The organism is Acinetobacter sedimenti (assembly GCF_022601685.1).
GTDB lineage: Bacteria > Pseudomonadota > Gammaproteobacteria > Pseudomonadales > Moraxellaceae > Acinetobacter > Acinetobacter sedimenti.
The window spans coordinates 1-115,343 of record NZ_JAKUML010000001.1; the positions used below are offsets into that span (position 1 = coordinate 1).

Annotated in this window: 117 protein-coding genes, 1 tRNA gene and 1 pseudogene (1 of these 119 running past the window's edge); 65 read left to right on the top strand and 54 right to left on the bottom strand. The window is 42.4% G+C overall.

Annotated features, from left to right (window positions below; all coding sequences use genetic code 11):
* Positions 1–116 precede the first annotated feature (116 nt).
* The 9 genes from MKI79_RS00005 to MKI79_RS00045 all read right to left on the bottom strand — a co-directional run bounded on the left by MKI79_RS00005 (position 117) and on the right by MKI79_RS00045 (position 9,479).
* Entirely contained in the window at positions 117–794 is a 678-nt protein-coding gene (locus tag MKI79_RS00005) for an IS1595 family transposase (protein WP_241569811.1), read from the bottom strand.
* A gap of 219 nt (positions 795–1,013) precedes the next feature.
* Positions 1,014–2,852 carry a glutamine--fructose-6-phosphate transaminase (isomerizing) gene (glmS, locus tag MKI79_RS00010; protein WP_241569813.1) on the bottom strand — a complete coding sequence of 613 codons (1,839 nt, stop codon included), beginning with the start codon at positions 2,850–2,852 and terminating at the stop codon, positions 1,014–1,016.
* A 37-nt stretch (positions 2,853–2,889) separates the two neighbouring features.
* The gene (glmU, locus tag MKI79_RS00015; protein WP_241569815.1) at positions 2,890–4,260 is read right to left on the bottom strand and encodes a bifunctional UDP-N-acetylglucosamine diphosphorylase/glucosamine-1-phosphate N-acetyltransferase GlmU; all 1,371 of its coding nucleotides are present in this window, start codon (positions 4,258–4,260) and stop codon (positions 2,890–2,892) included.
* Positions 4,261–4,278: 18 nt separating this feature from the next.
* On the bottom strand, positions 4,279–4,824 hold the full coding sequence (locus MKI79_RS00020; protein ID WP_241570231.1) for a phosphatidylglycerophosphatase A family protein: 546 nt from the start codon (positions 4,822–4,824) through the stop codon (positions 4,279–4,281).
* Positions 4,778–5,722 (bottom strand): thiamine-phosphate kinase, encoded by a 945-nt coding sequence (gene thiL / locus MKI79_RS00025; RefSeq protein WP_322111803.1) that lies wholly within the window; start codon positions 5,720–5,722, stop codon positions 4,778–4,780. Before thiL ends, MKI79_RS00020 begins: the two co-directional genes overlap by 47 nt.
* Positions 5,723–5,748: 26 nt before the next feature.
* The gene (nusB, locus tag MKI79_RS00030; protein WP_241569818.1) at positions 5,749–6,192 is read right to left on the bottom strand and encodes a transcription antitermination factor NusB; all 444 of its coding nucleotides are present in this window, start codon (positions 6,190–6,192) and stop codon (positions 5,749–5,751) included.
* 18 nt (positions 6,193–6,210) lie between these two features.
* Positions 6,211–6,681 carry a 6,7-dimethyl-8-ribityllumazine synthase gene (gene ribH / locus MKI79_RS00035; RefSeq protein WP_241569820.1) on the bottom strand — a complete coding sequence of 157 codons (471 nt, stop codon included), beginning with the start codon at positions 6,679–6,681 and terminating at the stop codon, positions 6,211–6,213.
* 85 nt (positions 6,682–6,766) lie between these two features.
* Positions 6,767–7,885 carry a bifunctional 3,4-dihydroxy-2-butanone-4-phosphate synthase/GTP cyclohydrolase II gene (gene ribBA / locus MKI79_RS00040; protein WP_241569822.1) on the bottom strand — a complete coding sequence of 373 codons (1,119 nt, stop codon included), beginning with the start codon at positions 7,883–7,885 and terminating at the stop codon, positions 6,767–6,769.
* Positions 7,886–8,183: 298 nt separating this feature from the next.
* Positions 8,184–9,479, bottom strand: coding sequence for a hypothetical protein (locus tag MKI79_RS00045; protein ID WP_241569824.1), 1,296 nt, complete (start codon positions 9,477–9,479; stop codon positions 8,184–8,186).
* 81 nt (positions 9,480–9,560) lie between these two features.
* Here MKI79_RS00045 and serB point away from each other — a divergent pair, with 81 nt between their 5' ends.
* The 3 genes from serB (at position 9,561) to MKI79_RS00060 (ending at position 12,242) form a co-directional block, all read left to right on the top strand.
* Positions 9,561–10,793 carry a phosphoserine phosphatase SerB gene (gene serB / locus MKI79_RS00050; RefSeq protein ID WP_241569825.1) on the top strand — a complete coding sequence of 411 codons (1,233 nt, stop codon included), beginning with the start codon at positions 9,561–9,563 and terminating at the stop codon, positions 10,791–10,793.
* A 445-nt stretch (positions 10,794–11,238) separates the two neighbouring features.
* Positions 11,239–11,550, top strand: coding sequence for an AciT family ciprofloxacin tolerance protein (aciT, locus tag MKI79_RS00055; RefSeq protein WP_241569827.1), 312 nt, complete (start codon positions 11,239–11,241; stop codon positions 11,548–11,550).
* Between the two features lie 212 nt (positions 11,551–11,762).
* On the top strand, positions 11,763–12,242 hold the full coding sequence (locus MKI79_RS00060; protein ID WP_241569829.1) for an SCP-2 sterol transfer family protein: 480 nt from the start codon (positions 11,763–11,765) through the stop codon (positions 12,240–12,242).
* A 59-nt stretch (positions 12,243–12,301) separates the two neighbouring features.
* Here MKI79_RS00060 and dtd read toward each other — a convergent pair whose 3' ends face one another.
* The 4 genes from dtd to MKI79_RS00080 form a co-directional block, all read right to left on the bottom strand.
* Positions 12,302–12,742: a D-aminoacyl-tRNA deacylase gene (dtd, locus tag MKI79_RS00065; protein WP_241569832.1), complete on the bottom strand. Its 441-nt coding sequence runs from the start codon at positions 12,740–12,742 to the stop codon at positions 12,302–12,304.
* Positions 12,743–12,823: 81 nt separating this feature from the next.
* The gene (locus tag MKI79_RS00070; protein ID WP_241569833.1) at positions 12,824–13,381 is read right to left on the bottom strand and encodes a hypothetical protein; all 558 of its coding nucleotides are present in this window, start codon (positions 13,379–13,381) and stop codon (positions 12,824–12,826) included.
* A gap of 102 nt (positions 13,382–13,483) precedes the next feature.
* Positions 13,484–14,842, bottom strand: a complete 1,359-nt coding sequence (locus MKI79_RS00075; protein ID WP_241569835.1) for an MATE family efflux transporter — start codon at positions 14,840–14,842, stop codon at positions 13,484–13,486.
* A 131-nt stretch (positions 14,843–14,973) separates the two neighbouring features.
* Positions 14,974–15,984 carry an AraC family transcriptional regulator gene (locus MKI79_RS00080; protein ID WP_241569838.1) on the bottom strand — a complete coding sequence of 337 codons (1,011 nt, stop codon included), beginning with the start codon at positions 15,982–15,984 and terminating at the stop codon, positions 14,974–14,976.
* 144 nt (positions 15,985–16,128) lie between these two features.
* Between MKI79_RS00080 and MKI79_RS00085 the strand changes: the two genes are divergently transcribed.
* From MKI79_RS00085 to MKI79_RS00100, 4 genes are all read left to right on the top strand, one after another.
* Positions 16,129–16,785: a sterol desaturase family protein gene (locus MKI79_RS00085; protein WP_241569840.1), complete on the top strand. Its 657-nt coding sequence runs from the start codon at positions 16,129–16,131 to the stop codon at positions 16,783–16,785.
* A 213-nt stretch (positions 16,786–16,998) separates the two neighbouring features.
* On the top strand, positions 16,999–17,775 hold the full coding sequence (gene modA / locus MKI79_RS00090) for a molybdate ABC transporter substrate-binding protein (protein ID WP_241569842.1): 777 nt from the start codon (positions 16,999–17,001) through the stop codon (positions 17,773–17,775).
* The gene (gene modB, locus MKI79_RS00095; RefSeq protein WP_241570232.1) at positions 17,772–18,464 is read left to right on the top strand and encodes a molybdate ABC transporter permease subunit; all 693 of its coding nucleotides are present in this window, start codon (positions 17,772–17,774) and stop codon (positions 18,462–18,464) included. The genes modA and modB overlap by 4 nt, the downstream gene beginning before the upstream one ends.
* A 32-nt stretch (positions 18,465–18,496) precedes the next feature.
* A complete protein-coding gene (locus MKI79_RS00100) occupies positions 18,497–19,117 on the top strand; it encodes an ATP-binding cassette domain-containing protein (protein WP_241570233.1) in 621 nt (206 codons plus the stop codon).
* A gap of 4 nt (positions 19,118–19,121) precedes the next feature.
* On the opposite strand, the gene MKI79_RS00105 is transcribed toward MKI79_RS00100, so the two are convergent.
* Genes MKI79_RS00105 through nadC form a run of 3 tightly spaced genes read right to left on the bottom strand, consistent with a single transcriptional unit; the run spans position 19,122 to position 20,920 of the window.
* On the bottom strand, positions 19,122–19,706 hold the full coding sequence (locus MKI79_RS00105; protein ID WP_241569843.1) for a hypothetical protein: 585 nt from the start codon (positions 19,704–19,706) through the stop codon (positions 19,122–19,124).
* The gene (locus MKI79_RS00110) at positions 19,703–20,065 is read right to left on the bottom strand and encodes a winged helix-turn-helix domain-containing protein (RefSeq protein ID WP_241569845.1); all 363 of its coding nucleotides are present in this window, start codon (positions 20,063–20,065) and stop codon (positions 19,703–19,705) included. Before MKI79_RS00110 ends, MKI79_RS00105 begins: the two co-directional genes overlap by 4 nt.
* 12 nt (positions 20,066–20,077) lie before the next feature.
* Positions 20,078–20,920 (bottom strand): carboxylating nicotinate-nucleotide diphosphorylase, encoded by an 843-nt coding sequence (gene nadC, locus MKI79_RS00115; RefSeq protein WP_241569848.1) that lies wholly within the window; start codon positions 20,918–20,920, stop codon positions 20,078–20,080.
* Positions 20,921–21,063: 143 nt separating this feature from the next.
* On the opposite strand from nadC, the gene ampD reads away from it, so the two are divergent.
* On the top strand, positions 21,064–21,627 hold the full coding sequence (ampD, locus tag MKI79_RS00120; protein ID WP_241569850.1) for a 1,6-anhydro-N-acetylmuramyl-L-alanine amidase AmpD: 564 nt from the start codon (positions 21,064–21,066) through the stop codon (positions 21,625–21,627).
* 84 nt (positions 21,628–21,711) lie between these two features.
* The gene (gene murJ, locus MKI79_RS00125) at positions 21,712–23,259 is read left to right on the top strand and encodes a murein biosynthesis integral membrane protein MurJ (RefSeq protein WP_241569852.1); all 1,548 of its coding nucleotides are present in this window, start codon (positions 21,712–21,714) and stop codon (positions 23,257–23,259) included.
* 107 nt (positions 23,260–23,366) lie between these two features.
* On the opposite strand, the gene MKI79_RS00130 is transcribed toward murJ, so the two are convergent.
* From MKI79_RS00130 to MKI79_RS00160, 7 genes are all read right to left on the bottom strand, one after another.
* Positions 23,367–23,696, bottom strand: coding sequence for a hypothetical protein (locus MKI79_RS00130; RefSeq protein WP_241569854.1), 330 nt, complete (start codon positions 23,694–23,696; stop codon positions 23,367–23,369).
* A gap of 243 nt (positions 23,697–23,939) precedes the next feature.
* Complete coding sequence (locus tag MKI79_RS00135; protein WP_241569858.1) at positions 23,940–24,533, bottom strand: LysE family translocator; 594 nt, start codon at positions 24,531–24,533, stop codon at positions 23,940–23,942.
* Between the two features lie 167 nt (positions 24,534–24,700).
* Positions 24,701–25,090 (bottom strand): hypothetical protein, encoded by a 390-nt coding sequence (locus MKI79_RS00140; protein WP_241569859.1) that lies wholly within the window; start codon positions 25,088–25,090, stop codon positions 24,701–24,703.
* Positions 25,090–25,935: a ParA family protein gene (locus MKI79_RS00145; protein WP_241569862.1), complete on the bottom strand. Its 846-nt coding sequence runs from the start codon at positions 25,933–25,935 to the stop codon at positions 25,090–25,092. Before MKI79_RS00145 ends, MKI79_RS00140 begins: the two co-directional genes overlap by 1 nt.
* A gap of 114 nt (positions 25,936–26,049) precedes the next feature.
* Positions 26,050–26,442 carry a SirB2 family protein gene (locus MKI79_RS00150; protein ID WP_241569864.1) on the bottom strand — a complete coding sequence of 131 codons (393 nt, stop codon included), beginning with the start codon at positions 26,440–26,442 and terminating at the stop codon, positions 26,050–26,052.
* Between the two features lie 63 nt (positions 26,443–26,505).
* Complete coding sequence (locus MKI79_RS00155; RefSeq protein ID WP_241569865.1) at positions 26,506–26,823, bottom strand: BolA family protein; 318 nt, start codon at positions 26,821–26,823, stop codon at positions 26,506–26,508.
* Between the two features lie 172 nt (positions 26,824–26,995).
* Positions 26,996–27,799: a M48 family metallopeptidase gene (locus MKI79_RS00160; protein ID WP_241569871.1), complete on the bottom strand. Its 804-nt coding sequence runs from the start codon at positions 27,797–27,799 to the stop codon at positions 26,996–26,998.
* A 214-nt stretch (positions 27,800–28,013) separates the two neighbouring features.
* Between MKI79_RS00160 and MKI79_RS00165 the strand changes: the two genes are divergently transcribed.
* The 4 genes from MKI79_RS00165 to MKI79_RS00180 all read left to right on the top strand — a co-directional run bounded on the left by MKI79_RS00165 (position 28,014) and on the right by MKI79_RS00180 (position 31,066).
* Positions 28,014–28,089, top strand: a tRNA-Gly gene (locus MKI79_RS00165).
* A 105-nt stretch (positions 28,090–28,194) separates the two neighbouring features.
* Positions 28,195–28,677: a YchJ family protein gene (locus tag MKI79_RS00170; protein ID WP_241569873.1), complete on the top strand. Its 483-nt coding sequence runs from the start codon at positions 28,195–28,197 to the stop codon at positions 28,675–28,677.
* A 113-nt stretch (positions 28,678–28,790) separates the two neighbouring features.
* Positions 28,791–29,438 carry a trimeric intracellular cation channel family protein gene (locus tag MKI79_RS00175; protein ID WP_241569877.1) on the top strand — a complete coding sequence of 216 codons (648 nt, stop codon included), beginning with the start codon at positions 28,791–28,793 and terminating at the stop codon, positions 29,436–29,438.
* Between the two features lie 656 nt (positions 29,439–30,094).
* Positions 30,095–31,066 carry a TerC family protein gene (locus tag MKI79_RS00180; RefSeq protein ID WP_241569879.1) on the top strand — a complete coding sequence of 324 codons (972 nt, stop codon included), beginning with the start codon at positions 30,095–30,097 and terminating at the stop codon, positions 31,064–31,066.
* Between the two features lie 98 nt (positions 31,067–31,164).
* Here the strand turns inward: MKI79_RS00180 and MKI79_RS00185 are convergent, their stop codons facing one another.
* Positions 31,165–32,259, bottom strand: a complete 1,095-nt coding sequence (locus MKI79_RS00185) for a zinc-binding metallopeptidase family protein (RefSeq protein WP_241569881.1) — start codon at positions 32,257–32,259, stop codon at positions 31,165–31,167.
* Between the two features lie 207 nt (positions 32,260–32,466).
* On the opposite strand from MKI79_RS00185, the gene MKI79_RS11720 reads away from it, so the two are divergent.
* The 11 genes and pseudogenes from MKI79_RS11720 to htpG all read left to right on the top strand — a co-directional run bounded on the left by MKI79_RS11720 (position 32,467) and on the right by htpG (position 44,799).
* Positions 32,467–32,577: a hypothetical protein gene (locus tag MKI79_RS11720; RefSeq protein ID WP_407651522.1), complete on the top strand. Its 111-nt coding sequence runs from the start codon at positions 32,467–32,469 to the stop codon at positions 32,575–32,577.
* Between the two features lie 39 nt (positions 32,578–32,616).
* A pseudogene (locus tag MKI79_RS00190) lies at positions 32,617–33,158 on the top strand (IS1595 family transposase).
* A 133-nt stretch (positions 33,159–33,291) separates the two neighbouring features.
* Complete coding sequence (locus MKI79_RS00195) at positions 33,292–35,253, top strand: BCCT family transporter (RefSeq protein ID WP_241569882.1); 1,962 nt, start codon at positions 33,292–33,294, stop codon at positions 35,251–35,253.
* 259 nt (positions 35,254–35,512) lie between these two features.
* Positions 35,513–36,169, top strand: a complete 657-nt coding sequence (locus tag MKI79_RS00200) for a potassium channel family protein (RefSeq protein WP_241569884.1) — start codon at positions 35,513–35,515, stop codon at positions 36,167–36,169.
* A 36-nt stretch (positions 36,170–36,205) separates the two neighbouring features.
* Positions 36,206–37,543: a TrkH family potassium uptake protein gene (locus tag MKI79_RS00205; protein WP_241569885.1), complete on the top strand. Its 1,338-nt coding sequence runs from the start codon at positions 36,206–36,208 to the stop codon at positions 37,541–37,543.
* A gap of 251 nt (positions 37,544–37,794) precedes the next feature.
* Positions 37,795–38,340 carry a nucleotide exchange factor GrpE gene (gene grpE / locus MKI79_RS00210; RefSeq protein WP_241569887.1) on the top strand — a complete coding sequence of 182 codons (546 nt, stop codon included), beginning with the start codon at positions 37,795–37,797 and terminating at the stop codon, positions 38,338–38,340.
* A 181-nt stretch (positions 38,341–38,521) separates the two neighbouring features.
* Positions 38,522–40,471: a molecular chaperone DnaK gene (gene dnaK / locus MKI79_RS00215; protein WP_241569895.1), complete on the top strand. Its 1,950-nt coding sequence runs from the start codon at positions 38,522–38,524 to the stop codon at positions 40,469–40,471.
* A gap of 138 nt (positions 40,472–40,609) precedes the next feature.
* Positions 40,610–40,840 carry a type II toxin-antitoxin system VapB family antitoxin gene (gene vapB / locus MKI79_RS00220; RefSeq protein ID WP_241569896.1) on the top strand — a complete coding sequence of 77 codons (231 nt, stop codon included), beginning with the start codon at positions 40,610–40,612 and terminating at the stop codon, positions 40,838–40,840.
* Positions 40,841–40,851: 11 nt separating this feature from the next.
* Positions 40,852–41,244: a type II toxin-antitoxin system tRNA(fMet)-specific endonuclease VapC gene (gene vapC / locus MKI79_RS00225; RefSeq protein WP_407651510.1), complete on the top strand. Its 393-nt coding sequence runs from the start codon at positions 40,852–40,854 to the stop codon at positions 41,242–41,244.
* 18 nt (positions 41,245–41,262) lie between these two features.
* Positions 41,263–42,756 carry a DUF4365 domain-containing protein gene (locus MKI79_RS00230; protein ID WP_241569900.1) on the top strand — a complete coding sequence of 498 codons (1,494 nt, stop codon included), beginning with the start codon at positions 41,263–41,265 and terminating at the stop codon, positions 42,754–42,756.
* Positions 42,757–42,873: 117 nt separating this feature from the next.
* A complete protein-coding gene (gene htpG / locus MKI79_RS00235) occupies positions 42,874–44,799 on the top strand; it encodes a molecular chaperone HtpG (protein WP_241569903.1) in 1,926 nt (641 codons plus the stop codon).
* 342 nt (positions 44,800–45,141) lie between these two features.
* On the opposite strand, the gene MKI79_RS00240 is transcribed toward htpG, so the two are convergent.
* The 5 genes from MKI79_RS00240 to gshA all read right to left on the bottom strand — a co-directional run bounded on the left by MKI79_RS00240 (position 45,142) and on the right by gshA (position 50,332).
* A complete protein-coding gene (locus MKI79_RS00240) occupies positions 45,142–45,762 on the bottom strand; it encodes a hypothetical protein (protein WP_241569905.1) in 621 nt (206 codons plus the stop codon).
* Between the two features lie 398 nt (positions 45,763–46,160).
* Positions 46,161–47,474 (bottom strand): DUF445 domain-containing protein, encoded by a 1,314-nt coding sequence (locus MKI79_RS00245; RefSeq protein WP_241569907.1) that lies wholly within the window; start codon positions 47,472–47,474, stop codon positions 46,161–46,163.
* Positions 47,475–47,499: 25 nt separating this feature from the next.
* On the bottom strand, positions 47,500–48,099 hold the full coding sequence (locus tag MKI79_RS00250; protein WP_241569909.1) for a CC0125/CC1285 family lipoprotein: 600 nt from the start codon (positions 48,097–48,099) through the stop codon (positions 47,500–47,502).
* 125 nt (positions 48,100–48,224) lie between these two features.
* Complete coding sequence (locus MKI79_RS00255; protein WP_241569911.1) at positions 48,225–48,719, bottom strand: disulfide bond formation protein B; 495 nt, start codon at positions 48,717–48,719, stop codon at positions 48,225–48,227.
* Positions 48,698–50,332: a glutamate--cysteine ligase gene (gene gshA, locus MKI79_RS00260; protein WP_241569913.1), complete on the bottom strand. Its 1,635-nt coding sequence runs from the start codon at positions 50,330–50,332 to the stop codon at positions 48,698–48,700. The genes MKI79_RS00255 and gshA overlap by 22 nt, the downstream gene beginning before the upstream one ends.
* Before the next feature lie 208 nt (positions 50,333–50,540).
* Here gshA and MKI79_RS00265 point away from each other — a divergent pair, with 208 nt between their 5' ends.
* A complete protein-coding gene (locus tag MKI79_RS00265) occupies positions 50,541–51,080 on the top strand; it encodes a DUF924 family protein (protein WP_241569915.1) in 540 nt (179 codons plus the stop codon).
* 40 nt (positions 51,081–51,120) lie between these two features.
* On the opposite strand, the gene MKI79_RS00270 is transcribed toward MKI79_RS00265, so the two are convergent.
* Both MKI79_RS00270 and MKI79_RS00275 read right to left on the bottom strand, forming a co-directional pair.
* Positions 51,121–51,501, bottom strand: a complete 381-nt coding sequence (locus MKI79_RS00270; protein ID WP_407651511.1) for an HIT family protein — start codon at positions 51,499–51,501, stop codon at positions 51,121–51,123.
* A gap of 186 nt (positions 51,502–51,687) precedes the next feature.
* Positions 51,688–52,455: a dienelactone hydrolase family protein gene (locus MKI79_RS00275; RefSeq protein ID WP_241569916.1), complete on the bottom strand. Its 768-nt coding sequence runs from the start codon at positions 52,453–52,455 to the stop codon at positions 51,688–51,690.
* A 196-nt stretch (positions 52,456–52,651) separates the two neighbouring features.
* Here MKI79_RS00275 and MKI79_RS00280 point away from each other — a divergent pair, with 196 nt between their 5' ends.
* Complete coding sequence (locus MKI79_RS00280) at positions 52,652–53,497, top strand: bifunctional transcriptional activator/DNA repair enzyme AdaA (protein ID WP_407651512.1); 846 nt, start codon at positions 52,652–52,654, stop codon at positions 53,495–53,497.
* A 152-nt stretch (positions 53,498–53,649) separates the two neighbouring features.
* On the opposite strand, the gene MKI79_RS00285 is transcribed toward MKI79_RS00280, so the two are convergent.
* The gene (locus MKI79_RS00285) at positions 53,650–54,303 is read right to left on the bottom strand and encodes a hypothetical protein (protein WP_241569920.1); all 654 of its coding nucleotides are present in this window, start codon (positions 54,301–54,303) and stop codon (positions 53,650–53,652) included.
* Positions 54,304–54,524: 221 nt separating this feature from the next.
* Here MKI79_RS00285 and MKI79_RS00290 point away from each other — a divergent pair, with 221 nt between their 5' ends.
* Complete coding sequence (locus MKI79_RS00290; protein ID WP_241569922.1) at positions 54,525–55,133, top strand: tetratricopeptide repeat protein; 609 nt, start codon at positions 54,525–54,527, stop codon at positions 55,131–55,133.
* 211 nt (positions 55,134–55,344) lie between these two features.
* Positions 55,345–55,959 (top strand): alpha-ketoglutarate-dependent dioxygenase AlkB family protein, encoded by a 615-nt coding sequence (locus tag MKI79_RS00295; protein ID WP_241570235.1) that lies wholly within the window; start codon positions 55,345–55,347, stop codon positions 55,957–55,959.
* An 87-nt stretch (positions 55,960–56,046) separates the two neighbouring features.
* Here MKI79_RS00295 and MKI79_RS00300 read toward each other — a convergent pair whose 3' ends face one another.
* From MKI79_RS00300 to MKI79_RS00315, 4 genes are all read right to left on the bottom strand, one after another.
* Positions 56,047–56,382, bottom strand: coding sequence for a hypothetical protein (locus MKI79_RS00300; protein WP_241569923.1), 336 nt, complete (start codon positions 56,380–56,382; stop codon positions 56,047–56,049).
* 128 nt (positions 56,383–56,510) lie between these two features.
* Complete coding sequence (gene phoR, locus MKI79_RS00305) at positions 56,511–57,872, bottom strand: phosphate regulon sensor histidine kinase PhoR (RefSeq protein WP_241569930.1); 1,362 nt, start codon at positions 57,870–57,872, stop codon at positions 56,511–56,513.
* Between the two features lie 6 nt (positions 57,873–57,878).
* Entirely contained in the window at positions 57,879–58,589 is a 711-nt protein-coding gene (gene phoB, locus MKI79_RS00310) for a phosphate regulon transcriptional regulator PhoB (RefSeq protein WP_241569932.1), read from the bottom strand.
* A gap of 215 nt (positions 58,590–58,804) precedes the next feature.
* A complete protein-coding gene (locus tag MKI79_RS00315) occupies positions 58,805–59,422 on the bottom strand; it encodes a TetR/AcrR family transcriptional regulator (RefSeq protein WP_241570236.1) in 618 nt (205 codons plus the stop codon).
* A 339-nt stretch (positions 59,423–59,761) separates the two neighbouring features.
* Between MKI79_RS00315 and MKI79_RS00320 the strand changes: the two genes are divergently transcribed.
* The 7 genes from MKI79_RS00320 (at position 59,762) to MKI79_RS00350 (ending at position 65,698) form a co-directional block, all read left to right on the top strand.
* Positions 59,762–60,598, top strand: coding sequence for an SDR family NAD(P)-dependent oxidoreductase (locus MKI79_RS00320; protein WP_241569933.1), 837 nt, complete (start codon positions 59,762–59,764; stop codon positions 60,596–60,598).
* Positions 60,599–60,842: 244 nt separating this feature from the next.
* Positions 60,843–61,397, top strand: coding sequence for a DUF4198 domain-containing protein (locus MKI79_RS00325; RefSeq protein WP_241569935.1), 555 nt, complete (start codon positions 60,843–60,845; stop codon positions 61,395–61,397).
* A 114-nt stretch (positions 61,398–61,511) separates the two neighbouring features.
* Positions 61,512–61,973: a transcriptional regulator NrdR gene (gene nrdR, locus MKI79_RS00330; protein WP_241569936.1), complete on the top strand. Its 462-nt coding sequence runs from the start codon at positions 61,512–61,514 to the stop codon at positions 61,971–61,973.
* Between the two features lie 67 nt (positions 61,974–62,040).
* A complete protein-coding gene (gene ribD / locus MKI79_RS00335; protein ID WP_407651513.1) occupies positions 62,041–63,168 on the top strand; it encodes a bifunctional diaminohydroxyphosphoribosylaminopyrimidine deaminase/5-amino-6-(5-phosphoribosylamino)uracil reductase RibD in 1,128 nt (375 codons plus the stop codon).
* 170 nt (positions 63,169–63,338) lie between these two features.
* A complete protein-coding gene (locus MKI79_RS00340) occupies positions 63,339–64,634 on the top strand; it encodes a DNA adenine methylase (protein ID WP_241569938.1) in 1,296 nt (431 codons plus the stop codon).
* A 105-nt stretch (positions 64,635–64,739) separates the two neighbouring features.
* Positions 64,740–65,399: a riboflavin synthase gene (locus MKI79_RS00345; protein ID WP_241569939.1), complete on the top strand. Its 660-nt coding sequence runs from the start codon at positions 64,740–64,742 to the stop codon at positions 65,397–65,399.
* A 119-nt stretch (positions 65,400–65,518) separates the two neighbouring features.
* A complete protein-coding gene (locus MKI79_RS00350; protein ID WP_241569941.1) occupies positions 65,519–65,698 on the top strand; it encodes a hypothetical protein in 180 nt (59 codons plus the stop codon).
* Positions 65,699–65,790: 92 nt separating this feature from the next.
* Here the strand turns inward: MKI79_RS00350 and MKI79_RS00355 are convergent, their stop codons facing one another.
* Entirely contained in the window at positions 65,791–66,198 is a 408-nt protein-coding gene (locus MKI79_RS00355; protein WP_241569943.1) for a hypothetical protein, read from the bottom strand.
* 176 nt (positions 66,199–66,374) lie between these two features.
* Here MKI79_RS00355 and MKI79_RS00360 point away from each other — a divergent pair, with 176 nt between their 5' ends.
* The 3 genes from MKI79_RS00360 to fadA all read left to right on the top strand — a co-directional run bounded on the left by MKI79_RS00360 (position 66,375) and on the right by fadA (position 71,202).
* Entirely contained in the window at positions 66,375–67,664 is a 1,290-nt protein-coding gene (locus tag MKI79_RS00360; protein ID WP_241569944.1) for a valine--pyruvate transaminase, read from the top strand.
* Positions 67,665–67,863: 199 nt separating this feature from the next.
* Positions 67,864–70,017: a fatty acid oxidation complex subunit alpha FadB gene (fadB, locus tag MKI79_RS00365; protein ID WP_241569953.1), complete on the top strand. Its 2,154-nt coding sequence runs from the start codon at positions 67,864–67,866 to the stop codon at positions 70,015–70,017.
* Positions 70,018–70,029: 12 nt separating this feature from the next.
* Complete coding sequence (gene fadA, locus MKI79_RS00370) at positions 70,030–71,202, top strand: acetyl-CoA C-acyltransferase FadA (protein ID WP_241569961.1); 1,173 nt, start codon at positions 70,030–70,032, stop codon at positions 71,200–71,202.
* 78 nt (positions 71,203–71,280) lie between these two features.
* On the opposite strand, the gene MKI79_RS00375 is transcribed toward fadA, so the two are convergent.
* A complete protein-coding gene (locus MKI79_RS00375; RefSeq protein ID WP_407651514.1) occupies positions 71,281–71,814 on the bottom strand; it encodes a hypothetical protein in 534 nt (177 codons plus the stop codon).
* 246 nt (positions 71,815–72,060) lie between these two features.
* On the opposite strand from MKI79_RS00375, the gene MKI79_RS00380 reads away from it, so the two are divergent.
* The gene (locus MKI79_RS00380) at positions 72,061–72,756 is read left to right on the top strand and encodes a DsbA family oxidoreductase (RefSeq protein WP_241569963.1); all 696 of its coding nucleotides are present in this window, start codon (positions 72,061–72,063) and stop codon (positions 72,754–72,756) included.
* Positions 72,757–72,832: 76 nt separating this feature from the next.
* Here the strand turns inward: MKI79_RS00380 and MKI79_RS00385 are convergent, their stop codons facing one another.
* From MKI79_RS00385 to MKI79_RS00395, 3 genes are read right to left on the bottom strand one after another with little or no spacing between them, the layout of a single operon-like run.
* Entirely contained in the window at positions 72,833–73,645 is an 813-nt protein-coding gene (locus MKI79_RS00385) for a metal ABC transporter permease (protein ID WP_241569965.1), read from the bottom strand.
* 3 nt (positions 73,646–73,648) lie between these two features.
* Positions 73,649–74,419 carry an ATP-binding cassette domain-containing protein gene (locus MKI79_RS00390; protein ID WP_407651523.1) on the bottom strand — a complete coding sequence of 257 codons (771 nt, stop codon included), beginning with the start codon at positions 74,417–74,419 and terminating at the stop codon, positions 73,649–73,651.
* Positions 74,416–74,910, bottom strand: coding sequence for a transcriptional repressor (locus tag MKI79_RS00395; protein WP_241569969.1), 495 nt, complete (start codon positions 74,908–74,910; stop codon positions 74,416–74,418). Before MKI79_RS00395 ends, MKI79_RS00390 begins: the two co-directional genes overlap by 4 nt.
* A gap of 251 nt (positions 74,911–75,161) precedes the next feature.
* Between MKI79_RS00395 and MKI79_RS00400 the strand changes: the two genes are divergently transcribed.
* The 10 genes from MKI79_RS00400 (at position 75,162) to MKI79_RS00445 (ending at position 83,449) form a co-directional block, all read left to right on the top strand.
* Complete coding sequence (locus MKI79_RS00400) at positions 75,162–75,947, top strand: metal ABC transporter substrate-binding protein (RefSeq protein ID WP_322111805.1); 786 nt, start codon at positions 75,162–75,164, stop codon at positions 75,945–75,947.
* A 325-nt stretch (positions 75,948–76,272) separates the two neighbouring features.
* A complete protein-coding gene (locus MKI79_RS00405; protein WP_241569984.1) occupies positions 76,273–76,665 on the top strand; it encodes an ATP synthase subunit I in 393 nt (130 codons plus the stop codon).
* Positions 76,666–76,765: 100 nt separating this feature from the next.
* Positions 76,766–77,641 (top strand): F0F1 ATP synthase subunit A, encoded by an 876-nt coding sequence (gene atpB / locus MKI79_RS00410; protein WP_241569990.1) that lies wholly within the window; start codon positions 76,766–76,768, stop codon positions 77,639–77,641.
* A gap of 76 nt (positions 77,642–77,717) precedes the next feature.
* Positions 77,718–77,963 carry a F0F1 ATP synthase subunit C gene (gene atpE / locus MKI79_RS00415; protein ID WP_016654735.1) on the top strand — a complete coding sequence of 82 codons (246 nt, stop codon included), beginning with the start codon at positions 77,718–77,720 and terminating at the stop codon, positions 77,961–77,963.
* A 38-nt stretch (positions 77,964–78,001) separates the two neighbouring features.
* Positions 78,002–78,472: a F0F1 ATP synthase subunit B gene (locus MKI79_RS00420; RefSeq protein WP_241569991.1), complete on the top strand. Its 471-nt coding sequence runs from the start codon at positions 78,002–78,004 to the stop codon at positions 78,470–78,472.
* 12 nt (positions 78,473–78,484) lie between these two features.
* Positions 78,485–79,024, top strand: coding sequence for a F0F1 ATP synthase subunit delta (locus tag MKI79_RS00425; RefSeq protein WP_241569993.1), 540 nt, complete (start codon positions 78,485–78,487; stop codon positions 79,022–79,024).
* Between the two features lie 41 nt (positions 79,025–79,065).
* A complete protein-coding gene (atpA, locus tag MKI79_RS00430; RefSeq protein ID WP_092619797.1) occupies positions 79,066–80,610 on the top strand; it encodes a F0F1 ATP synthase subunit alpha in 1,545 nt (514 codons plus the stop codon).
* A gap of 94 nt (positions 80,611–80,704) precedes the next feature.
* On the top strand, positions 80,705–81,574 hold the full coding sequence (gene atpG, locus MKI79_RS00435; RefSeq protein ID WP_241569995.1) for a F0F1 ATP synthase subunit gamma: 870 nt from the start codon (positions 80,705–80,707) through the stop codon (positions 81,572–81,574).
* 31 nt (positions 81,575–81,605) lie between these two features.
* On the top strand, positions 81,606–83,000 hold the full coding sequence (atpD, locus tag MKI79_RS00440; protein ID WP_092619791.1) for a F0F1 ATP synthase subunit beta: 1,395 nt from the start codon (positions 81,606–81,608) through the stop codon (positions 82,998–83,000).
* Positions 83,001–83,029: 29 nt separating this feature from the next.
* On the top strand, positions 83,030–83,449 hold the full coding sequence (locus MKI79_RS00445) for a F0F1 ATP synthase subunit epsilon (protein ID WP_092619788.1): 420 nt from the start codon (positions 83,030–83,032) through the stop codon (positions 83,447–83,449).
* Positions 83,450–83,461: 12 nt separating this feature from the next.
* On the opposite strand, the gene MKI79_RS00450 is transcribed toward MKI79_RS00445, so the two are convergent.
* A complete protein-coding gene (locus MKI79_RS00450) occupies positions 83,462–83,659 on the bottom strand; it encodes a hypothetical protein (RefSeq protein WP_241569997.1) in 198 nt (65 codons plus the stop codon).
* Between the two features lie 115 nt (positions 83,660–83,774).
* Between MKI79_RS00450 and guaA the strand changes: the two genes are divergently transcribed.
* Positions 83,775–85,343 carry a glutamine-hydrolyzing GMP synthase gene (gene guaA, locus MKI79_RS00455; protein WP_241569999.1) on the top strand — a complete coding sequence of 523 codons (1,569 nt, stop codon included), beginning with the start codon at positions 83,775–83,777 and terminating at the stop codon, positions 85,341–85,343.
* A 142-nt stretch (positions 85,344–85,485) separates the two neighbouring features.
* Here the strand turns inward: guaA and MKI79_RS00460 are convergent, their stop codons facing one another.
* A complete protein-coding gene (locus tag MKI79_RS00460) occupies positions 85,486–85,755 on the bottom strand; it encodes a hypothetical protein (protein ID WP_241570001.1) in 270 nt (89 codons plus the stop codon).
* On the bottom strand, positions 85,749–86,513 hold the full coding sequence (locus MKI79_RS00465) for a DUF3883 domain-containing protein (protein ID WP_241570003.1): 765 nt from the start codon (positions 86,511–86,513) through the stop codon (positions 85,749–85,751). The genes MKI79_RS00460 and MKI79_RS00465 overlap by 7 nt, the downstream gene beginning before the upstream one ends.
* A gap of 195 nt (positions 86,514–86,708) precedes the next feature.
* Here MKI79_RS00465 and MKI79_RS00470 point away from each other — a divergent pair, with 195 nt between their 5' ends.
* Complete coding sequence (locus MKI79_RS00470) at positions 86,709–87,656, top strand: pirin family protein (RefSeq protein WP_407651517.1); 948 nt, start codon at positions 86,709–86,711, stop codon at positions 87,654–87,656.
* Positions 87,657–87,729: 73 nt separating this feature from the next.
* A complete protein-coding gene (locus MKI79_RS00475) occupies positions 87,730–88,131 on the top strand; it encodes an OsmC family protein (RefSeq protein ID WP_241570005.1) in 402 nt (133 codons plus the stop codon).
* A gap of 117 nt (positions 88,132–88,248) precedes the next feature.
* Here the strand turns inward: MKI79_RS00475 and ybaK are convergent, their stop codons facing one another.
* The 4 genes from ybaK to MKI79_RS00495 all read right to left on the bottom strand — a co-directional run bounded on the left by ybaK (position 88,249) and on the right by MKI79_RS00495 (position 91,863).
* Positions 88,249–88,686, bottom strand: a complete 438-nt coding sequence (gene ybaK, locus MKI79_RS00480) for a Cys-tRNA(Pro) deacylase (protein WP_241570239.1) — start codon at positions 88,684–88,686, stop codon at positions 88,249–88,251.
* A 121-nt stretch (positions 88,687–88,807) separates the two neighbouring features.
* Entirely contained in the window at positions 88,808–89,443 is a 636-nt protein-coding gene (gene pncA, locus MKI79_RS00485; protein WP_241570007.1) for a bifunctional nicotinamidase/pyrazinamidase, read from the bottom strand.
* A gap of 436 nt (positions 89,444–89,879) precedes the next feature.
* The gene (gene ssb, locus MKI79_RS00490) at positions 89,880–90,446 is read right to left on the bottom strand and encodes a single-stranded DNA-binding protein (RefSeq protein ID WP_241570009.1); all 567 of its coding nucleotides are present in this window, start codon (positions 90,444–90,446) and stop codon (positions 89,880–89,882) included.
* A gap of 55 nt (positions 90,447–90,501) precedes the next feature.
* Positions 90,502–91,863, bottom strand: coding sequence for an MFS transporter (locus tag MKI79_RS00495; RefSeq protein WP_241570012.1), 1,362 nt, complete (start codon positions 91,861–91,863; stop codon positions 90,502–90,504).
* A gap of 194 nt (positions 91,864–92,057) precedes the next feature.
* Here MKI79_RS00495 and uvrA point away from each other — a divergent pair, with 194 nt between their 5' ends.
* The gene (uvrA, locus tag MKI79_RS00500) at positions 92,058–94,889 is read left to right on the top strand and encodes an excinuclease ABC subunit UvrA (RefSeq protein WP_241570014.1); all 2,832 of its coding nucleotides are present in this window, start codon (positions 92,058–92,060) and stop codon (positions 94,887–94,889) included.
* 97 nt (positions 94,890–94,986) lie between these two features.
* On the opposite strand, the gene sstT is transcribed toward uvrA, so the two are convergent.
* Positions 94,987–96,183, bottom strand: a complete 1,197-nt coding sequence (gene sstT / locus MKI79_RS00505; protein WP_241570021.1) for a serine/threonine transporter SstT — start codon at positions 96,181–96,183, stop codon at positions 94,987–94,989.
* A 120-nt stretch (positions 96,184–96,303) separates the two neighbouring features.
* Entirely contained in the window at positions 96,304–98,013 is a 1,710-nt protein-coding gene (locus MKI79_RS00510; protein WP_241570023.1) for a P-loop NTPase fold protein, read from the bottom strand.
* Between the two features lie 215 nt (positions 98,014–98,228).
* Here MKI79_RS00510 and ilvD point away from each other — a divergent pair, with 215 nt between their 5' ends.
* From ilvD to MKI79_RS00555, 9 genes are all read left to right on the top strand, one after another.
* Positions 98,229–100,058: a dihydroxy-acid dehydratase gene (gene ilvD / locus MKI79_RS00515; protein ID WP_241570024.1), complete on the top strand. Its 1,830-nt coding sequence runs from the start codon at positions 98,229–98,231 to the stop codon at positions 100,056–100,058.
* Positions 100,059–100,320: 262 nt separating this feature from the next.
* The gene (rsmH, locus tag MKI79_RS00520) at positions 100,321–101,256 is read left to right on the top strand and encodes a 16S rRNA (cytosine(1402)-N(4))-methyltransferase RsmH (protein WP_241570026.1); all 936 of its coding nucleotides are present in this window, start codon (positions 100,321–100,323) and stop codon (positions 101,254–101,256) included.
* Positions 101,257–101,385: 129 nt separating this feature from the next.
* Positions 101,386–101,718: a cell division protein FtsL gene (ftsL, locus tag MKI79_RS00525; protein ID WP_407651524.1), complete on the top strand. Its 333-nt coding sequence runs from the start codon at positions 101,386–101,388 to the stop codon at positions 101,716–101,718.
* A 140-nt stretch (positions 101,719–101,858) separates the two neighbouring features.
* The gene (locus MKI79_RS00530; RefSeq protein ID WP_241570028.1) at positions 101,859–103,643 is read left to right on the top strand and encodes a peptidoglycan D,D-transpeptidase FtsI family protein; all 1,785 of its coding nucleotides are present in this window, start codon (positions 101,859–101,861) and stop codon (positions 103,641–103,643) included.
* A 13-nt stretch (positions 103,644–103,656) separates the two neighbouring features.
* Complete coding sequence (locus tag MKI79_RS00535; protein WP_241570030.1) at positions 103,657–105,189, top strand: UDP-N-acetylmuramoyl-L-alanyl-D-glutamate--2,6-diaminopimelate ligase; 1,533 nt, start codon at positions 103,657–103,659, stop codon at positions 105,187–105,189.
* A gap of 33 nt (positions 105,190–105,222) precedes the next feature.
* A complete protein-coding gene (locus tag MKI79_RS00540) occupies positions 105,223–106,647 on the top strand; it encodes a UDP-N-acetylmuramoyl-tripeptide--D-alanyl-D-alanine ligase (protein ID WP_241570033.1) in 1,425 nt (474 codons plus the stop codon).
* The gene (mraY, locus tag MKI79_RS00545) at positions 106,648–107,766 is read left to right on the top strand and encodes a phospho-N-acetylmuramoyl-pentapeptide-transferase (protein WP_241570034.1); all 1,119 of its coding nucleotides are present in this window, start codon (positions 106,648–106,650) and stop codon (positions 107,764–107,766) included.
* 73 nt (positions 107,767–107,839) lie between these two features.
* The gene (locus tag MKI79_RS00550; protein ID WP_241570036.1) at positions 107,840–108,679 is read left to right on the top strand and encodes a putative RNA methyltransferase; all 840 of its coding nucleotides are present in this window, start codon (positions 107,840–107,842) and stop codon (positions 108,677–108,679) included.
* Between the two features lie 43 nt (positions 108,680–108,722).
* A complete protein-coding gene (locus tag MKI79_RS00555; RefSeq protein WP_241570038.1) occupies positions 108,723–109,388 on the top strand; it encodes an ion channel in 666 nt (221 codons plus the stop codon).
* Positions 109,389–109,400: 12 nt separating this feature from the next.
* Here MKI79_RS00555 and MKI79_RS00560 read toward each other — a convergent pair whose 3' ends face one another.
* Genes MKI79_RS00560 through MKI79_RS00570 form a run of 3 tightly spaced genes read right to left on the bottom strand, consistent with a single transcriptional unit; the run spans position 109,401 to position 112,026 of the window.
* Positions 109,401–110,036, bottom strand: a complete 636-nt coding sequence (locus MKI79_RS00560; RefSeq protein ID WP_241570040.1) for a hypothetical protein — start codon at positions 110,034–110,036, stop codon at positions 109,401–109,403.
* Positions 110,037–110,079: 43 nt separating this feature from the next.
* Positions 110,080–110,526 (bottom strand): DNA polymerase III subunit chi, encoded by a 447-nt coding sequence (locus MKI79_RS00565; protein ID WP_241570042.1) that lies wholly within the window; start codon positions 110,524–110,526, stop codon positions 110,080–110,082.
* Positions 110,527–110,541: 15 nt separating this feature from the next.
* Positions 110,542–112,026, bottom strand: a complete 1,485-nt coding sequence (locus MKI79_RS00570) for a leucyl aminopeptidase (RefSeq protein WP_322111806.1) — start codon at positions 112,024–112,026, stop codon at positions 110,542–110,544.
* Positions 112,027–112,192: 166 nt separating this feature from the next.
* On the opposite strand from MKI79_RS00570, the gene lptF reads away from it, so the two are divergent.
* On the top strand, positions 112,193–113,293 hold the full coding sequence (gene lptF / locus MKI79_RS00575; protein ID WP_241570044.1) for an LPS export ABC transporter permease LptF: 1,101 nt from the start codon (positions 112,193–112,195) through the stop codon (positions 113,291–113,293).
* Positions 113,293–114,363, top strand: a complete 1,071-nt coding sequence (gene lptG, locus MKI79_RS00580) for an LPS export ABC transporter permease LptG (protein ID WP_241570049.1) — start codon at positions 113,293–113,295, stop codon at positions 114,361–114,363. The genes lptF and lptG overlap by 1 nt, the downstream gene beginning before the upstream one ends.
* On the opposite strand, the gene MKI79_RS00585 is transcribed toward lptG, so the two are convergent.
* Complete coding sequence (locus tag MKI79_RS00585) at positions 114,346–114,522, bottom strand: hypothetical protein (RefSeq protein WP_241570050.1); 177 nt, start codon at positions 114,520–114,522, stop codon at positions 114,346–114,348. The genes lptG and MKI79_RS00585 overlap by 18 nt on opposite strands.
* On the opposite strand from MKI79_RS00585, the gene gpmI reads away from it, so the two are divergent.
* A protein-coding gene (gpmI, locus tag MKI79_RS00590; protein WP_241570052.1) for a 2,3-bisphosphoglycerate-independent phosphoglycerate mutase crosses the window boundary here: on the top strand, positions 114,521–115,343 show its 5' portion. 722 nt of this gene lie beyond the right edge of the window; only the first 823 of its 1,545 coding nucleotides appear in the window; it begins with the start codon at positions 114,521–114,523; its stop codon lies beyond the right edge, outside the window. The genes MKI79_RS00585 and gpmI overlap by 2 nt on opposite strands.

Sequence of the window (115,343 nt, forward strand, 5' to 3'; positions counted from 1 at the left end):
GTGGGGTTACCCATGTGAGAGTAAGTCATCGCCAGCTTTTAATTTCAAAACCCCCCACCAAAAGGTGGGGGGTTTTTTAATGCCGAAATGTTATTTAAGAGATGGGTCTTAGGAAGCTAAAGTGGATTATTTCGTAATAATTTGAGTAGTTCAAGATACAAATTATCATGCCTAAAATTGAAACGATATTCGGTTTCCTTTAGATGCAAATAAAAAGTATGTTTGGCTACTCCATTGAATTTTGCTAACCGCCTTTTGGCATAACTCCAAAAATACTCAATGCTGTTGATATGCCGCTCTCCATCAGCAAACTCATTCATTCCATGATTCACTCGAAAGTGCTTGTCATAACCGATATCGACTAAGCCATCATAACCACGCCAACCATCAGAATGAATCACAGTTCCTAGATCAACATGCCCACGAATAATAGCTTGCAGGGTGTTTTTAAAAAAATTTGGTACAATTTCCTTATAGACTTTTCCATTGCATTTTAAGAGTCTAAATACAATGGTTTTACCATAAGCTCCTCGACAACGCTTACCTCTTACACGATGAGCACCAAAATACGACTCATCAACTTCAACAGCACCTTGTAAAGGTGATATAAGTTCGCAATGCTCGGCGATTCGATGGCGAATTTTAAGGAAAATAGAGTTTGTAGAACGAACTGAAATACCAGTCAATTCTGCTGTGTTAGAAGCGGTTAAATCTAAAGTAAAACAACGTATAAGTCGTCTGAATTTAGCCTCTGTGATTTTAGAACGGCTGTAGTACCTGTTTTTTACATTCATATTAGGAAGTTACCATATAATTGATATATGTTTGCTTCCTAAGACCCTAAAAGATATAAGGCTTGAACTTTTATTCATTCTAAATTAGGTGCCTAACTTAATCTAAGCATAAAAAAACCGAGCATTACGCTCGGTTTTCAGTGTGCGAGAGTAGTTTATAAGTTTGTAATGAGACACTTTATTGTTTCACTACAAAGTTCTTAGATTTCTTTCTTTAACTTATTCTACGGTAACGCTTTTTGCTAAATTTCGAGGTTGATCGACATCTGTTCCGCGCAGTACCGCAACATGATAAGACAGCAGTTGTACCGGCACACTATAGATGATCGGTGCAAGCCATTCGGAAATTTGTGGGATATAGACAACATGTTGGCGATCTTTATGTCCAATACCGCTTTGTTCATCTGCAAATACAAATAACTCTCCGCCACGAGCCTGAACTTCTTCCATATTCGATTTCAGCTTATCGAGCATGTCATCTTGTGGTGCTAAAATCACCACAGGCATTTCGTTATCAACCAGTGCAAGTGGTCCATGTTTTAGTTCACCTGCGGCATAACCTTCAGCATGAATATATGAAATTTCTTTAAGCTTGAGTGCACCTTCAAGTGCGATAGGATAGTGAGTGCCACGCCCTAAGAATAAGCAATGTGCCTTTTCAACAAAAAGCTCTGAAAGGCTGAGTATTTTGGCATCATGCTTTAGGGTTTCGCTCAGTACTTTTGGACAATGCCATAAGGCTTGGATTAACTCTGACTTTAATTCAGTGGCAATCGATTGCTTCACTTCACCGATTTTTAAGATCAAAAGCATCAGCGCAGCAAGCTGAGTGGTAAAGGCTTTGGTTGATGCTACTCCAATCTCAGGTCCTGCAAGGGTCAGCAAATGAAAATCGGTTTCACGTATCATTGATGAAGTCGATACATTACAAATCGCCATAGTGTAAATCGGCGTATTGCTTGCTTTGGCACGTTTCTGAATATCACGTAACGCCGCCAAAGTATCAGCAGTTTCACCTGATTGTGAGATACATAGATACAAGGTATTTGCGATAATTACAGGGTGGCGATAGCGAAATTCACTGGCAATCTCAATTTGACACGGCAAGCCAATGATTTGCTCAAACCAATATTTTGAGACTAAACCTGCATGATAACTGGTGCCGCAAGCAATAATTTGAACTTGTTGAATCTGCTTTAAAGCTATATTTGAATTTTCAAGAAAATTATTTTTTAAATCATCACCATCCAGAGCTTGAGCAATTGTTTGTTGTACCGCATTAGGTTGTTCAAAAATTTCTTTAAGCATATAGTGACGATATTCACCTTTGCTACTGTTCATCACTGTCGCATCAAGTTCGGTTATTGGGCGTTCAATGGCTTGATTCTGCGCAAAGATTTCTACCTGATTACGTTTAAGGCGTACAGTATCGCCTTCTTCAAGATAAATAAAACGATTAGTCACAGGTAATAATGCCAATTGATCTGAACTAATAAAGTATTCACCAATTCCGACACCAATTACGAGAGGAGAGCCTTCACGTACAGCGATGAGTTCATTAGGCTGATTTGCATCAATAATGCCAAGTGCATAAGCGCCTTTGAGCTTTGGAATGATGGATTGTACGGCAAGCAATAAATCAGACTGATTTTTCAGTGCATGATGTACCAAATGCGCAACAACTTCTGTATCTGTTTCAGATGTGAATTGATAGCCAAGTGTTTGTAATTCGGATTTTAATTCTTGGTAATTTTCGATAATACCATTATGTACTACGGCGATGTCACTTGATGTGTGAGGATGTGCATTTTGCTGTGACGGTTTACCGTGTGTTGCCCAGCGTGTGTGTGCAATGCCAAGATGACCATGTATACCACTTAAACTAGCTGCTTGCGCTAAGTTTGCTACTTTACCGAGTTCACGTTCACGTTGGACTTTCCCATCTGATATTAATGCAAGCCCAGCTGAGTCATAACCACGATATTCTAATCGCTTTAAACCCTCTAATAAAATATCAGAAATATTTCGTTCTGCGATACCGCCAACAATTCCGCACATAATTGATTTACCTTAAAAAACTTTTACCGCTATATACTTACTTCGATGAGTTTGGCTTTTGTGGACGTTGATAATTGGCTTTTACCAACTGTTTACCACGTTCCACGGCTAAAGCATTCTCTTCGACATTGTGTGTGATCACCGAACCTGCACCGACCGTTGCACCATTGCCAATGCTTACAGGTGCAACAAGTGAACTATTTGAACCGATAAAGGCACGGTCGCCAATCGTTGTTTTAAATTTGTTGGCGCCATCATAGTTACAAGTGATGGTGCCTGCGCCAATATTACTCTCTTCACCAATGATTGCATCCCCTAAATAGGTGAAATGATTCGCCTTACTGCGTAGACCTACGGTGGTATTTTTCACTTCGACAAAATTGCCGATATGCACTTCATCGGCGAGCCTAGCATTTGGACGTAAACGGGCAAAAGGACCAATTAGGTTGTTGTGACCAACAATTGCTTGATCAAAAACACTATACGGTTGAATCACCGTACCAGATGCAATGGTACTGTCTTTAATCACACAGCCTGCACCGATTTTGACATTATCACCAATTTCGCAGTTGCCTTCGATGATCACATTAATATCAATTTCAACATCTTGACCAACGCTGAGCGTACCACGCAGATCAAAGCGTGATGGATCAACTAAATGCACGCCTTGACGCATTAATTGTTCTGCCTGATAGCGTTGCCATTCACGTTCGAGGTTTGCCAATTGTACACGGTCATTCACGCCTTCGACTTCAAACGCATATTCAGGTACGATCGAGGCAATTTCTAAGTCATCTTGAACCGCCATCGCCACAATATCAGTTAGGTAATATTCGCCTTGGGCATTGGCATTGGAGAGTTTTGGCAGCCATTGATGCAACTTTTCATTGCTGACGCAGTAAATGCCAGTGTTGATTTCGGTGATCTGTTTTTGTGCATCGCTGGCATCTTTGTGCTCGACAATCGCTTGGATCAAGCCATTTTCACGAACGATGCGTCCATAACCTGTTGGGTCAGCGACCTCAAGCGTAATCATGCCAATACCTGAGGCTTTTGATGCATCCAATAAACGTTGTAATGTAGTTTTGGACACTAGTGGCACATCGCCGTACAGAATCAAGGCAAAACCAGATTTGCCAAGTACAGGCAAGGTCATTTGTACCGCATGCCCTGTCCCCAATTGCTCAGCCTGCTCCACCCATTCAATCTGTTCATTGGCGAAGCGTTTCTTAACTGCATCACCACCATGTCCATAAATGGTAATAATGCCTTCACTTTTTAATTTTTTTGCTGTTTCAATAACGTGACTCAAAAGAGAACGATTCGCAAGAGGTTGTAGTACTTTTGGCAAAGCTGACTTCATTCGTGTGCCTTTGCCTGCGGCTAAAATTATAACGGTTAATGACATATTATGAGTTGCTCAGTTTTAAGTTACAAATATATATAGTATGACAACTAAAGTTAACAATGATATGACACCGGCAAGCAAATCATCAAGCATTATTCCCATACCACCATGTACTTTACGATCTGCAAACCCGATTGGAAATGGCTTCCACACATCAAATAAACGAAATAATGCAAAAGCAATCACAACCCACCAATGTGGCAGATTTGCAAGATAAATCAAGGGGATTAATGTGATTGATTGCCCTGCAAACTCGTCCCAAACAATACGGGGATCATCATGAGTGTGCATGATTTCTGCGCTACGCCCACAAATATAAATTCCAACCAATGACATTACGACGATGGCAATGATTGTCGCAACCCAACCAATCGAAAGCCATAGTGGATAAAGCACCAAGATCAGTAGTGAGCCGACTGTACCTGGTGCAACAGGTGATAATCCTGTACCCAAGCCCACACCCAAAAACCATGTTAAACGGTCGTGAAATGGAATATTGTCGAGATTGATCGGTGTCTTAGGCAAAGTGCTGGTATCCTGATTTTTTTGGTGTAATTTTTTGATTTTGATAAAAATAATGGCAAGCCATCTCTTGCTGTATCTGTCCAATCACGGTCACTGGCGTAACCCCACTTTGTGCATACTGTGCTTGCCAACGCTGAAAATGATCAGGGCTGATGGTAAAGCATAGTTGATAATCATCGCCACCTGCAAGCACATCGTTAAAATGCTGTTCTACAGTTAATTGTGCAAGTTCATCAGCAACTGGAATCTGCGCTACCTGAATCTCTGCACCGACTTGACTGGCAGACAAAATATGCCCTAAATCTTGCGCTAAACCATCTGAAATATCAATCATACTCGAAGCAAAGCCAACGAGTGACTGCCCCAAAGCCAACTGTGGCTGTGGATAATCCAAAGTCGCTTGTAAGGTGCTGTTCGGATGACGCAGTGCATAGGCTGCACTACCGATTTCACCACTGACTACAATGAGATCGCCAACCTGTGCACCACTGCGTAAAATCGCCTGTCCAGTCTGAATCCAGCCCAAAGCGGTGATGGAAACAGTTAATGTCTGGCTTTGCGTGGTATCACCGCCGATGAGCTGTACATTGTAGGCTTTGCAACACTCAGCGATCCCACGACTAAACTCAGTTAGCCATGCGTCTTCGATTTTCGGCAAACTTAAAGCAAGTAAAATGCTATGCGCGGTTGCACCCATCGCTGCCAAATCCGATAAATTCACCGCCACACTTTTCCAGCCAATGGCATGAGCCGAAGTATCTAAAGGGAAATGTCGTCCAGCAACCAAGGTATCGACGCAACTGACCAGTTGCATGCCTTGTGGTGGGGTGGTGACGGCACAATCATCGCCAATCCCGACATCAGCAGATGCAGTTGATGCTAAGGATTGCGATGTCAGGGACTGAAAGTATTGACGAATGATTGAGAATTCAGCCATGGGCGAATGCCAGTAGATAGAATCAGTTAGAGTTGTTTTTCATCTGGACGCAGTTGTGTTGCCACTCGATCCAATACACCATTGATATATTTATGACTGTCCGCACCGCCAAAGTGTTTTGCAAGCTCAATTGACTCATCCAAAACAACTTTATATGGAATTTCCATATGGTTTAATAGCTCATACACACCCAAACGCAAGGTCGCCAATTCCACACCATCAAGTGCTGATACTGGGCGGTCTAATGCAGGCAAGAGATATTCATCCAGCTTTTCATGACTTGCCACCACTTGGCTCAGTAATTCGTGATAGTAGCTAATATCAACTTTGTGCATGGCATTGTCAGCACGAGTACGTGCTTCAATCTCATGCACGGCATTGCCACTCATCTGCCATTCATAAACGCCTTGTACTGCAAAACGACGTGCTTTGCGTTTTGCAGCGTAGGTTGTTGGATAACTTTGATTCATGCTTTTTTAGCCTTTCGCTTAAATCGCTTTTAACAGATTAACCATTTCAATTGCAGTTACAGCAGCCTCAGCGCCCTTGTTACCTGCTTTGGTGCCCGAACGCTCAATCGCTTGTTCAATGCTGTCGGTAGTTAATACGCCATTGATCACTGGCATTGTGCTTTCTAGACCAACTACGCCAAGACCTTTTGCACATTCGCCTGCAACAAAATCGAAGTGTGGCGTGCTACCACGAATCACCGCACCAAGTGCAATGATCGCATCATATTTTCCTGTTGTTGCAAATTTTTTGGCAACGACTGGAAGCTCCCATGCACCAGGCGCATAGGCAACGGTAATTTGCTCTTCTGCTACACCATGACGTTTCAGTGCATCAATTGCACCTTCAAGCAAGTGTTCCACGACAAAGCTGTTAAAGCGACCAACGACAATGGCATATTGTCCTTCACTTGCTAAATGTAAAACACCTTCGATTTTACGAATTGCCATGACTTTATTCCTCTAATTTCTCTTTAGCTCAATTAAGCGATCAATACTATGCAAAATGGTTTATTTCAAAACTTGTTTAATGGGTTTACTGCCCACACTGTGCAGGACTCACGTACTCTTCCACTTCCAAATCAAAGCCTGAAAGGGCGTTAAAACGGAGTGGCGAACTGAGTAGACGCATCTTTTTCACGCCAACATGACGTAAGATTTGCGCACCGACACCAATGGTTTGATATTGCTGTGACAGTGCCGCATTGGATTTGCCTTGACGTGGTTCTGCTTGTTGTACCAGCGCAGGACCGAGATCAGGTAATTGGTTTTGACCAATCCAAACCAAGACACCGCGCTCATTTTTAGCGATTTCTTGTAATGCTGAATCAATATTCCATGCACTTGAACCATCGGCTTTTTTCTGCTTGAGTAAATCACGTATTGGGTTAAAGCCATGAACACGCACTGTCGTCACACCGTCGCTTGGATCACCTTTTACCAATGCAAGATGTACCGCAGGATTGCCTGCTTCTTGATAGCGGAATAGTTGAAACTCACCATATTCAGTTTGAATCGTGCTCGATTCAATACGCTCAACGGTTTGCTCATTGGTCATACGGTAGTGAATCAAATCCGCAATCGTCCCCATCTTGATGCCATGCTTTTCTGCAAAGACCTCAAGGTCTGGACGGCGTGCCATTTCACCATCTTCATTGATGATTTCACAAATCACCGACGCAGGCTCTAACCCTGCAAGACGTGCCAAATCACAACCTGCTTCGGTATGTCCTGCACGGTGCAGTACACCACCTGGCTGTGCCATCAATGGGAAAATATGCCCTGGTTGAACAATATCGCTTGGTTTAGCATGCGCAGCCACCGCAGTGCGTACAGTATGTGCACGCTCTTTGGCAGAAATTCCTGTAGAAATACCTTCTGCGGCTTCAATCGACAAAGTGAAGTTTGTACCGTGCTGTGCGCCGTTTTGACCGACCATCAGTGGTAGATTGAGCTGTTCGCAACGAGCTTTACTCAAGGTCAAACAGACTAGACCACGTGCATGGGTGATCATAAAGTTGATATCTTCAGGACGCACATGCGTCGCTGCGATGATCAAATCACCTTCATTTTCACGATCTTCGTCATCCATAAGAATGACCATTTTGCCTTCACGAATATCGGCAACCAGTTCTTCAATGCGACTTAATTGCATTACAGCTACACCTGTCTAGCGATGGGGATGTTTAACGCTCAAAAGGGAATCTCGAAAAACCACCTGCGTAGGCAAATTTCTGCGTTACGTTTTGAAATTTACATTAACTCGCAAGGCTTTTCGACACTCCCTATTTCAATTTATTACGGCGTAAATAAACAAAATAGAATAAATGCGCCATATTCTAACGGTTTTTGCAATAAATTGCTGTACTTTCGATGACTGCGGAAAACTGTGTGATTGAGTTATTTTGTAGCCCTGTTAATTTTCATGTTTTCTTTGATTATCTCAATCCAAATTAGCTTTGATCAGCACGAGGTATGATGGATTCATCATGGGCATTGGCTTTAGGACCAAGCAAGATTTCTGCTCGCATCTTTTGTGCGGTTTGCGCACAGTCATTGTTCATGCCTTGCAAAAGCACCGCATCACGAGTCAAAGCATTAGACGGATTCGGCAGATTTAAAAATTCATAGCAATGACGGACATCTTTAAAGCTTGGACGAGTCAAATAAATCGCTGTTTCTTTGGCATGAAGATATTGTGCCAAACGAATCGCCGATTTATCAGCAGACAGTTGCATGCTTGGTAAAGCTTCGGCGATCGCACAGCGAGTTTGTAAGATAAAACGCTTTTCATCTCGCATACGCTTATACACTGCTTCAAATATCAGCTGAAAAACAACTGAAACCTGAATAATGGCAGGAATCGCATTCATCGCCTTTTTATTGACGCGAACTAATGCACCATCATCATAGAATGGCTGAATAATTTCTAAATCCGTTTCACTGAGTTGATAATGCTTTTGACATAGCGCAACGGTTTTATTTAAAAACACTTGTGATAAATTAAAATAAGATTGCGCTGTATGTTGGTTGACCGTACCTAAAAGTTGTTTTGGATCATAATGTTGCACGCTCAGATAAATATGTTCTGAATCTTGCGTGGTTTGCAAAGGATCTTTGACGTTTAACTCCGCATGAGGACGTTGATAAAGCTGTTGTGCTTTGGCAATGGCAAGACTTGCTTGATGTTTTTCATGTTCCACAGCGTCTGCAAGACGTTGAATCTCATGCTTTAATAAGGCTTCACGTTTCATTTTACTTAAAAACTCTGAACGTGTTGGGCGGGCAATAGTGCGGTAACCAATCCATAAGCCAAAATGTAAAAGCAGTGAAATCAGTAGGGGTAACCATTGATTACGAAGTAACTCACCAATACTTGGCTTAATTAAAGTCACTTCGATGCGTCCAACTTTTTGCTCATTAACCATCGCATCACGAACAAAGACATCACCTTGACGGGTTTTATTTGCACCTGCAGTCGCCAAGACTCGATCGTCATGATCAAGCACGCGCAATGAGGCAATACTCGGATTGGTCGCATAGCGGGAGGTGAGTAGTGCCAACGCCACGGTATTTGGCGGTGCAAGCTCACTCATGCTGTCGGCAACCAATTGACGAGTCAATAGCTCGCCTTGGATTGCACGATTATCCTCTAAAAAATAATTGGTTGCGACCACGATAAGAATACCGTGCAAAACAAAACTCAGGATCAGTAGGCTTGCAAAAAGCCCTTGTCGAGGTGCATTCAAGTTAAAACTTCCAAAGCAATTCGTTGCAATTTAGATTATCATTCTAGCCAGTCTTAGATTAGCCCAATTTAGCAAAAGCACATGCAAGAAATCATTCTTATATCCTTTTTAGGATCTGACCAACCTAATCAGTTTACCCGACTTATGCAAGTGTTGTCTGTACATCGTTTGCAGATTCTTGATGTGGGGCAAGCAGTTATTCATAACCAATTGACCTTAGGCATCGTGGTCAGCTCAGATGATCAGACCGCAACTGCTTTGGCGATGCGTGAAATTTTAATTCTCGCTCAAGATATAGGCTTAACGGTTCGCTTTAAACCGATCCCTGCCAATGAATATCAGCAGTGGGTTGCCGAAGGCGGTCGCACCAAATATATCGTGACCGCACTTGCACCAGAGTTGACTGCTTCACATCTACAATCGGTGACTAAAATTGTATCAGATCAAGGCTTTAATATCGAAACCGTGACACGTCTTTCGGGACGCTTAGAGTTGCAATCGAATATCGCTGAACAGCAATCGCATGAAAATGTTGCCTGTATTCAATTTGGTTTAAGCGGTCAAATGCTTGATGCGCAAGCGATGCGCTCGGCGTGTATGTTAATGAGTGCACAGCACAATATGGACATTGCGGTACAAGAGGATAATGTCTACCGTCGTAATCGTCGCCTTGTTTGCTTTGACATGGATTCGACTTTGATCACCCAAGAAGTGATTGATGAGTTGGCATTAGAAGCAGGCGTCGGTGAGCAAGTTGCAGAGATTACTGAACGTGCTATGCAAGGTGAACTCGATTTTCAGCAAAGCTTCCGTGCTCGTGTGGCATTACTGAAAGGTCTAGATGCCAGTGTATTACCTCAAATCGCTGAGCGCCTGACCATTACTGATGGTGCAGAACGCCTAATTTCTACTTTAAAATCTTTGGGCTACAAAACGGCAATTTTGTCTGGTGGTTTTCAATATTTTGCAGAATATTTACAACAAAAACTCGGCATTGATGAAGTCCACGCCAATATTCTTGATGTAGAAAATGGTGTCGTTACAGGTGTCGTCAAAGGCGATATCGTTGATGGTGCTCGCAAGGCATTGTTGCTGCAACAGCTCTCTGAAAAGTTTGGTATTTCTACTGAACAAGTGATCGCTGTAGGTGATGGTGCCAATGATTTACCGATGCTTTCACTTGCAGGTTTGGGCGTGGCATTTCGTGCAAAACCATTGGTGCGTGAAAATGCAAATCAAGCGATTTCTAGCGTTGGATTGGATGGAATTCTCTATCTTTTGGGCTTACATGACAAAGATTTGTACCGTGCCTAAAAATCTTATAACCTACTATATGTTGTGTGTGGAGTTTATAAAATAAGCTCTGAACATCTGATGTATTACTTTTGTAATTACAACGTGATTTAAATTTAATATTCATAAAAAACAATAACTTAAATATGACAATCTTGTCATGAAAAAAAACTTGAATAGGCGATAAGTGGTGATAAAGCGTCCAGCCTATATGAAAAACCCACACAACATATAGTGTTTACTAGGGTTGGCAAAAAACGATAAAGTGCCGAAAAAACACACAACGACATCCTGCGTCGCACAACGTAATTTTAGGGCTTTTTTTCTAAATAAAAACTTGCATAATCAATCTAAGCACAAAAAGGTTTGTGCGTAAAAAATGATCTGTGTGTCAGTGCGAAGATTGCCAAGATAAAATAAAGGCAAGGCGTGCAGAGCGTAGGATCTATTTTGTAGGAGAGTTTTAATGTTTACATTAAATTTAGCCACAATCATCGGGGGATCATTGGTTGGCTTGGCTGTATTACTCATCGCATTTTCACAATACCGTCATTGGTTAGTGTTTATGTGTGCAGGGATGGTGTTCTGGGGTGGACTTGAACTATTACGTGCTGGTATTCAAAGCGTAGTAGATATACCACTTCTATATGGTTATGTGAGTGCGATGATGGTGTGCTTATTTGCTTTTACCGTAGCCATTGCATTGAATGACCGTCGCTTGGCACGACAAGACACCAAAGTCAAATATATTGAGCATACGCCAGTATACGACGACTAAGTCCACGATATTGTCTGCGCAAATGCGAGTCCATGTGCGTATGAAGGCGTTATTTGCTTTACCATCTGCACTCAATTCGCCTCATTTTATATTTATTCGTATTGACTAAATCGCAACAACGATAATCTCGAAAAGTCATCTATTTTTTGCATGGAATATGCTAGCATCGACACAACTTACAATATGTCGTAAAAAAGATTAGGAACATGTCGATGAAATTGTCATCTTTACCTGTAATTAAACTCCCTGTGGTTGATGTCACTACTGATCCAGTTGATTTGCTGATCACTGGTCTTGTACTTCGTATGAAACAATTGGCTCGTACTAGCCCACAGTTTATTGAATTGATATATGATCGTAGTTTCCGTATTGAGATCGGTACAGCTCAAGGCGTTGCTCGTCAGATCATTATTGATCAAGGCAAAGTATCGACTGCTTCGAATGCGACGCAATCAGCAGATTTTAAAATCCAATTTGTAGATAGTGAATATGCAGTAAAAACCTTGATGAAAGGTGATCCAAGCGCATTTATGACAGGTATGCAATCTGGCAACATCAAAATGGAAGGTGATTTTTCATTATTGGTATGGTTTAACCAAGTGGCAAAATTGGTTGTACCAAAGATTCCAAAGCCTGTAAAACAACGTATCAAGCAAGCACGTCAATTTTTAAAAGAAAAAACTGGACGTTAAATCCCTCAAAATCCTCCTTTAGTCAGGGGGATTTTTTTATCCTGCAATTTGTCGAGGTTTTATTCGACTTCTAGCATAAAGCTAACAGGACCATCGTTAATCAGATGCACCTGCATATCTGCACCAAAAACTCCTGAAGCAACATGCTCATATTGGCTACGCAAATAATTTAATAAGTCATCATATAGCGCTTTCGCTTCCACTGGTGGCATCGCAGGTGCAAAGTCTGGACGCAGTCCTTTTTGGGTATTAGCGTATAATGTAAATTGTGAAATGAGCAAAACGCCACCATTCGCTTGGGCGACATTCCAACCCATTTTGCCATTTTCATCATCGAAGACACGATATTTCAAGACTTTATCAATGAGCTTTTTGCCTTTGTCTAAAGTGTCTTCACGTCCAATACCTAGTAGCAAGACTAAGCCTTGATCAATCTGACCAACGATTTTGTTATCGACGCTGACGTGTGCAGACTTGGAACGCTGAATAAATGCACGCAAAATAAAACGCCTCAATGAATGATTGAGGCGAATTGTAAGATGCTCGGTATTGATCTGCAACAAGGCAGATCCATTCAGACCTTAAGAAGCCAATTTAGACTCGACTTCGGTACGCAGATGATTATAGCGATTGAGATAATTTCTCTGCATACTCTTATAGCGATTTAGTCGGCTATTCACGGCATTTGGATTATCTACCAAAGCCACGATTTGCATGGTGCTATAGTTCAGTTGCATCACTGCATTACGTAGTCTAGCCACTTCTGGAGTGTGCACATGCAATTGTTTAAATTGCTGATTTTGACTATCTAAAGTGCCTGCAAGATCACGGAGTTCTTGACGGACTTTGCTGTTGGTGGTTTGCTTACTTGATGCAAGATCAAGCTGATCATCCAACTGCATAAATAAAGAATTTTGCTGTGTACGAATCTGATCAAAAGCTTTTAAGTCTTCAATCAACTTCGCTTGGTAAGCTTCATCAGGACGTTCTTCTTGCGTCATGCCTGTCAGTTGCTCAAGTGTGTCTTTACAACCCACTTGCGTCAGTGCAATGGCAAAAATACACGCTGTCATGACAGCTTTTGACGCCTTACCCCTAAGAGCGTCATTCAACGTATTCAACGCGGGAAATATTTGCATTGTTGTTCCCTTTTTCAAAGTTTTGTTAGTTTATCATCAAAATTACCGAAGCTTTTATACACAATGCTTAAATATTAATCAAGTATTATATACAAATGTACATCAAATTAGGCGATGGATGGTTTTCCGCTTCCAAACAAATTGGTAATACAAGCCCTGAAAAATAAATAAAAAGACAAATGCCGTTGCATAACCATACCAAATGCCTTCAAGTCCCCACCAACGGCTAAATAAATAGGCGAGCGGTACTTCGATCAAGAGGATACAAGCGACATTAATCAGCATCGGTTGCACAACATGACCACTGGCTCGCATGATCGCCACGAAGACTGCACTTGCACCAAAAAATAGAATCGACCACAGCACGATAAAGAGCAATTGTTGACCGAGTTCAATGACATGCGTCTCAGTGATAAATAACGCCATTAAATATTTCGACGCCAAATAGCCGATAAGAATCAATGAGCCAGTGAGTGCAACATTCATTGCAAGAGCAGTGCGAGTCACCCGAGTGACGGCATCAGCGTGATTTGAGCCGATGGCTTGAGCAGCAAAGATCGAGGCGGCAATTGAAATCGAAATTGCTGGGAATTGTACATAGTTTAAAACTTGATTGACCGCACCATAAGCGGCGGTCGCTTCTGCGCCAAAGCGATTGACCAAACCAATGATGACCAAGCCTGCCACGGAAGTCGTGACCATCTGAATGCCAGTTGGCACGCTGAGTTTTAAAATCAGCTTACTCATCTGTGGATGATGGCGAATCTGTTGAAGAATCTCTGTATCGATTTTGAGCGGATGATTTTTCACTTTCATATAGAAAAATAGGAAAATTAAAACCAATAAATAGCCAAGAATCGTGGCAATCGCAGGAGCGATGATCCCCAATTGTGGAAAACCAAAATAACCTTTGATCAGTGTTGGCGTGACGATCAACCCGACGACACTTGTGAGTCCCAAAGCGATCATTGGTGTGATGCTATCACCGACACCTCGAATGATTGAGGTGTAGATAATATATAGAAAAATCAGTGGGCTACCTGCAAGCATCCATTGCACAAAAGGTAAAGATAAGTGCATGATCTCATCATCTGTACCCAATAATCGCAACAACTCTTCGGCAAAATAGACACCAAAAATGGCAATGAGCGTGCCACCGATCAAGGTCATAAACAGCGTTGAGCCGATGATGCGTTGTAATTTGTCATGATCTCGTGCACCCCAAGCTTGCCCGATCAGCACGGTACAACCTGCGGACAAACCGATAATAAATGCAAGTAAGGTAAACAAAATCGGGAAAAATACCGCAACTGCAGCGATCGCATCGACGCCCATCATCTGCCCGACAAAAACAGTATTAATCGTGCCTGATAAGCTTTGTAAAATATTGGTGGCGATCAGAGGAAGAAGAAAAAATAAAAATCGTTTCCAAAACGCTGACGAGGGTTGAGCAACTTCCATGTGAAAATCTTATTTTGATAGTGCAATTTAAGCACTCATTCTACGCTGATTCGACGTGAAAACTAGCACGGATTTGTAGCGAGCCGTTTTCGCAACCTAGATGTTTTTAGTGAATTGATTGTCGGTGAAAACTATTTAGGCGCAATGGATAAATGTTGTTTTCGCCATTGCTGTGGTGTGTGCTTCGTCCACAGTTTAAAAGCACGTTGAAAAGCACTTTGTTCGGAATAACCGAGTAACAGCGCAATCTCGTGCAAACTCAAATGTGGATCTTGCAAATATTTAAAAGCAAGCATTTGGCGAATGGCCTGTACACGCTCTTGAAAAGTGGTGTTTTGACTTTGCAAATGGCGCTGAAGCTGTCTGACTGAGGTGTGTAGTTGTACTGCAATATATTCAATATTGAGTTTTTGCTTTTGCAGTTGTTTTAAAATCGCCTGTTGCAATCGCTCATCAAGTTGCGTGGTATGTGGCAATTCTTTGAGCAATGTCTGCGCTTGCGCAGTGAGTAAATCTTGCAAGGTTTGATCGGCATGACGAATCGGCTTACTTAAGATATGACTTGGTAAAACGATCTGCGCAGTAGGCTGTGAAAATAGCACAGGACAACCGAAATAGCGTTGATAAATCATCGTATCTTTTGGTGCAGCGTGCATGAAATCCACTTGGATCAGCTCGACATCATCAATGTGCAGAAAATGCCGAAAAAACTGATACATAATCGCAATGGCAATCTCATTGGTGATCTGTGTGGTAAATACTTTGGGGACATCCCAACCGATGATGAGGTGATCTTGATCTTGTTTAAATATCAATGGACTACCGTCATAAATTAGACGATAAAAATCATGATAGCGTAATAATGCCTCACCGAGATGCTCACAACTTTGAGCTAAATAACCGAGTACGCCAAGATGTTTGAGCTCGACATATTTGGCAATTTCTAAGCCGAGTGCAGGTTGATCGAGCTGTTGATCGAGCTCGTTGAGCAGTAGATACCAGACTTGATAATCAAAACGCTCTAGATTCTGCACCTGTAGTAGTTGAGCAGGCATCGGAACTTGATGAGCGTGGCAATATTTAAACAATAAATCGCCCAAACCACCGTATACCGAGCCTTGATAGCTTGTGATCTGTTGCATCCATGCACCATTTTTTCAACAAAGAAAGCAATAAAATGGTTATAAATCTTCTGTCGTAATTTGTCAATCAAACACCGATGAAGTGTCAATACGCTAACTTTTCATCGCTCTACACTGAATATAGAAAATAAACAGGTGATTTTTATGATTAAGGGATTTGTTGCAGGATTGATCGTTGCTAATGCCTTTGAATGGGTAGCACACAAATATATTTTGCATGGTACACACCGAGCAGGTAAGCCGAGATTTAGTCCTGTGCCACGCAGTATGAAGTCGCATTGGGAGCATCATCGTGAAGTGCGTAAGCAAGAGTTTGAAGATGACGGCTATGTACAAGGTCTAAGCAACTGGCGTACCAAGAATGAAGTGGTATCTTTGGGCATCGTTGCGGTAACGACAAGTGCGATGTTTTATTCATTCTCAAAGGGTATGGCGGTAGCTGCATGGTATAGCGCATTCAACTACTACTATATCCACCGTCGTGCGCACCTTGAACCTGATTGGGCGAAAGCAAAGATTCCGTGGCATTACGATCATCACATGAATGCCAATCAAGATGCCAACTGGTGTGTGACAAAGCCGTGGTTTGACTATGTCATGGGCACGCGTGTGGTGTCGTCAGCGGATTTGCAAGAGCGCAATCCACTTGGTGTCAATTTGCCGAAATTTATTGAAACGCCATTGAAACAATTGGTCAATCAATACTTCCCTGCTCAATATGTGCAAAAAGCAGTATCGTCAAAAAGCTCGCAACAGCAATCGAAAGATACGGAAGCGGAAGCAGCTCTCTCGGTTGCATAAATCTGTGTCAAAAGCGTAAAACAAAAAATAAAACACTCAGCATAAAGTTCACACCTTAATTTTTCAGTTTTATCAAAGCAGTTTTCATCAAAGCAATCCGTAGTTTAGGATTGCTTATTTTTTTCCACCGCTATATTCTTAAAAATACAATGAATATATCTCCCATATCACTGCTGAGCAGAAATATCTATGATTTTTAAAATTAATAATTCTATGAAAAAACAATGTCTTGGTATCCTTGGTATCGTGGGATTAACTGCCATTTCAACAATCAGCTTTGCCAAAGAGTCAACCACCGTCTTTGCCGCAGCCAGTCTAACCAATGCCATGCAAGACATCGAAAAGCTGTATGAGCAAACCTATAAAACCGATGTAAAAACCTCATTTGCAGGTTCATCGACTTTGGCAAAGCAGATCGAAGCAGGCGCACCAGTCGACATTTTTATGTCAGCGGATTTGCAGTGGATGGATTATTTACAAAAACAAGGACAGGTGAGTCCAAAAAATCGGGTGAATTTACTCGGTAATTCGCTAGTTTGGATTGCGCCGAAACAGCAAAAAGCAAAACTCGAAGTGAAAAAAGGTGCTGTGCCAGACCTTGTAAAAAAAAGTCGAATTTGTACAGGAAATACCAATAGTGTACCTGTGGGTAAATATGCCAAAGCTGCGCTCACTTCGCTAGATTGGTGGACGGCGGTACAACCAAAACTTGTAGAAACTGAAGATGTGCGTGGTGCACTTGCCTTTGTGGAACGTGGTGAGTGTCAGCTCGGCATTGTCTATGCGACCGATGCTGCGATTAGCGATAAAGTCAAAGTCGTTGGTACATTCCCTGTAGGAAGCTATCCTGCGGTGGTGTATCCTGTGGCGAAACTTGATCAATCCACAGAAACACAACGTATGTATCAATTCATCCAAGGAAAAAAAGCCGAGGCGATCTTTAAAAAGTATGGCTTTATTCCGCTCCATCCAACTGCAAAACGTAAATAATGTTTGCGTTAAGTCCTGAAGAAATCAGCCTACTGCAACTGTCCTGTAAAGTCGCATTAGGTTGTCTTTTGCTGAATATTATTCCTGCATTATTCTTTGGTTGGCTATTGGCACGCAAAGAGTTTTTGGGGAAATCCCTGTTAGAAACATTGATCTTTCTGCCCTTAGTGCTGCCGCCTGTTGTGCCTGGTTATTTGTTGCTACAACTGTTTGGCAATAACGGTGTGATCGGCAAATACTTTAGCTACTTTGGATTTGAATTGGCATTTAACTGGAAAGGCGCTGTGCTTGCCTCGGCAGTGATGGGTTTTCCGCTGTTGGTACAGTCGATTCGTCTTGCCATCGAATTGGTTGATCAGCGTCTAGAAATCGCCGCCATGACTTTGGGTGCATCTCGATTTGCTGCATTTCGGCAGATCACTTTGCCATTGGCAAGTAGTGGGATTCTGGTCGGGTTAATTCTGTGTTTTTGTCGCAGTTTAGGCGAGTTTGGTGCGACCATTAGCTTTGTCGGCAATATCGCCGAAGAAACTCGCACCTTACCGCTTGCTATGTATAGCCTGATGCAACAACCAAACAGTGAAGATGCGTTAAATCGTTTAATTATCATTTCCTTAGCGATTGCATTTCTTGCGCTATGGTTTGCACAGTGGTTCCAGCGTCGGCAAAAACGACTTCGAGCAGGGTGATGATTGAAATGGTGAATAGCGCAAAGTCGTCGATGATAGAGATTGATATTGCATTATCTTTGGGACAATTTCAGCTTGAGGCAAAATATCAGACCGATCAACAAGTGCTGGGCTTGTTTGGTGCATCGGGCTCTGGGAAAACTTCGATTTTACATAGTGTCGCAGGCATCGTCACACCGCAAAAAGGCAAGATTCATATTCAAGAACAGTGTTTTTTTGATGCGAATCGAAAGATCAATCAATCGGCGCAACAACGTCGTGTTGGCTTAGTCTTTCAAGATGCACAGCTCTTTCCACACTTTTCGGTAAAAAAGAATTTATTGTTTGGCTTTCAGCATATTGAATCATCACAGCGACATTTTCAACTCGATCAAGTGGTGGAATTATTGAAATTAGAGCATCTGTTAGAACGTATGCCGATCAAACTGTCAGGTGGTGAGAAGCAACGTGTTGCACTCGGTCGTGCGTTATTGTATTCACCAAATATATTGCTACTCGATGAGCCTTTGTCTGCGCTCGATGCTGCACATAAACAGGAAATTATTCCGTTCTTTCAGCAGATCCGAGATCAGACGGATATACCGATGCTCTATGTCAGTCATGATATTGATGAAATTAAGCAACTGACGGATGAGGTGTGGTGTTTGACTTGATTTGTTAGTTGGATCGATCTTCTTTTTCTCTCAACTCTTCATTGGTTATGTCGACCATGTAATTCATTGGCATCATGATAAATGATAGAACTTCTTCGTAGTCTAACTCATTCGGGTCGACATTAGATAACTCTGGATTTATTGTCATTTCAAACTCAACAAACCACCATTTTTGTATTTTGAAATATAAATCACGAATTTGACCAATATATTCTGTTTTCGTTCTTTTTCCACTATCGGAGATCATTTTAGACAATTCATGTGCTAGTTCATTGCGATGTATCTTAAAATATTTTACGTTTTGAATATCATCTTTAGAAATAACCCCATTTTTTTCTAACCAGATCAAAGAAGCGATAATGATATCTTTTCGATAAAGTTCGCGTACTTGAGTTTCGTATTCTGTATCAAGAATCCAGCCACTTTCATCAAATCCATTGGTATAAAAACTTTTAATTTTCTGAATGATACAATCAATTAGTAAATCGTATGCGGTTAAATATAATGACGCAGAGATAAGTTGGAACTTGACTTCTTCAGGATCTAAAAATTTCATCCAATCTTTATAAATCTTTTGCTTATCTGTCATTTTGAACTAGAACAAATTAATTTTTCAAACGCCACCATTTCACTTTCAACACTTTGCTTGGCGATCCTCTGCATCTTTTGATATTTCTCAACGATTTGCAAACCAAATGCAGTGACTTGCGTACCACCACCATATGAGCCACCCGTTTGCGTACTGACCAGTGGCGAAATGAAATTTCGATTCATGGTATCGACCAACTGCCATGCACGGCGGTAGCTCATATTCATCTGTTTGGCGGCTTTGGAGATCGAGCCTGTAGCGTGAATGGCTAGGAGTAGCTCAGCTTTCCCTGGACCAAAAGCAATCTCAGCATCATTATAGATACGAAGTTTGAGGTTGAGATGCGCAGATTGAGTCATCGGAATGAAATTCTATTTGACGAAACGCATTGATAAATCAATGGCTTGCACATCTTTAGTCAGCGCACCCATTGAAATATAGTCCACACCAGTCGATGCAACTTCACGCAAGCGTTCCACGGTAATGTTGCCCGATGCTTCGAGTTTGCAACGTCCATCGACCAGTTTTACTGCATCAACCATTTCTTGTTGGCTAAAGTTATCCAGCATTACAATATCTGCACCCGCCTCAAGTGCTTGCTGTAATTCATCAAAACTTTCTACTTCTACTTCCACAGGTTTATTCGGTGCAATTTGATGCGCTTGTGCAATTGCTTGGGCAATACCACCTGCCGCCATGATGTGATTTTCTTTGATGAGGAACGCATCAAACAAGCCAATGCGATGGTTTTGACCACCACCCATGGTTACCGCATATTTTTGTGCGATGCGTAAGCCCGGTAAGGTTTTACGAGTATCCAAAATTTTAGTATTTAAGCCATCAAGTAATTTTACATAACCGTTCACTTTGGTTGCTACCGCAGATAAAGTCTGAACAAAATTCAACGCAGGGCGTTCGCCTGTCAGTAGGCTACGTGCGTTACCTTTCAGCTCTAAAAAGGCATCGTTGGCAAGGACAGTATCGCCATCATTTTTGAGCCAAATCACTTCCACAGTTGGATCAAGTTGTTGAAATATCGCATCGACCCACGGACGACCTGCAAGTACCATATCTTCCCGAGTAATCACCCGTGCGTGGGCAATCTCATCCGCAGGTGTGAGCTGTGCGGTAATGTCACCATCTCCAATATCTTCTGCAAGAACATGTTGGACATTGATCTGGATCGCTTGCTCAAGCATCGTTGACGAAATCATGGTGTACTCAAAAAGTTTGATGGTGAAAGTTGCGACTGATTATAACGGATTTTTTCGCAAGGCAGAGATTTAGACAGCAAAATGCCTTGAACTCAAGTAATATGAATGCTGAATACTGGTTAACACTTTGATATTTTTATACGATGAGTCATTTAAAAATTGAGCAAGGGCGGTTAAATATCGCTCGGCAGATCGCTTCACCGAACTTTAATGCTCGTCCTGAGCAGACAGAGATTCGTCTGGTGGTGATTCATAATATTAGCTTGCCACCATCGCAGTTTGGTGGCGGTTATATCGAGCAATTTTTTCAAAATCAACTCGATCACGGCAAGCACCCTTATTTTGAAACCATTCGTGGGATGCAAGTTTCAGCGCATTTATTAATATTGCGTACTGGAGAGATTTTACAGTTCGTCAATTTTAACGATCGGGCTTGGCATGCAGGGCGTTCAAGCTATCTCGGTCAAGTGGAATGTAATGATTATTCGATTGGCATCGAGCTTGAAGGCAGTGATGATTTGCCCTTTGAAGAGGCGCAATATCAACAACTCAGCCAAGTGATCGTTGCGCTCGAATCTGCCTATCCAAAAACCAAAAAGCATCTTGCAGGGCATTCGGATATTGCGCCACAGCGTAAGACCGATCCGGGTGATTTTTTTGATTGGCAAAAACTACGTCAGCTTTTACAGCAAACACGCGCTACATAAATTCATTGGATTTACATGGTCTAGTGCATGCAAACTCTAAAAATTCATCTACAATAAGCACTTTTGTGATTTGGGATAAAAACCATGGCGCTATGGCGATCGACCGTCATTGTCAGTGCGATGACTATGTTGTCACGCATCTTAGGCTTGGTACGAGATATGGTCTTGCTCAATGTATTTGGCGCAGGCAAAGATTTCGATACCTTCGTGGTGGCATTCCGTATCCCTAATTTCTTTCGGCGACTGTTTGCCGAAGGGGCATTTTCCCAAGCCTTTATTCCTGTACTCACAGAATATAAAACCTCAAAAACACACGAAGAAGTGCAGATTTTAGTTAGTCGTGTATTTGGCGGGTTACTGCTGATCATGAGTTTATTGACCATGGTGGCGATGGTGGCAGCGCCTGCAATTCTCTACGTCTATGCAGGTGGTTTTGCCGACGATCCTGAGAAATTTGCACAGCTGATTGATCTATTTCGCCTGACTTTTCCATACTTGTTATTTATGTCGTTGACGGCATTTGCAGGAAGTATTTTGAATAGTTATGGCTCGTTTACCACACCTGCATTTGCGCCTGTATTACTCAATCTGAGTATGATTTTTGCGGCACTATTTTTAGCACCAAAAATGTATCCTGATCCTGCGATCATGTCATTGGGTTGGGGCGTGTTGATTGCAGGGATATTACAACTTGCCTTACAGCTCCCACAGTTATGGCGTAAAAAATTGCTGATTCCACCGAAGCTCGATTTTAAGCATGAAGGGGTACAACGCATTTTAAAGTTGATGTTACCTGCGTTGTTCGGTGTGTCAGTGACGCAAATCAATCTATTGCTCAATACCTTTTGGGCATCGCATATGCAAGAGGGTTCAGTGTCGTGGCTGTATACCGCAGAGCGAATGACTGAGTTGCCACTGGGCTTGATTGGTGTGGCGATTGGTACAGTGATTTTACCGTCGTTATCGAACCGTCATGCAGAGCAAGATGCCACAAAATTCCGTGCCATGATCGACTGGGCAGCGAAAGTCATTATCTTGGTGGGTGTACCTGCCAGTATTGCATTGGGTATGCTTGCCACACCGATTATACAAACGCTGTTCCAACATGGTGAATTTACCCTACGTGATACGCAGATGACCGCTTTGGCATTGCAATGTATGAGTGCAGGTGTGATCTCATTTATGTTGATTAAGGTCTTTGCGCCAGGCTTTTATGCACAGCAAGATACCAAGACGCCTGTACGTATCGGTTTAGTCACCGTGTTTGCCAACATGCTCATTACCATCATTTTGCTTGGGATTTTCCATCTCGTCGGTTGGAAAGAGCAACACATGGCACTAGCACTGGCTTCATCAGGCTCGGCGTTGGTGAATGCAGGATTGCTCTATGTGGCATTGCATCGTCGGAATATTTATCGTTTTGAAGGGCATTGGAAAAAAACCATAGTGCAATTCTCCATCGCCAATATTGCGATGATCGTTGCTTTATGGTTCGGTTTACAATGGTTTGATGGTGATGCAGGTGTGTGGATGCGTATTCTTGCGCTGAGTGTGCTCTGTGTGCTTGGTGCGATGGTATACGGTATTTCACTATTGGCAATGGGCTTCCGCCCTCGACACTTACGTCCTTAAACAGCTATAGCACCTTAATTAATGTTATATCCCATAAAAAAACTGTCCGAAGACAGCTTTTGGAGGAAGGTAAAATCGTTTTCTATGCCGATTCTATTTTGGTCACATTAACTACCAAACAGATTTTGGAATAGATTGCTAAACTTCTTACTACGAGAAACCACGCTGAGTTTTTGGTTATTGAGCTTAGCGAGTGCTTGGCTTTCTTCAGTCGATGGTTTTGATGCAGCAGACAACTTTGCGCTTTGGATCATTTTATCCAGTGCGGTCAGTTGGCTCGCATCTTTCGCCGTTGCAGTGGTCTTTTTCGCATCTGCAACAGATTTGATAATCGACGCTTCTTGCTTAGGCGTTTGCGGTTGAATTTGAGCTGAGTGTGTATATGACGCGAAACCGACAGTCATGCTTAACATCAGCATTACCGATTTAACTTGCATCACGGACTCCCCGATAGGCTATTGATTGTATCCACAATCGTAATTGTAAATAATAAAATTCTCATTAATAACTAAAATACTATGCTTGATGACAGATTTCAAACTTTATTTATTATTTTTATTAAACATATCACGATTTATTGTGATTTATCTGGGTATTTCACAAATTATTTTATAAATAAAAGGGTAGGAAGTGACAATTTTTGCGAATTGGGTGGGTGTTTATAATGAAAGACGAATGGATTAGTTAAAGAAGCGTACAATGATTGGCAACATACAAACTAATAATAACAGTGCAGAACTACGGTAGAGTTGCTCTTGGTTGATGCCTTTGAAGCGACCCGTCAGTAAGCGACTGCCGTAAAACATCCAAAACAAAGCCGATGGAATCAGTACCGCACTAAATAGCAACATGCTAATGGCATAGCTTTCGATATTGTTCCACGTCGCATGCGGAAACACGCCAACTGAAAAGAGCGCAGCTTTTGGATTTTTAAAGGTGGAATAAAACAGGTGCATGGCTTTGATATTTTTATTGCGTTGACTATGCGCATGTAGGTGTTTCATTTTCCATAGACGAAAAGCAAGCCAAAAGACATAGATCGCACTGGCAAAATGGAGAATATCAATAAATAAAGGCCATATATCATCGGTAAAAGCAACGATTAACCACCACAGTGCCATCGCATACATATAGCCAATCAACTCCGCAGGAATCAGGCGAAGTGATTTTTGCATACCGATTTGCTGTGCAGAACTCGCCAACAATGCGTTGGTTGGTCCAGGGATAATCATCACGGCAAACAGCGCAATAAGAATAAAGCCATATTCGATCATAAAAGTGGTTCAATAGTCACAGGGATCTGTGAGGGAGTTAGGAGAGCGTAAGTTAAACAATTATGATGCAATTCCCAAGCTAATATTGCTGAAAATTGCATCAAATTATGAATATGTAACTTACACTATTTAGAAATAGTGTTGCATGACAATGTGTTAGGATTAGGTTAATTGCTTGGGCGTGGATTTTGAATTGGACAATTTTTAAATTGTGCCGCTTGTGCAATCGCATCTTGCTGTCCGTAGAGTTTGGCAATTTCTGTGCGTTTGCTGTTGCTCGATTGCCCCATATTCACTGAGATGTTCGGACGAACGCCCCAACCGCCACCCCAGCCGCCTACACCAAGTCCGACACCAACGCCCATACCTGTACGCTTTTCAGGTTCAACACCGTCACTGACATATTTGCCGATACGTGCGTATTCGGTGTGGAGCTGTGCGCAGTTCCACGATTGATACTGCGTCGGTGAAACATAGGCGGGGTTGACTGGACCAGTTGCGCAAGCACCTAGTACAAGGCTTGAAGCCAATGCGGTTGCTAAAGTGAGTTTATTCATTATTCACGCTCAATCTCGTCAAATAGTTGGCGGTAAGTCTGTGTCAGCTTGTGATCCTCAGCCAAATGAATCAATGGTAGATTCTTCAAGTGTGACTCTTTCATCATCACAGATGGCGGTAGCATGGTGTCAAACACAGGCAGTTGATCCTGACGAAGCTGTGCCACAATTTCCTTTGGAAGCTTGGCTTGCGCTTGGAACTGATTGACAATCACACCTTCCACAGCCAAGTCATCATTATGATCTTGACGAGTTTCGACGACATTTTCAAGTAGCGTTAATAGTGCACGGTGTGAGAATACGTCACAGTCAAATGGAATCAAGACACGATTCGACGCAATCAGCGCAGACAAGGTAAAGAAGTTAAATGCTGGCGGGGTGTCGATATAGACCCGATCATATTGTGATGCGATTTTATGCAAAGCATCACGCAGTTTGTAAATTTTATGTTTCGATTCAAGCGCATGCTCTAGTGAGCCAAGCTCTGCACTCGATGGAATCACATGCAAATTTGGAAACGGACTCTGATGAATCACTGCATCTAAGCCTTTGACTTTATTATTTAAGATCGAGCCAATCGCCGAGCCGAGAATGCCTTTACCTTGCGGCTGCGCCACTACTTCTTCAAAGAAATGATACATATTCGGGCTAAAGGTCGGCAGTTCCGCACCTGTGTTCAAGCTGTCATGGGCACTACCGAGAATGTATTGACTTGAGTTCGATTGTGGATCAAGGTCGATTACTAAAGTACGATAGCCCTGTGCGGCACTGATCGCTGCTAAGTTGACGGTAATGCTTGATTTGCCTACACCACCTTTTTGGTTAAATACAACGCGAGTTAGCATGTTGTTCTCCATTCCTTCTTTTGGTTGTATCGAACCAATTCAAAAAAACAAGTCAATAAAATCAGTCAAAAAATATGTTAGTAATGACATCTCTAAAAACAATTTATTCAAAACTTAGCCGAGCTGTGGTTTGATCCCGATCAAAGCGAATAAGGCAAGAAATGCCACAATCGCAATCACTAAGCCTGCTTGACGTTGCACCAATAAGCGCTCTGATTTGCGACTAAAGGCTTTTATTGATGCAGATAAAATGACTAAAAATAAAATCACTTTGGCATAAAACCACATTTCAACCTGAAATTGATTGTCCCAAAGCAACCACAATCCCGACAAAATCAACACACTATAACTGAAATGTTGCAGCCCGACGATGATCTTGTTGGACACGGTGCGTTCAACCGTCCATTTTTTTAAAATCAAAATCGGAAAAGCACGCACAATCAATAAAATAAACACCAAACTGGCAATCGACATGTGTATGATTTTAATCAATAGGTGCTGATCCATAGTGGTTCTCTAGCTAAAACAGTGGCTTGAAATGAAAAATAAGAATAAAAAACTGAAATAAAGTTAACTGCTTGCATGCTTTGGTGCGTGCGCACAATTTGGACTGTCAGGACGTTCACCTGTCCATTCATCATGAGTATAGGCATGAATAGCTAAGGCGTGAATCTTGGAAGGCGCAAGTAAATCACCGACTAAGCTATATATCTTTTGATGGCGTTGAACCAAACGCAAACCTTGAAAAACATCACTGACGATGGTCACTTTAAAATGACTTTCTTTCCCAGGGAAATAGCCACCATGACCAGAGGATTCATTCAAAATTTCCAAATGGCTTGGTGAGCATTTTTGTAGTAATTCTTCAAGTTGAGTTTGCAGTTGCATAAGGCGACCTTTAATTCAAATATAACGCAAAAACTTTGTGCAAGGAGTGGATACAAATATAGCATATTTCAAGCAAAACGAAGTTTTCTTCAAAACTCCTAGAATCGCTACCATAAAAAAATACCGCATCATGAACGATGCGGTATTTTCAACTTTGCTTGACAATATGTGTTTAGCGTTTTGCTTGTTGATACAGTGGCATTACTTTTGGCATTAAAGCTTGTAAGTTTTGAATACGATTCGATGGATTCGGGTGGGTACTCAAGAACTGTGGCGAGCTTCCGCTACTTGCTGAAATCATTTTTTTCCACAGACTAATCGACGCATTCGGGTTATACCCTGCACGTGCCATCAGCTCGGTGCCAAGTACATCTGCTTCAGACTCCTGCGTACGGTTATTCGGTAAGCTGATACCGATCTGACCAACCATCTGCGCAAGTTGCGCTTGACCTTCAGATAGACCAGTCGCTGCCGCTATGATGCTTAAACCTGCTTGCTGTGCGTACTGACGAGATACATTTTCACGACCATGTTCACGCAGTGCATGTGCCATCTCGTGACCCATGATCGCAGCGATCTCATCATCAGTGAGTTTTAATCGGTCGATGATGCCTGTAAAGAACATGATCTTACCACCGGGCGCACAGAAGGCATTTAGCTCATTGCTCTTGATCAAATTGACTTCCCATTTCCAAGAAGACGCCTCTGGGCGAAGTACTTTTGCTTGTGGAATCAAACGGTTGGCAATGCGTTGTAAGCGTGCTTTTTGCGTACTATTGGTGTTCAATACACCTTTTGCCTGTGCTTGCGCTTTCATTTGGTTATAACTTTGCGCAGATAAGGCATTGACCTCGCTGTCAGATACCAGTAGTAATTGTTTGCGGTCTACACCCGTGGTACTTGTCGATGTTGAACTGGTACATCCTGTCACCGCCAAAGCACTTGCCAATACTGTTACGCTTAAAAACTTCTTCATCGTTACTCCGAGATTTTTACTATTTCTAGCCTCAGTGTATAACGATGGTATTGCAGATTAAGTATAAAAATTGATAACGAGAGTTAATAACGTAGACAAAAGATGAATAAAACTGATATCAAAGGACAAAAAAAGATGAATAAATGTGCATTCGGAGATTCGGAAATCGAAAACTGCTTGACCAAAATCGCCAATGCGCTATGATGTGGCGCATGCGGGAATAGCTCAGTTGGTAGAGCACAACCTTGCCAAGGTTGGGGTCGCGAGTTCGAGTCTCGTTTCCCGCTCCAAATTTTGAAAGATGTATGAAAAGCTTGAACATTGATTCAAGCTTTTTTTATGTCTACTATTTTTTCTTATTGTTAAAAAAATATAAACGAGCAAATATAGCAACGATGATGCAGTGTCCATGTGGTTCAAACCTTTCCTATTCAGCGTGCTGTGAAGTGCTACATCAAGGCAAAGCATTGGCACAGAATGCAGAACAATTGATGCGCTCACGCTATTGTGCATATGTGTTGCAAGAGATTGATTATATTGTTCAAACTACAGTGCCATCGCTAAAAAACTTACTTGATCGGCAAGCAATCTTGACATGGAGTAAGCAAACTAAATGGGATGGGCTCGACGTATTAGCGCATCAAGAAAAACTTGGAAAAAGTCATGCGAAGGTTGAGTTTAAAGCCTATTTTTTGACGTCCAATGCAACATCTGTATCGGTTCGTGATGCACATCATGAGCGTTCTGCTTTTGTCAAAATTGCCGAGCGGTGGTACTTCATTGATCCGACGGTAGCTCTGCCAACCATGAAACAGCCTTGTATTTGCTGTTCACAGAAAAAGTTTAAGCAGTGTTGTTATCCATACTTGATGCGCTAAATCGTAGTAATACGTCTGCTTTTACTGAGCAGGCTTTAGCGTCATTTTTCTCGAATTGATGAGAAATTTCGCTACAATATCGCTATCTTACGAAACACACTTTTGATGCAAATATGCTACTGACAGTTATTTATATTATTGCGATTACCGCTGAGGCGATGACAGGTGCGTTATCGGCTGGGCGACGCAGTATGGATTGGTTTGGGGTGATTCTAATCGCCTGTGTAACTGCGCTTGGTGGTGGTACGGTACGTGACGTGGTGCTTGGGCACTATCCATTGACTTGGGTGAAGCATCCTGAATATTTGATTCTGACCACATGTGCGGCGTTGTTTACGATTCTAATTGCCAATTGGATGAAGCATCTGCGCAATATGTTTTTGTTGCTTGATGCGCTTGGTTTGATTGGGTTTACCATTATTGGGAGTCAGGTGGCGATCGAGATGGGGCATGGTTTTGTCGTAGCAGGCGTTGCAGGCGTGTTGACTGGTGTGTCGGGTGGTATTCTTCGAGATATTTTGTGTAATGATGTGCCTTTAGTCTTCCGCCGTGAGCTCTATGCGAGTATTTCATTCGCTGCGGTGGTGTTTTATTGGGTGTGTTTGCATTACATCAATCTAAACCTTGAAATCACGGTCATTCTGACTTTAGTTTTTGGTTTTAGCTTACGTGTTGTGGCGATTTATTTTGGTTTAGAAATGCCAAAATTTATTTATAAAGAAGATGATGAGAGTTCGGCATCATCTACTGATGATCATTAAGTTTCGAGCTTCCAATTTAGTTAACTTATTCGATAAATTATGTTGTGCTTACTATGAAAAAGCGGAAAATTTTAGGCAAGGTCTTAAGGTTTATGCTCAAATACTAGGATTAACCTTCGGTTCGACCTACTTTTCTTTCGGGAAAAGTAGGCAAAACCATTTGTCAGTCGCAAACTCGGTCAAACGCCGAAATTAATACAATACCTTGAAAAACGGCATTTTATTAAAATTGTTCTGACCTCGAACAATGCGACTGACGTCCTTACGAATCAGATGATTTTTACTCATCTTAATTTAGAACTGGGATTGGGTTACTATTGTAGCTTTGATTATTTTGTGGCATGATTCGCACATTCTCGCTGAGTTGATCACAATTGATTCAGTGAACACAGTTTGACAAGGGGAGTAGCCTCCTCCAAACGAGAAGAAACTTTAAAATTTTTATCTTCTCGTGTCAGATATCGTCAATACACTTTGCAAAAAGTCGGTATCTGAGCATCGTTAATGATTTACACCGTTAAATCTTAAGCGATGTAGGCAAGACCTTGATCATGTTGGTACAGGTGTTTTTTAACATCTGGCGACTGGTCGAGGTTTTTTTGCGTCTATACGACGGATAAAAAATTTCCCCACATTGCCAGATGCAGGAGTGATTGATGGATTCTGTCGGTAATATATGGCTGTATTTGGTGTTTTTTGGCATCGTCTTTGTGATGCTATTGATTGATTTTCTTGGATTTAAGCAAAATCAAGGTGAAGCTGTTCCGGTCAAGAAAGCGGCTTGGTGGAGTGCGGCATGGGTCACTGTGGCGATGCTATTCGCAGGTGGTTTGTGGCTATATTTGCAACAAAGCATTGGTGTTGAAGTCGCTAACCAAAAGACTTTGGAGTACATCACAGGTTATCTGCTTGAAAAATCTTTAGCGATTGATAACGTTTTTGTGTGGTTGATGATCTTTGCTGCTTTCGCGATTCCGCCTGCGTTGCAACGTCAGATTCTGTTATACGGTGTGATTGGTGCAATTGTTTTACGAACCATTTTCATCTTGATTGGCGCATGGCTGGTTCAAGAGTTTTCGTGGATTCTTTATATTTTCGGTGCGTTTCTCGTCTATACAGGGATCAAATTCCTACGTGGTCAAGAGGAGGAGAGCAATGTCGAAAATATGGCATTGCTGAAATGGTTGCGTAAACATGTGCCGATCACGCAGTCTTTGCATGGTAATAAGTTCTTTGTGCGTGAGCAAGGCAAGTTGTGGATTACACCGTTATTTGTGGTGTTGATCTTGGTTGAGTTCTCTGATGTGATCTTTGCGGTGGATTCGATTCCTGCGATTTTTGCGGTCACAACCGACCCATTCATTGTACTAAGTGCAAACTTGATGGCGATCTTGGGACTTCGTGCGATGTTCTTCTTACTGTCAGGTGCGGCGGCGAAGATGCACTATCTGCCGTATGGTTTAGGGATTATCTTATTATTCATCGGCTTTAAGATGTTGATGCTCGATGTGTTCCATATGCCTGTATGGATTTCACTCGGCTTTATTGTTGTGGTGCTCAGTATTACGGCGTATATGTCGATTCAATATGCCAAAAAGCATGATGATAATTCTCCTGATGCGAATTAGCAGTAACAAGTTAGTAGTAATAAGTCATCCGTAATATTCAGAAAATAAAAAATCCTCCTAAAAGGAGGATTTTTTATGTAAAAGAGTTTTCTTAAAACTTAACAGCGTTGAATTTGATTAAAACGCTTATCTTCACGTTTATGTGCGCTGACTTGTTGCAAGACTTTGTGAATAAAGCGTAATTTATCTAACACCGTACTAGACAGAATAAACGGATAAGCGTCTTCAAGTCCCATACTTTGATTGAGTGAATTTAAACCATAAGATAATGCAAACCAGTTATTCAATGTGAGTTCGAAGTCTTGCGCATGAGTGGGTGCTTCGGTAAAGCGGAGTTCAGGTCCATTTTTATGACGCTTGTCCACGGTCATGCCAATGTGATATGCCGTATCTAAAGTGCTGAGCATATGTAGATAATGTGCCCATGTTTCCGCCCAATCTTCCCACGGATGGCTTGAGGCATAGGTGCTGATAAAGCGATCTTGCCAGTCTTTCGGAGCGCTATGTTCATAATAATGTTGCAAGGCTTGACTATAATCTTGACGCTCATCACCAAAAATCTGTCGAAACTCATTAATCCAGCCGGTATTGGCGATCAATACATCAAAATAATAATGCCCACTTTCATGACGAAAATGTCCAAGTAAAGTCCGATAATTCTCCCCCATCGTGATACGAGTTTGCTCTCGATACAGATGATCTGCTTCATAAGCATTCAGTGTAATCACGCCGTTGGCATGACCAGTCATCACAGGATGATCTTCAGTCGGTACGAGGAAGTGAAAGCTTAGACCAAGCAAATCTTCAGGGTTTTGCTTCGGGCGAGGGAAGATGTCAAGTCGCTGAGTAATGTATAAAAAACGACGTTTGGAAATTTCAAGCTTTGACCAATATTCAATATTTTTTTCTTCATGTAAGTTTGGAATCACCGAGGTGAGCTGACATGAACTACAAAACTGTGCAGGATCGTCAGCATCAATCATCCAGTTACAGACATGATATTCCTGATAATTGGCGCAGGGGCGATAATATTTTTCTGAACCATCCAATGCTAGCCAACCTTGCTCGGTTTGCTCGAATGTCACCAAATCCTGACTTGCAGGTAAGTAACCAACGACCTTATTGCAATTGATGCATAGGCTATTGGTGTACATAATCTGCGAATGGCAATGATTACAGTAAAAAACTTTCATAAAAGGGCAAACTAATCACAATCGTGTTCGATCATATTGTAGTTGGCTTAGATTGAAAAGTGGATGAGCAGATAAAGTGAAATATTTACTTAGCTACACTTGTTCAGTGTATGTTTTATGCGCTTTTTGAATAATTAACATTTCGTGATTTAGCGCATCTACTGTGGTTTTTATGAAACTTAGATTCTCACTTCAAAAGCAACATTCATCGCTGACAAAACACTTGATATTACTGCACAGCAGTCGATTGATAATACCCAAGGGCAATATAGTTCAACACAAGTCAATCTTGTGACAGCAAATTTAAATAGGGTCTAGATAACTTTATCACAAATCAAAAGGTGTTAAAGTTAGGCTATGACTGGTTTAAACAAATATTGTAAGCGTTCACATATTTCTGAGGCTAAGTTTAGACAAATAATCAAACTATTTTGTCATGATTTACCTGCGTCTAAAGTATCGCAAATGACAGATGTCAGTCGGGTGACCATCAACAGAATATATCTCAAGCTACGCATTCGTGTAGCGTATTTATGTGAGCAAGCATCGCCCTTATCAGGCGAAGTTGAAGTCGATGAAAGTTATTTTGGCGCACAGCGTGTACGTGGTAAACGTGGTCGTGGTGCAATTGGTAAAACCATCGCCTTTGGCATCCTGAAGCGTGAGGGCAATGTCTATACAGAATCCATCATGGTAAGAATGAATTTGCTAGAGGCAACTCACACATCAACGGTATTGAATTATTCTGGTCTTATGCCTAAAGAAGACTGAGAAAGTTTAATGGCATCGCTAATGAAAAATTCTATCTCCACCTAAAAGAATGTAAGTTTAGGTTTAACCATCGACATGAAAATCTTTATGCTAAACTACTTAAAGAATTAAGGGAAAATCCACTCTAAACTTATCTAGACCCTAAATGAAATATATAGTTTTGATCATTTTTTGAATCATTGTGTTGATTGAGACGGTGATCATTTCGGCTACGAATTATTTCATTTCACGTCTTATTACAGATTTAAAACTGGGGGAAATATGTCTTCCAAAACACCTTCTTGGTTTGCCAATGTCAATCCAAATGTGTTTTTTAGCACGGTGATCGTGATTGCGATTTTTATGGGATTGGTGCTCCTGACACCTGATGCGTTTGATCTCATCACACAACGATTAAATACATGGATTACTACATCGTTTAGTTGGTTCTATGTGCTTTCTGTGGCGATATTCTTATTGTTATTGGCTTATTTTGCACTGTCTGATGCAGGGAAAATCAAATTAGGTCCTGACCACAGCCAACCTGAATATAGCAATAAATCATGGTTCGCCATGCTCTTTACCGCAGGTATGGGGATTGGCTTGATGTTCTTTGGGGTGGCAGAGCCGATCATGCATTATGCCAGTCCACCAACAGGTGATCCTGAAACGATTGATTCTGCTCGGCAGGCGATGCGAGTGACCTTTTTCCATTGGGGCTTACATGCTTGGGGTATCTATGCTTTGGTGGGGTTGTCATTGGCTTATTTTGCGTATCGACATAATTTACCGCTCAAAGTTCGCTCTGCACTCTACCCCATGATTGGTCAGAAGATTCATGGTCCGATCGGTGATGGCGTGGATACTTTTGCTACGATTGGTACCGTATTTGGTGTGGCGACAACGCTTGGCTTTGGGGTGACACAGATCAATTCGGGGATGAATTATCTTTTTGGTATTGAAACCTCGACGACAGCTCAAGTGTGGCTGATTATCGTCGTCAGTATGATGGCATCTGTATCTGTGGTGCTAGGTGTGGACAAAGGCATCAAACGCTTATCAGAATTGAATTTGATTTTAGCGATCAGTTTATTGCTTTTTGTGTTCTTCGCAGGTCCAACGATTTATCTATTGCAGACCACTTTGCAAAACGTCGGTGATTACCTCAGTAATCTATTTAGCATGACATTCAATCTCTATGCCTATCAGCCGAATGGTTGGATAGGTGGTTGGACGATCATGTATTGGGCGTGGTGGATTTCGTGGTCGCCATTTGTGGGAATGTTTATTGCACGTGTGTCCAAAGGGCGTAGCGTGCGTGAGTTCATCGTTGGTGTGATGTTGATTCCAACAGGTTTTACATTGATTTGGATGGGCTTTATGGGTAATGCAGGATTGTATAATATCCTGCACAAAGGTCAGCAAAGTTTATTGACAGCGACACAGCAAGACTCATCAATGGCGCTATTTGAGTTCTTATCCATGATGCCTTTGGGTGGTGTGTTCCAAGTCGTAGCAACGGTATTGATCATTTTATTCTTTGTCACTTCGGCAGATTCGGGTGCGTTGGTGATGGATTATCTGACAGCGAAATCTGATAATTCACCGATATGGCAACGTCTGTTTTGGACTGCACTGGTGGCGTTTTTGGCAATCATATTGCTCTTGGCGGGCGGGCTTAAAGCCTTGCAATCGGCAACGATCATGAGTGCCTTACCATTTACCGTGATTATGTTATTGATCTGTATTGGATTGATCAAAGCCTTAAAGGTCGATGTGACAAGAATGCACGCTTTGCAAGGTGCGCGGACGACTCCATATGCTCTAAAAAATCCACGCAGTTGGCAACAACGTCTTGGCTTGATCATGCACTATCCACATCGTCAAGCGGAAGTTGCTCAGTTCATTCAGGATAATGTTCGACAAGCCTTTCTCAAGCTCGAAAAAGAGTTTGGTGTGCGTAATCTTGAAGTTCAAATCTCAGAGATAGAACAGGGCTTACAACTGAGCGTTGATCATCTCAAAGAGATCAATTTTATCTATCAAGTGGTCGCAACAGAAACTGCACCACCGAGCTTTATGGCAGATATGACTTCAGACGGTGAAGTTTATTATCAAGCTGAGGTGTTCTTGCGTGCAGGCGGTCAGGGCTATGATGTGATGGAATGGACAGTGGATGATTTGCTTCAAGACATTATTGACCAATATGAACGTCATCTGCATTTCTTGAGTGTCGTGCGTTGATCTTGTCACGTTAAAATCTCATTATGCTTAAAAAGCCATTCGAGCCATCGGGTGGCTTTTTCATATGAACGATAATTTTTAAGCAATGAAAAATCGAAAATTAGAAAACGCCAATGGAGAAAAACCGTTACGGCAATGAATCTAGTACAAATTCTTGCGTTAGGTAAATAGGGTTAGTGGATTGGATGTGCTATATTTTTCTCAAAAATACGTGCGCTTGAAAGTTGAGCGACAATAGATATAACACAGGTAGTATTTCATGGCGCAATTTGCAGTGATCGGATTGGGTAGCTTTGGTGCAACGGTTGCAACCGAGCTTGCCGCACTCAAGCATGATGTGATTGGCATTGATTTGGTCAAAAAGAATGTTGAGAATATTTCCGAAAAACTAACGCATGCGGTGATCGCTGATGCCACCGATGAAACCGTGCTAAAAGAGCTAAATATTCAAAGTAGCGATGCGGTGGTGGTCGCTATTGGTGAAGACATCGAAGCCAGTATTCTGTGTGTTTTGCATCTAAAAAATATGGGTGTGGAAAATATCTTGGCAAAAGCCAAAACCAATGCGCATCATATGATCTTGTCACATTTTAAAATCAAAAAAATCATTCACCCTGAAGAAGACATGGGTGTGCGGGTCGCACAAGCCTTGAACTATCCGTGGGTCAGTCGCTATATGTCGCTTGGTGATGATCATTACATCGTCAAAGTGGTGATTCCACTGCATTTGCGTGGTGTAAATCTACTTGGACTGATTAACAAGGCGAATGACATCACCATCGTTTTACTGAAACGACAGCAAAAAGTGGTATGTACTTTTGATCCTGAGTTTACCCTAGAATTGAATGATATTTTGGTCTTGGAAGGACCATTAGTTGAGTTGAAAAAACTCTCCAATCGCTTCTTAAAAGTTTAAAAACTACTTTTAAAAAAACCATCAAAGTATCTCGCCATGAATGCACTCAACCTGAAGAATAAAATCGTCAATCTCAGCCCACCGAGTATGTTGGCATTGGGATTTTTGAGTTTTATTGTGATGGGGACGATTTTGCTGATGTTGCCTGTGTCGCATCATGGCGATCTGTCGTTGATGACGGCATTTTTTACAGCGACATCTGCGGTGACCATTACAGGGTTGTCTGTGGTTTCTATCAATGAAACGTATACCGTGTTTGGTCAGTTGATGATTTTGCTGATGATCCAAGCAGGTGGTTTAGGGTTTATTACTTTTGCGATCTTGGCGGCACTGAGTCTATCCCCCAAGATCGGACTGAAACAGCAAATCTTTGCGCAAAACGCTTTAGGGCAAACCAGTCTACACAATGTCACTTTCGTTGCCAAAGGCGTGTTGATCTATACACTCTTTTTTGAATTGATTGGGTTTATCTTTTTACTGGTGGCGTGGTATCCCCAGTTTGGTTTAACGCATAGTGCTTATTACGCATTGTTTTATAGTGTGTCTGCTTTTAACAATGCAGGATTTACTTTATTTGATAACAGCTTGATGGAGTTTCAGAACAACTTTTTGCTCTGCATGACGGTCAGTACCCTGTACATCTTGGGAGGAATTGGTTTTGTAGTATTTATGGACATCAAGCAAGCGAAGGTGTGGCGTAAGCTCAACATCAATTCAAAAGTCATTTTGTCCAGTGTGTTGATTATTAACCTCGTTGCTTTCGTTTTACTTTGGGCACTTGAAGCGAATAATCCAAATACCATTGGCAATATGAATACCGCACAACAAGCCACCCATGCGTGGTTTCAGGCGACTGTGCCAAGATCATCGGGCTTTAACAGTGTCGATACTGCGTCGATGACCAATGCCTCAACCTTTCTCATGATGCTCCTCATGTTCATTGGTGGAGGCTCGCTGAGTACCGCAGGCGGTATCAAAGTCGGGACATTTGTGATTTTACTGCTGAGCGTGATTTCATTTTTACGTCGTAATAATGAAACCAGTATTTTTAAGCGTTCGATCTCTCATGAGTTGACCTTTAAAGCATTGGCGGTGACGCTGATCACCTGTTTTTTCATTATTTTTGGCATGTTTTTATTGCTCATCTTTGAGCCAGAGATGGAATTTATCGACGTAGTCTTTGAAGTGTTGTCGGCGGCGTGTACCGTTGGGTTATCACGAGGGATTACCTCGCAGTTGCATGATGGTAGCTTATTGACCTTAATTTTCTTGATGTATGCAGGGCGTCTTGGACCGTTGACTTTGGTTTATCTGATCGCCACACCGAAGAAAAGCCGTGTGCAATATCCATCTGCCGATATTCAGATTGGTTAAATTATCCGTTTTACAAGTTGCGAATGGTGCAAAATCACCATTCGCATGATCAAAATTGACTTTAATTTCAAAAAAATCATAAAAATTCAGCTTTCAAGCGATCTCCCTGCTTGAATTTCACCTGCTTAGCCCATACTCATCAAGCAATCGTTATTTAATTTTTAGATGAACACTGCAGTTTCGCATCATGTTTGATCGCAACAGCGTTTCGAGGACTGCATATGTTTGATTTTTTTAAACGGAGAACATCAATGTCAACTGAGCACAATGAGCAAGCTCAAGATCAGACTGTAGATCAAGAACAAGATCTTGAAAATACAGAAACCAATGAAAATGCTGAAGAAGTGACAGTAGAAGATTTACAAGCGCAAATTGGCAAATTGGCAGAAAGCCTAAAGCTCGAAAAAGCCCGTGCTGCCAATGCCATTTACGAATCTGAAAAAGTCAAAGAACGTCTTGAACGTGAAGCAGATTCAGCGAAAAAATTTGCTTTAGAAAAATTTGCCAAAGGCTTGCTTGATTCAGTAGATAACCTTGAACGTGCGATCCAAGCCGCAGGTGAAGAAAAAACGCCACTGCTTGAAGGTGTCGAACTGACTTTGAAATCGTTACTCAGCACCTTAGAAAAGCATGAGATTGCAGTGGTCGATGTCAACAATGGCTTTAATGCAGACCTACATCAAGCGGTCGGTATTGACCCAAATGCCAAAGCAGGCGAGATCGGTAACGTGTTGCAAAAAGGCTATACCTTATCAGGTCGATTGCTCCGTCCTGCAATGGTTACAGTCGGTCAGTAAGCAGAAAAATCGAGCGCATTTGTAGAAATTTTTCAGCACATTGACTTGAAAAAAAAACAAATGCTCTCATATCGGATAACAAGAAAATCCCTTTTCGAAGCATCGCTTCTCATCCCCTTTGCCAAAGGTGAAGAACGCTGTTCTGCAAGAGGGGATTCAAAATTATTGAGGAACAAATCAAATGGCTAAAATTATCGGTATTGACTTAGGTACAACCAACTCATGTGTTGCGGTACTTGAAGGCGATAAAGTCAAAGTAATTGAAAACGCTGAAGGCGCACGTACCACACCATCAATCATCGCTTATAAAGACGGTGAAATCTTGGTGGGTCAATCTGCAAAACGTCAAGCAGTCACCAACCCGAAAAACACATTATTCGCCATCAAGCGTTTGATCGGTCGTCGTTATGAAGACCAAGCGGTACAAAAAGACATCGGTCTTGTGCCTTACAAAATCATCAAAGCAGACAATGGTGATGCTTGGGTGGATGTAAATGATAAAAAACTTGCACCACAACAAGTTTCTGCTGAAATCTTGAAAAAGATGAAGAAAACAGCGGAAGACTATCTTGGTGAAACCGTGACAGAAGCAGTCGTGACTGTACCTGCATACTTCAATGATGCACAGCGTCAAGCGACTAAAGATGCGGGTAAAATCGCAGGTTTAGACGTAAAACGTATCATCAACGAACCAACTGCTGCGGCACTTGCATTCGGTATGGACAAGAAAGAAGGCGACCGTAAAATCGCTGTATACGACTTGGGTGGTGGTACTTTTGACGTATCAATCATCGAAATTGCTGACTTAGACGGCGACCAACAGATCGAAGTATTGTCAACTAATGGTGATACATTCCTCGGTGGTGAAGACTTTGACAACGCATTGATTGAATACTTGGTTGAAGAATTCAAGAAAGACCAAAGCGTGAATCTGAAAAATGATCCATTGGCATTGCAACGTCTTAAAGAAGCAGCGGAAAAGGCAAAAATCGAATTGTCTTCTTCGACTTCGACTGAGATCAACTTGCCATATATCACTGCTGATGCGTCTGGTCCAAAACACTTGGTGATCAACGTGACACGTGCCAAACTTGAAAGCTTAGTTGCTGACCTTGTTGCACGTACCATTGAGCCTTGCCGTATCGCACTCAAAGACGCTGGTCTATCATCTTCAGAAATCTCTGATGTGATCTTGGTCGGTGGTCAATCTCGTATGCCACTTGTACAACAAAAAGTACAAGAATTCTTCGGCAAAGAGCCACGTAAAGACGTGAACCCTGACGAAGCGGTTGCGATTGGTGCAGCGATTCAAGGTGCGGTATTGTCTGGTGACAAGAACGACGTTCTTCTTCTTGACGTGACACCGTTGACACTCGGTATCGAAACGATGGGCGGTGTGTTGACACCAATCATTGAGAAAAACACCACGATTCCTGCGAAGAAATCTCAAGTATTCTCAACAGCAGCGGACAACCAACCTGCGGTAGACATTTCGGTCTATCAAGGTGAGCGTAAGATGGCACAACAAAACAAATTGTTGGGCAACTTCCAGTTGGGTGATATCCCACCTGCGCCACGTGGTGTACCGCAAATCGAAGTGTCATTCGATATCAATGCTGATGGTATCTTGAAAGTATCTGCAAAAGACAAGAGCACTGGTAAAGAGCAATCGATTCAAATTAAAGCAAACTCTGGTTTGTCTGATGCTGAAATCGAAGCAATGATCAAAGATGCTGAGGCGAATGCTGAGGAAGATCGCAAGTTTGAAGAATTGGCAAAAGCACGTAACGAAGCAGATGCCTTGATCTCAAGCGCACAAAAAGCGGTGAAAGACCTCGGCGAGCAAGTGACTGATGAAGAAAAAACAGCAGTCGAAACCGCAGTGTCTGAGCTAGAAGCAGCAACCAAAGAAAATGATGCGGACGAGATCAAAGCGAAAACTGAAGCACTACAAAACATCTTGATGCCGATCACACAACGTGCCTATGAACAAGCACAAGGTGCAGCAGGCGGTGCGGGTGCACAGGACTTTGATCCAAACGCATTCAACCAACAAGCTGGTGGTTCGCAAAAAGCCGATGATGGTGTGGTAGATGCTGAGTTCACTGAAGTGAATGACGACAAGAAATAAGTCTTAATTAGGCTAAAAGAAACGCTCACAATGTGGGCGTTTTTTTATGCAAATTCTTTAAGATAGAAATTAGATATTGCATATGTAGTGGTATATACTCTATGTATATTGCACGGTATTTAAGAAGAGGAGCATATTATGACAATAACATCCATTTTTATGAACAACCGCACCCAAGCCGTTCGACTGCCTGCGACATTTCGTTTTTCTTCAGAGGTTAAAAATGTCTATGTGCGAAAAATTGGTGTGGAACGGGTGATTAGTCCTGTGGATCAAGTGTGGGATAGTTTTTTTACGGATAAAAACTTAAAAGTAATGGATGATTTTGAACGTGGCGAGCAAATCGAAAGTATCCGAGAGTCATTTTGATGCTGAAATATATGCTCGATACCAACATTGCCATCTATGTGATTAAACACAAGCCTGAACAGATGCGTGAACGATTTAATGCGGTCGCAACGCAGATTTGTGTCAGCAGTATCACCGTTGCAGAATTAATCTACGGTGCAGAAAATAGTGCCAATCCTACGCATAACATGAAGGTGGTAGAGAACTTTTTGTCGCGCTTACAGGTCTTGGATTATGATGCAGAAGCGGCGATGCAGTATGGCAATATCAAAGCCTATTTGCGTAAGCAAGGACAACTCATCAGTGATAATGATCTGCACATTGCAGGGCATGCGAGAAGTAAGGGTTTGGTCGTGGTGACCAATAATCTAAAAGAATTTGAACGTGTGCCTGCACTGCAACTCGAAAATTGGGTTAATCCATAGTTGATTGGAAGTACTTAAATGTTAAACTCGATCACGGAAAGGACAGCTATATACACTGTAGCTAATTATTTTACTCAACTCGGTTGGATTTTTAGAGAACAAGCTAATTCAGATTTCGGAATTGATGCATTAGTTGAGGTTGCTAAGAATGGTAGACCGACGGGGCAGTTGATTGCTTTGCAGATCAAAGGTGGTAGTTCAAATTTTAGAAAAACTAAAACAGGATTAACATTTTACTTCGAAGAACGCCATAAATTGTATTGGTTAAACTTCCGAATACCTGTTCTGGTCATATTGCATGACCCATTAAGTGATAGCATGTTTTGGGGAGAGGTGAACGGAGATTCGATCAAGCCAACTCGCAAAATGTGGAAACTGCAAATTCCTTATGGTAATCAACTCACAGTTTTATCTAAACACGCTCTCGAACAAACCTTATCCTGTAGCAAAATCTATGTAGATATTGATCTCAAAAATTCTACAGACCTGATTGATTTGAGTGAAAAAGTAGACGAAGACGACTCATATTGCGAAATCATTAATAGTGAGGTTGATGGATTAGAACTTATTGTAAATACGGAAAACTATTCAGAAAATATAAAACTCTCTTATAAGCCAAAAAATTCAGATTGGGATGATGATCGTAATCGTCTGAAATGGACAGATAGACGTTATTTTTTATTCGAAAAATTATTGAACTATATATCTAGTGTAATGCAAAGTTGTGATATTTATAAGCTGACAGAGGCTGTAGAAGAAATAAAGTGTTTAATCAAACAAGGTGGATTGAATAAGGTTGATGAGTTTTTGTTTGATTATAATAATATAGATAGTGATATTCCAAAATATGCAGAATTTATAAATACAATTGAAAGATTTCTTTTTTTAAATGAACTCGATAAGCACGGCTTGGAAGTTTGTACTGGGGATGAGGAAGTTTATTTTTATATAAATAATGAAAGTTACATTGTAGATACTTTTGAAGGAAAAATAAAAAATCTAAAAGATTGCATTGACAACCAATCCTACAATGATCTTCTCGCAATGACGGATATAAGTATTTGGAGCACCATTTATTGTGATGCTGGAATTGAAAAAGATAAGTTTATCCCTGTAATGTACGATTTATGGGAGATGTATTGGGATGACGAGTATGAGCGGATTAAAAAGTCTATCAAAGAATGTCAGAATGCAAATGTAGTGGTAGACGAAAACTCACTAACTGCAACAAAATATCTAGACAAATTGAAGAATAAATCTTGGAGGAGTTTTCAATTATTTTCAGAGGGGTATAATGATGCAGGAGATATTATTGCTTATGCGTATAATTTAGATTTTTCAATTTTATATCCTATGGCTATTGTCGCAATGATGAATGTTTTTGATCAAGAAATTTGTTATTGGGAATATTGTGACTTCCATTTCTCTAGTGAAAATTGGGAGCTAATTTTTATGGATGATGAGTTAGATGATTCAAAACCAGCGTTTTATATCCAAAAAATAGAATACTAAAATAATTTTTTAATTCTTTATTAAATTGCACATTCTTCCTATTGAAAAACCATGCCATCATCGCCATTGATGACTCATTCAAATATTTTTACTGCAAAAATTTAAAGGAGTTCATCAATGAGCGAGCAAAATGCCTCACAAAAACACAGCTTCCAAGCTGAAGTTGCACAACTACTGCATTTAGTCACACATTCTTTGTATTCCAATCCAGAAATTTTCCTGCGTGAATTGATTTCCAACGCCTCAGATGCCTGCGACAAATTGCGCTTTGAAGGCATAAACCATCCTGAATATTACGAAGATGCGCCTGACCTCCGTGTTCGTGTCAGCCTTGATAAAGACAATAAAACCATTACCATCTCTGATAATGGGATCGGGCTAAGTGAACAAGAAGCGATTGATAACCTCGGTACGATCGCAAAATCAGGCACCAAAGACTTCATGTCGAAGCTCACAGGCGACCAAAAGTCAGATGCACAGCTCATCGGTCAGTTTGGTGTCGGCTTTTATTCAGGCTTTATCGTTGCCGATAAAATCACCGTAGAGTCACGCCGTGCAGGCTCGCCAGCTAATCAAGGCGTGCGTTGGGTGAGTGGCGGTACAGGCGATTTTGAAGTGACTCAAATCGACAAAGCAGGTCGTGGCACAGACATCATTTTACATTTGCGTGATGATGCGCTCGACTATCTTGAAAGCTATAAAGTGAAGCAGATCATCAATAAATATTCTGATCACATCAGCTTGCCAATCGAAATGCAAAAAGAAGTGTGGCAGGAAGAAGAAACTGCTGAGGGTGAAGAGCCGAGCAAAGGCGGTGAGATGGTCAAAACCGATGAATGGGAAGCGATCAACTCAGCCAGTGCGTTGTGGACTCGGAGCAAATCAGAAGTGACTGATGAGCAATATGTTGAGTTTTATAAAAACCTCAGCCACGCATTCGATGAGCCACTTGCATGGTCACATAACCGTGTTGAAGGCACCACCGAATATACGCAACTGCTCTATATCCCAAGCAAAGCACCGTACGATCTATTTACCCGTGAGTCGAAAGCAGGCATCAAACTCTATGTGAAACGTGTGTTTATTATGGACGATGCGGACAATCTAATTCCAAATTATCTGCGTTTTGTCCAAGGTGTGGTGGATAGTGCCGACTTACCGCTGAATGTGAGTCGTGAATTACTGCAAGAAAGCCGAGATGTGAAAACCATTCGTGAAGGCAATGCACGCCGTGTCTTGACCATGATTGATGGCTTGGCAAAATCAGACGATGAAAAAGACCAAGAGAAATTTAAAACCTTCTATGCGGAATTTGGTTCAGTGATCAAAGAAGGCTTGGGTGAAGACTTTGGTAATCGTGAACGTATCTTAAAACTTTTGCGCTTTGCGACTTCGAATAATGACGAGATCAGCACCTCATTGGCAGACTACAAAGCCAATATGAAAGAAGGGCAAAAGGCGATTTATTACGTCACTGCGGATAGCTTGACCACTGCGAAGAACTCGCCACAGCTTGAATTATTCAAGAAAAAAGGCATTGAAGTCTTGCTCATGGCGGATCGTGTTGATGAATGGGCGATGAATTTCGTACATGAGTTTGACGGTACACCAATGCAAAGCATTGCCAAAGGTGCAGTTGATTTGGGTGATCTACAAGATGCTGAGGAGAAGAAGGCGCTTGATGAAGCGACTGAAAAATTCAAACCCGTCGTGGAAAAACTCAGTGATTCATTGAAAGATAAAACCAAAGAAGTACGTTTGACCAGTCGTTTGGTGGATTCTCCAGCATGTTTGGTGACAGGTGATGGCGAGCTTTCTCCGCAGTTGATCCGTATGCTTAAAGATGCAGGTCAAGCGGTGCCTGAAAGCAAACCGATCTTGGAAATCAATCCGTCACATCCATTGGTACAAAAGCTCGAAGGCAGTGCGCAGTTTGACGATTTAGCCAATGTGATTTTTGACCAAGCCTTGATTGCTGAAGGTGGATTACCTGATAATCCTGCGGAATATGTGAAGCGTATCAATAGCTTATTGTTGAAATAATATTCTTCTTAGAAATGTGTTTTTGGGGTTTTAGGGGCGTGCCCCTAAACTTCCCACATTTTACCAGTCGCCAAAGGCGACTGGTAAAATGTGCTGAAGAATATAATTGTTCTAAATAGATCTACTGCTTATATTCGTGTGTCACGATTAACCTTCGGTTCGACCTACTTTTCTTTCGGGAAAAGTAGGCAAAACCATTTGTCAGCCGCAAACTCGGTCATATACCAGAATTTATCCTAACAGTGTTAAGAACATCATCTTACAGATGGTGTCCTGACCTCGAACAATGCGACTGACGCTTCTACGATTCAGATAAATTTTATTAGTCTTAAACAAACAATGTTAGTTGAGCTTTATTGGTTCACTCAATTCTAATTGTTGATCAACTTTTTGGATTTGATATGGCTTTTCTAATGATGGATTGCTTGGATAAGATTTCCCATCAAAAGAGAACTTCACCTGACCAACACCTTTACTATATACCGATAGATCAGACCAGCCATTTTGCTTAGTCGATAGCTGATAAATCGGTGTATTGGTCACAGTGGTTTTCGTGATCAAACTCAAGCTATGATCATTTTTGGCATGATAAATTAACATGGTGCAACCACCTGAGCCACACCACTCATTACCTTGCAATAGCACCACCACATCTTTGATCTGATCGCCGTTGAGATCCCGCCATGCTTCGAGATAATCCGTTTTCCCATAACTATGCTCAATCACTGTCGGTAATAGATAGCGTGCTAATTCACGGTCTTTGGTCGCATCATCTTTTAAATCATTATCTTTCAAACCACTATCTTTCAAATCATTCGCCGAAGTATTTTCAATTGGATTGGATGGTGTCGCTTGGGATTGATCTGTGGAAGATTTGTCCAAGGAATCTGGCTGATTGTTGATATAACTACATGCGATTATCGTGCTAGAAAGTAGCACCAAACTAAAAAATCGAATCATCATCAAACTGTAACCTAAATAATTTAAGCTATATCTTATAAGAACAATCTACACTACCTGTTATAAACAATGAACAAAAACGTAAATACCGTGTAGAAGTAAAAATCTGAGCTACGTTGCTCTTGTAAGCAAATGCTTACGTGATGAAGTGCATTTGTCGTCTTTGCGAAAGTCAAATAATTTTCTATTATAAACTTATTGCGAGACAGGATGTTTCCAACGCAAAGTACAGGATGTACAGAGTTAGCAGGATGCGACTCAAGCCGAATTCAAAGTAACCTCGACAGGATGTCGGGGTTGTTTTCGTTTTGGGCTATGTAAAATTTATCCTTAAAAATATAACTGAGAAGTTTTGAGATTGAAAGTGCTAAATTGTTTGAGAAATAGCACTCAAAACATATTTAGATAAAGTGCTCGACCAAAGCACGGAATATCCCCAAACATAGTCCAATAAAGGCACCAACCACCACACCATTAACTCGGATCATATGTAGATCGCCACCGACTTCGGTTTCGATCTTGTCTATCATCTCATGCGAATCCCACTCATGAATACGCTCACTGATAAAGCGAATCACCTTGTCACTATAGTCGTTGCTGAGTTGTACAGCGATTTGGCTAAAGCGTTGATTAAAAACTTCACGAACGGCTTGATTGCGCTCGACATTTTGTCCGAGTTGCATGATCACTGCATGAAGATTACTCGCAATGCCTGAGTTTTCTTGTTCCAGATCTTGTTTGATCGCTTGGCAGAGGATCGCCACTGAACTACCAATAAAGTTGACCAATTGCTGGCTTTCCAGCAGTTGATTTTTACTGTCATCCAGCTGAATACTAAGCTCACTGTCATTGTCTGCGAGTTGCTCCATGATACGACGTGCTTGTTCTTCTAGTTGCATGCGCCACGGATGTTCAGGATTGCCTAGCATCTGTTCAACTTTTGAGATAAAGGCATTAATCGTGCGCTGTTGCACGTCGATACCAATCCACGTCGCACCTTTGGCAAGTGTGCCGACACCCAATTCATAAAATAGTTTTTCAGTGAGTTGGTAGGTGCGTTCAGGATTGTTCCGTACCCAATTGTGTGCCATATCCAAGCCACGTTGTAGCATTTCTTGATGAAAGTCATTGTCTAAGACCGCACGAAGCATTTCACTGAGTAGGTGATTGAACTTGGTATTTTTTAACCATTGAATGCTATTGTCTTGAATGAATTGACTAATCTGATGTTGTTCAACAAATTCAAAAATTTTAGGTACACCGAACTGTACGACATCGACGATCTTTTGACTATTTTGCTGTTGTTGTAACCATTGTCCAACTGCAAGACTAAGGTCAATTTTATTTAAACTACTTTGAACGACTGTAGGCGAGAGGAAATTCTCTTGAACAAAACGTCCCATTGACTCAGCAATACGCGCTTTATTTCGTGGAATGATTTCGGTGTGATCACGAAGCAGTTTTGGCAGTGGAATTTTGCCAAATGGATTGCGAAATAGCACAGTGATGGCGTACCAATCGGCGAGTCCACCGACGACACCTGCTTCGGCAGAGAGCATCAAAATATGAATGAGCCAAACATAATCAGGAAAGATTTTTGCCAAGACCATCAGGATGATCCAACACACGATGGCAACAATTAAGGCAATGGTCGCCAGTTTTCTTGAGCGATCTAAGCTTGGAACTTCAACCTCATCATGTGGGTAGTCTGTCATTGGCAATCCATCCTATGGCATATTTTTATTGTGCGCCTTGTGTATTTTGTGGTGGTGTGATCACCGAACCGTCAGGGCGTAGTCCATATTTTTCACCAATGGCTTGCAGGATACGACGTGCATCGAAAGCATCCGCAGGTGCCATATCGGTCTTAAACATTTGAATAGTATAGGCGACTTCAACAGGATCGACATTGACCACATAAGGTGTGTCATAGAAAGGATCGTGCCAATACGGATGATAAAATGGATCATAAAAACGGTCGTAAAATCCATATGATGAATAATACGGTCGGCTTGGATAAACGACGGTTTGACGCTGTTGTTGCTGTTGGTTCAAGCGATTTGTCGGATCATCAATTACTTTAAAAGAATCAAAACCTTGCTGCAGGGTGACTTGTGCAGACTTTAGCAGTGCAACCTCTTCGGCATAACCAAAAGACGCATCGGGATGGGTGCGAAAGCCGATACGATAGCTATTTTGATTGAGCGGAATTTCTTGGAATTGACCGAGTTGGTTGAAGGTGCGAGGCTGTTTCGGCGTACTTGCACAACCGACCAGCGTTGCCAAAACAATAGAAATTGTTAAGCCTTGAATGATTTTAATCGGTTGAAATGATGACATGTCTTGATCTCCACACATATCATTCAGCTTAGCGGAAATTACCCATGATGAAAAATAAATTATGTTAAAAAAGCCACAGTTCAATCTAGAAATGTGGCTTTGGAAAAATCACTAAAAAATGTCAATTAACGATATGGTTTAAACAATAACCAAAGATTTAAAAGCAATAATACGCTAAAGAAAACCAACGACCAAAACGGTAATGACTGACCTAAGAACGTCCAATCAATCACCGCACATTCACCAGAACCTGACAGCACTTGTTGCAATACTGCACGAAACGGTAATGCATCAACCAAATAGTCTAAACCAGGACCACAAGATGGCACTTGATCTGCGGGTAAATGTTGAAGCCAAACATGGCGAGCTGCAACACCCACTGACCAGCCAATCGCTAGGGTTGAAAGAAGTCCATAAAAGCGTTTTAGCCAGTTATTCATTGGATTGTGTAATAAGGCAATCAGGCTAAATAGCCCCATGCCGATCAAGCCGACACGTTGAAATACGCACAGTGGGCAAGGGTTTAAACCTTGTATATGTTCCAAAAATAACGCAAAAGCAATGCCGATGACACTGCCGATAAAGAGTAAAGTATGACCTAAACGATAGCTGATACGCATGAATGTTGCTCCGCCAAACGACGATATGGTTTGAGATAATCCGCAAAGCTCGGTTGTGGTTGAGATTCGAGTTGTTGTTGTAATTGTAATGATTCGACTGCATCTTGCTCAAACTGTTTGAGCGTTTCAGGGCCTAAATGATGTGATTGATAAAAATCTTGGTATTGCTTGGCAAGATTTGCGCCAAACGCCCAAGTCCCACCTAACTCACGAGTCTGTTCAAGCATCTGTGCAGAAATGGTTTTTGCAGGATCATTGCTACGTTCAAGCATGAGATTTAAGGCAGACTGATATAGCTTTTCCGAATTATTCGATAACGCTTGATCAAGTGCAATCGCACAATATTGCATAGCCTGTAGTTGCTGTTGCATCCACGCTTGGAAGTTGATCGTGCCATCGAGTTGTTCAATTTCTAGATTTGGCTCACGACCACGTTCGACCACCAACGCTTGATTGCGATCAAGCATGGCTTGTTCATTTTCACTGATTTCTGGACTGTCATTTAGTAAGCAATACAGTGCCAAAGTTTCTAGGAAACTTGCACTCTCTGCATTAATCCCAATCGGGCTAAATGGATTGACATCGACAGCTCGCAGTTCGACATAGGCAACACCACGTGCTTGTAGGGCATCTGATGGGCTTTCACCTGCTTGAGGTGTCTGCTTTGGACGGATCACGCTGTAATATTCATTTTCGATTTGCAGTACATGATCATTGATCTGTACAGGATTGCCCTCAGTATCATCTAAGCCAAGCGCAGTAAATTCAGGATAGCTACATTGTGTCGCTTCACGAATTCCTGCAAGATAGCCTGTTAAGTTGTTGTAATGAATACCAAGTTGGCGTTGTGCTGAGTTTTGATAGCCGAGTTTACCCATACGTAGCGCCGTGGCGTAGGGTAAGTACATTGTGCCTTTGATCAACTTTTGCAAATTGTGTTCACGACCAGTCACAAAACAACGGCAAATACTTGGACTAGCACCAAGTGCGTAAATCACCAATGGAATATGACGTAAGAAGTTGCGAATCAAGCCAAAATAGCGATGGCTTCGATAGTCTTGTAGGCTGAGGTTTTTTAACGCTAAATCAGTTTCTTGTAATTGTAATGCTTCGAAGAGCTCATCGGGAAAAGACAGGTTGTAATGCACGCCTGAAATCGTCTGCATACGACGACCATAGCGTACTGCCAAACCTTTACGATATAGCGTTTTGAACTGCCCAAGATTGGACGAGCCATATTGTGCAATCGGAATATTTTCATCTTGACTATCGAGCATACATGGCATCGATAACGACCACAGACTTTCACCCTCAGGGAGATTTTGATAAGTAAAAGTATGAATATCTTTCAAAATACTCAATGTATTAGCAATACTTTTGGTCGGTGGTGTGATGAATTCAAGCAGTGCTTCTGAGTAATCTGTGGTGATAGATGGATGCGTCAGAGCAGCGCCCAGTGCCATCGGATGCGCCTGTTGCGAGAGGTAGCCATTGGCTTGCATGCGTAGACTTTCACGCTCAATACCACGTTGCATGCCTTGTAATACATTCACATCGAATTTTGTGTTGATCATATCAATGGCGTGCTGTGCGGTATGTGATGGTGTTGACATAAAGATCTCAAAGGCAACTGGCGAATCAGCATTGTATTATAGCCGAAATCACTGATATGAAGAAAACCGTATTCTGTACGGTTCATTCAATAACGTTAAAATATTGCATCAGTTTTTAACACAAAGGCATAAGATAAAACAGCGTAAATTTGTGATTATGAATGACCTGTTCAACGTATGCAAAATCATGTGCAAAGGAAGTAAAACAATGCAAGCACAGCACGTCTTAGATTTTTGGTTTGATGAAGCGCATCAACCTTTTTGGTTTGAAAAGTCCGATGCTTTTGATCAACAAATCAATGAGCAATTTGCCAATACACATCAACGTGCCAAACAATGCGAGCTATGGGGATGGCGTAGTTGTGTAGAAGGGCGCTTGGCAGAGATCATCGTACTTGATCAGTTTTCACGCAATCTGTTTCGTGATCATCCTGATGCCTTTGCGCAAGATGCAATGGCATTGGCACTCGCTCAAGAAGCGGTGTCGCTCAAGTTAGATCAACAACTCGATCCTGTACAGCGCAAGTTTCTCTACATGCCTTTTATGCATAGCGAGTCGGCGTATGTGCATGAGTTTGGCTACAAGCTCTTTCAACGTCTAGGCGATGATGTGACTTTAGATTTTGAAAAACGGCACAAAGACATTATTGACCAATTTGGACGCTATCCACATCGCAATAAGATATTACAACGTGAGTCGACCACCGCAGAATTAGAATTTCTACAACAGCCAAATAGTCGTTTCTAATGATCAACTATTTATTATATTTAGATTTTTTGACAATACACTAAGCCATCAACTGACTGTCAACTTTCATTCCCCAACGTTCATCGAGGTGTAAAGCTTGGTGGGCGTAGCGTGGAATCAAATGAATGTGGAGATGTTCAATGCTTCCTGCATTGATCTGTCCATCACTAAATCCGATGTGAAAGCCATCAGGTTGATAGACCATTTTGACTTCATTTCTTGCCAGTTCAAGCAAGATCATAAAGGCTTTGCGATCCTCCTCTGTGGCATCGAAAAATGAAGTGATATGTTGATGTGGGATGATGAGGCAATGTCCTTTGGACACTGGATTTTCATCATAAATGATACGACCAAACTCATTTTGATAAATCACATTGGCATCAATATCTTGGCAAAAAGGGCAATCCTGCATGATGTTCATGGTTATTCCTCAACACATATGCTGTTTTATTGTTTATAAAATAAGCGGCGGGTTGAACAAATATTTATCATTGAAAAATTGTAAGCTAATGCTATGCGTTGCCAATCAGTTGGCAAAAAATCGCAAAAGCATTAGCTGTCTGAATTTTTAAATGTTCGTTTTAGGATGCAAAGCCGTTCCCGAGTTTTATTTCAAGACACGATCAAGTAATGCGTACAGCGCATCCATTGATTCGGCTTCAGCAAGTGCATCGTAGCCTAGATCGACGTCATTCTTGCGTGCGTTTTCATCGGCGGCAGGGTTGGTAAAACCGTGTTTTGCGTTTGGATAAAGGTCGACACGATGCTTCACTTTGGCGTTTTGCATTTCTTGTTTGAAGGCTTCGACATCGTCTAGGCTGACCATGCTGTCTTCTTCGCCATGTGCGACCACCACTTCCGCTTTGAATGTGCCTTCTTGTGCAGGAGTTTGTGCGCTGAGATTGGCGTGGAATGTTGCAACGGCTTTTAACTCGGCACCCGAACGTGCCAAATCGAGTGCAACTTTTCCGCCGTAGCAAAAACCAATCGCTGCGATACGGCTGGCATCGACTTCAGGTTGCTCTCGAAGGGTATTGAGTGCTGCCGTAGCTCGATCGACGATGACATTCTCAGGTTCAAAAGTTGCCATCATGTATTCATTGGCTTGACTGGCGTCTTCGGCGATTTTCTTGTCGCCGTACATGTCAATGGCAAGTGCGGCGAAGCCATATTCTGCAAGCTCTCGGGCACGACTTTCGATATAGTCATTGCGTCCCCACCATTCGGGATAGACTAAAACGGCAGCGAGATTACTTTCACCCTCTGGATAGGCAAACAATCCGACTAAATTCTGTCCTGTGCTATCTTGATATTGGATTTCTCGGATACGAATGGCTTTTTCTGCTGTACTGTTAAGTGGGCTGTTATCAGTCATGACTTTTCCTATATATTTAAAATCGTTTCAACTCCTTTAGTTATAAAAACTTAGCACCAAAAAGGCAATCGACTCTGCGTGATTTTATGTTTATAAATGTTTTATCTAAGGTGAAATAGTGGGTGAAATGCGCATGATTTGGATTTTATCAAACTGGGCGAGTTGTTAAGCTAGTTCAAAATGTCAGAGGTAAACGATGATGTCAGACACCGCACATTATGCACGCATGGCAAAAGCCATCGCCTATATCCAAGCTAATTTTCAGGCGCAACCGTCACTTGAGAAAATCGCCGAGCAAGTGCATCTCAGTCCTGCACATTTTCAGCGGGAGTTTAGCGAATGGGTTGGCACCAGTCCGAAACGATTTTTGCAATATCTGAGTTTGGATTATGCCAAAAGCCAACTGCGTCAAGACAATGCACAGTCGGTATTGGATACGGCGTATGCGACTGGTTTATCGAGTCCAAGTCGTCTGCATGATCTATTCGTGCAGATCGAAGGCATGACCCCTGCGGAATATAAACATGGTGGAAAAGACTTGGAAATCGCTTATCAATTTGCTCAGACTTTGTTTGGCGAGGTGTTAATTGCTTCAACTACAAAAGGCATTTGTCATTTAACCTTTATTCAAGATCGAGAGAGCGCACTGCAACAGCTCATTGCGCAGTTTCCCAATGCACAGTTTGTGGAGCAGGAAACAGGTTTTCATGCGCAAGCCTTAGCGATTTTTAACCATGAAAATCGGTCAATTGAGCAAATAAAACTGCATCTGAAAGGGACTGATTTTCAGCTCAAAGTCTGGTCGAGTTTGCTCAAGATTCCGATGGGCGAAGTGGTGAGTTATGGCGAGGTTGCACATGATATTGCACAAGACAAGGCAGTACGTGCAGTCGGCTCGGCGATTGGGCGTAATCCTGTGGCGGTGTTGATTCCGTGTCATCGGGTGATTCAATCTACGGGTGGATTGGGTGGTTATCGTTGGGGTACAGAACGTAAAACGGTGTTGATCGGTTGGGAAGGAGCGCAAAAACATGCTTTATGATCAAGGTTATTGTATAGTGCATGAAAGATTTTATGAACAAATGAAAGCAGATAGTACTAGAATGTATAAGGCTGATGGTAATATTATTGGGCATGTCAGGTAGGGTGTGCTATGTTTGAGATTCAGGACTGAATACGTTTCGTATATGAATTTTATGTTAAATCACTGATGTTTGATCCTAGAATAATATCATGAATTGCTTTTATCTCTTCCTCCTTTTGAGCTTGAAACTTTCCATAAGTTGAAAAATGTAAATGCTTATAGATTAAAGGTTTTTTTTCATGAAAAACTTTAAGAGTATGTCCTTCTATTTGTTTAGCATCATTCATCCATGAAAATATAGATGTTTTTTTCATTAATTTAAAAACAGCATCAGAGATAAATACAGCTTTAGTGTGTTCTGAAAAAATGGCTTTATGAATGTATTGTAGATGATTTTTATCAAGATCAGAGCTTTTCAAATCATTTCTACCAGTTGTGGGAAGATGAAGAAGCTCGATAAATGAAATACGAGAAGCATCTTTGCAAGAAAGTCTAATTTTCGAAAATTCTTTATGGTATTTTCGCCCATCTCCTTTATATCCATCTAATAAAAAAGGATGATGTACATTGTATTTCTGCCAAAATGAAATAGCATCCTCATGATATTCAATGATTTTAGAAAATATTTTTTGTTCTTCAATATTGGGAGCGTAATTGGCATCTAAACCAATAAATAAAAACTCTGCTTGAGTAGGACAACATCCCTGATAAGGTTTTTGGCGGAAAGCGTGAATTAGTTTTTCACTTGGATGAGCGTTATACATAATTTTATCAGTAGACGTATGCGATATAGACACAAACATATTAAACCGCCCGATAAGAAAATTGCAAAATCGCATATTCTTAAAGCGGGCATTTCAATTTTGGAGTTACAAGTCGACTTCGCATAAGCGACATTATGTTAAATGGGATATTTTATTTTATTAATTGAATTTTATAAAAACATTAAATATAATTATAAAACAAAAATTTATTGGTTTATAAAATGGATCCTAGTCAAGTTTTTAAAAATGCTCTTGAAGTAGAAAAAACCAATCCAAATGACCTTCAAAACAGATTCGGTTTAGCTTGTTTATTTCTATATGGAATAGGAACTGAAAAAAATGGGAAAAAAGCTTTTGATATGTTCTCTGAACTTTCTGCAAAGAAGAATGTATCAGCTATAGAAGCTCTAGCAAATATGTATATTGAGGGGCAATATGTAAATGTTAATTTAGAGAAAGCAGAAGAAATTATTAAAGAGCAATTAATTAAAATTAATTCAGGGAAATCTTTAAATTCAGCTGGATCTTTGTATTACAAGCTCTTATTTAAAGTTGGTGGTAATCAAAGTACATTGTATGCTCATAAAGCATTTGATCTTTTCAATAAGGCTGTAGAATTAGGATATGAAGAGGCTAATTATTACTTAGGTGAGTATTATTTATTTGGAAGAAATACTTGTTTAATAGATGAAAATAAAGCTTATTTCCACTATAAAAAAGCAGCTCTTGTTGGACATGAAGATGCAATATCAAAAGTTCGAGATATAGAAAAGACTCAAAAATTTAAACAGGGTTTAGGTCTAGCTAAATTATTCTCAGGATTATTTTAAATAACTAAGTTTAGTAAAAATATTTTTCAGTTAATTTAAAATTAACATAATACACCTTATCCGAAATTCAATTTTTTTATGAAGTATTTCAATGAATTGTATCTCTGTTAAACTATAACTATCGTAGTTCATGTATGAAACATCACGGCCACTTTGTGGACTTTTTTGGCATATTTCGCTTCGCTCAACATGGAGTTACAGCATGAGCAACATGACGCTATTTGATGATGTTCTTGATTCTACTAAGAATTACCTGCCCTATGACGGCACGGTGCTGTACTACGGCAAAATCATGTCTGAAACCGAAGCAGATCATTATTTCCAGTGTTTATTCAATCAGGTCGAATGGAAACATGATCAAGCGGTGATCTACGGCAAACGGCTGATCACCAAGCGCAAAGTGGCATGGTACGGCGACCATGCCTTTGAAGATACCTATTCAGGCGTGAACCGTTATGCGTTGCCGTGGACAGCAGAATTGCAGGCACTAAAACAACGCATCGAAGCCATCACAGGTGAAACCTTTAATTCATGTTTATTGAACCTATACCACTCAGGTGAAGAAGGCATGGCGTGGCATAGCGACGGCGAAACTGACCTCAAGAAAAATGGCGCAATTGCTTCACTCACTCTCGGTGCAGAACGAAAATTTTGCTTTAAACATAAAACGACAAAAGAAAAAGTGGAATTGTTATTGGTGCATGGCAGTTTACTGATTATGAAAGACACCACGCAAAGCCATTGGCTTCATCGCTTGCCACCGACTAAAAAAGTTGCAGATGCACGGATTAATCTAACCTTTCGGACGATTGTGGAACACTCATAAGAATCTGTGGATAACTTCTTATTTATACACAATATGTTTATATACAAACAGCTATCCACATTTTAGAGCGAAACATCATTTAAGAATTTAATTTTGCCATTCGTTATTACATTGACGGCATTTCCACTGCTTTTGATCTTGCATAAAGTTTTGCATGGTGATTTTAAAATCAGGCAAGACACGCCAAAACAAAAATCCTGACACCAAGCAGATAAGAAAAACAATGATGGTTGCACTTTGCAACACTGTCCCGGCATCTTTCCCAATCACCAAAAATACGATACTAATCAATACCAACACCACTAAAAGTAAAATGCTAGGCACAAGAACCAGCAAACTTTTTGGGATATTTGGGCGAGGTCCTGAAGCGGATGCCACAGGCATGATCTTGGTACTTTGGCATTTTGGACAGCGATAGTTCATAGCATTCTCAGTGTTCTTAATTTCACAAATACATTGCGTTTAAAAAGTTGAATTTTTTTGAAATGAGGGCAAAAAGATCAGTTTCAAGTTGAATTTGATCATTGCAAAATCTTTTTAGAAAGTGGGTATTACTCAGGTGGTTGCAGTCGATGCTTTGGAAAAACCGCTTTAAAGGTCGAACCCATTTGCTCTTGGGACTCGATTTCCAAATGTGCTTCGTGTTGTGCGAGGACATGTTTCACAATGGCTAAACCAAGCCCTGTACCACCTGTTTCACGACTGCGACCACTATCGACACGGTAGAAGCGTTCAGTCAAACGTGGAATATGCTCTGGACTAATACCGATCCCTGTATCTTGCACTGAGAAGATAGACACGTCGCCACGGTCTTGCCAAGAGATGGTGATGTCGCCATTGTTCGGCGTGTATTTGATGGCATTGGTGACGAGGTTGCCAAAAGCACTGGCAAGCTCTATATCCGAGCCGATGATGTCATTGTGACTTTCGAGATTGAGATGGACAGAATGCCCAAATTCGGTGTTGTAGCCTTGCGCATCGTCAAATAGTTGATTCATCAGTTCAGCCATATTGACGATTTGATTTTTACTTTTTGAAGATTCATTTTCAAGGCGAGAGAGGAGAAGTAAGTCATTGACCAACGCATTCATACGGCGGGCTTGTTGATGCATCTGATCAAAGGCACGGCGCCAGCGCTGTGGCATATCGTCATTATCTGACAAGGTTTCGATGTAGCCACTTAGCACCGTGAGCGGTGTGCGCAATTCGTGCGAGATATTATCGACAAAGTCTTTACGCATTTGCTCAAGCTTGCGGATATGCGTCACATCATAGGCAACAAGTAGGCGACTTTCATAGCCAAAACGGGTAATTTTGACTTGGATAAAGCGTCCTTCTTGTAAAGTAGATTGCAAAATCAGACCATTGGGATGATCTTCGACATGATTAAAATATTTAATAAATTCAGGGTTACGCAGTATTGTGAGCACTTGACGGCGACGATCACCGAGTTTTAAACCGAGTAGGCGTTCAGAAGCTGGATTCCACCATTCTAGACAATGCTCTTCATCAATGAGTACCACGGCTTCTTCCAGTGCCATCAATGAGGATTGCGCGCGATCAATCAGCCCAACCATTTCCGCCTGGAGCGTGCGTTCACGGCGCTGAGCACGATAGACGTTGAATAACAGCGCACTCCAAATCCCTGAAAGTTCAGGTGGTGGTTCATTGGAGTGTTGACTAATCCATTGATTGACCAAATACAGCGAGCGAAATTGTAGAGCGAAAAAAAACATTAAGCCTAGAGCGATGAACAAAATAAAGTGCCCAATCCCGAGTCCGATCAGCCCTGAAATGATGAGAATCAAGATCAGTCTGCGGATGTCTTCGGAGATGTAGTTTTTTAAGGCACTATGTTGTTCGGTATGTTGTTCATCTTGGATGTCATCAGGCAAAAAAGAGGAATCACTCATGCAGGATTAGCCCACCGCAATATCAGTTCGGGAAGAAAAACGGTAGCCTGTTCCACGCACAGTTTGCACATAACGATCTGCAGCAAAAGGTTCTAACACCTTACGCAAACGACGGATGTGTACGTCAATGGTTCGATCTTCGATATAGACATTACCGCCCCACACTTGATCGAGTAACTGTGCACGAGTATAAGCACGTTCTGGGTGGGTCATGAAGAATGCCAATAATCGGTATTCTGTCGGTCCCATCTCAAGACTGGTGCCTTCAAAGCTCACACGTTGGCTGACAGGATCAAGCAATAATCCATTGACGTCAATGCTTTTTTCGCCTTTTAGGGCATTTGAACGACGCAAAACGGCTTTGATACGTGACACCAATTCTCGAGTGGAGAATGGTTTGGTCATATAATCATCTGCACCTGCATCCAAGCCTTGCACTTTATGGTCTTCTTCACCACGTGCGGTCAGCATAATCACAGGAATTTCAGAGAGGCTTTCGTCACGTTTTAGACGACGACATAAGTCAATGCCACTGACACCATTGGGTAGCATCCAGTCCAGTAATACCAGTGCAGGGCGTTGATCTACGATCATCTGATGTGCTTGCTTTGCATCGCCTGCTTGTTGGCATTGATAACCTGCCATATCCAACGAGGTATGGATCATTTCACGGATTGGTAACTCATCATCGACGATGAGGATATATTCATCTTTCACAATATCAACCTATTTTATATTTTGAGCGGATCGCTGAAATTAAGAAGTTTTCAGCAATCAGCCTTGTTGTTTATGACAGGTATATTACAAAGCGAGAATATGACAATATTATTGCAAAGACGAAAATTTATACAGCTAATTTACATGAATATGTAATGAAACAATTCATGATGATGATTTTATTTAAATTTTACTCATGCTCAAAAACTAAAAAATTAGCCTTGAGATTTGCTCTTGAGGTTGAATTGTTGATAAATGCCAAGATAAGCGAGGCTACACGCTTCTAAAACTTGCTCAAAAGGCTGTTTGAAATTACTCAACACCCAACGCATTGCAATGTGAACGACATAGCCATTCAAACCTGAAGCGATCAACGAAATTTGTGACTTATTTTCTTGCTGATCAGGGAACACGATATTCAAAAAGTTAAAAATGGTTTGGTCAAAACGTGCGTGCGACTCATGAATGGTGTCACCGTGTAACTCATGCACCAATACCGCATCGACAAATAAAATCCGTGCGGTACGTGGATCATCACGTAAGCTATTCAGTAGCGCACTTAAACCCGCTGTAATCATCTGCTGTAGATCAGGTGACTTCTGCATCACAGCTTCTACGATCTTGCGTTGAATATCATCCAGGAGATTGAGATAGACAGCTTTGAACAGCTCTTCACTGCGTTTAAAGGATTCATAAAAATAGCGCTCGGTCAGTTTGGCTTCTCTACAAATATCTTTCACAGTGACCGAGAAAAATCCATGTGTACCGTAGGCTTGAAGCCCTGCTTCGATCAGCTTTTCACGGCGCATATTTTGGCGCTGTTCTAAGGACATGCCTTTGAATTGACGAGAAGGCGTAGTTTTTTTATTGCTATTGTTTGCGTTGTCTTTACCTTTGGGTTTACTTTCATCAGGCGTAGCAGATTGCTCGAGAGTTGTTTCGAGTTGCTTTTGATCCAACGAATCTGAAGTCGGCGTTAGTTGTTTTAATGCTTTAGACGTCATGGACTGCCTTAACTAAAAAGTGAATTATCATTAAAAATTGACATTGCATTATACACAATCGATTAAATAATACATTGACAATGCAAATTGTCAAAATTATAGTGCAGAGTATCGGTCAAAAAGATCAAAGTAAAATGATCCTCAGCAGATCAAGGAATAGGATTCGCAATGAAAAATTTTCAAAATAAAGTCGCAGCCATTACAGGTGCAGGTTCGGGTATTGGTCAGCAATTAGCCATCTTATTGGCAAAACAAGGCTGTCATTTATCACTGAGCGATGTCAATGATCAAGGATTGGCGCAGACAGTTGATCAAGCCAAGCAATATGGCGTGCGCATTACATCAAAGCATGTAGACGTTGCGAATCGTGAAGAAGTCTATACATGGGCTGAAGAAACTGTTCAAAATCATGGTTCTGTGAATCTTATCTTTAATAACGCAGGTGTGGCACTCGGTTCGACGGTCGAAGGTGCGAGCTATGAAGAGCTTGAGTGGATCGTCAATATCAACTTTTGGGGTGTGGTGTACGGGACAAAGGCATTCTTACCACATCTGAAAGCCAGTAAAGACGGTCACATCATTAATATATCTAGCCTTTTCGGCATCATTGCACAACCGACGCAATCTGCGTATAACGCTACTAAATTTGCCGTGCGTGGCTTCACCGAATCACTTCGCCAAGAGCTTGATATGCAAAATGCAGGGGTCAGTGCGACCTGCGTGCATCCAGGTGGCATTCGTACTAATATTGCTAAAGCAGCACGGATGAATGGTAGTTTGAAATCGATCGGTATGGATCCTGAGAAATCTGCAAAAGCGTTTGATAAGCTACTACGTTGCCCGCCAGAAGTGGCAGCACAAACCATCTTAAATGCAGTGAAAGCCAATAAACCACGTGTATTGATCGGCAACGATGCAAAAATCCTTGATGGTTTACAGCGTGTATTGCCGACGGGCTATCAAGCCGTTTCACGCTTTGCAAGTAAGCTATCAAGCAAGTTTTAAATACATAAACTTAAACAAAGTAAATACTTTAACGGCCTGATCAAATTAAAGATTTAAGCGGAATTTAGGGTGCATAAAAAATGCGCCTTTAATTTTTTGCAATGATTGTGAATGATTATCAATATTATATGGTAATCTTATATTCAATTAAATTCCTCACCTTAAATAGAGAACTAACATGAAATAATTAAAAATCGGCGTATTCGCCACTTCGCTATTACTTAGCCTCAATGCCTCAGCACATATGCTGTGGTTAGCGCCTGAAGAAAACAACCAAACCCTTGCATATTATGGAGAATTTAGCGCTGGTGAATTGGATAACCAAACAGGCGCGCTGAAAACCTTTAACACCGCAAAAGCACAACAAGGCGACAAAGAATACTCAGCAAAAGTTGAAACAGATCATTTGATTTATGCGACTACAGGTGAGCAGGATGTCCGTGTTAGTCAAGATATGCTCTATGACGAGACGCTGATTAACTTCCTCGCTAAGACTGGACGCCAAAATAGCAATGTAACGATGGAAATGGAGATTGTTCCTGTTGCTACAAATGCAAAACAATTCACCGTAATCTATGATGGCAAGCGATTGTCAGGTCAAGAAGTTGTTGTCTTTGCACCAAACCGTTGGTCGAAAACCTATTATACCAATGACAAAGGTCAGTTTAGCGTAGAAACACCGTGGACGGGCTTGTATGTGATCGAAGCAGGAAAGGCAGTCGAAGAGTTTGGAAAATATCAAGAGAAAGCATATAAGAGCCGTTATATCGTCTCGACATTGAGTTTCGAAATAGATTAACTTGTCTGACTCATTTCGACTAAAAGCACAACACCTACGCATTGGCGATTGATCTAGCTGTCAGTCGCCAAAATTTGCTACACTGCAAGCAATCTTCAAAATAATTTTAAGCTTATGCATTGTCCATTTTGTGATGCCGCAGACAGTAAAGTCATTGACTCACGCCTAGCAGCGCAAGGTGCGCAGATTCGTCGCCGTCGGGAATGTATCCGATGTGGTGAACGATTTACCACGTTTGAAAGCTACGAAGTGGTGATGCCTCGTGTGATTAAGTCGAATGGCAAAAACGAACCCTTTGATGAGCAAAAACTACGTCGATCTTTAATGCACGCACTGCAAAAGCGTCCAGTCACTCAAGAGCAAATCGAAGAAACGCTATCTAATATTCAACAGCAGATTCGACGTCTAGGTGAACGTGATGTCAAATCGTTGACCATTGGTGAGATCGCCATGCAATCAATCTTTGAATTGGATCATGTGGCATATGTGCGCTTTGCTTCGGTCTATCACGATTTCCAAAATTTGGATGCGTTCCGTGAGCAGATTGAGATGATGCAACTGCGTAAAGACAATTAACTGTTTAACTGTGTATTGCTGAAGCGTTTAAAATCCGTTAATGAACTTTCCAACAAAGAGTCTATTCATGCAAGATGATATCACCCAAAGTCAAGATACGTATTGGATGCGTGAGGCTTTATCTCTTGCAGGATCTGCACAATATCGCACTCGTCCAAATCCTGCGGTGGGCTGTGTCATTGTCAAAGATGGTCAGATCATTGGTCGTGGCGCAACTGCGCCAGTCGGTGGCTCGCACGCCGAAGTGTTTGCTTTGGCACAAGCAGGTGAACATGCGAATGGCGCAACAGCTTATGTGACCTTAGAACCGTGTGCGCATTATGGACGGACACCGCCGTGTGCAGAAGCATTGGTCAAGGCGAAAATTGCCCGTGTGGTGATTGCCACATTGGATCCGAATCCGCTAGTCGCTGGCAAAGGACAGCAGATTTTACAAGATGCAGGGATTCATACTACGGTCGGTATTTTAGAAAAAGAGTCTTTAGCACTCAATCAAGGCTTTATGAAAGTCATGTCGGGTGGCTTGCCTTATGTGCGTTTGAAAGTTGCAGCGAGCCTAGATGGACGGACTGCAATGGCTTCGGGTGAGTCTAAATGGATCACAGGTGACGATGCTCGGCAGGATGTACAGCATTGGCGGGCGATCAGTGGTGCAGTGATTACAGGTGTAGATACCATTCTCGCTGATGATGCACAGCTTAATGTACGTCAATTGATCGATGCGGAAACAGGTGCAGAGATTGATTTAAACCAAGTCGTGCAACCCTATCGTGTCATTCTAGATCGACAAGTTCGCCTGCCACTCAGTGCACAGTTACTCAATCAGCCAACCACGGTAATTGTGATGACGCCATATCGAGCAGAACTTGAAGCGTTGGGTGTGATACAATTGCCTGTCCAATCGCTGTCCGAACTATTACAAACCTTGAAATCGCAATATCAAATCTATGATGTGTTGGTCGAATCTGGTGCGACATTGGCAACAAGTTTTCTTCGTGATGGTTTGGTCGATGAACTCATTCAATACATCGCGCCAAAATATCTCGGTCAATCGGCGCGTGCTTTGAATCAATTTGAATTCGATGAAATGCGTCAAAGTATTGATTTTGAATTGTTTGATGTCAAACGGATTGGACAAGATATACGACTACGTCTCAAACCCATTGTAGGGAACTTCGAAAAACCACCTGCGTAGGTAAATTTCTGCGTTGCTCCTTGCTCGCAATCCTCATGTACGTCATGTACACTGCGGTTGCTGTGCGAGGTGCGCCTTAAAATTTACACTACTCGCTAAGTTTTTAGAGGTTCCCTGTGAAAAAGCCTGTTTAAATTTCTCCCATTTGATTGTCGCTATTTGATTGTTCTATGACCGCTGAAGTTTCCGTTTACCATAAACGTCGCCATGCTGCCCGTACCACGGATGAATATTTGTTTCATCAGTTAGTGCCTTATTTGGGTAATAAACGGCGTTTATTGCATTTGATTTTGGAAGCGTTGGAACTCACTGGTACGCTTCAACCGAAAAAAGGCAAGTCTGCGCCGATCTTTGCTGATTTCTTTGCGGGTAGTGGCGTGGTATCACGTCTAGCACGACAAAATGGCTATCGTGTTATCGCCAATGATTGGGAGCCATATAGTCACGCCTTAAATCATGCGGTATTGTCCTGTGTGGAGGCGCCTGAATTTAAACAGCTGGGCGGTTATCAAGCGGCGATTGATTATCTCAATCGGTTGCCTGCAGTCAAAGGGTGGGTGACGCACAATCTCTGTCCTCGTGATGACGATGTCTACGATCCGAGTCGAGATCGACTATTTTTCAAACGTCGCAACGGTATGCGCCTCGATGCCATGCGTCAGCAGATTGCCACATGGCAAGCGCAAGGTACGATTGATAGTGTGGAAATGAGTGCGCTCTTGTCACCCCTCCTTTATTCTGCAAGCTTTGTCAGCAATACCAGTGGCGTATTTAAAAGTTTTCATCATGGTTGGGGTGGCAAAACCAAAACCGCTTTGGAGCGGATTGATTCTCTATTACTGCTTTCGCCAAATAAATTCTGTGAAGTCGGCGATCCGAACCGCCCTGCGGCAGAAATGTGGTGCGTGGATGCACAGCATCTCGCCGATCAGATGACAGGCTTTGAAGTGGATGTGGCATACCTCGATCCACCGTACAATCAACATGCTTATAGCAGTAATTATCATGTTTTGAATGCACTGACCATGTGGGATCAAGTCGATTTACCATCGCCTGATACCAAAGGCTTTAAAAGTGGCATTGATCGTGCGTGGCGCAAAGAGCGTCCAAGTGCTTATAATTCCTCAAAATATGCACAAGAAGCCTATGAGAAATTATTGGCAACCATCAATGCACGCTTTATCCTGACCAGCTATAGTACCGATGGTAATATTTCCCCTGTGGACTTGTTGCAAGCCAATTTGGCACGAGGTAAAGTCACGCTACTGACGCAAGATGTGCCACGTTATCGGGTCAGTAAACAGCGTCAGTCTGAGCGAGCGAGAGTGCTTGAGTTTATCGTGATTACTGATACCCATGCCAAGTCTGGTCCACCGTTACGTCAGCTCTTGGGGCAATTGCATCATTTTGCTGAACTCGGTGGGGTGGATACCTCAGGCAGTAGCACGCAATTGGCATTGTGGTAGATGTATTCTCGTCGTTAAATATGCGCTAAATTGAATGTACTTTAAATTCGGCAGTTCGCCCACATATACAGCACATTCGCAAAGAAAAAATAAATAGGTCAATCTATGTTTACAGGCATCATTGAAAGTGTTGGACAAGTGCAAAGTGTGCAACCCGTGGGCGGTGACGTTCGCTTAAAAATTCAAACCAAACTGGATATGTCCGATGTGCATCTAGGCGATTCGATTGCCACCAATGGTATCTGCTTGACCGTGATTGAGTTTGGTGAAGATTGGTATGCGGCGGATGTGTCGAGAGAAAGTCTGCATCGCACCACACTTGGACAATGGAAAGCAGGGCAAACTGTCAATGTGGAAAAGGCGATGCTGCCAACCACACGTTTTGGCGGTCATATTGTCAGTGGTCATGTCGATGGACTGGGTGAAATTACCCTCGTACGTGAAGATGCACGTTCATTGTATTTTGAAGTGACTGCACCTGTGGAATTGGCAAAATATTTGGCGGAAAAAGGCTCGGTCACGGTAGATGGTATTAGTCTGACCATTAACCATCTGCGTGGCAATGTGATTAGTCTAAATTTGATTCCACACACCGCAGACCGCACCAATATTGGCTCTTGGAAACAAGGCACGCAAGTCAATCTTGAAGTCGATGTTTTGGCACGTTATATCGAGCGCTTGATGCTCGGAGATAAAGCCGCAGAGCAGACTGCGACTTCGAATATTAGCATGGACTTTCTAGCGCAAAATGGCTTTTTGAAATAAGCCTAAAGTCTAGTCTAAAAGCCCGAAAAGTACGACAAAAGCCTAATGTCCATGTTGTCTTATACAGCCTAAGCTAATTGAATAGTGGTTTTGGTTTGATTGCTTGTTTTAGGCTGTATATGATGATGCGACGAGTTCTTTATATCTGTACTTTTAGCTTGATTTTTTTCTTGCTCGCATTGCTGATTTTACAATTTGGCTTCTCTGAAGCATTACCAATCAGTTTGCTGGGTGGTTGTTTGGGTTGGGCTTTGGCTGAGTTTCAACGTGAAGTCCAAGCAAAGAAGAAAACTCGGTAATTTGAATATTCTGTACATTGCAAAAGAAATGCGCATCGCATCGAAACTGTGCGCTTTTTTTCTAGATCGAATTACGTTTTAACTTTTAAAAATTATTGCGCTGTTGCAGTCGGAATATCGGCATTTTGATCTTCATTTGATTCAGGCATTTTCGCCATACAGGCTTGATATTTACCAGCTTTAAAGTCTTCCATTGCTTTTTCTTTATCATCTTGTTGATCAAAAGCTGGGCTTTGATGTGCTTGTTTGACCAATGTCATGAGCATATCACGCTCTACACCTGCTTGGATTTTTTCAACATGTTCAATGGCTTGTTGTTCTGTCACTTGATGTTGACGATCCGACATGATGTTGTAGGCAGCAGACTGATAAGTGATACAGAATCGTTGCCATTTTTCTTCTGCGGTCATCGGTTTGCGTTCACTGCATGCGCTGAATAAAAACAGTGCGGAACACATCAATAGGATGACTTGGGAAGATGTTTTAAGCGATGTAAACATGTTGGTATTGCCAAAATGAGAAAATAATCGTGATTTTAGAGCATCGTTATATAGATGAGCAAATTTATGGCAAATTTTAAAAGTAAATTGTAGAAAAACTGACAGGGTGAAATTTGCTATAATTCGTCTTTTATTTTTAGCGAAACGTGCGAATAGCACATGACAGAAGAAACAGCATGAACTTTTCAAATTTTGGGCAGAAATTTATTCAACCGTCAGGTATTTCCCAACTTATGGATGATCTTGGCGATGCCTTAAAAAGTGAACAACCGATAAATATGCTCGGTGGTGGCAATCCTGCACGTATTGATGCAGTGAATCGTGCATTTCTAGCAGTGTACAAGTCGCTTGCTGAGGGTGAGTTGGGTTCGACGGCGATTGAAAATATTGGTAATTACTCCAATCCCAAAGGTGATGCAAAATTTATTAATGCTTTGGTGGATTTCCTCAATCGACACTATGATTGGGGAATTACTAAAGACCATATTGCACTGACCAATGGCTCACAAAATGCGTTTTTTTACTTATTTAATCTATTTGGTGGGCAGTTCGCCGATGGTAAAGATAAGTCAATTTTGTTGCCACTTGCGCCTGAATATATTGGTTATAGCGATGTACATATCGCAGGAAAACACTTTGTTGCGGTAAAGCCGATCATCGAAGATAGCGAATACAATGGCGAGCCAGGCTTCTTTAAATATCATGTCGATTTTGATGCCTTAAACAATTTACCTGAATTAAAACAAGGAAAAATTGGTGCAATTTGCTGTTCACGTCCAACTAACCCAACAGGGAACGTGCTGACTGATGAGGAAATGGCGAAGCTCTCTGATTTGGCAAAAGCACATGATATTCCACTGATTATTGATAATGCTTATGGCATGCCATTTCCCAACATTATCCATACTGAAGCCAAACTGACTTGGGACGATCACAGTATTTTGTGTATGAGTTTGTCGAAAATTGGTCTGCCAGGAACGCGTACAGGCATCATTGTGGCAGATCCAATGGTGGTTTCTGCGGTCAGCGCAATGAATGCAATTGTCAATCTTTCACCGACACGCTTTGGTACGGCGATTGCGACACCGTTACTTGAAAGTGATGAATTAAAACGTCTTGCTGATGAGGAAATTCAACCTTTTTATCAAGCCAAAGTCAACTTTGCGGTATCGTGTTTGAAAAAAGAACTCGGCAATTATCCAATGAAAATTCATCAACCTGAAGGGGCGATTTTCCTGTGGATTTGGTTTCAGGATTTACCGATCAATACCGTGGAGCTGTATCAACGCTTAAAGGCGAAAAATACCTTGATCATTCCTAGTGAACATTTTTTCCCAGGGATTGATACTGCAGCTTACAGCCATGCACATGAATGTATTCGTATGAGCATTGCACAAGATGATGCGACCTTAGAGAACGGCATTGCGGTGATTGGTGAAGTGGTGCGTGGCTTATATGGTCAATAGGGTAAGTAATTGTGTTAGTGAATCCTATCGATAGATTTCAATCATATGATTCAAGCTTATTGATGACGCTTGCGTCACGCCTTGATACAACTTGTATTTTAACTTTTAGATATAGTTAGCGTAAGATGTGCAAAGCGTCATGCGCCCTGCGTATGGCAGTGAATTTCAACATAAGTCCTCCAAAACAAGGAGATCAGGCATGATCCACAATGGCAATGCCATTACCGTCCAATTACTTTCGGATGGAATTGCAGAACTACGCTTTGATTTACAGGGCGAGTCAGTAAACAAATTCAATAATGTCACTATGCAAGACCTCAAGGCTGCGACTGACGCGATCAAAGCGAACAGTGAAGTGAAAGGTTTGATCGTGACCAGTGGTAAACCAGTATTCATCGTGGGTGCGGACATCACTGAGTTTGGTGCTTACTTCTCTTCAGGTGCAGAAAAAATTGCAGACATCACCATGGATGCGCATGCGATTTTCAATGCTTTCGAAGATTTGGATATTCCAAAAGTGGTTGCGATCAATGGTATCGCTTTGGGCGGTGGTTTTGAACTTTGCTTGGCATGTGACTACCGTATTATGTCTACAGCTGCGCAAGTTGGTCTGCCTGAAGTTAAACTGGGTATCTTCCCAGGTTACGGCGGTACAGTACGTTTGACGCGTGTGATCGGTATCGACAATGCACTTGAGTGGATTGGTACAGGCGCACAAAAAAAACCTGCAGCTGCACTGAAAGATGGCGCAGTTGATGCGGTGGTTGCACCTGAGCAACTGCAAGATGCAGCGATCGACTTGGTGAAAAAAGCACTTTCTGGCAAGCTTGATTGGAAAGCAAAACGTCAAGAAAAACTTGATCCAGTGAAATTGAACCAAATCGAACAAATGATGGCGTTCAACTCAGCGAAAGGTGTAGTCCTTGCAAAAGCAAATCCTGCACAATATCCTGCGCCAAAACTTGCGATTGACTCAATCCAAACCTCTGCAAACCAAACACGTGACGAAGCAGTAAAAACCGAAGCGAAATTCTTTGGTCAAGCAGCATCTACGCCACAAGCAGAAGCATTGATTGGTCTATTCTTAAATGACCAATTGGTGAAAAAGACGTCTAAAAAATATGAGCAAGGTGCGCATCCTGTAAACCAAGCGGCTGTACTAGGTGCGGGTATCATGGGTGGCGGTATTGCTTACCAAGCGGCAAGCAAAGGCACACCAATTATCATGAAAGATATTGGTAATCCACAGCTTGCATTGGGTATGAAAGAAGCGAATGGCTTACTCACGAAGCAAGTTAGCCGTAAGAAAATTAAACCTGAACAGATGGGTGATACCCTTGCACGTATCCGTCCGACATTGAGCTATGACGAGTTCAAAGAAGTCGATATCGTGATCGAAGCGGTGACTGAAAATCCAAAAGTCAAAGGCATTGTACTTGCTGAAACTGAGAAAAATGTTCGTGACAATACGATCATTGCTTCAAATACTTCAACAATTTCAATCACACGTTTGGCTGAAAACCTACAACGTCCTGAAAACTTTGTCGGTATGCACTTCTTTAACCCAGTACACATGATGCCATTGGTAGAAGTGATCCGTGGTGAGAAGACTTCGGCTGAAGCGATTGCGACCACAGTTGTTCTTGCGCAAAAAATGGGTAAAACCCCAATCGTTGTCAACGACTGCCCAGGTTTCCTTGTAAACCGTGTATTGTTCCCTTACTTTGGTGCGTTTGACCTTCTTCTGAAAGATGGTGCAGACTTCCAACAAGTGGACAAAGTGATGGAAAAATTCGGCTGGCCTATGGGTCCTGCATACTTGATCGACGTAGTTGGTATCGACACGGGTGTTCATGGTGCAGAAGTGATGGCGGAAGGTTTCCCTGATCGTATGAAGCCTGACTTCAAAGGTGCGATTGAAATCATGTATGAAAACAAACGTCTTGGTCAAAAGAATGACGTTGGTTTCTACAAGTATGAGCTTGATCGTAAAGGCAAGAAAGCCAAGACAATTGATCCAACAGCGTATGAGCTTGTGGCATCAATGGCGACGACTGAAAAGCACGAGTTTGATAACCAAGAAATCATTGATCGTATGATGCTGACTTTCTGTAACGAAACTGTTCGTTGCTTAGAAGACAACATCGTAGCGACTGCAGCAGAAGCAGATATGGCGATGATCATGGGTGTAGGCTTCCCGCCATTCCGTGGTGGTCCATGTCGTTACATCGATCAAACAGGTGTTGCTGAATATGTTGCGCTTTGCGACAAATATGCACACTTAGGTAAGGCTTATGAAGCGCCACAAATGTTGCGTGACATGGCTGCAAACAACAAAAAATTCTACGGTTAAGGAGCAACGTGAATGGCTACTTTAAATCCACGTGACGTTGTCATCGTTGATGGTGTACGTTCAGCAATGGGTAAAACCAAAAACGGTATGTTCCGCAATGTTCGTGCAGATAACTTATCTGCTGAATTGGTTCGTGCGCTCGTTGCACGTAACGAATTTGATACCAATGAAGTTGAAGATGTAATTTGGGGTTGTGTCAACCAAACGCTTGAACAAGGTATGAACATTGGTCGTAACATTGTTTTATTGGCTGATCTTCCAAAAACAGTTGCAGGTCAAACGGTTAACCGTCTTTGCGGTTCATCAATGCAATCGATCCATACTGCTGCGGCGCAAATCGCAACGAATCAAGGTGATGTATTCATCATCGGTGGCGTAGAGCATATGGGTCACGTTGGTATGATGCACGGCATCGACATCAACCCACAAGCGTCTAAGCACTACGCAAAAGCATCTAACATGATGGGCTTAACTGCTGAAATGTTGGGTCGTATGAACGGTATCTCTCGTGAAGAGCAAGATGCGTTCGGTGTGGAATCACATCGCCGTGCATGGGCTGCAACACAAGAAGGTCGCTTCAAAAATGAAATTATTGCGATCGAAGGTCATGACCAAAATGGCTTCTTGCAAAGCTGTGACATCGACGAAGTGATCCGTCCAGATGCAAACATTGAAGCATTCCAAGCATTGCGTCCAGTATTCGATCCGAAAGGCGGTACAGTAACAGCTGCAACATCTTCAGCATTGTCTGATGGTGCATCTGCGATGCTACTCATGTCTGCTGAACGTGCGCAAGCATTAGGCTTGAAGCCACGTGCTGTAATCCGCTCTATGGCGGTTGCAGGCTGTGATGCAGCGATCATGGGCTATGGTCCTGTTCCTGCAACGCAAAAAGCATTGAAGCGTGCTGGCTTAACGATCAATGACATTCAAACTGTTGAATTGAATGAAGCATTTGCTGCACAAGGTCTATCAGTAATGAAAGGCTTGGGTATCTATGAGAAGCAAGACATCATCAACTTGAATGGTGGTGCGATTGCGCTTGGTCACCCATTGGGCTGTTCTGGTGCACGTATCACAACGACTTTGTTGAACGTGATGGAGCAACAAGATACACAAATCGGTCTAGCGACCATGTGTATCGGTCTTGGTCAAGGTATTGCGACCATTATCGAACGTGTTTAATTGTTAAATTAAACTTGTTAAAAATCCCCGCCGAGTGCGGGGATTTTTTTGAAATGTAAAATATGAGCGTAAAAACCACTAACGGTTGTTGAAACTATCTCTTAGCTGTTGTTGTAGTCTGATTAGGTCACCATTTTTATTAAGCTCATTTACGATATTTTGATTAAAGTTGATTTCCATCGTGCCATTACGAATAGTGTCAATATTATTGCGATTGATGTCTAAGGTATTGAGTATTTCAAAAGCGCCATTCGTTGGGTCGGATGATTGAAAGCCACTAGCAACTGCTAAAATATATTGTTGTAAAAATGGTGAATACTGGCTCATATCAGGTATGACGGTATTGGGAATATAGTTCATCGCAATACCGGCATTCTCACTGATTTCCTTATTTTGCATATCAGTTTCGAGCTTATAGATTTTATGGCTCAGCGCTTCTTTGACATCTTCATCTTCTTGATAAGGAAGAATACCAACATCTTCTTCACGAAGCTCTTCTTCTGCCATGACGGTAATCGTCGGGAGTGAAATAACGTCACTTGCTTGTACCATCAAGGGGAAGCCCAGTGAGGATAATAGAATGAAGGATGGAGAAAATTTTAAAAATTTCATTGGCTTGCTCCAAATTCAACTTTCCATATATACGGAAAAAAGTTGAATCAATCAAAAGCGATAATATATTTAGCCTACATCAAAGTGATGTGAAATATTGTATAGCTCTGATAAGCGGTAAATTCAAAAGATTACAACAACTAAATAATACTTAGGTGTTTGGGGAGATATTCTCTCCCGTAAATACCCTTTAAAAACTAAATTTCAACCCTATTTACAGCCTAACAATGAGATTTGAGAAAAGTCATGCGTGTAGATATTTGGTCGGATGTAGTATGTCCATTTTGTTATATCGGCAAAAAACGCCTAGAGAAAGCCGCTGAGCAAGTAGGTGTCGAGCTTGAAGTGCATTGGCATAGTTTTCAGCTCGATGCAGATGCGCCAAAACGTCAAGAGATTTCGAACTCAGAGCGACTGGCTCAGAAATATAGACGGAGTCTTGCAGAAGTAGAAGAGATGCAACGCAACATTGCCGAAATGGCAAAAGCGGAAGGCATCGAGTTTAACTGGCAAAACGCCAACTCAGGCAATACCTTAGATGCACATCGCATTATCCATTTGGCACAAAGCAAAGGTTTGGGCTCGGAAGCGAAAGAAGCCTTTTTCTATAGCTATATGACCGATGGCTTGGCGATTGGCGAGCGTGAAACTTTGGAAGATGTGGCGTCACGGATTGGCTTAAATCCTGTAGAAGTCGATGATGTGCTAGATTCCGATGAATACGCAGATTTTGTCAAATTCGATGAAGCGACTGCACGTGATCAGCTCAATGTCACAGGTGTCCCATTTTTTGTATTTGATCAGCGCATTGCTTTATCGGGTGCACAGCCGACGGAAGTGTTTGTACAGGTTTTGGAAAAAGCTTTAGAGCCTGTTGAAGCTAGTCTTGAGTCAAGTCAAGCTGAACAATGTGATGATACGCAGTGTGCGCCAAAGCAATAATTACAGATCAATTCATTGATTTGCATCAAAAAGACCAATTCTTATGAATTGGTCTTTTGATTTGAAATGCTAAGCGTTAAGCCAACGATTTCGATTTAAACCACACTTTTTGTCCAATAAATACTACGGCAAAAAGCACCGACATGGTCAATACGATACTCAAGCCTGTGGCAATATCGAGCCAAGCACTGCTCCATAACCCAACGGTAATCGCCAACTCTGCAAGGATAAATGCCCAAATCACCATTTGTCGTGGCGAATGTGCAAGGAGTCGTGCGGTCAGCGCAGGGATCACCAATAAAGCACCCATGAGCAATGAGCCAACCACTTTAAGTGCAATGACCGTAAACAGCGCAAGCACGCCCATGAAAATCAGCCGTTGCCAACCTGCACGAATACCTTCACTTTGGGCAATGTCTGAAGCGAGGGCTAGACGCAACTGCGAACGCCAGTGATAGGCGAGTATTGCGCCTGCACATAAAATGGTCAGCACCAATGCAGGCAGGTTTTGCCATGTCACGGTGAGTAAATCACCGAAAAGATAGCTCATTAGCTCAGGGCGCAAAGTTGGCAATTGTTGAATCAGCAATAAACCACTACACAGCAAAGTCGCAGAACATAGTGCCAACAAAGCATCATTCGGTAAACGACGATCATGCAAAAACCATAAGATACCCACCAAAATCACTGCCAACAGCGACACACCAAGCCAAATCGGTAGGCTCAGTAAACCTGCGATAGCAACGCCGAGCAACGTGCCGTGCGCCATTGTGTCGGCAAAGAAAGACATACGACGCCATAGCATCAAACAGCCTAAAGGCGCAGTCAAAAAGGGCAACACACAGCCCATCAACCATGCAGGTGCAAGTAAAATCAGCCACTCATACATGGATTAGGGCTCCGCTTCGGGATGAATGTGGGGATGTGGAATGTGTTGACATGGTTCAGCGTGATCACCATGCGCACAGTGGTCATGATGATGTTGATAGGGCACCCGTTGCTGACCGAAGATCGCCACATATTCAGGATGTTTTTGGATATTTTCAGGTGTGCCTGTACAGCAAATATGATGATTCAGGCAGATCACGCGTTGTGTACCTTGCATCACCCATTGCAAATCATGTGACACCATCAATACGGCACAGCCAAGTGTAGTCGGCAAAGTGCGCACATAGGCATACAGCTCTTCTTCAGACTGAATATCCAAGCCTTGCATTGGTTCATCCAAAACCAAAAGCTGTGGCTTGCGCAATAAAGCACGTGCCAGTAGCACACGTTGTCGCTCACCACCTGATAATTGTTGTAGCGCAGTCGATTGCAAATTGGCGATACCAGTATCTTGGATGATTTGTGCTTTATAGGTGTTGTCGCATTTTTCCAAAGCCAATAAATCTTTGACTCGCATCGGTAGGCTTTCTGAAGGGTGAAATTTTTGTGGCACATACGCCATTTTCAAGTTGCGCTGATAGGTCACTTGTCCTTGATCTGCTTTGCTAATGCCAAGTAAGACTTTAATTAATGTCGATTTGCCTGCGCCATTGGGTCCAACTAAGGTGACGATTTCATGCGGATAAATGTGTAAATCAACATTTTTCAGCACTTGTCGACCTGAAAAGCTGACATTGATTTGATTCAATTGAACCAGTGGCGCACAGTCACTCATTGACATTGTTGACACATTCCCGAGATCTCAATCACGCTGTTTTGTGCTTGGAAATGTCCTTGATCAGCAATACTTTTTAGTTGATCAAATAAATCATTGGCAGAGGTTTCTTTGACGCTATGACAATTTTGACAGATCAGGAATGCAGCCTGATGTCCTTCACGAGGATGACAACAAGGGATAAAGGCATTGATCGAGGTCAGACGATGGACAAAACCATGCTCTAATAAAAATTCTAAACTACGATACACCGTAGGTGGCGCAGCAGGGCGTTCATTGCTGTTTTTTAGTTTTGCGAGTAGATCATACGCACCGATTGGCGCTTTTGCAGAAAGAATCAGGCTGAGCACCTCTTTGCGAAGTGGCGTCAGGCGTGCGCCTGCTTCGTCACAGATTTGTTCAGCTTGTTTGATGCGCTCATTGACGCTGCCATGTTCATGCACGCCGTGTAGGCGATCGTCATCATGATGCGTATGCGAGCATGTGTTCACAGATATTCCCCGAAACTTTAAAAATAAAAATGGACTTCAGCAAAACAAAAAAAGTGTAAAGAGAAATCGCAAACAAATAATAGTGTAAAAAATAGCATATTGTTATATTATAACGCTAGTTTTAATTTGGGTAATTTGTTGTGCGTATCGTTCAATCTCTCACTTTTGTGCTGTTTTTCTCATTATTGATGCCGTCATTGGTGTGGTCTAAAGATATTTCGAATGATAAAGATTCAGATGCTAAAAAATCTATGGTAAATGGCTTGGTACTTTCGACCTATCCTTTATATTTGATTGCCAAAGATGTGACTAAAGGTGTTGAAGAGCCGACTTTACTACTCAGCCCACAACAGACAGGGCATGACGTACAAATTACCCCGAAAACTCGTCAACTTGCGACTCAGGCCGAGCTTATTTTATGGTTTGGTGTACAGCATGAAGCCCCATTACAAAAACTATTGGGTACACAGAAAAATGCAATTTCTGTACTGGATAGTCATTTGATGCAAACATTGCCGATGCGTGATGTCAAAGGGCAACCGATTGCCAATAGTCTTGATACGCATGTTTGGCTAGAACCAAATAATGCGATTCGAATTGCCTTCTTTATCGCCTCATTACGTTCACAGCAACATCCAGAATATAAAACGACGTATTGGAAAAATGCACAACAATTTTCAAAACGGATGTTAGATGCCACTCGACTGACCAATAACGGTCGAAACTTGCGTCACTATTGGGCATTTCATGATGCCTTTCAATATCTTGAACGTGCGATGGATTTGAAATATTCAGGGGCGTTGAGTGCAGATCATGAGCAAGCACCGACCATTGCGCAGATCAAATATTTAAATGATCATCGTCCACAAGACACGATGTGCTTAATTCTCGGACATGGGGCAAGTGACAATGTGGTGCAACGCTTAAATCCAGTAAATACCGTTGAAGCGAATGAAAGCATGTCAGATCAGAAAGATTTTGTCACAGCTTGGCTAAAATTGGCGAATGCGGTACAACAATGTCTGCCTCGTCACTAATCGAAGGACTGTGATCACTACAAAACTGTTTTCACAGTCAAAAATTCCATTTTTGTCATCATTATTTCGTAAATTGTTTCGTAAAATAGTCGGATGTTGTCAAAAAACGGTAAAAATTAACCAGCCCTTCTTCGGATAAAGATTGCATGTTACGGGGTGTAACTCTATAATGCCTCCGATTAATAACAATCATTCACGAATCCTTGTTGAATTGTTGATTTTGACCAGTTTGGGATAGATCAGACAATGTGCAAAGAGATGATTGCGAATTTGTTACTGAAGTTATAGTGATATAGCTACAGAGAGCTACAGAGATAGAGAAGTAATGCGCCGATCTCCACAACTTGTTGATCGTCGATTGGCAAAGGCTTTGGCTGTATTCCAAGCGATCATGATTCCAGTTGCAGCGTTATTGGCTTGGCTAATACACGATGTGACTGCTGCAAAAAGTGCAGCACTTGGAGCATTAGTCTATTGGTTTGCAAGTAGCTATTTCTCGTGGCAGGCGTTTCGATCTTCTGGAGCACGAGCGTCGAGGCAAATTCTCAGCAATATGTATCTCGGTTTGATCGGCAAATTTGTGATCGTGGTTGTTGGTTTGATTTTGATTTTAAGCTGTGTTTCACCAATATCTATGGTGGCGGTTTTAGGTGGGTTCTTGCTTGTGCAAGCTATGTCGTGGGTTGCGCCATTTTGGCTCGCTCGGCATCAAGCCTAACTGCTTTGACAGCGGAAGAATAGTTTTCTTAGAGAGTTGATGTCGTGCAGCGTGCATCGGTTTTCTTTAAATAGTAATTTACATTGACCAGGTGTGATTTATGGCTGCTGAAGAACATGCCCTTACTTCGACTGAGTATATCAAGCACCATTTGACCAACATGACCTATGGCAAAATGCCAGATGGTACATGGAAATTGGCTGAATCGGGTGCTGAAGCTCAGCAAATGGGCTTCACTGCAATTCACTTGGATTCAATGGGTTGGTCTATCGGTCTTGGGATCATCTTTTGCTTTATTTTTTGGTTAGTTGCTCGTGCTGCGAATAGTGGCGTACCAACAAAATTCCAATCAGCAATTGAGATGATTATCGAGTTTGTAGACTCAAGTGTCCGTGATACTTTTCATGGCAAATCACGTTTGATTGCGCCTTTGGCGTTGACCATCTTCGTGTGGATTTTCCTCATGAACTTGATGGATTTGATCCCTGTTGACTGGGTGCCTGTATTGGCTCAGAAAATTGGTGCAAGCGTATTTGGTATGGATCCACATCACGTTTATTTCAAAATCGTCCCTTCTACTGACCCTAACATCACATTGGGGATGTCATTGTCAGTATTTGCGTTGATTCTATTTTATAGTTTCCGTGAAAAAGGCGTGGCAGGTTTTGTTGGTGAGTTGGCACTGAACCCATTTAACCCGAGTAATCCTATCGCTAAGGCGTTATTAATTCCTGTAAACCTTGTTTTGGAATTGGTAACTTTCTTGGCTCGTCCAATTTCATTGGCACTTCGACTGTTTGGTAACATGTATGCGGGTGAGTTGATCTTTATCTTGATCGCTTTACTACCATTTTGGATCCAATGGGCGTTGTCTGTGCCGTGGGCGATTTTCCATATTCTTGTTATTACATTGCAAGCCTTCATTTTCATGATGTTGACCATCGTGTATTTGAGTATGGCGAGCGAAAAGCATTAATGGTAATGCCTAGCTACGTGGTGTAGTTGGGCAAATTTTTTATTTATTGGTATAACCTAACCTTTGAGGATTTATCATGGAACTAGGTCTTGGTCTTGTTGCGATTGCAGCTGCTATCTTAATCGCTTTCGGTGCTTTGGGTACTGCAATCGGTTTTGGTCTTTTGGGTGGTCGCTTCTTGGAAGCTGTAGCTCGTCAACCAGAATTGGCGCCACAACTTCAAACTCGTATGTTCTTAATCGCGGGTCTTCTTGATGCTGTGCCTATGATCGGTGTTGGTATTGGCTTGTTCTTCATCTTCGCTAATCCATTTGTAGGTTAATTGGCTTCATTCCTAAATTAAACTATTGAGGAATAGCAATGAATATTAACTATACTCTGTTTGGTCAAGCGATTGCGTTTGCGATTTTTGTTGCATTCTGCATGAAGTTCGTTTGGCCACCACTAATCAATGCGATTAGTGAGCGTCAGCGTAAAATCGCTGATGGCTTAAATGCAGCTGAAAAAGCCAAAGCTGATCTTGCCGATGCGCAAGCTCAGGTAAAAGCTGAATTAGATGCAGCAAAAGCACAAGCGGCGCAATTGATCGAACAAGCGAACCGTCGTGCAGCACAATTGGTCGAGGAAGCTCGTACCCAAGCGTCTGCGGAAGGTGAGCGTATTCGCCAACAGGCTCAAGAGTCTGTGGATACTGAGATCAATAGCGCTCGCGAAGCACTACGTCAACAGGTTGCTGCTTTGGCAGTCGATGGTGCAGAGAAGATTCTTGCACAACAAGTTGATGCACAAGCTCACGATGCCATGCTCAAAGAGCTGGCTGCGAAACTTTAAGCGAGGCGAAATATGGCTGAACTCTTGACGTTGGCACGCCCATATGCCAAAGCAGCATTTGCTTATGCGTCTGAGCAAAATGCAGCAGACAGTTGGTCTTCTGTATTAAGTACGCTCAGTACGACGGTGCAAGATGAAGCATTTTCCGCTTATATTAATCGCCCAGAATTAACACCTGCTGAAAAAGTTAAAGCTTTTATCCAGATTACTGGTACAGAGCAAACTTCAGTTGCAGTTTCAAACTTTATTACTTTGCTTGCAGAGAATGATCGTTTGGTTTTGCTTCCTGAAATTTCAGCAGAATATGAATTATTGAAAGCTCAAGGTAATAACGCATTAGACGTTGTTATCGAATCGGCATTTCCACTATCTACAGAGCAACAACAGCTTTTGGCTGAGCGCCTTCAACAGCGCTACAACAAAACTGTCAATGTCACTGTACAACAAAATCCAAGCTTAATCGCTGGAGTGGTAATCCGTGCGGGTGATCAAGTCATTGATGATTCTGCGCTAAACAAGCTTGAAAAAATGCGAACTCGTCTTCTTGCTTAAATCACAAGAATGAACATACAAAGAATTGAGGTAATAGCGCAATGCAACAACTGAATCCATCCGAGATCAGTGCGCTCATTAAACAGCGTATCAGCGATCTGGACACCAGTGCGACCGCGAAAAACGAAGGTACCATCGTCATGGTATCGGACGGTATCGTGCGTATTCACGGCTTGGCAGATGCCATGTACGGTGAGATGATCGAATTTGAAGGCGGCTTATTTGGTATGGCACTGAACCTTGAAGAAGATTCAGTGGGTGCCGTAGTTCTTGGGAACTACTTAGGCTTGCAAGAAGGTCAAAAAGCACGTTGTACTGGTCGTGTACTTGAAGTACCAGTAGGTCCTGAACTTTTAGGTCGTGTCGTGGATGCCTTGGGTAACCCGATCGATGGTAAAGGCCCTATTGATGCAAAAATGACTGATAAAGTCGAAAAAGTTGCGCCTGGCGTAATTTGGCGTCAAAGTGTTGATGAGCCTGTACAAACTGGTTATAAATCAGTAGATACCATGATCCCAATTGGTCGTGGACAGCGTGAATTGATCATTGGTGACCGTCAAACAGGTAAAACTGCAATGGCTGTTGACACCATTATTGCGCAGAAGTCTTCTGGCATTAAATGTGTGTATGTAGCGATTGGTCAAAAACAATCTACGATTGCCAACGTCGTGCGTAAGTTAGAAGAAACTGGCGCAATGGCGTACACCACTGTTGTTGCAGCGGCAGCAGCTGATCCTGCAGCAATGCAGTATTTGTCAGCTTATTCTGGCTGTACAATGGGTGAATACTTCCGTGACCGTGGTGAAGATGCGTTGATCATCTATGATGATTTGTCTAAACAAGCAGTTGCTTATCGTCAAATCTCATTGCTTCTTCGTCGTCCACCAGGTCGTGAAGCGTATCCAGGTGACGTATTCTATCTTCACTCACGTCTTCTTGAACGTGCTTCTCGTGTATCTGCGGACTATGTTGAGCAGTTCACCAATGGTGAAGTGAAAGGTCAAACTGGTTCATTGACGGCATTGCCGATCATTGAAACCCAAGCGGGTGACGTATCTGCATTCGTACCAACCAACGTAATTTCGATTACTGATGGTCAGATCTTCCTAGAAACTTCATTGTTTAACTCGGGTATCCGTCCTGCGGTCAACGCTGGTATTTCGGTATCACGTGTTGGTGGTTCTGCACAGACGAAGATCATCAAGAAATTGTCTGGTGGTATCCGTACTGCACTTGCACAGTATCGTGAATTGGCTGCATTTGCGCAGTTTGCTTCTGACCTTGACGAAGCGACTCGTAAGCAACTTGAACACGGTCAACGTGTAACTGAGTTGATGAAGCAAAAGCAATATGCACCTTACTCAATTGCTGATCAAGCGGTTTCTGTTTATGCATCGAACGAAGGCTATATGGCTGATGTTCCTGTAAACAAAATCGTTGATTTTGATGCAGCATTGATTGCATATTTCCGCTCTGAAAAAGCTGCATTCATGCAAAATATTGATGAAACTGGTAACTACGACAAAGACATCGAAGCTGAATTTAAAGCAGGTATTGAGAGCTTCAAAGCGACTCAGGCTTACTAATTCATTTTTTAATGATTTGGGTTAGTTAAGTTTGTTTCACGGATCAACCATCGAAAGCCTGTTGATTCAGGTTTTCGAGAATTAGGTTAAGCGTATGGCAAATTTAAAAGAAATTCGCGCCAAAGTAGCTAGTATCAAAAGCACGCAGAAAATTACTCGCGCGATGCAGATGGTAGCAGCTTCTAAGATGCGTCGTGCGCAAGAGCGCATGGCACAAGGTCGCCCGTATGCCGAAAATATGCGCCGTGTAATTGCTCACTTGGTACAAGCCAATCCAGAATACAAACACCGTTATATGGTCGATCGTCCTGTGAAACGCGTTGGTTACATCGTGGTTTCATCGGATCGTGGACTTGCTGGTGGTTTGAACATTAATTTGTTCAAAAAAGTGGTTCAGCATGTACAACAACAACGTGCGCAGTCAATTGAAGTCGAATTTGCTTTAATTGGTCAAAAAGCGGTTTCGTTTTTTAAAAGTTACGGCGGTAAAGTGGTGTCTGCAGCTACCCAGTTGGGTGATGCGCCAGATACGGAACAACTGACAGGTTCGGTTCAAGCGATGCTTGATTCTTATGATAAGGGCGAGATTGATCGCATTTATTTGGTATCAAACCGCTTCATCAATGCGATGACACAAAAACCGACAGTCGATCAACTTGTTCCACTTGCACAAGCTGACGAAAGCGAAGATCTAAACCGTCAATACGGTTGGGATTATCTCTATGAGCCAGAAGCAGAAGAATTGCTAAATGGTTTATTGGTTCGCTATATCGAGTCGATGGTCTATCAGGGTGTGATCGAAAACATCGCCTCTGAGCAGTCTGCACGTATGGTTGCGATGAAAGCTGCAACAGATAATGCGGGTGGATTGATTAGAGATCTACAACTCATCTATAACAAGCTGCGTCAAGCCGCGATTACTCAGGAAATTTCTGAAATCGTTGGCGGTGCCGCTGCCGTTTAACAGTATTTATTTGAATTGAGGAGACAGCAATATGAGTAGCGGTCGTATCATTCAGATCATCGGCGCGGTTATCGACGTCGAGTTTGAACGTAATAGCGTTCCAAAGATCTATGACGCACTTCATGTTGATGGCACTGAGACAACTCTCGAAGTGCAACAACAGCTCGGTGATGGTGTTGTTCGTACCATCGCAATGGGTTCTACTGAAGGTTTGAAACGTGGTCTTCCAGTATCTGATACTGGTGCACCGATTTCAGTACCAGTGGGTACAGCGACGCTTGGTCGTATTATGGATGTCCTTGGTCGCCCAATCGACGAAGCTGGTCCAGTTGCGACTGAAGATCGTTTGCCGATTCACCGTGAAGCGCCTTCTTATGCTGAACAAGCAGCGTCTACTGACCTTCTAGAAACTGGTATTAAAGTCATCGACTTGCTATGCCCGTTTGCGAAAGGTGGTAAAGTTGGTCTGTTCGGTGGTGCGGGTGTTGGTAAAACCGTTAACATGATGGAATTGATCAACAACATCGCAAAAGCGCACTCAGGTTTATCTGTATTCGCTGGTGTTGGTGAGCGTACTCGTGAAGGGAATGACTTCTATCACGAAATGAAAGATTCTAACGTTCTTGATAAAGTAGCAATGGTCTACGGTCAGATGAACGAGCCACCGGGTAACCGTCTACGTGTTGCGTTGACAGGTTTGACCATGGCGGAATACTTCCGTGATGAGAAAGATGAAAATGGTAAAGGTCGTGACGTACTTCTGTTCGTTGACAACATCTACCGTTATACACTTGCGGGTACAGAAGTATCTGCACTTCTTGGTCGTATGCCATCTGCAGTAGGTTATCAACCGACACTTGCAGAAGAGATGGGTGTACTTCAAGAGCGTATTACATCGACGAAGTCTGGTTCGATCACGTCAATCCAAGCGGTATACGTACCTGCCGATGACTTAACCGATCCTTCGCCTGCAACGACATTCGCCCACTTGGACGCAACAGTAGTATTGAGCCGTGACATCGCATCTTCTGGTATCTATCCAGCGATCGATCCACTTGACTCTACATCTCGTCAGCTTGATCCATTGGTTGTAGGTCAAGAGCATTATGAAATTGCACGTTCTGTACAGAACGTATTGCAACGTTATAAAGAGCTGAAAGACATCATTGCGATCTTGGGTATGGACGAACTGGCTGAAGAAGACAAATTGGTTGTTTACCGTGCACGTAAAATCCAACGTTTCTTCTCTCAACCGTTCCACGTTGCTGAAGTCTTTACTGGCGCGCCAGGTAAACTTGTACCGCTTAAAGAAACCATTCGTGGCTTTAAGGGTCTGTTAGCTGGTGAATACGACCACATCCCAGAACAAGCGTTCTATATGGTTGGTGGTATTGACGAAGTGATTGCGAAAGCTGAGAAGCTGTAATTAGCATCTCTAATTAAGGAGGCTATCTTATGGCAACGATGCAATGTGACGTGGTGAGTGTCAAAGAGTCAATTTACTCTGGACAAGTCAGCATGTTGATCGCAAAAGGCGCAGGTGGTGAGCTCGGTATTTTACCGGGTCACGCCCCGCTAGTGACTTTACTTCAACCTGGACCGATTCGTGTTCAGCTTGAGAATGGTACAGAAGAAATCGTCTATGTATCAGGCGGTGTGCTTGAAGTTCAACCGCATGTGGTGACTGTACTTGCAGACACCGCAGTGCGTGCAGACAACTTGGATGAAGCAGCGATTATCGAAGCACGTAAAAATGCTGAACAATTGCTTGCAAATCAAAAGAGTGATTTGGACTCAGCAGCAGCTTTGGCTGCTCTTGCTGAAACAGCGGCGCAGCTTGAAACATTACGTAAGATCAAAAATCGTGCAGGTTAATACCGTCATGATTTAGAAGAAGCCATCCGTAAGGGTGGCTTTTTTATTGCCTTTGACAAAGCGAATTGATTTCGCCTCACTGCCTTCGGCAGTGAGGCGAGGAGGGGATTTTGGGGACTTAGTCCCCAAACCCCGTACGCAATTTTGGTTGGCGTAGCCAACCAAAATTGCCAAAATATAAGTTGATTCAGCGCTTAATGTGATAGTCATATTTTTTATAAAGGTTAAGCAAGACGTATTTACACGAATTTATAATCAGTGCAGTTCACTGTAGAAAATGCTAAAATACAGCGCTTAATTTCTCGCCTTGTATAAGTTGTAGCTGATGACGACCAATACTCAAATTACCGAAGACCGTATTCTTATCCTTGATTTTGGCTCGCAATACAGCCAGTTGATCGCTCGCCGTGTCCGTGAAGCAGGCGTGTACTCTGAGATGTACGCCTATGACATGACCGAAGCAGAGATTCGTGCCTTTAATCCAAACGGTATCATCCTCTCAGGTGGTCCAGAAAGCGTGCATGTCGAGGGCAGTCCTCGTGCGCCACAAGTGGTATTTGAGCTCGGCGTGCCTGTACTGGGTATTTGCTACGGCTTCCAAACCATGTCTGAACAATTGGGCGGAAAGGTCGAAGCAGGCACAGTGCATGAGTTTGGTTATGCAGAAGTCGATATTCAAATCCGTGATCAGTTAATTGGTAATCTACAAGATCGTGAAGATCAATTGCATGTGTGGATGAGTCACGGTGATAAAGTCGGTCAATTGCCACAAGGGTTTAGCACCACTGCCAGCACACCAAGTTGTCCATATGCGGCGGCATCGGATGAAACTCGTCGTTTCTACGGTGTACAGTTTCATCCTGAAGTGACGCATACCGCAAAAGGCGCAGAATTGCTTTCAAATTTTGTGCATAAAATCTGTGGCTGTGGTGGTCTATGGACACCTGAGCACATTATCGAGCTTCGTGTCGAACAGCTTCGTGAACAAATCGGCAATGAAAAAGTTTTGCTTGGCTTATCAGGTGGTGTGGATTCCTCCGTGGTAGCAGCCTTGTTGCATAAAGCGATTGGCGATCAATTGACTTGTGTGTTCGTCGATAATGGTTTGCTTCGTTTAAACGAAGGCGATCAAGTGATGCAAATGTTTGCGGACAACATGGGTATTCGAGTGATCCGTGCTGATGCAGAAGAGCGCTTCCTCACTGCACTTGCAGGTGAAGTTGATCCTGAGAAAAAGCGTAAAATCATCGGTCGTGAGTTCATCGAAGTGTTTGCAGAAGAAGCACGTAAACTTGATGGCGTGAAATTCTTGGCACAAGGCACGATTTATCCTGATGTGATCGAATCGGCAGCGAGCAAACAAGGCAAGGCGCATGTGATCAAATCGCATCACAATGTCGGCGGATTACCTGAAGATTTGGCGTTTGATTTGGTTGAGCCATTACGTGATTTATTTAAAGATGAGGTGCGTAAACTTGGCACCACACTTGGATTGCCACATAGCATGATCTATCGTCATCCATTCCCAGGACCGGGTCTTGGCGTGCGTATCTTGGGCGAAGTGAAAAAGGAATATGCTGATATTCTGCGTCTTGCGGACGACATCTTTATGCAGGAGCTTCGTGCCAGTGGTTGGTATGACAAGACGGCGCAAGCCTTTGCGGTATTCCAACCTGTGAAGTCTGTGGGTGTGGTTGGTGATGGCCGTCGTTATGCGTGGGTGATTGCGCTCCGTGCTGTGGAAACTGTGGACTTTATGACGGCTCGTTTTGCGCATCTACCATATGATTTGGTTGATCGTATCTCGACACGTATTATGAATGAAATCAAAGATGTATCACGTGTGGTCTATGATGTATCGAGTAAACCACCTGCAACGATTGAATGGGAGTAAAACTGGGATTTCACGAAGCACTGCTTCGTGCCAGTTTTACGCCAAGAGCTATGCTCGCGGCAGTTTGGAAATTACCTTAAAAGAGCACCGATGTGCTCTTTTTTTATTCGTTTTTAAAAAAGGATATTCACTAAAATTGAGCTTAAGGGTTTAGCGCATAAAAGATAAAGTCCGATAATTGTTCTTCATCTTCGTCAAACTTCAGCGCAATTTTGGAAATCAAATGATCAATCACGCTATGAATTTCTTCTTTTGAATTGAGTCTATTTAGAAATTGAAAATCACAGCTTTGTTCATCTTCAAATTCATTAAAGTAAAAGACAATATCTGTTTTAAAACGATCCGCATGAGTGTCGCCAATCTCAACAAGATAGTCTTTCAAGATTTTAACTTTCTCGCTGAGTTCTAACATATATCAGATACCGAATGATATTCTTTAACTTCTTTTGATTTGATGATTCTTTCTTCAAAGTTCAGATTTTTGAGTGGATCATCAATAGTTAAAAATGTCGGCGTATCATCTAAATTCAACACCAAAGTAATGATGTAATCTAGCTGATATTCTTGCGCTTTTTTATATTCATTCTCGGTTAAACGAAAGCGACCTTTCTTGGCACGAATCCCTTTGATTTCAGCTAAATACGACGTGTTTGGTACATTGATTTGAAAATCGTAGCCATCACCATATAGACGAGCATCTTCGATGCTTCCATCTTTAAAAATATCAATGGATTGATAGTTATTTAGGAAATACAGCTCAGCTTCCAATCCTGTTTCTTGTAGCTTCTTAAATCTTGACTTTACGATGGGTTTGACCTGTACAATAAAGTCATTAATTTTAAAATTTTCATGCAGAAAAAGTTTGACGATATTGGCGTAACCGACGCAGTTTTCACTGCCGAATAGATTATCAATCAGATGTTTACGGTGAATGTATGCGTCGCCTTTTTGCCACCAACCTTTGCGATCATTGTCAAAAAATGGATCAAATAAATCCATTCTGTTTTTAACGACACTTCCTGTTTCGACGATGCCTAACTCAACGAAATAGTCATAGAAGGCAGATTTGGTCTTAAAGCCAAATTGTTGAATAAAATCATTGTCAAACTTCGCCAAGCCATAACCGAGCAAATTTAAAAGTTCGTAATTTTCGTGTTTATTACTGTTCATTTGATAAGTAGTGATTATTTCTTCGACAGTATTTTTACATAAGATTGTGTACATCTCCTAAAAATATTTGTCATAAATCAAAATAATATACACACAGCGTTGCAAATTCGAACTGTGAACTATCGCACAATTTCGATATTCTATAAAAATTCAGTCGATAAGCAGTAACAGATAAGCTAGAAATAAGGAAATAACATGACCAATACTACGACAGACCTTGTGTCGCAATCGTCCGATTGTCCATTAGCCAAACCAAATAGCATCAAAGAAGTCCATCTACGTTCTGCCATCGTCGGCACAAGTACCACGATCAAACGTGCTTTGCCGAGCAAAGATAAACGTATGATTGGCGCATGGTGTTTCCTTGACCATGCAGGACCAGTGCAGTTTGCGCCGAATGATGGCATGGATGTTGGACCACATCCGCATATTGGCTTGCAGACCTTTACATGGATGATCGAAGGCACAGTGATGCACCATGACAGCGTGGGCAGTGAGCAATTGATTCGCCCAAAACAAGTCAATCTGATGACCGCAGGACATGGTATTTCCCACACCGAAGTGACGCCATCGGCAGAAACAGGCTTACATGCGGCACAGCTTTGGATTGCATTGCCTGAGGCGCATCGTCATATGGCGCCGAAGTTTGAGCATTATCCTGAGCTTCCAACCATTGAACAAGATGGCGCAGTTTTTTCAGTATTGGTTGGTGATTTTCTCGGGACAACGTCGCCAGTGCAAGTGTATAGCAAGATGCTTGGTGTAGATGTCGAAGCGGTGGATGATGTCGAGGTGGTTCTGGAGTTAAATCCTGAGTTTGAATATGGGCTATTGGCAATGGAAGCAGAAGCTGAAATCAACGGTCATGTGCTGTCACAGGACAACATGGTGGTGCTTGAAGTTGGCAATGAAAAAATGCACCTCAAAATGAAAAAAGGTGCACGGTTGTTATTGATTGGCGGTGAGCCGTTTGAAAGTGAAATTCTGCTGTGGTGGAATTTTGTCGCACGGACGACGGAAGAAATGAAACAGGCACGTCAGCAGTGGATTGACCATGATGCACGTTTTGGAGAGATTCCATCGTATCAGGGCAAACGTCTGATTGCGCCTGAAATTCCAGATCAGATGCGTGCTTCAAAATAAGCCTGCGCGAGCTAAAACTGAAAAGTACAAAACGCAAAATACAAAGCGTAGAATTCAAAACGAGGATGGCTACATGGCGAGCATCGCAAATACAAAAATCTCCAGCCTAGTCGCACCGTGGGCAGGTGAACTCAGCAGTGGGAAGCATTACTATATTACCGATAAACCTGAGAGTTTAGGCGGTGGTGATACAGGTCCTGCGCCCTATGACTATCTGCTTGCGGGATTGGCGGCGTGCACGATGATCACACTACGCATGTACGCCAAGCATAAAGAGATAGATTATGGGCATTTTTCCATTGACCTACACTTTAATATGAACAAAGAAGGTGAGGAATGGATTACTCGGGAGCTGAGTTTTGACAAGGATCTGGATGAAGCAACTAAAGCAAAAATTCTTGATATTTGTCAAAAAACACCTGTGACAAAAACCCTGCTCCGTGGCACACGGATTGATACGTCTATTAATTCATAACTCTGTTTAGGCGGCTCAATGTATTTAGGCAAATGAATTTAATTCAACAACAAAGCAATTGAGCGAAGGTGTATAAGTTGTACATTGAGAGAAATTAACGCAGTCGGGGAGATGAAGTTATCCGACTAAATCTCGAATCTTAGCAAAGTCAGCATTTAATACTTTGCTGAGATCATTCGGTGCAAGCGAAATATCTAAACCACGCTTACCACCACTGACGTACATTTTTTCAAAGTGTTGTGCGGAATCATCAATCACGGTTTTTAGGCGTTTTTTCTGTCCGAGCGGACTAATCCCACCGACCAGATAACCTGTCAGGCGTTCAGCATCCTTGATTTCTGCCATTGCCAGTTTTTTACAGCCCAAAGCGCTAGCGGCCTTTTTAAGATTGAGTTGATAGGCGACTGGAAGCACGGCGACATAATGATTTTTACCGTCTGTGACCAATAAGGTTTTAAAGGTTTCCTCGAGCGTCAATCCAAGTTTTTCCACCGCTTCCAAGCCAAAATTGTGATTATTCGGGTCGTGATCGTATTCATGTTTGCGATATGCGATTTTTTGTTAATCGAGAAGTTTGCAGGCTGGTGTCATGATGAATCAAAATTTACACAAGTTTAGGCAAGTTTAAACCTGTCACGCTTAGGATTAAAGCTGATCGGTAGAGATTATTCTGCAATTACTCAGCAAGAATGTCTTGGGATGATATGCGCTGTACACCCGCATCGTTCATGGCTTGCCAAGCATTCTCTAATGAACCATTCAGATCAATGGCACGGCAGGCATCTTCGATCACATAACTGGCAAAGCCGAGTTTTGCTGCATCCATCGCCGTCCACGCCACACAGAAATCTGTCGCTAACCCGACCACATAAACCGTATCAATGCCACGAGATTGTAGGTAACCTGCAAGCCCAGTCGAGGTTTGTTGATCTGCTTCCAAAAAAGCCGAATAACTGTCGATATGCTGATGGTAGCCTTTGCGGATAATCAGTTGTGCTGTCGGAATATCTAAATCGGGATGAAGCTCGGCATCCTGCGAGCCTTGTACACAATGCGTCGGCCAAAGCACTTGCGTACCATAATTGAGTTCAATGGTGTCAAAAGGCTGTTTATCCACATGATTTTCAGCAAAAGAAATATGATCGGCAGGATGCCAGTCTTGGGTGAATACAATATTTTGAAAATGCGTTGCCAGTTGATTAATGATCGGTACGACTTCATCGCCATTCGGCACAGCAAGATTGCCATTTGGGCAAAAGCCATTTTGTACATCGACGACGATCAAAGCGGTATTTTTTGCTTGCATTATCATTGACCTAAATTTTGAAAAATTAGCACTAAATTGAAGAAATCCTAGCATGAAAATAGAATGATCTTCGCATGTGTGAAATGAAAATAAATAAGAATGATTCTTTTTCTATTAAGCATGGCTTTAAAATGAAAAATTAATGCAAATATATTTAAAAAATGCTTGCTTTTTGCACAGCAACTGATTATTATGCGTTCAACATATTTGGTATCTGCAATCTCTCCTTATGTTTTTGATTTTGAATCAAATTTAACAGCTTTAACGATTGTGATTTTATAGCTTATCCCCCTCGGATAAGCTTTTTTTTGCCTATTCATTGTGTAGTCGCAAAATTCAAAGCATAAAAAACCTGACGAATCAGGTTTTTTTAAGGCATTCAGATTTATAAAAAACTAGAATGTTCGGGTCTAGTACAGCTCGATATTAGAGTGGCTCAATATTAGAACGGTAAATCATCATCAGGCTCATTACCACCTTGTTGTGGTTGAGCTCTTGGCGCTTGGTTATTTCCACCGTATCCACCACCTGCAGGTGCTGCATAGTTTGGATTGTTGTTATAACCGCCTTGATTGTTGCCTGAGTTATTACCTGAATTATTGTTAAAACGTGGTGCGTCAAAGCCACCATTGTTCTGACCATAATTTTGGTTTTGATAACCCCCCTCTTGCTGTGGACGTGAGTCGAGCATTTGCATTTGGTCACCACGAATCTCAGTGCTATAACGCTCTTGACCGTTTTGATCCGTCCATTGACGTGTACGTAATGAGCCTTCGATGTAGACTTTCGAGCCTTTTTTCAAATATTGTTGAGCGATTTCACCCAGTTTATTATTTAAAACAATACGATGCCATTCTGTTTGTTCTTTGCGTTCGCCAGTATTTTTATCAGTCCAAGACTCACTGGTGGCAATTGAAAAATTACACACCGATCCGCCATTTGGAAAGGTTTTTGATTCAGGGTCACGTCCTAAGGTACCAACTAAAATCACCTTATTCACTCCGCGCATGCGCTATTCCTCTTATAGATGTCTATTTTGTTTGAATACTTTAATCGAGATTGCCTTAGATCGCTAGCTCTTGATTGAGCAAGCGCGACAATTCTTGTCTTGCTGTATCTGTAATTTGTTGTTTATCCACTTTGATGTAGGCAACCTGTTTTTCAGGCATGACTACGACCTCTTCAATACCATGAACAGCCAGTAAAAGGGAAGTCCAATCATCCATTTTTTCTGTATCAGGCAATGTCACCACGATTGAAGATAGATAACGTGGCTGATTGAGCTGAAAAGTGACCAGCAACCAAATGATGGCAATACCTGCCAAGATTGCCCAGCCTAAGCCAATCTGGTGCATACTCAGTAAAAAACCGCCCAATGTCCCACCAAAAAATGCCCCGAGAAACTGAAAACTCGAGTTCACACCCATTGCAGTCGATTTGGACTGGATCGGTGCGGATTTGGATAGCCACGAGGGTAATAGGGCTTCCATGACATTGAAAGCGATAAAAAATAAGGCTAAGCCACAGAGCAGACCATATTTATTGTCATAGCCAAGTGCCATGACGATTAAACCCAAGACGATAGCCACTACTGCAGTGATAAAAATACCACGCATCTGACGGTATTTTTCCGCCAAGATAATACTTGGAAAAGCAAAAAATAAGCTGATCAATAAGAGTGGCAAATACACCCAACCATGATGCGCAAGTGGTATCCCTGCATATTCAATCAACTGAGATGGAATAAACACAAACATCGCTGTGAGCAATAAATGCAACATAAAAATTGACACGTGCAAACGGTTTAAGTCTGCCATGCCAAGCACTTGTTTGAGTTGAGTGAGATAACCTTGAGGTGCGACTCGATAATGTCGAGTGACTTTCGGCACCAAGAGCAACATCAGCATTGCCAATGTACCCATGATGGTGGTGACCCAAAAGAGTCCTGAAATACCGACTTGCTCGGTGACCCACGGACCGATACTAAAGGCGAGCATGAAAGACAGCCCAATGCTCATGCCCATAAATGCCATCGCTTTGGAGCGTTGTTCTTCACGTGTTACATCGGAGAGTAATGCCATCACCACAGCAGATACCGCACCTGCACCTGCAATCGCCCGACCAATGATCACGCCATAGATCGAATCAGATAAAGCGGCAATCGCTCCACCTAGAGCAAACAAGGCAAGTCCGAAAATGATTAAAGGCTTTCGACTAAAACGATCGGCAAGTAAGCTAAATGGAATCTGTAAAAAGGCTTGGCTGAGTCCATAAATACCAACCGCAAGACCAATCAATGCAGGAGTCGCACCATGATATTGTTGTCCTGCAACCGCAAATACAGGAATAATCATAAATAAACCCAACATCCGCAGTGCAAAAATGCTACTGAGTGCAAAAGTTGAGCGAGCTTCGAGATTATTCATATCAGGGGGCTTTTAAATGGTTGTAGCAGTCGATTTTTAATGCCGATATTATAAAGCAAATTAACCATAAACAATAAACCCATCTGAGTCAGATGTAATGGTTCAAACTTTTATTTCAATTTGTGAACTTGAATAATTGTTAGACATCTTCATATACAATACTGTTTTTCGCCAAATAACAACAGGACAATTGAATGAGTCAAAGTCATATTCGCATTCGTGGTGCACGTACCCACAACTTGAAAAATGTGTCTTTGGACATTCCACGTGACAAATTTGTCGTCATCACTGGGCTATCAGGTTCAGGAAAATCATCACTTGCGTTTGATACTTTATATGCCGAAGGTCAGCGTCGCTATGTCGAATCGCTGTCTGCCTATGCACGTCAGTTTTTATCACAGATGGAAAAGCCTGAAGTCGATGCGATTGAGGGTTTGAGTCCTGCGATTGCCATTGAGCAAAAATCGACCAGCCATAATCCACGTTCAACGGTCGGTACGATCACGGAAATTTACGATTATCTGCGTTTGCTCTATGCCCGTGTCGGTACGCCGTATTGTCCTGAACATGACTTGCCGATGGTTGCGCAAACCGTGTCGGAAATGGTCGATGAAATCCGTGCGCTTCCAGAAGATACGGCGATTATGCTCCTTGCGCCAGTGGTGCGTGAGCGTAAAGGCGAATACAGCACTTTATTTGAAAAGCTACAAGGGCAAGGCTTTGTCCGTGCCCGTGTCGATGGCGAAATCATTGATATTGATACACCACCCGAACTCGATAAAAAGAAAAAACACACCATCGAAGTGGTGGTTGATCGCTTCAAAGTCCGTGATGATTTGGGGAATCGTATCGCTGAATCCATCGAAACGTCTCTACGACTCGGCGGTGATTTGGTGACTTTATCATGGATGAAAGGCGAACATCCTGACCGTATTTTCTCGGCAAAACATAGTTGTCCGCAGTGTGATCGTGCGGTGGCGGAGCTTGAGCCACGTTTATTCTCATTTAATAATCCCTTTGGTGCATGTCCTGTTTGTGATGGTTTGGGGACACGAAGCCATTTTAGCCCTGACAAACTCGTGCCAAATAGCGACCTTAGCCTCAGCCAAGGCGCAATTCGAGGTTGGGATCGTCAGCGTCCGTATTATTTCACCATCGTGCAAAAAGTCGCTGAACACTTCGATATTCCGATGGATCAGCCGTGGCAAGATTTAGACAAAGCACAACAAAAAGTCATTCTACAAGGTTCAGGTAAAGAAAAAGTCGATCTGTCTTATGTCGATGAGCGTGGACGTAAGCACAATCGTGTTTCGCCATTTGAAGGCGTGTTGCCGTACATGGAGCGTCGCTACCGTGAAACCGAAAGTAACTACGTGCGAGAGGATTTGGCGCAATATCTGTCCAATGCGGCATGTAGTAGCTGTGAAGGTTCACGACTCAATGAAATCTCACGTCATGTCCGAGTGTTAGACAAAACCATTGCCAATATCACGCAAATGTCGATTGGCGAAGCGGAAAATTATTATCAAGGCATCGAGCTTGAAGGTGCAAAAGGTGAAATCGCCGATAAGATTTTTAAAGAAATTCGAGAGCGTTTGCAATTCCTTGTGAGCGTTGGTCTGAATTATCTCAGCCTTGCGCGTTCAGCAGAAACTCTATCAGGCGGTGAAGCACAGCGTATTCGTTTGGCATCGCAGATTGGCGCAGGCTTGATGGGTGTAATGTATGTCCTTGATGAGCCGTCGATTGGACTGCATCAGCGGGATAATGACCGTCTACTACAAACTTTGATACGCCTGCGAGACTTAGGCAATACGGTTTTAGTCGTTGAGCATGATGAAGATGCCATTCGTGCCGCTGACCATATCATTGATATTGGACCGGGTGCAGGTGTGCATGGCGGCGAGATCATCGCCGAAGGCACTGCGCAAGATTTGGCAGATCATAAAGATTCTCTGACTGGACAATATCTTTCAGGAAAATTGAAGATCGCTGTACCAAAAGAACGTAAAACTTCGCCACGTCCAGATGAAACCATTCGCCTCACAGGTGCGAGCGGACATAACCTGAAAAATGTCAGCTTAACCTTGCCGACTGGTGTGATGACTTGCGTGACTGGTGTATCAGGTTCAGGAAAGTCAACTTTAATTAACCGTACTTTATTGCCACTGGCTTTGACGCAACTCAATGGTGCAACTACGCTCACAGCAGAAAAGTTTGAATCCATTGATGGCTTGCAGTTCTTGGATAAAGTGGTCGATATTGACCAAAGTCCGATTGGACGTACACCACGTTCTAACCCTGCGACTTATACAGGATTATTCACGCCGATTCGTGAGCTGTTTGCGCAGACGCCTGAAGCACGAGCTCGAGGCTATGCCGCAGGTCGATTCTCTTTCAATGTTAAAGGTGGTCGTTGTGAAGCCTGCGAGGGTGATGGCATGATCAAAGTGGCGATGCATTTCTTACCTGATATGTATGTGCCGTGCGATGCCTGTCATGGCAAGCGCTATAACCGTGAAACCTTAGAAGTGCATTACAAAGGTAAAAATATTTCTGAAGTGTTGGAAATGACCGTAGAAGATGCTGCACAATTCTTCGATGCGATTCCGACCATTCACCGTCGCTTGGAAACGTTGAATGATGTGGGTTTAGGCTATATCCGTCTTGGACAAGCGGCGACCACATTGTCAGGTGGTGAAGCACAGCGGGTGAAACTCGCTCGTGAACTTGCCAAACGTGATACAGGCAAGACTTTGTATGTGCTTGATGAGCCAACTACAGGGTTACATTTCCATGATATTGCCAAGTTACTCGATATCTTGCATACCTTGCGTGAGAAAGGGAATACCATTGTGGTGATTGAGCATAATCTTGATGTGGTGAAAACTGCGGACTGGATTATTGATCTTGGTCCAGAAGGCGGTTCAGGTGGTGGGGAAATTATTGCTGAAGGCACACCAGAGCAAATCGCAAAAGTGAAAAAGTCGCATACAGGTCATTTCTTAAAGCCATTGTTGAAATAGTTTTTGAGATTTACTTTGAAAATAAAAAAGCTGAAGTGATTAACGCTTCAGCTTTTTTAATGAACTTTATTTCTTAAGGTTTTGCTTTTTTAAGGCTTTACTTCTTCGGTAAATCCACCGCAGCGGTAAATAGAATATCCGTCGATGAGTTTAAGGCAGTTTCAGTCGAATCTTGTAGCACACTAATCACCATGCCGATTGCGACGACTTGCATGGCAGTTTCTGATGAAATCCCAAATAGACCACACGCCACTGGAATCAAAAGTAGCGAACCACCTGCGACACCTGACGCACCACATGCTGTCACCACAGACACCACAGACAATACCACCATCGTGAAAAAGTCGACTTCAATATTCAAGGTATTCACCGCAGCCAAAGTCAAAATAGTAATGGTCACCGCAGCCCCTGCCATATTGATGGTTGCACCGAGTGGGATGGACACACTTGCGGTCGATTCAGAGACACCTAGACGCTTTGCCAAGTCTAAATTCACAGGAATATTCGCTGCCGAGCTACGAGTAAAGAATGCAGTAATACCACTTTCTTCCAAGCACTTAAATACCAACGGATATGGATTCTTTTTCATCACGATAGCTACCAAGATCGGATTGATCACCAATGCGACAAAAGCCATCGTCGCTACCAAGACCACGATCAAATGCGCATAATTGGTGAGCGTGTCCAAACCAGCCTGTGCAAATGTCGCCACAACCAAACCAAAAATCCCCAGTGGTGCAAAGCTAATCACAATACGAATAATGCTATTCACCCCATCGGAAATATCTGTGAGGACTTGGCGTGTGGTATCTGACGCATGACGTAGCGCAATACCTAGACCTACTGCCCATGCGAGAATCCCAATAAAATTCGCTTCATGCAATGCCGTCACAGGATTGCTAATAAAGTTGAGTAATAGGGTTTTGAGGACTTCGGCGATACTGTTTGGTGGTTGTAGTTGTGTTTCAGGGTCGATGGTGAGGATAAGTGTACTTGGAAAAAGATTGCTTGCGATGACGGCACAGGTGGCAGCGAGTAACATGCCGATGACGTACATGACTAAAATCGGCTTGAGGTTACTTGCCCCTTGACCGACTTTAAAATTGGCAATCGACGCAAGGACTAAGATAAAGACTAAAATCGGTGCAACCGACTTCAATGCCTTGATAAATAAGTCGCCCAATATGCTGACATAACTTGCAGACTCAGGTAAAAAATAGGCCACTAGACCACCCAAGACGATGGCGATCAAAATACGTGAAACTAAGCTTAGACGAGCTAGGGCTGAAAACATAACCGAGCCTTTTGAACAATATTTGTTTTGAAAAAATAGAAACCAAGCGGATCATTTTATAACAAAAATTGATAAGACTGTTAATTTTTAGGAATATGTTGTCTTAACACCATGAAAATACTAGCTATCTTCGTCCAATCTTTGTTTAATGTATTTCACATTGAGCTGCATTATTTCTGATTCTTGCGCTTTGCGATCAAGTGCCTGATAGATTAATTCTTTAATTTGTGGATTGAGCTCAGGTTTGATTTTTTGCTTTAATATTTTCCCGATGATACGAAGTTTATTTGTATCTTTAAATCGCTCATTTTGGTCTATTTCTTCAAACAATAGCTGAAACCAATCATTCAAAGTTGCTTTTTCTAAGACCAAACCATCGGTTTCTGAGTTCCAACCACCTCTCAATACATAAGAGTCGATTACATCAATTAGCGGTGGCAACCCTAAATAAGGATTGAGAGATTCTTTAATACGAATGTAGCGATAAAATGGATTTTTAGCTTCAAAACCATAGTGGAAGGTTTCGTCTGCGAAAGCTTTACCTTTTTCAGTTATGGATTGATCAATCCAAATTTTTACACTTTTATTTAACAATCGTGCTAAATCTTTTCTCTTAAAAGTGGAAAGGATTTTACTACAAAAATGAAGGGTATTTAAATTTTCAAAACCTATAGAATTTATTGAACAATCATACAGCTTTTTACAAAAGTCATGTTGGGTATTCATGTTTTGACATGTGCGCTGTAGTTCTATAAGTTCTGCTCTAACCTTTACTTGATTTTCAGTAATTGCGCTCGATTGTGCTAATTCAATTAATGTAGACTCATTTAAGGGAGCGCTCTGTGTAAACCATTTTCTGAACTCTTCAAACCATAAGTCATGTACAGTGAATTTAGATGAAATTACTCCAAGCTTTTGGTAAAGGGGAGAAATACCTGTTCCGACATCTTCATCAGACACTTCAATCCATTTTTCTCTTGTAAAATCATGCCATTGAATATTAAGATCTTTTCCAAAGTCTTCAATTAAATAGCCCTGTAAAACTCTCACTAAAATCATTTTTTTAGACGTAAAAGTGGCAGGCAAAGGAAGTTTCTCTAAAAACTGTCGATAAAGCTTGAGCACTTTTTGAAAAAATCGGAAATTATGAATATCAAGAGCATTGCTGAACTTTACAAGTAACTCGATAAGCTCTTGATCCAAATCTTTTGCTTTGTCACGAAGTAAAGGCTCTACAGTAGTGATTTTTATTGTTTCATCAACGAGTTTTTCCTTATATTCAGCATAGCTATTTTTATTTTCTTCATTGGTTTTGGATTCATCTAAAATCAAAACCACTTGGCAGTTGCGTTCTTGCTTTAGGAAATTTGCGAGCCCCATCACATCTTTGATATTCATTTTATCTGACATGCGCTCAAAGTCATCAAAGCAGATGATTGCGTCTTTGACTTGATTAAACATCAGATTGTCAATGAGTTTGACGGGCGCACTAATACCATATTGTGTAATTCGACTGTCTTTGAATATTGCAGGTAAACCTTTTAGCCACTTTGGGACGTCTACAGATAAATGGTGATTCTCAATATTGCTGTAAATTTGAGTTTTAAGATCGGTAAGCGATTCAATGCCGAATAATGAGATATAGGCATACTTTTTTGTTGAAATATTTGATTGAGCATCACCTAGTCTTTCTTTTGTTCTTTGGCTTTCTAAAAATTGCTCCCATGTAAATGTTTTACCAATACCCCATTGACCAGTAATCGCAATCGCTAAACCATTATTAGCATTGGCATTAAAAATATCTTCTAAGCGTTTTTGAGGACTAATCACAGTTACTCTCGGTATATGCGGACATTACATTCATTGAATCTACAATTAAATCTACTATGTAAGCAACGATCTTGTTGAATGGATTTCCCTATCACCACTCGAATTGTAGTATTATTATTGGATAGATCAGCTGATTGAATGATCAGCACACAATGCAAGTTTTGCCAGAGGGAATCTCAGGTTTCACTCAAGCATCTAATTTTTTGGAAGTACACATGCCTGATTATCGTTCGAAAACATCAACACATGGTCGTAATATGGCTGGTGCACGTGGCTTATGGCGTGCAACAGGAATGAAAGATGAAGACTTTGGTAAGCCGATTATTGCCGTGGTCAACTCATTTACCCAATTCGTTCCGGGTCACGTCCATCTCAAAGATTTAGGTCAGTTGGTGGCTCGTGAGATCGAAGCATCAGGCGGTGTAGCCAAAGAGTTTAATACCATTGCTGTCGATGACGGTATTGCGATGGGACATGACGGGATGCTGTATTCACTGCCATCTCGTGATTTGATTGCGGATTCGGTCGAGTATATGGTCAATGCGCACTGTGCCGATGCGATGGTGTGTATCTCAAACTGTGACAAAATCACACCGGGAATGCTCATGGCGGCAATGCGTCTGAACATTCCAGTAGTATTTGTGTCAGGCGGTCCGATGGAAGCAGGTAAGGTCAAATTCCGTGGTGATGAAAAAGCCATTGACCTTGTTGATGCGATGGTTGTTGCCGCAGATGAAAATTATACTGATGAAGAAGTTGAAGCGTTTGAACGCTCTGCATGTCCAACCTGTGGTTCTTGCTCAGGGATGTTTACTGCTAACTCAATGAACTGTTTGACGGAAGCACTTGGTTTATCACTTCCGGGCAATGGTTCGATCGTGGCAACCCATGCCAACCGTAAAAAATTATTCTTAAAAGCAGGGCAGTTGGTTGTTGATTTGTGCCGTCGCCATTATGAACAAAATGATTACAGCATTTTGCCACGTTCTATTGCCACAAAAGCCGCTTTTGAAAATGCGATGACACTCGATATTGCCATGGGTGGTTCGACCAATACCGTATTGCACTTATTAGCCGCAGCACATGAAGCAGAAGTTGACTTTAGTATGGATGACATTGATGTGTTATCTCGTAAAGTGCCTGTGCTGTCAAAAGTTGCACCTGCGAAGTCTGACGTGCATATGGAAGATGTGCACCGTGCGGGTGGGATCATGTCGATTCTCGGCGAACTTGATCGTGCAGGATTGCTTGATACCTCGGTCAGCACTGTGCATGAAAAAACCATGAAAGATGCTCTCGATAAGTGGGACATTATCCGTACTGAAGATCCTACAGTATATGAATTTTTCCGTTCGTCACCGGGTGGTATCCCAACGCAAGTGGCGTTCTCACAAGATCGTTATTATTCAACTTTGGACGGCGACCGTGAAAAAGGCGTGATTCGTAATGCAGAGCATGCGTTCTCTAAAGATGGTGGTTTGGCGGTACTTTACGGCAATATCGCACTAGATGGTTGTATCGTGAAAACCGCAGGTGTTGACGAATCAATTCTGAAATTTAACGGTACAGCACGTGTCTTTGAAAGTCAGGATTCAGCGGTTGAAGCCATTCTCGGTGGCAAGATCGTTGCAGGTGATGTCGTAGTGATTCGCTACGAAGGTCCTCGTGGCGGACCAGGTATGCAAGAGATGTTGTATCCAACCAGTTACTTGAAGTCGAAAGGCTTGGGTAAAGACTGCGCGCTGATCACTGACGGTCGTTTCTCAGGTGGTTCGTCTGGTCTATCTATCGGTCACGTTTCACCAGAAGCTGCTGAAGGCGGTGCGATTGGTTTGGTTGAAGATGGCGATACTATTCAGATAGATATTCCAAATCGTACCATTCATCTTGATATTGATGATGCAACGATGGCGCATCGTCGTCATATCCAAGAGGATAAAGGTTGGCATCCAGTCGAAGAGCGTAAGCGTAAAGTGTCTAAGTCTTTGAAGATTTATGCGAAGCATTCGACCAGTGCGGCAAAAGGTGCGGTACGCATCCTGTAAACTGTTCTTGATCACTGAAAATGCACATTGCTTAGGCGGTGTGCATTTTTTGCTTTTGAAGCTTTCATTCTCTTGCAAAGAATTTCAGCAATGACGTGACTTATAACGCTTACACTGGCAAAATTTGACATTAAATACAATTGATACAAATTTTGGCTTGGGATGCGTCCCAAAACCATGAATAATTGTCTGAATTACATGTGTTATTTTAAATTTATTTTTAAGATAATTGTTTAGCTAATAAAACCAATCGTTGTGTTCCATGTCCCATATTTCTGTGTTGTTAAATGAAACTGTTGATGCTGTATTAGGTGAGAAACAGTCTGGAATTTTTGTTGATGCGACTTTTGGTCGTGGGGGGCATACACGTCAGCTTTTAAGTCAGCTTGATGCCGATGCCAAAGTCTATGCCTTTGATAAAGACCCTCAAGCCTTAGCAGAAGCACAGAAACTCGCCGAAGAAGATGCACGCTTTCAGATTATCCATGCCAGTTTTGCCGATCTTAAAGATGCGCTTGCTGAATTGGGTGTGACTGCTGTAGATGGCATCATGGCTGATCTCGGTGTGTCGTCGCCACAGCTTGATCAAGCTGAGCGTGGTTTTAGTTTTATGCACAATGGTCCTCTCGATATGCGAATGGACAACTCGCAAGGACTCACCGCAGGGCAGTGGTTACTGGAAGTCGATGAAACCGAGCTTGCCAATATTATTTTTAAATATGGTGAGGAGCGTTATAGCCGACGCATTGCCAAAGCGATTAAAAATGCAGGACAGATCGACACCACGGCGCAACTGGCTGAAATCGTCAAAGTCGCTCATCCAAAATGGGAAAAGCATAAACACGCAGCGACACGGACATTCCAAGCGATTCGGATTTTTATCAATCGTGAACTCGATGATGTGGAGCAGTTTTTACCGCAAGCAGTGGAATTATTAAAACCCAATGGACGGATGGCGGTGATTAGTTTTCATTCTTTGGAAGATCGTTTGATTAAACAATTTATCCAAAAAGAATCGACTTTACCCGAACAGGATTGGGGTGCGGTACTTTCGCAAACAGCGCAAAAAGACACACGACGCTTAAAGAAAATTGCACGTATTGCACCAAGTACAGCGGAAGTCAAAGAAAATCCACGTTCACGTAGTGCATGGCTTCGAGTGGCAGCACGTGTGGAGATGCGTGAGGAGCAAGTATAAATGGCTACAATACAACCACAGCGTAAACAACAAAACAAACAACAGATCAAGCCGAATCAATCTGCTGAAAACTATGGTAAAACCTCTGCGAGTAAACTGCTGAATGCAGAGTTTTTACAAGAAAAATCCATGCTGAAAAATATTGCCATTATTTTTGTATTACTCGTTGCAGTGATGGGTAGTGCCTTTATGGTGGTGCATCAGGTATTTAAATATCGTTATGATTATCGTGGCTTTACCAAACTGATGCAGGAAAAGGATAATCTTAATGCAGAGTGGGGGCGTTTGCTGATCGAGCAACAGACCTTTGGTGCAACGGCGCAGATTGGTAGCCGAGCCGTGACACAGCTTCGTATGTTTTCACCGCCTGCATCGCAAACTGTGGTGATCGCAGGGAATCAATTGGCAACAGAGAAAATTGCGCTAGGCGAATCGCAACTTGGTCAGGGAAATGTGCCATGAACGACTTCAAGACTGATGCAAAATTGATGCAAAATTTTAAATAGGGTTGGAATTCACTGACACGACTTAAATGAATTGGATGAATTCAATTCTGCACAGTATTTCAAGTAAACTAAGCAAGATTGGGAAAATAAGGCAACATGGCGTTGAAATCACAAAAAGGCAAAAATAAACGAAAGGCGGTGGTCGCCAAGCCAACTCTTGCTCAAGATATGTGGCGTTTTCGTCTGCTGTGGATCGCTGTATTTGCCGCCTTTGTCTTGTTGGTTTGTCGTGCTTTTTGGGTGCAAATCATCGAAAGTAAGTTCTTGCAAGAACGTGCTGATGCCAAGATTCTCTATACCGAAAAAGTCCAAGCGATGCGTGGTGTGATCAATGATCGTAATGGTGTGCCACTGGCGATTAGTACACCAGTGATGACTTTGGTGATCGACCCAACAGACTATTATCAAGCACAAAAGCTGAATCAGGAAAATATTGCCGAAGGCAAAAAGCCAAGCCAGAAAAATTTCGACTTAGATGCGATTGCCAAAGCCGCTGGTGTGGATGCAAGTAAGCTGAAAAGTGATGTAAAACGTCGTGAGCGTACACGTTACGTCGTGATCAAACGTCAAGTGCCACCTGCCAAAGCGCAAGCCATTTTGGATCAAAACTTCCAAGGGGTGTACACCGAAAAAACCTACAAACGCTACTATCCTCAACCACAGCCGAATGCACAAATCATTGGTGTGACCAATAGTAATGGTCTAGGCATCGAAGGCTTGGAGATGCAACTGAATAAGCGTCTTGCAGGTGTCAATGGTGAACAGCGAATTTTGCGTGATCGTCGGGGTAATCGCCTGAAAGTTGAAGAAGTGTTGACTCAAGGGCAAGCAGGGGAAAATATTCAGCTCAGTATTGATTCACGACTACAGTACATTATGTACCGTGAACTCACCGCTGCGGGTGTGGCGAACAATGCACGTTCTGCAACGGCGATTGCTGTCGATGTCAAAACAGGTGAAATCTTGGCGATGAGCAGTTGGCCATCGTACAACCCGAATAATCCCAAAAGCTTTACCAATAAAGATGCCATGCGTAACCGTGGTGCGATCGACTCGTTCGAACCGGGTTCGACTATGAAGCCATTGACGGTGATGATGGCATTAGAAACAGGCAAATATAAAGCGGAAACGGTGATCAATACCTCACCAGGTTATATGCGTGTGGGAAATCATACCATTCGAGATACACATAACTACGGTGCACTCAATCTTGGCGGAATAGTGATCAAATCCTCTAACGTCGGTGTATCAAAGATCGCTTTGTCTTTACCCTATGAAACTTTACCGCTGTTTTATCAGCGTCTTGGTTTTGGGCAAAAGTCCGCAGTGAAGTTCCCTGGTGAAAGTGCAGGTTTGATCTTGCCACGCAGTAAGTGGAATGTATCGGAAGTTGCTACTATGTCTTATGGTTATGGTCTAAATGCGACGGTATTACAGCTTGCACAGTCTTATGCGATGATTGCCAATCATGGACAAAAAGTGCCTTTGACTTTATTTAAAGTAACTGAGCCACCAAAAGCCGAGCAAATGGTTAAACCTGAAATTGCCGATACGGTATTACAAATGCTTGAAGGTGTAACCCAACCTGGTGGGACAGCACGACAGGCGGTGATTCCTGGCTATCGGGTTGGTGGTAAAACAGGTACAGCGCATAAACTGCGTGCCGACCGCAAAGGCTATTCGCAAAACGAATATCGTGCGCTATTTGCAGGGGTTGCACCGATCAGTAATCCACGCATTGCGATGGTGGTCGTGGTGGAAAATCCTCAAGGCAAATATTACGGTGGTCTAGTTGCAGCACCTGTGTTTGCCAAGATCATGCAAGAGTCATTGCGTTTGCTCAATGTACCTCTAGATCGTCCGCTTGAAACTGCATCCTAAGGAGCGTCGAACGATGAGTACATTACAACAAATTTGGACAGAAGAAGTTGCTTCAATTACGGCGCATGTGAGTTTGCCAAAATGGACGAATGACACTTTTTCAGGTTTTCAATTAGACAGCCGTAAAGTGCAAATAGGTGATATTTTTATTGCACTACAAGGCGTGAATAATGATCTTGAAAAGACCCAGCACTATATCAATGGCGCACTAGAAAAAGGTGTAATCGGTGTATTGACCGAAGTTCAAGTGCCTGCACATGAAAAAGTGCTGTATCTGCCACAATTACGTCAAATTCTCGGATTATTACAGCAACAGCTCTTACAGTCGAAAGCACCACTTGAATTAGCAGAAGTCGTCGCAGTCACTGGCACTAATGGTAAAACCACGGTTTCACGGCTCATCGCAGAATTATTGACGATGCTTGGTCAAGCTACTGCCGTGATGGGTACCACAGGCAATGGTATTTTACCGAACCTGCAAGCCTCGACGCATACCACACTGGATGCGTTGCACCTACAGCAGTCTTTTTATGATTATAGCTTGCAGGGTGCACGTTATTTAGCACTTGAAGCCAGTTCGCATGGTTTAGAACAAGGGCGATTGGCAGGTATGCCGATCTCAGTTGCTGCATTTACCAACTTGAGCCGTGATCATTTGGATTATCACAAGACTTTAGAAAATTATGCTGAAGCGAAAGCGATACTGTTTGATTTTCCAAGTTTAAAACATGCGGTGATTCATCAAGATGATGATTTTACCGCTTTGATGATCGAGCATGCCAAAAATAATCCTGCAAAACCAAGCATTGTGACCTATAGCATGCGTCATGATAATGCGGATTATCATCTCAGTGATGTGCAGTTTAGTTTGGATGGTGCGAGTTTTACTTTGCGTTGCAATAGTGGCGAGTATCAGGTCAATAGCCCGCTACTTGGGCGTTTTAATGTGGAAAATGTCTTAGCAGCGATCATCTGTGTGGAAAAACTCGGCCATGCATTGGCGGATGTTGTGCCTTTGGTAGAAAACTTAAAGGGCGCACCAGGTCGCATGCAAGTTATCGCTGACCAAGGACGATTGTTTATTGTGGATTATGCGCATACGCCAGATGCTTTGGCGCAAGTATTACAAAGTCTAAAAGCCCATGTCGAGCATCAGCTTTGGGCGGTGTATGGCTGTGGCGGTGATCGAGATCGAGGCAAACGTCCAGAGATGACTCAAGCTGTGATAGATTGTGCTGATCAAGTACTGATGACCACAGATAACCCACGTACGGAAGACCCATTACAAATTTTTGCCGATATGAAAGCCAATTTATCCGAGCAAGTGCTTGGCGCTGAGCATTTCCATGAAATCCATGATCGCCGTGAAGCGATTAAGTTTGCAGTTGGGCACGCCAAACAAGGTGATATTGTGGTGATCGCAGGCAAAGGGCATGAAAATTATCAAGAAATTGATGGGGTTCGTCATTGGTTTGATGATGTGGTCGAGGTGGAATCGGCAATCAATGCACAATCGCATCAGCATCATGGCTATCCCGCAGAATAATTATTGATCAAGATTTAAGGAATATTGCCTCACATGCACACCTCAACCACCAGTACCAGTCGTCTTGATCCGTGGACTATTCACGATTTACAACAGGCGACACAAGGAACTTGGCATCAAGGCATTCAGCCCAGCGCAAGCCAGTCGAAACAAAGCATTGAGCGCATTGTCACCGATTCACGGGATGCGACAATTGGCGATGCCTTTTTAGCGCTGAAAGGTGAGCGCTTTGATGCGCATGATTTTGTTGCAAAAGTGGCGACGCAAAATGCAAGCTGTGTGATTGTCGAACGTGCTATCGAGGGTGTGAATATTCCACAGTTGATTGTCGCAGATACCCGTTTGGCTTTGGGACATCTGGGTGCATCTCGCCGTCAGCAATGTCAGGATTTAAAAGTCGTGGCATTGACAGGCAGTAGTGGTAAAACCACCACCAAAGAAATGCTCGGCAGTATCTTTTCACGGCTCGGTGAAACCTTAGTTACTCGTGGCAATCTGAATAATGATCTCGGTGTGCCGATTATGCTGTTGGAGCTTCGTGCCGATCATCGCTATGCAGTGATGGAGCTTGGGGCAAGTCATATTGGTGAAATTGATTATACCAGTGGCTTAGTACAGCCTGATGCCGCAGGGATTTTGAATATTGGAACAGCGCATTTGGGCGAGTTTGGTGGTCGGGATGCGATTTGCAAAGCCAAATCAGAAATTTATGCCCATATCAAAAATCATGGTACGGCGATCATTCCTGCACAAGATGATTATGCTCAGCAAATTCAAAATACTGTGAATGATGTGGCGGATGGTCGTGCGCAGATTCGGTTTGGTCAAGGTGGCGATGTCTATGCCACGAATATTGAAATTTTAGCGCAATCTTCACGATTTACTTTGAATACACCAAAAGGCAGTGTACAAATCGACTTGCCATTTGCAGGGGCGCATAATGTGCAAAATGCCGAAGCAGCAACCAGTTTTGCATTGGCAATGGGCGTGTCTTTAGATGATATTGCCATTGGCTTGCAACAAGCAACAGGTGCCAAAGGGCGACTCAATTTTATTGAAAAAGATCAAACCTTGTTTATTGATGACACCTATAATGCCAATCCAAACTCGATGCGAGCAGCCGCACAAGTTTTGCTGCAACAACAAGGCATCAAAGTCATGGTGATGGGTGATATCGGTGAATTAGGTGATGATGCTGAACATGAGCATCGGAAGCTCGGACAGGATTTGGCACAGCTCAAACTTGACTATATCATTGCAGTGGGTGAGTATGCACCTGCGGTTGCTAGAGGTGCAGATGTGGCACATTGCTATGCTTTTGCAACACAAGATGAAGCGCAAGTGCGCCTTGAACAAATTATTCAACAACATCAACCACAGCCAGTGAGTTTGCTGTTCAAAGGGTCACGTTATACCCATATGGAGCATCTCTTGGATGCATTGATGGAGAAATTATAAATGCTGTTATGGCTCTTTGATTTACTTGCGAATTATCATGACTCATTTCGTGTATTTCGTTATTTGACCTTGCGCACCTTGCTGAGCGTATTGACTGCATTAGCGATAGGGCTTTCTCTTGGACCTGTAATGATTCGCAAATTGCGTGCCTTGAAATATGGTCAAGCGGTCAGTAGCTATGCACCTGAAAACCATGTGGCGAAAATGGGTACCCCGACGATGGGCGGCGTGCTGATTTTGATGTCGATCGGGATCAGTACCTTGCTCTGGGCAGATTTAAGCAATCCTTATGTGTGGATTGTACTGGGTGTGATGGTGATCTTCGGTGCTGTGGGTTGGGCGGATGATTGGATTAAAATCCGTTATAAAGACAATGCAGGCTTACCTGCACGTAAAAAGTTCTTTTGGACATCGGTGGGTTCGTTTGGCGCAGGGATTGGCTTGTACTGTATTGCACAGATGCAGACTGACCCAGTGCTTACGTCCAATATGCTCGATTTACTCATTCCATTTTTTAAGAATTTGAGTATTCCGTTTTCTGTGATTCCATTTGGTATTGCCTTTATCATATTTACCTATTTGGTGATTAATGGTGCATCCAATGCGGTGAATTTGACTGATGGTTTAGATGGTTTGGCGATTATGCCGATCGTGCTTGTTGCAGCAGGTCTAGGTGTATTTGCCTATCTATCAGGTGATGTGCGTTTTGCCAATTATTTGCATATTCCTTATGTGAAATATACTTCTGAACTGGTAGTGATCTGTGCCGCAATGATCGGTGCAGGTTTAGCATTCTTATGGTACAACGCGCATCCTGCGCAAGTGTTTATGGGTGATGTCGGTGCCTTATCACTTGGTGCGATGTTAGGTACGATTGCGGTGATGGTACGTCAAGAGATCGTTTTTGCGATCATGGGCGGTGTGTTTGTCATGGAAGCGATATCAGTATTCTTGCAAATTGGCTCACTGCGGATGCGTAACAAGCGTGTATTTTTAATGGCACCTCTACATCATCATTATGAAAAGCAAGGTTGGAAAGAAACCCAAGTGGTGATTCGTTTTTGGATTATTACTATTATTTTAGTTGTCTTGGGTTTAATGACTTTAAAATTACGTTAAACAATTTTTGTTTAAAGGAGCCAGCACTGCTGGCTTTTTTATTCAGATTAACCGTTATTGTGGAAAGTAAAATATGTCTGAGCTGTTGATGTGTCCAATCTGTCGAGAAGCTTTACATTTAGATGGTAAAACGTGGCAATGTGCCCATCGGCATAGCTATGACCAAGCCAAGCAAGGCTATGTCAATCTACATGTGGTACAGCATAAACACAGCAAATCCCCTGGTGATACACCTGAGGCAGTGGCGGCACGTCGTCGATTTTTACAGTCAGGTGCATATCAACCTTTACAGCAAGCGGTGAGCCAATTATTGCAATCCATTTCAGCAAAAGCAGTATTAGATATTGGCTGTGGTGAGGGTTATTACACGCAAGCGATGGCAGAAGTTGTACCACAAGTGGTCGCTGTAGATATTGCCAAAAGTGCGGTACAAACCGCTGCCAAGCAATCACAGCAAAGCAATGAGGATAATACAGCGCAAAAAATCACTTGGGTGGTGGGGACAGGTGCAGTGCTACCTGTACTCGATCAATCAATAGATGTCTGTAGCAGTCTATTTAGCCCATTACCTAAAATGGAAATGCTTCGAGTATTAAAAAAACAAGGCTATCTCATCATTGCCACACCTGCACCACAACATCTATTTGCCATGCGTGAAGCTTTATTTGATGAAGTCAAAGCGCATGAGCCTGATAAATTCCTTGCACAAATGGCACCTGAATTTTCACTCGTATCTAAACAAATTATCACCACAGATTTAAATCTTGATCAAAACCAATTAAAAGATCTCATCGCCATGACACCGTATGCGTGGAAAGCCAAAGCAGACAAACGACAAGCACTAGAAGCTCATCAATCATTTCAGCTCAGTGCCTCATTTTGTTTATTTTTACTGCAAAAGTGCGTAGATTAAACGCTCAGGTTTTCATAAATATTCTAGAGATAGTGCGGTCGCCATGCTTAAATTTTTGCAAAGTTTTAAAAGTTTACCTTCAGCATGGTTGCTTGCAGTGCAATTGATGATGCTGTTTACCGCACCTTTAACCCATCAGATATTTAACCACCATGCTTTTGCATGGTTTTTGGGCACATTGGCGCTATTGATGGTGGCGCAGATTATTCGGGTTACGGCGATTTATACGGTGATCGGGATGATCTGTGTGATTCCTGCGCTAGTATTGTCGCTTGCGGTAATGTTGGGCGCAGATTCACCAAATATCTTGATTACAGCGCATTTATTTGAGGCTGCAGCGTATCTCTGTGCGGCGTATGGTCTAACTCGCTATATGTTTGATGATCGTTATTTGACACGAGATGAGCTGTTTGCAGCTGCGAGTGTGTTTACCTTATTGGTTTGGGCGTTTGCCTTTATGTACAGTGCCTGTCAGCTTTGGGATGTGAATAGTTTTAATCTGGAAAATGGTCAAGCACGCTCATGGGTAGATTTGATATTTATTAGCTTTAGTGTACAGACAGGAACAGGTCTAAGCGATATCGTGCCACAAAGTGATATGGCACGTGTACTGATGTCTTTGCAGATGTTTGGCGCAGTGATGTATTTGGCGTTGATTGTTTCTCGATTGATCGCCTTGCAATATATTCGCCATGTGCCTAAAAAGTAGAATGATCAGAAATTATTTCACATCATTTTGTTGAGCCATGATCATGGCAATTTCTTCTTGTGCTGCTGCTTGCAGTTTGGTTTTTAGCTGTTGCAATGTTTGCTCAATATAAAACTCTGCTTCCAGTTCCAATCGAGTCCGTAAGTCTTGATGTTCTGCTGTTGGCGGTGCGTCATGATGTTGAATGCTATTAAATTGTTTAACGTCTTGAGTGTTAAATTTACGCAGATTGTCTAAGTTCGAAGAAGCACTTTGTTGATGAAGCTCTTGTGCAAGTTGCTGTAAATACGCATCTTGATGCTGTGCTTGTTGTTGCTCTTGGGCTTCGATTTCTGCCACTTTCTTGGCTTCGAGCGCACGCTTTTCGGCGAGGGCTTGTTCTAATTCAGCTTGACGCTGACGTTTACGCTCTTCGGCGAGACGAGCTTGTTCCGCTAAAATTTGCTGTTCCAATTCGGCATAAGCACGCTCAATGACTTTTTTATTTTTTTGTTGCAAAACAGCATCTTGATACTGCCATTTGGAAATGTGTTCAGTCGAGTCCAGAAGATCGCAGATGTGATTGAGTTCATCACAAAATGTTTGGCGAACGGCTTCAGGTGTGGCAAGCCAACGCTGGGTAAAGTTTTCACCGACATTTAGTGCCACGATCGACTCCTCTATGTTTGATCATTATTAAAATAAAAAACCTTTAAATCTTATGTACAGCAGGCTCAATATCACTTGCTCGATAGGCTTTAAATACTTGGCGGGACAAGATTTTTTCCTCTTCATTATGCCCGACTATTTCGATTAAATGTAGTGTGCTGTGCTTGATTTCTGTTAAAACCAAAGCCTGCCCTGTGAGGTTGATACAGACTTCACTGTGTCGTGGCGGAGGATTACAACTAATCAGAATCGGCGTGTTTAACCACTGATGTTGTACGTCGGTTACGATTTTTGTATCTTCAATCAGAAGATGTGGCACAAAACTGGTCGCAGAAAATGTCCAAAGTTGATCATCCAAATGCTGAGCTTGCGCTTCATCACGGCAATAAATCCAAATTGGATGTTTGTTATAAATTTGCTGACACAAACGACAGACCACATCGGTCTGCGTTTGCGACGATTTTTCAACTAAGTAAAAACTAATTTTCATTCAATGTTTTCTGAATTAATTGCTGACACGATTGGCAAGGAATTGCATCAACAGCGGTACTGGACGACCTGTTGCGCCTTTTTGTGCGCCTGAAAGCCATGCCGTACCTGCAATATCCAAATGTGCCCAACGATAGTCACGGGTAAAGCGTTGCAAGAAGCAAGCCGCAGTGATCGCACCACCATAAGGTCCACCGATATTCCCCATATCTGCAAATGGCGAATCTAACAATTCTTGATAATCATCCATCACAGGCAAGCGCCATACACGGTCAAAGGACTGCTCTCCTGCATCAATCAAGGCTTGCGATAGCGCATTGTCAGGACTAAATAGACCAGAAAGCACTTTGCCAAGTGCCACCACGCAAGCGCCTGTCAGTGTAGCAATATCAATCACCAATTCAGGCTCATAACGTGCGATATAGGATAAGGTGTCGCAGAGTACCAAGCGACCTTCGGCATCGGTATTCAGCACTTCGACGGTTTGACCGCTCATGGTCGTGACGATATCGCCTGGGCGAGTCGCATGACCTGACGGCATATTTTCCGCACAAGCGAGCGCACCAACCACGTGAATCGGTAATTTGCTTTCACATAAAGCACGCATCACACCGAGCACGGTGGCTGCACCGCACATATCGAATTTCATTTCGTCCATGGTCGCCGCAGGTTTCAGTGAAATACCTCCTGTGTCAAAGGTCACACCTTTGCCGACGAGGACAACAGGTTTTTGTGCTTGCTGAGAATTGTACTCAAGCAAGACGACACGTCCTGAACGCTCCGAGCCTTTACTCACCGCTAAGAACGCATTCATGCCGAGGTCAGCCATTTGTTGTTCATTCAGCACAGTCACATTGAGCAAATCTGGAAATTCACCTGCAAGTTTCAAAGCTTCATCAGCCAAATACTCTGGGAAACAGACATTGCCAGGGGTATTACCAAGATGGCGTGTGAAATGCTGACCTTTTTGAATGGCTTGAAGCAAAGTCAGTTGTGCGCTATCGAGTGAGGTTTGTTCAGCAAAGAATTGGATGCTTTTTAAGGTGATTTCTGATTTTTTGGTTTTGAATTGATCATAGGCATAATTGGCTTGAGTCAGTGCCAAAGCAAATTGGTAATGCAATGTTTCAGGTAAAGTGCTGAGGTCAATCGTAATGGTTTCAGCGAGTTTTTGCGTAGCTTTAACGATGCTTTGCGCAAGCTTTTGCAGTTTTGTACCATTTAATTGCTCAACATCACCAATGCCAACCACAAATAGTTGAGGGAAAGCCTCACTTTGCGCATAAACAGGGTGCAGTTGATTAAATTTGCCTTCAAATTGGCTGAGTTCTAGCCATTTCTCAAGTGAGCTGATTTCACTTGCGTTGAGTTGCGATGCAATATTTTCGCCATCTTTTGCTTCTTGAATAAGACGAATGACTGGTTGTACTTTAATTTCGGGTAGTTTTAGGTCGGTTATTAAGCTTAGTTTCATAAAGTAATCATTATCCTTGGCAGTCATCAGCTTTGATGAGATTTGTGTAAATGGTGCAACAATATCACCATAATATACCGATTTATTACGGCACTGCAAAATAGCACTGGGGCTGACATTCAGGTAAACTAGCACAATTTATGCGTAGTCTGTGGACGCATCGCATGATTCAAAAATTTTTGGGAATTTGCATTTGATTATTACTCGATATTTGGTCAAGCAAGTGGTGACAACCTCATCAGTCGTTGTGGCATTGCTGACCTTAGTGATGCTCGGTGGTCGCTTGATCAAATACTTTGGTGTTGCTGCGCAAGGGCGTATGGATGCAGGGATTTTATTTAGCATTATTGGTTATCGGTTACCTGAATTTTTGACCTTGATTTTGCCATTGGGTTTTTTTGTTGGCTTAATGTTGGTGTTTGGACGTTTGTATGTCGATCACGAGATGGCGGTGCTCAATGGGAGTGGTGTCAGTCGTGGGCAGTTGGGGCGAAAATTATTACCACTTGCTGCAATCATCATGGCATTACATACCGCATTGATGTTATGGATCGCACCGTGGGGTAACCGTTCTTTTGATCATCTCACGACGACGCAAGCAGTACGTAGTGGCTTTGATTTAGTGCGCCCCAAAGAATTTATTTCTAGCGGAGTCTATACTATCTATGCAGGTGGTTTGACCGAAGATCGGCAGAGTTTAAAAGATATTTTCTTTTATCAAAAAGCGGATAAGGCAGGGCAACCTGATGTGATTATTCTTGCCAAAGAAGCACGTCGTGTCGCTGCGGAAAACGATCAAGCCAGTATCGTCGATTTGTATCAAGGGCGACGTTATAGCTTTGTTCCTGGGCAACCGAAATATTTACAAGCAGAGTTTGAAAGCTATCGCTTACGTCTTGAACCTGAAGAAAACGACGAAATTATATCGCAACGCATTGAATCAATGACTATGGCGCAACTTTGGCAGCGCCGTGGACAAAGTGATGTGATCATGAGTGAGCTAGGTTGGCGTATCTTTGCGCCATTCGTGATTTTGCTCGCATTATTACTTGCTGTGCCGTTGTCTGAGGTCAGTCCACGTCAAGGACGTTATTATCGCTTATTCCCTGCAATTATGATTTTTGCCAGTTTGATCGTGGCGCTGATGGCAGTCAAGACACGCATGACCAAAGGCGAGCTGGGGATTTGGGCATATCCTGCGATTCTCATGATCTATACAATTGTTGGTTTGTTTTTTGCCAAAAAATATAAACTCACACCTAAAATCAAAAAACGTCTAAGAGGAGCGACCTAATGTTGTCACGTCGTATTCTCGCTCGTCATGTCATTAAAGCAACTGGTGTTGCCATGTTGGGTGCAACCGCAATTTTATTATTATTACAAATGTTATTCGGCTATCTCGCTGAGCTTGGTGAGCTGAACGAGCATTATAACGCATGGCAAGCTTTTCTCTATATTCTGTGGGATGCGCCGAGCAAACTCCTTGAGCTATTGCCGATCGGTGCGTTGATTGGTTCGGTTGTCGGCTTGGGGACACTTGCTTCAAACAGCGAGTTGGTGGTGATGCGTGCTTCGGGGGTGAGCCTGTGGCGCATCGTCGGTTGGGTGATTCGTCCTGCACTATTATTAATCGTCGTGTCTTTTGCGCTCAGTGAATGGGTTATTCCCTATAGCAATGAGCAAGCCAAAGCCGCACAAAAAGAGAATTATCGTGCGTCGCTTGGTGAGGTGCATGGTTATTGGACACGAGAAGGACAACGCTTTGTGCATATTGATTATGCCAATGCAGGCGGACATTTGCGCAATGTTCAAGTGATTGACTTTGATGATAATTATCGCATTGTTTCGACCATTAATGCCGAAGAAGGACAGTTTCAACAAAATCAAAATTGGACACTTTCAGGGATTCAACAAGTCGATATTTTCCCTCAAGGTCATGCACAGCAAACGACACGAACCGAGGAAAGTTTGCCTTTGGCTCTACAGCCGAAATATGTGCATATGGTGACAGTGAATCCTGAAGATCTTGCGCCAAGTCAATTGATCAGCTTTATGAGCTATATGGATGAATATAGCCAAGTGCCGAAGAAATATGAGCTCGCTTTTTGGAAAAAACTCGCCTCACCACTGGCTTTGATTGCATTGGTAGTGATTGCTTGTTCGTTTATCTTTGGACCACTCCGTCAACAGTCGATGGGCTTTCGCTTGGTGATCGCACTGTTTGTTGGCTTAGGATTTTATTATTTACAAGACTTCTTGGGCTACGCCAGCCTGATTTATAGTCCATCGGCGGCGTGGTTTGTGCTGTTGCCTATTTTTATGATTTTAGGTGCAGGTGCATTTTTGTTACATCGGGTGCGTTAAAGTCAGGTCCGTGCTTGCATTTGGTAAGTTGGCTCTTGCATCAACAGCCCAAGCAGTCGTCAAAGGAACAGTATTTGGTGGATGAATTTGTTGTAGAAATTGCGTAAAATTACGTCGATAAATGACGATGTAAAGATTAAACAGGTGAGATGAAGTCATGACGGATGTAACAACACATAAAGTTCCCCACGTTTTGGTGATTATGGATGGCATTGGTCATCGGGAAGCGGTCGAAGATAATGCATTTTTGGCGGCAAAGACACCAAATCTAACGGCAATGAAGCAAAATCATCCACATAGTTTAATCTCAGGCTCTGGTGAAGACGTTGGCTTACCTGATGGTCAGATGGGTAACTCTGAAGTCGGACATATGAATCTTGGTGCAGGACGTGTGCTCTATCAAGACTTTACTCGGATTACCAAAGACATTCGCACAGGTGATTTTTTTCAGCATGAAGTCTTAGTCGATGCTGTGGAAAAAGCCAAAGCGACAGGTGGTGCTGTACATATCATGGGATTGCTTTCACAAGGTGGCGTGCACTCGCATGAAGATCAAATCGAAGCCATGTGTGAATTGGCATTGAAACGTGGTGCAACCGTTTATCTGCATGCTTTTCTTGATGGTCGTGATACACCGCCAAGAAGTGCTGAGCCAAGTTTAAAGCGTTTCGATGCTTTATTTGCGCAGTATCCAAATCAAGGGCGTATTGCCACGATGATTGGTCGCTACTTTGCCATGGATCGTGATAATCGTTGGGATCGTGTTGAGCAGGCTTATCGTCTATTGGCCGAAGGCGAAGCATTACGTGTCGTAGACAGTGCGGTGGATGGTTTAAATCAAGCCTATGCTGCAGATGAAAGTGATGAGTTTGTCAAAGCAACTCGTATAGGTGAACTGGCAACCATCAAAGATGGCGATAGTATTGTCTTTATGAACTTCCGTGCCGATCGTGCCCGTGAACTGACCCGTGCTTTTGTAG

What these genes read in the sequence shown, in the direction of transcription:
- MKI79_RS00005 (WP_241569811.1), bottom strand. Translation starts at nt 794, where the DNA reads ATGAATGTAAAAAACAGGTACTACAGCCGTTCTAAAATCACAGAGGCT.
- glmS (WP_241569813.1), bottom strand. Translation starts at nt 2,852, where the DNA reads ATGTGCGGAATTGTTGGCGGTATCGCAGAACGAAATATTTCTGATATT.
- glmU (WP_241569815.1), bottom strand. Translation starts at nt 4,260, where the DNA reads ATGTCATTAACCGTTATAATTTTAGCCGCAGGCAAAGGCACACGAATG.
- thiL (WP_322111803.1), bottom strand. Translation starts at nt 5,722, where the DNA reads ATGGCTGAATTCTCAATCATTCGTCAATACTTTCAGTCCCTGACATCG.
- nusB (WP_241569818.1), bottom strand. Translation starts at nt 6,192, where the DNA reads ATGAATCAAAGTTATCCAACAACCTACGCTGCAAAACGCAAAGCACGT.
- ribH (WP_241569820.1), bottom strand. Translation starts at nt 6,681, where the DNA reads ATGGCAATTCGTAAAATCGAAGGTGTTTTACATTTAGCAAGTGAAGGA.
- ribBA (WP_241569822.1), bottom strand. Translation starts at nt 7,885, where the DNA reads ATGCAATTAAGTCGCATTGAAGAACTGGTTGCCGATATTCGTGAAGGC.
- serB (WP_241569825.1), top strand. Translation starts at nt 9,561, where the DNA reads ATGCAAGAAATCATTCTTATATCCTTTTTAGGATCTGACCAACCTAAT.
- aciT (WP_241569827.1), top strand. Translation starts at nt 11,239, where the DNA reads ATGTTTACATTAAATTTAGCCACAATCATCGGGGGATCATTGGTTGGC.
- MKI79_RS00060 (WP_241569829.1), top strand. Translation starts at nt 11,763, where the DNA reads ATGAAATTGTCATCTTTACCTGTAATTAAACTCCCTGTGGTTGATGTC.
- MKI79_RS00070 (WP_241569833.1), bottom strand. Translation starts at nt 13,381, where the DNA reads ATGCAAATATTTCCCGCGTTGAATACGTTGAATGACGCTCTTAGGGGT.
- MKI79_RS00075 (WP_241569835.1), bottom strand. Translation starts at nt 14,842, where the DNA reads ATGGAAGTTGCTCAACCCTCGTCAGCGTTTTGGAAACGATTTTTATTT.
- MKI79_RS00080 (WP_241569838.1), bottom strand. Translation starts at nt 15,984, where the DNA reads ATGCAACAGATCACAAGCTATCAAGGCTCGGTATACGGTGGTTTGGGC.
- MKI79_RS00085 (WP_241569840.1), top strand. Translation starts at nt 16,129, where the DNA reads ATGATTAAGGGATTTGTTGCAGGATTGATCGTTGCTAATGCCTTTGAA.
- modA (WP_241569842.1), top strand. Translation starts at nt 16,999, where the DNA reads ATGAAAAAACAATGTCTTGGTATCCTTGGTATCGTGGGATTAACTGCC.
- MKI79_RS00100 (WP_241570233.1), top strand. Translation starts at nt 18,497, where the DNA reads ATGATAGAGATTGATATTGCATTATCTTTGGGACAATTTCAGCTTGAG.
- MKI79_RS00105 (WP_241569843.1), bottom strand. Translation starts at nt 19,706, where the DNA reads ATGACAGATAAGCAAAAGATTTATAAAGATTGGATGAAATTTTTAGAT.
- MKI79_RS00110 (WP_241569845.1), bottom strand. Translation starts at nt 20,065, where the DNA reads ATGACTCAATCTGCGCATCTCAACCTCAAACTTCGTATCTATAATGAT.
- nadC (WP_241569848.1), bottom strand. Translation starts at nt 20,920, where the DNA reads ATGATTTCGTCAACGATGCTTGAGCAAGCGATCCAGATCAATGTCCAA.
- ampD (WP_241569850.1), top strand. Translation starts at nt 21,064, where the DNA reads ATGAGTCATTTAAAAATTGAGCAAGGGCGGTTAAATATCGCTCGGCAG.
- murJ (WP_241569852.1), top strand. Translation starts at nt 21,712, where the DNA reads ATGGCGCTATGGCGATCGACCGTCATTGTCAGTGCGATGACTATGTTG.
- MKI79_RS00130 (WP_241569854.1), bottom strand. Translation starts at nt 23,696, where the DNA reads ATGCAAGTTAAATCGGTAATGCTGATGTTAAGCATGACTGTCGGTTTC.
- MKI79_RS00135 (WP_241569858.1), bottom strand. Translation starts at nt 24,533, where the DNA reads ATGATCGAATATGGCTTTATTCTTATTGCGCTGTTTGCCGTGATGATT.
- MKI79_RS00140 (WP_241569859.1), bottom strand. Translation starts at nt 25,090, where the DNA reads ATGAATAAACTCACTTTAGCAACCGCATTGGCTTCAAGCCTTGTACTA.
- MKI79_RS00145 (WP_241569862.1), bottom strand. Translation starts at nt 25,935, where the DNA reads ATGCTAACTCGCGTTGTATTTAACCAAAAAGGTGGTGTAGGCAAATCA.
- MKI79_RS00150 (WP_241569864.1), bottom strand. Translation starts at nt 26,442, where the DNA reads ATGGATCAGCACCTATTGATTAAAATCATACACATGTCGATTGCCAGT.
- MKI79_RS00155 (WP_241569865.1), bottom strand. Translation starts at nt 26,823, where the DNA reads ATGCAACTGCAAACTCAACTTGAAGAATTACTACAAAAATGCTCACCA.
- MKI79_RS00160 (WP_241569871.1), bottom strand. Translation starts at nt 27,799, where the DNA reads ATGAAGAAGTTTTTAAGCGTAACAGTATTGGCAAGTGCTTTGGCGGTG.
- MKI79_RS00170 (WP_241569873.1), top strand. Translation starts at nt 28,195, where the DNA reads ATGATGCAGTGTCCATGTGGTTCAAACCTTTCCTATTCAGCGTGCTGT.
- MKI79_RS00175 (WP_241569877.1), top strand. Translation starts at nt 28,791, where the DNA reads ATGCTACTGACAGTTATTTATATTATTGCGATTACCGCTGAGGCGATG.
- MKI79_RS00180 (WP_241569879.1), top strand. Translation starts at nt 30,095, where the DNA reads ATGGATTCTGTCGGTAATATATGGCTGTATTTGGTGTTTTTTGGCATC.
- MKI79_RS00185 (WP_241569881.1), bottom strand. Translation starts at nt 32,259, where the DNA reads ATGAAAGTTTTTTACTGTAATCATTGCCATTCGCAGATTATGTACACC.
- MKI79_RS00195 (WP_241569882.1), top strand. Translation starts at nt 33,292, where the DNA reads ATGTCTTCCAAAACACCTTCTTGGTTTGCCAATGTCAATCCAAATGTG.
- MKI79_RS00200 (WP_241569884.1), top strand. Translation starts at nt 35,513, where the DNA reads ATGGCGCAATTTGCAGTGATCGGATTGGGTAGCTTTGGTGCAACGGTT.
- MKI79_RS00205 (WP_241569885.1), top strand. Translation starts at nt 36,206, where the DNA reads ATGAATGCACTCAACCTGAAGAATAAAATCGTCAATCTCAGCCCACCG.
- grpE (WP_241569887.1), top strand. Translation starts at nt 37,795, where the DNA reads ATGTCAACTGAGCACAATGAGCAAGCTCAAGATCAGACTGTAGATCAA.
- dnaK (WP_241569895.1), top strand. Translation starts at nt 38,522, where the DNA reads ATGGCTAAAATTATCGGTATTGACTTAGGTACAACCAACTCATGTGTT.
- vapB (WP_241569896.1), top strand. Translation starts at nt 40,610, where the DNA reads ATGACAATAACATCCATTTTTATGAACAACCGCACCCAAGCCGTTCGA.
- vapC (WP_407651510.1), top strand. Translation starts at nt 40,852, where the DNA reads ATGCTCGATACCAACATTGCCATCTATGTGATTAAACACAAGCCTGAA.
- MKI79_RS00230 (WP_241569900.1), top strand. Translation starts at nt 41,263, where the DNA reads ATGTTAAACTCGATCACGGAAAGGACAGCTATATACACTGTAGCTAAT.
- htpG (WP_241569903.1), top strand. Translation starts at nt 42,874, where the DNA reads ATGAGCGAGCAAAATGCCTCACAAAAACACAGCTTCCAAGCTGAAGTT.
- MKI79_RS00240 (WP_241569905.1), bottom strand. Translation starts at nt 45,762, where the DNA reads ATGATGATTCGATTTTTTAGTTTGGTGCTACTTTCTAGCACGATAATC.
- MKI79_RS00245 (WP_241569907.1), bottom strand. Translation starts at nt 47,474, where the DNA reads ATGACAGACTACCCACATGATGAGGTTGAAGTTCCAAGCTTAGATCGC.
- MKI79_RS00250 (WP_241569909.1), bottom strand. Translation starts at nt 48,099, where the DNA reads ATGTCATCATTTCAACCGATTAAAATCATTCAAGGCTTAACAATTTCT.
- MKI79_RS00255 (WP_241569911.1), bottom strand. Translation starts at nt 48,719, where the DNA reads ATGCGTATCAGCTATCGTTTAGGTCATACTTTACTCTTTATCGGCAGT.
- gshA (WP_241569913.1), bottom strand. Translation starts at nt 50,332, where the DNA reads ATGTCAACACCATCACATACCGCACAGCACGCCATTGATATGATCAAC.
- MKI79_RS00265 (WP_241569915.1), top strand. Translation starts at nt 50,541, where the DNA reads ATGCAAGCACAGCACGTCTTAGATTTTTGGTTTGATGAAGCGCATCAA.
- MKI79_RS00270 (WP_407651511.1), bottom strand. Translation starts at nt 51,501, where the DNA reads ATGAACATCATGCAGGATTGCCCTTTTTGCCAAGATATTGATGCCAAT.
- MKI79_RS00275 (WP_241569916.1), bottom strand. Translation starts at nt 52,455, where the DNA reads ATGACTGATAACAGCCCACTTAACAGTACAGCAGAAAAAGCCATTCGT.
- MKI79_RS00280 (WP_407651512.1), top strand. Translation starts at nt 52,652, where the DNA reads ATGATGTCAGACACCGCACATTATGCACGCATGGCAAAAGCCATCGCC.
- MKI79_RS00285 (WP_241569920.1), bottom strand. Translation starts at nt 54,303, where the DNA reads ATGTATAACGCTCATCCAAGTGAAAAACTAATTCACGCTTTCCGCCAA.
- MKI79_RS00290 (WP_241569922.1), top strand. Translation starts at nt 54,525, where the DNA reads ATGGATCCTAGTCAAGTTTTTAAAAATGCTCTTGAAGTAGAAAAAACC.
- MKI79_RS00295 (WP_241570235.1), top strand. Translation starts at nt 55,345, where the DNA reads ATGACGCTATTTGATGATGTTCTTGATTCTACTAAGAATTACCTGCCC.
- MKI79_RS00300 (WP_241569923.1), bottom strand. Translation starts at nt 56,382, where the DNA reads ATGAACTATCGCTGTCCAAAATGCCAAAGTACCAAGATCATGCCTGTG.
- phoR (WP_241569930.1), bottom strand. Translation starts at nt 57,872, where the DNA reads ATGAGTGATTCCTCTTTTTTGCCTGATGACATCCAAGATGAACAACAT.
- MKI79_RS00315 (WP_241570236.1), bottom strand. Translation starts at nt 59,422, where the DNA reads ATGTCCTTAGAACAGCGCCAAAATATGCGCCGTGAAAAGCTGATCGAA.
- MKI79_RS00320 (WP_241569933.1), top strand. Translation starts at nt 59,762, where the DNA reads ATGAAAAATTTTCAAAATAAAGTCGCAGCCATTACAGGTGCAGGTTCG.
- MKI79_RS00325 (WP_241569935.1), top strand. Translation starts at nt 60,843, where the DNA reads ATGCTGTGGTTAGCGCCTGAAGAAAACAACCAAACCCTTGCATATTAT.
- nrdR (WP_241569936.1), top strand. Translation starts at nt 61,512, where the DNA reads ATGCATTGTCCATTTTGTGATGCCGCAGACAGTAAAGTCATTGACTCA.
- ribD (WP_407651513.1), top strand. Translation starts at nt 62,041, where the DNA reads ATGCAAGATGATATCACCCAAAGTCAAGATACGTATTGGATGCGTGAG.
- MKI79_RS00340 (WP_241569938.1), top strand. Translation starts at nt 63,339, where the DNA reads ATGACCGCTGAAGTTTCCGTTTACCATAAACGTCGCCATGCTGCCCGT.
- MKI79_RS00345 (WP_241569939.1), top strand. Translation starts at nt 64,740, where the DNA reads ATGTTTACAGGCATCATTGAAAGTGTTGGACAAGTGCAAAGTGTGCAA.
- MKI79_RS00350 (WP_241569941.1), top strand. Translation starts at nt 65,519, where the DNA reads ATGATGATGCGACGAGTTCTTTATATCTGTACTTTTAGCTTGATTTTT.
- MKI79_RS00355 (WP_241569943.1), bottom strand. Translation starts at nt 66,198, where the DNA reads ATGTTTACATCGCTTAAAACATCTTCCCAAGTCATCCTATTGATGTGT.
- MKI79_RS00360 (WP_241569944.1), top strand. Translation starts at nt 66,375, where the DNA reads ATGAACTTTTCAAATTTTGGGCAGAAATTTATTCAACCGTCAGGTATT.
- fadB (WP_241569953.1), top strand. Translation starts at nt 67,864, where the DNA reads ATGATCCACAATGGCAATGCCATTACCGTCCAATTACTTTCGGATGGA.
- fadA (WP_241569961.1), top strand. Translation starts at nt 70,030, where the DNA reads ATGGCTACTTTAAATCCACGTGACGTTGTCATCGTTGATGGTGTACGT.
- MKI79_RS00375 (WP_407651514.1), bottom strand. Translation starts at nt 71,814, where the DNA reads ATGAAATTTTTAAAATTTTCTCCATCCTTCATTCTATTATCCTCACTG.
- MKI79_RS00380 (WP_241569963.1), top strand. Translation starts at nt 72,061, where the DNA reads ATGCGTGTAGATATTTGGTCGGATGTAGTATGTCCATTTTGTTATATC.
- MKI79_RS00385 (WP_241569965.1), bottom strand. Translation starts at nt 73,645, where the DNA reads ATGTATGAGTGGCTGATTTTACTTGCACCTGCATGGTTGATGGGCTGT.
- MKI79_RS00390 (WP_407651523.1), bottom strand. Translation starts at nt 74,419, where the DNA reads ATGAGTGACTGTGCGCCACTGGTTCAATTGAATCAAATCAATGTCAGC.
- MKI79_RS00400 (WP_322111805.1), top strand. Translation starts at nt 75,162, where the DNA reads ATGGTAAATGGCTTGGTACTTTCGACCTATCCTTTATATTTGATTGCC.
- MKI79_RS00405 (WP_241569984.1), top strand. Translation starts at nt 76,273, where the DNA reads ATGCGCCGATCTCCACAACTTGTTGATCGTCGATTGGCAAAGGCTTTG.
- atpB (WP_241569990.1), top strand. Translation starts at nt 76,766, where the DNA reads ATGGCTGCTGAAGAACATGCCCTTACTTCGACTGAGTATATCAAGCAC.
- atpE (WP_016654735.1), top strand. Translation starts at nt 77,718, where the DNA reads ATGGAACTAGGTCTTGGTCTTGTTGCGATTGCAGCTGCTATCTTAATC.
- MKI79_RS00420 (WP_241569991.1), top strand. Translation starts at nt 78,002, where the DNA reads ATGAATATTAACTATACTCTGTTTGGTCAAGCGATTGCGTTTGCGATT.
- MKI79_RS00425 (WP_241569993.1), top strand. Translation starts at nt 78,485, where the DNA reads ATGGCTGAACTCTTGACGTTGGCACGCCCATATGCCAAAGCAGCATTT.
- atpA (WP_092619797.1), top strand. Translation starts at nt 79,066, where the DNA reads ATGCAACAACTGAATCCATCCGAGATCAGTGCGCTCATTAAACAGCGT.
- atpG (WP_241569995.1), top strand. Translation starts at nt 80,705, where the DNA reads ATGGCAAATTTAAAAGAAATTCGCGCCAAAGTAGCTAGTATCAAAAGC.
- atpD (WP_092619791.1), top strand. Translation starts at nt 81,606, where the DNA reads ATGAGTAGCGGTCGTATCATTCAGATCATCGGCGCGGTTATCGACGTC.
- MKI79_RS00445 (WP_092619788.1), top strand. Translation starts at nt 83,030, where the DNA reads ATGGCAACGATGCAATGTGACGTGGTGAGTGTCAAAGAGTCAATTTAC.
- MKI79_RS00450 (WP_241569997.1), bottom strand. Translation starts at nt 83,659, where the DNA reads ATGACTATCACATTAAGCGCTGAATCAACTTATATTTTGGCAATTTTG.
- guaA (WP_241569999.1), top strand. Translation starts at nt 83,775, where the DNA reads ATGACGACCAATACTCAAATTACCGAAGACCGTATTCTTATCCTTGAT.
- MKI79_RS00460 (WP_241570001.1), bottom strand. Translation starts at nt 85,755, where the DNA reads ATGTTAGAACTCAGCGAGAAAGTTAAAATCTTGAAAGACTATCTTGTT.
- MKI79_RS00465 (WP_241570003.1), bottom strand. Translation starts at nt 86,513, where the DNA reads ATGAACAGTAATAAACACGAAAATTACGAACTTTTAAATTTGCTCGGT.
- MKI79_RS00470 (WP_407651517.1), top strand. Translation starts at nt 86,709, where the DNA reads ATGACCAATACTACGACAGACCTTGTGTCGCAATCGTCCGATTGTCCA.
- MKI79_RS00475 (WP_241570005.1), top strand. Translation starts at nt 87,730, where the DNA reads ATGGCGAGCATCGCAAATACAAAAATCTCCAGCCTAGTCGCACCGTGG.
- pncA (WP_241570007.1), bottom strand. Translation starts at nt 89,443, where the DNA reads ATGATAATGCAAGCAAAAAATACCGCTTTGATCGTCGTCGATGTACAA.
- ssb (WP_241570009.1), bottom strand. Translation starts at nt 90,446, where the DNA reads ATGCGCGGAGTGAATAAGGTGATTTTAGTTGGTACCTTAGGACGTGAC.
- MKI79_RS00495 (WP_241570012.1), bottom strand. Translation starts at nt 91,863, where the DNA reads ATGAATAATCTCGAAGCTCGCTCAACTTTTGCACTCAGTAGCATTTTT.
- uvrA (WP_241570014.1), top strand. Translation starts at nt 92,058, where the DNA reads ATGAGTCAAAGTCATATTCGCATTCGTGGTGCACGTACCCACAACTTG.
- sstT (WP_241570021.1), bottom strand. Translation starts at nt 96,183, where the DNA reads ATGTTTTCAGCCCTAGCTCGTCTAAGCTTAGTTTCACGTATTTTGATC.
- ilvD (WP_241570024.1), top strand. Translation starts at nt 98,229, where the DNA reads ATGCCTGATTATCGTTCGAAAACATCAACACATGGTCGTAATATGGCT.
- rsmH (WP_241570026.1), top strand. Translation starts at nt 100,321, where the DNA reads ATGTCCCATATTTCTGTGTTGTTAAATGAAACTGTTGATGCTGTATTA.
- ftsL (WP_407651524.1), top strand. Translation starts at nt 101,386, where the DNA reads ATGCTGAAAAATATTGCCATTATTTTTGTATTACTCGTTGCAGTGATG.
- MKI79_RS00530 (WP_241570028.1), top strand. Translation starts at nt 101,859, where the DNA reads ATGGCGTTGAAATCACAAAAAGGCAAAAATAAACGAAAGGCGGTGGTC.
- MKI79_RS00535 (WP_241570030.1), top strand. Translation starts at nt 103,657, where the DNA reads ATGAGTACATTACAACAAATTTGGACAGAAGAAGTTGCTTCAATTACG.
- MKI79_RS00540 (WP_241570033.1), top strand. Translation starts at nt 105,223, where the DNA reads ATGCACACCTCAACCACCAGTACCAGTCGTCTTGATCCGTGGACTATT.
- mraY (WP_241570034.1), top strand. Translation starts at nt 106,648, where the DNA reads ATGCTGTTATGGCTCTTTGATTTACTTGCGAATTATCATGACTCATTT.
- MKI79_RS00550 (WP_241570036.1), top strand. Translation starts at nt 107,840, where the DNA reads ATGTCTGAGCTGTTGATGTGTCCAATCTGTCGAGAAGCTTTACATTTA.
- MKI79_RS00555 (WP_241570038.1), top strand. Translation starts at nt 108,723, where the DNA reads ATGCTTAAATTTTTGCAAAGTTTTAAAAGTTTACCTTCAGCATGGTTG.
- MKI79_RS00565 (WP_241570042.1), bottom strand. Translation starts at nt 110,526, where the DNA reads ATGAAAATTAGTTTTTACTTAGTTGAAAAATCGTCGCAAACGCAGACC.
- MKI79_RS00570 (WP_322111806.1), bottom strand. Translation starts at nt 112,026, where the DNA reads ATGACTGCCAAGGATAATGATTACTTTATGAAACTAAGCTTAATAACC.
- lptG (WP_241570049.1), top strand. Translation starts at nt 113,293, where the DNA reads ATGTTGTCACGTCGTATTCTCGCTCGTCATGTCATTAAAGCAACTGGT.
- MKI79_RS00585 (WP_241570050.1), bottom strand. Translation starts at nt 114,522, where the DNA reads ATGACTTCATCTCACCTGTTTAATCTTTACATCGTCATTTATCGACGT.